This is a genomic window from Sphingobacterium sp. B29 (genome assembly GCF_001952815.1).
Taxonomy (GTDB): domain Bacteria; phylum Bacteroidota; class Bacteroidia; order Sphingobacteriales; family Sphingobacteriaceae; genus Sphingobacterium; species Sphingobacterium siyangense.
In genome coordinates, this window is the sequence record NZ_CP019158.1 from 5305774 (window position 1) to 5421116 (window position 115343).

The following is a 115343-nucleotide window of genomic DNA, read 5'->3' on the forward strand; positions in this document are numbered from 1 at the left end:
TCGGTCAATTCATTGATATCATTCGGAAATTGATCTGTATCCCATCCATTTTGATAATCACCGCGGTTAGCATCAATGGAGCCCAATTTACCTGCATCTACAGCAACCTGTAGCTCATGCTGGAACGTATGTCCGGCCAATGTCGCATGGTTTACCTCTAAATTTAATTTAAAATCTTCCAAAAGATTATACTGGCGCAGGAAGCCCAGCACGGTAGCCGCATCATAATCGTATTGATGTTTTGTAGGCTCACATGGTTTCGGCTCTATAAAGAAAGTTCCTTTAAAACCATTTTTGCGGGCATAATCCTTGGCCATGTGTAAAAACTGGGCAAGATGTTCCTGCTCACGCTTCATATTGGTATTTAAAAGACTCATATACCCCTCTCTACCACCCCAGAACACATAATTTTCACCACCAAGAGCAATCGTTGCGTCCAAGGCTGCCTTGACCTGTGCGCCACCATGTGCAAGAACATGAAAATCTGGATTAGTTGCTGCTCCATTCATGTAGCGTTTATGGCTAAAAAGATTGGCTGTTCCCCAAAGCAATTTTATACCGCTTTCCTGTTGTTTTTCCTTCGCATAATCAACGATAGTCGACAGACGTTTTTCATTTTCAACCACATTATCCGAATAATCAACTAAGTCCACATCATGGAAGCAATAGTAGGGTATATTTATTTTACTGATAAATTCGAATGCCGCATCCATTTTATCTTTTGCCCTTGTGATTACATCGTTGCTTTCATCCCATGGAAATTGATGTGTCGGTCCGCCAAATGGATCAGATCCGTTACCATTGAAAGAATGCCAGTACGAACAGGCAAATTTAAAGTACTCTTCCATGGTTTTGCCGCCAACAATTTGTTTTGGATTATAATAACGGAAAGCCAATGGATTTGTACTGTCCTTTCCTTCGAATTGAATTTGGCCAACGCCTTTAAAAAATTCTTTTTTCCCTTTGATAATATTCATCTTATTTACTATTTATTTGTTTGTTTAATAATTCCTTCCATTGCTGATAATGCTCCTCATATTGCGCTACAAATTGAGGTTCCACTGTATACACAGGTTTCAAAGACCGAAAAGCTTCTTTAAAATCTGCATAATACCCACTTCCTATACCTGCTCCAAGAGCGGCTCCAATACTGCCATCATGATTAAAGATTTCAACTGGAACGTCAGTGGCTCCCACAAATGACTCCCTGAAAACAGCGCTCAAGAATAAATTTGCATAACCTGCACGAATCATATTTGGATACAGATTGTTTTCGCGCATGATATCCAAACCATAGCGAAAAGCATATGCAATCCCTTCCTGTATAGCACGCAGTATATCGCTTGTCTCATGCCTATTCAAATCTATCGCTGAAATTGAAGCTCCAACCGTTTGATTGTTGAGCATCCGCTCGGCACCGTTGCCAAATGGGATAACCTGCAATCCTTTGCTACCGATAGGAGATGCGCCAGCCTGGGCGTTAATCTGTTCGTAAGACAAATCGCTTCCCAACAAACGTCTACCCCAGCTATTCATAATGCCTGTTCCATTGATACAGAGCAGTACACCTGTACGGATATCATTCTCCTGATAATTCACATGAGCAAATGTATTTACACGCGATTCGCGGTCGGCGATCAGCTTGTCGCTGACGCCATAGATCACCCCGGAAGTACCTGCGGTCGCAGCAACTTCACCAGGTTGAAGGACATTCAGCGAAAGTGCATTGTTAGGCTGGTCGCCGGCTTTATAATTGATGGTCACTGTACCAGAAAGCCCAAGTTCTTCAGCAACAGCGGCTTTAATTTGACCATGCGTTGAAAACACAGGTAAGATCTCAGGAATAAGATGATCATCAAAGCCATAATAATCCATAATCGTACGCGACAATACATTATCCTTGAAATCCCAGAATATCCCCTCAGATAGGGCTGAAATGGAAGTCGTCACCTGCCCCGAAAGTTTCATGGCGATGAAATCCCCCGGCAACATGATCTTATCTATTTTTTCATAAATTTCCGGCTCGTTTGCTTTTACCCAGGCCAACTTTGACGCTGTGAAATTACCCGGGGAATTCAGATGATGACTCAGATTAAAAGACCTTCCGATTTCTTCAAAAGCGATATTTCCCAATTCAACAGCCCTGCTGTCGCACCAGATAATGGCATTTCGCAGCACATGCTGATCTTTATCGACCACAACTAAGCCGTGCATCTGGTATGCAATGCCAATGGCCGAAATTGCTTTGGGGTCATACAGGCCCAGCCCGTTTGCCTTCAACAGAGCCTGTTTAAAGTAGTCCCACCAATCGAGCGGGTTCTGTTCTGCCCAATTGGGCTCCAAAGTAATTATGGGAGCTTCTACATCCGGATATTGCACCGAGCAAACCTTACGTTGTGAAGATGCCTCGACAATCGAAACTTTCACAGAAGAAGTACCTACGTCTATACCTAATAAATACATGGTAATCAATTCAAATTGGTTATAAAAAACAACATCGGCCCAATATTGCAACCGGTTGCATAAAAGTAGGGTATGTTTCTGAATTATCAAAATATTAAATAAAATTATTTACTTTGGAGCGTGAATAAAAAAACGACAATTTATGATATAGCCCGTGCGCTTGGAGTGACAGTCTCTACCGTATCGCGCGCATTGAATAATGTGCCTACGATCAGCGAGGCGACACGAAAGCTGGTGCTCGACAAAGCAAAGGAATTGAATTACAGCGTCAATAAGTTGGCCTCTTCTCTCTCCTCGGGCAAGTCCAATACCATCGGTGTCATTGTTCCTACTATGCAAATTCATTTTTTTGCAGAAGCCGTACATAGCATTGAAAAAGAGTTAAAAAAACACAACTACAGCCTATTGCTTTATCAATCGAATGAATCGTTTGAAGATGAAGTCAATGGCGTGAAGACCTTACTTGAAGCTCAGGTAGACGGCATCATTGCTTCGTTGTCGCTGGAGACGCAAGAAACCCAGCATTTTCAGGAAGTGATCAATCAGCGCAAATGCCTGGTTATTTTTGACCGTACCCATAAAGATATTCCTGCTCCTGTGGTCAAACTTGACGATTTTAGAGCCGGCTACCTTGCAACACAGCACCTGCTCGAACAGGGCTACAAAAACATTGCCTTTATCACAACGGACAAAGAAATCGCTATTTTCCAGGATCGTTTCCATGGTTTCGAAGCGGCCTTAAAAGATGCGCAGATTTCCCCACGGGAAGACTTTATCATTCGCGGCGACTTATCCATTGAAGCCGGCATCAAAGGAACTAAACAGATTCTAAAATCTGCAATCCAACCGGACGCCTTTATTGGTGGTGATGACTTTACAGCTGTCGGGATTATTCAGGCATTAAAAACTGCAAATATTGCCATTCCAGCAACAGGAGTGATCGGTTTTGCAAACCAGACCTTTTCTTCTTTTATCAGCCCTACACTGTCAAGTATTGATCAACAGGCCAACAAAATGGGGGAAGAATGTGCAAAACTCTTTCTGAAAATGGTCAAACAAAAAAATCCGTACGATGCCATCGAACAGATTGTTCTTGATCCCATATTGATAAAAAGAAAATCTACCAATAGAATAGACAAATAATCAGTACCTTTGCCTAAATTTGTTTAAATGCAAGCCCGGCAGAAATTTAGGATAATAAGCATCTGCTTATTATTCGTCATTCAGGCCCTTTTTTTAGTGGCCATCTTTGTAGAAAATACACATTCTTATATTGTATTGGCTTTTATTGGCCTATTGTCCTTACTGATCTTATACAGTTACCTTAAATCGCCCATTCATCATCACAGGCATGAATATGAATCGATTAAAATTGCTATTTGGGTACCTATAGGTGCGATTTCATCCTACTATTTCAATCAGATCTTCGGTTTGGGTCCTGTATTGGGGGCAGCGCTGACAGGTACCATAGCCTCTTTCATTCCAAATATCAACAAAAATTCGACTTATCTGCCCCACCTTCCAGCAGCAATTTATTGCGGCGCATTTGTAGGAATGTCCAATGCGCAAGTGGCTCATGGGTTCTCTTTTATTTTAGCAGCGAGTATTTTTACAGCGATCTTTCTGATTGTATCGAAAAGTTTATTAAATGGTGTCGGCGGTAAACTAGGCACATTGGCCTTTCTTGGTGTTTCACTGACTTACCTCCTTTTATATATTTTTAAGTAATATGGAAACATTCATTTTATACCTAGTTGGCATCATCGGGAGCACGGCGACATACTATGTCAACACCAAGTTTCACCAAGGGGCAGTGCGTTCATCGGCATTGCTGACCTTACTTGTTGCAGGTTTTCTACATTTCTTCCCACAAAGTGTTCCTCCTCATCTCGCACAGTACATTCCCCCTATTTTTATAGGCGCGTCATTTATAGGCATGGTCTCCAAAAACCAGTTATCAACCTATTTCGGTTTGGCTCTAGCTGGCGCTATTTTCACGACAATACTGCTCAATACCAGTAAATTTTTTACTGGTTATGGCGGAGCCCTCGGCACTTCCGCCTGCATCGCGCTGTTGGTCGTACTGAGCATTCCTTATTTTAAATCACCACGGAAAATGACCGTTGGATTTCTTCAGCTCCGCAAAACAATCTTAAAAAAACAGGGAAAAATTTCAAAAAGACGAGTAGATTTGTTTAAATAAAAAGCATAACCACATGAAACCTTTATTTCTGGTCTTTATTATCCAAACCTTCTTATTGAGCCAGCTGAGTGCTCAACAAGCAAAAATCAACATCGTAAATCAAGAACGCAACAGCAGCTACAGAGGCCTAAGTGTAGTCGATGATACAACTGTATGGGTAAGCGGAAGCAATGGTACCGTCGGGCTCAGCACCGATGCTGGAAAAAACTGGCAGTGGGTAAATCCAATTGGCTACGAAAAAACAGATTTTAGGGATATCGAAGCATTTGATGAGAACGAAGCCTTAATTATTTCGGCAGGTTCCCCGGCCATCATCTTAAGTACCCATGACGGCGGTCGAAGCTGGAAAGAAGTATTCATAGATAAGCGGCCCGAAATATTTTATGACGGTTTTGCTTTTACACCAAAAGGGATCGGTATTGCCTTTGGCGACGCCATTCAGGGGAAAATGCCACTATTAAAAAGCATCGATTTCGGAAGGTCCTGGAAAGATATATCCGCGAATATGCACTTTACAATTACCGAAGGAGAGGCCGGTTTTGCGGCCAGTGGAACCTCCATCTACTGCGATAATAAAGGGACATACTGGATTGCCACCGGTGGAACAGCAGCCAATATCTACAGCAGCAAAGATCAGGGGGACACATGGCAACGTTACAGCTGCCCCATCATTCAGGGGAAAAATAGCACCGGTCCTTTTTCCGTTGCATTTTACTCGTCGAAAACTGGTATTGTAGTCGGTGGCGATTACAAAGAGGATAAAAACAAAGACAAAAATAGCCTGTTAACCAACGATGGCGGTAAAACATGGTTTGCGCCAGAAACAGCTCCCGATGGCTTTAAGTCGGCCGTTATTTACCTTTCAAAAAAACAGCTGATCAGCACGGGAACCTCGGGTACAGACCTCTCTAATGACGGCGGAAAAAACTGGACGCCTATCGGAAAGGAAAGCTTCAATGCCGTACAAAAGGCAAAAAAAGGCCAAGCGATATTTTTAGTGGGTGATAAAGGAAAAATAGCGAATTTAGCATTATAAGCTAAATTCGCTATTTTTTGCACCTCTACACGCTATTTCTTACAACAACGGCGCACTATTTTTTGCAACACTGGAGCTAGGTTTCGCAGTGCAAAAAAACTGAGATTTACTCACTTATAAACAACTACTTGCGCGACAAACGCGATTCTTCCAAATCCAGGGAATACTCGATCTCTTTAATAACATCACTGTCAAAGGCCTTGCTTTCCTTGATCTTGTACAGGCCGTCACGACGTAGCGCCAAAAGTTCCAACATAATTTTATTATAGAGCCCCCTTACTGCAGAAAGCTGCGCACGTGTATCCTCCTCTTTCGCTCGTTCGGATGCATTTACACTCCGGATGATCTGCTCTTTAACACGGGCAATTGTCTCATGCTCCAGCATTTCCTTTGCGTAATGTTTATCCAGATACGCAATAGATTCTTTACCAAGACGTACCCGAATCTCATCGATTTGCTCCTCCATTGAAGCTTGCTCATCGACCTCTTCAATTTTTATCAATTTAATCAACAAAGGCAATGTAAGCCCCTGAAAAACAAGCGTCACTAAAATCACCACAAACGTAATGAACAAAATCAGATTTCGGTGTGGGAAGGCCGTTCCATCATATAAAGTCAATGGTATTGCCAATGCTGATGCCAAAGAAACCACTCCGCGCATACCGGCCCAACCAACGACCAGGGGTAATTTCCACCCTGGACTCTTTTCCTTGATGCGGACCCGTTTGAATAATATCCTGGGAACAAAAGCCGAAAGATAAACGGCGATTAATCGCAAAACAATAACAATTACACAAATCGCCAATGCATAATCAATAGCTTCCTCCATGGAGTATTCCCCCAAACCATTGATGATCACCGGGAGTTCAAGTCCAATGAGGATAAAGACAAATCCATTTAAGAGAAAACCCACTGTCGCCCACACTTCTTTGGTTTGGATCCGTGTATGATAGTTGAGGTAATCCCCTGCCCGGAAGGAAAGAAACAATCCGCCACTAACCACGGCCAAGACCCCCGACCACTCAAAATGCTCCGCAACAATATACATCAGGTAAGGTGCAATAAGGGTTATGGGTGTTGAAATACTCGACGACTTAGCAACATAACGTAGGAATATATAGAGGATGTGACCGATGACCAGACCAACGACAACACCCATGACCGATAACATCAGAAACTGCGTCGTCGCATTGCTCATCACAAACTGGCCAGTAAGAATCGCAATGGATGCAAATCTAAATACCGTCAATGAGGCTGCATCATTCACCAGGCTTTCCCCTTCCAATATCGCAATTCCACGTTTAGGAATACTTACTCCTTTCAGGACAGAACTAGCAGCCACGGCATCTGGAGGAGAGATAATCCCACCCAGTAAAAAGCCCAGCGCCAAGGTAAATCCCGGAATAATACTGACCGAAAAGTAGGCAATCGCCAGCGATGTGAAGAAGACCAAACCAAAGCCCATGATAAAAATAGACCGTCGCCACTTTAGAAAATTCCCCCAATTGGTATACCAGGCTGCTTCAAAAAGTAAGGGTGGCAAAAATACCATAAACACGATATCAGGATCAACACTTATGACAGGTGCCCCGGGGATCAACGAGATCACAAGTCCGCCAACAACCAACAGAATGGGGTAAGAGATCTTGAGGCGTTGACTCAGCACAAATAACATGGCCATAAAGAAAAACAGCACCATCACCAATAACAGGTTACTGTGAATTTTCTGACCTGCCTTTCCACCTACGGCCGCTTTCACATCCGCATAAGGTGCCGACATGGACATGCTGTATTGACGAAGCTTCCATTCATTGTCCTGCTTACTTAATACGCCCACGCCACGAAAGGACTTGGTATTGATCTTAAACGTTTCATCAAACCAGGCCGTCGTGCTATCGGCATTAAAGCTGATATGCCGCTTGTCATAGGTGTAAGTCCAGGCATTTTTGGGATTGAAATATTGATCGCTGAACTTCTCTGCATGGGCTTTATCCCACCTTTCATCATGATCAGTACCCAAAATAACTCCATCTGAAGCAATAACATTCAAAAATGGACCATACTTTACCTCACCCGAAGTTTTGTGCCAACGATCCAGTAGCCCATTGATTTCGTCCATAGGCTGCTGGGCACTTGTCGGAAAGACAAATAAAATTAAACTAAGAAAACAATACGTACCTAAAATGATCTTTCTAATCATACATTATAAAACTTCGTAATAGCTAAGAAAATCCTCTTCCGATGAGATCAGTCTTAAAACAAAAAGCTGCATATGCAGCTTTTGTCGTTATTTAATTATTTCTTCAATTTCGCGGATAATCTTCTGCGCGATCTGCTCAGCAGCTTCAGGCGTAGGTCCCTCCGAGTAAATCCGAATAATCGGTTCGGTATTCGATTTACGTAAATGAACCCATTCATTTTCAAAGTCTATTTTCAATCCATCGATTGTTGAATGGTCTTCATTTTTATATTTTTCCTCCATTTTGGCCAATAAGTTGTCAATGTCCAATTCCGGAGTCAGTGTAATCTTGTTTTTTGACATAAAGTACTGCGGTAAAGAGGCGCGGTATTCGGAGGCTTTTTTACCAAGTTTAGCCAGATGTGTCAAGAAGATCGCTACCCCTACCAGTGCATCACGGCCATAGTGAGATGCAGGATAGATAACACCGCCATTTCCTTCTCCGCCAATTACCGCATCCACTTCCTTCATCTTTGTAACCACGTTGACTTCACCAACAGCAGCGGCATAATATTCGCCACCATGTGCTTTAGTCACATCACGCAGTGCGCGTGTAGAAGATAAATTAGAAACTGTATTTCCTTTTTTATGCTGCAATAAATAATCTGCTACTGCCACTAAGGTATATTCTTCACCAAATAGCTCACCATCCTCCATCATAAAGACCAATCGATCTACATCTGGATCTACAGCAATCCCTAAATCAGCTTTGTTTTCAATAACCGCAGCTGATAGATCTGTCAAATTCTCTTTTAATGGTTCGGGATTATGCGGAAACTGACCATTCGGCTCACAATGGATTTTATAGATTGTCTGCACACCAAGCGCATCCAATAAGGCAGGTATAAATGTACCACCTGTACTGTTTACGGCATCCAAAGCAACTTTAAAATTAGCGGCTTTAATAGCTTCCTTATCAACATATTCCAACGCTAATACAGCGTCTACATGTTTCTGTAAATATGAATAGTCTTTATGAACCTGTCCTAATGCTTCAACTTCGGAAAAATCAAAGTCTAAGGATTCACCAAGGGCCAATACCTCTTGCCCTTCGGCATCTGAAATAAATTCGCCCTTTGCATTCAGTAACTTTAGCGCATTCCATTGACCTGGATTGTGTGAAGCAGTCAAAATAATACCACCAGCAGCTTTTTCCATAGGTACAGCGATCTCTACCGTTGGCGTTGTTGAAAGACCTAAATCAACCACATTAACACCGATGCTTTGCAAGGTACCAATCACCAAATTACTTACCATCTCACCAGAAACACGCGCATCTCTTCCAACAACAATTTTTTTGATACCACTCTGCTTAACAATTATTTTGCCATAAGCAGCTGTAAACTTAACGATATCTATTGGGGTAAGTGCCTCTCCAGCACGCCCGCCTATCGTACCTCGAATTCCTGATATTGATTTAATTAAAGTCATTTCTTTTGAATTGATTAACGTGTAAATTTAGCACAATGGCAATAAAATATCGAATTAAAATTATAATTAATGAATATTTAACGTATATTTGTTGCAACAAAGTTGTTTTTAAAAGAAACAACCGTTTGCAATGAAATTATTTTTACTTTTGAAAAGTGAGTTTTTAAAGTTTGGGAATTTCATTGTCATCAGCAACATTTATGATTCAACAATTAGTACACATCGATCAAGAGATTTTTCTGGCCATTAATCAGGGCTTGAGTAACCCCGTGTTTGATTGGTTATTGCCTATACTACGCAATCCATATACCTGGGCCCCCTTGTATTTATTTCTGATCATATTTTTCATAAAGACCTATGGAAAAACGGGAATTCTAATTGTTGCCATGACCTTGGTTACCTTCGGAATTTCCGATGGTATATCATCTCATTTGATCAAAAAGACTGTAAAAAGGATTAGACCATGTAACGACGTGGAGTTTAAAGAAAATGTCAACATCCGGGTGCGATGCGGCTCCGGGTTTAGCTTTACCTCCTCTCATGCGGCCAATCATTTTTCCCTTGCTTTTTTCTGGATTGTACTTTTCCGGAGAAGATGGAAACATGTGCTTTGGCTTTGTATTACCTGGGCAACCCTAATTTCAGTCTCTCAAATTTATGTTGGTGTCCATTACCCGTTTGATGTCCTCTGTGGTTCAGCCTTAGGTATCCTGGTTGGATTGGCAACAGGCTACTTATTCAAACGGTTTGTGCCTAGCTTTTTTAAAACTGAACACGTATAATGAATTCAATTTTATTGATTTTAATTTTATTCATACCTGCATTTGCAAGTGGAATTGCTGTATTTTTTGTACAAAAGAAAGGAACCAGTTTCCTTAAACTCATCCTTTCTTTCAGTGGAGCCTATTTATTCTCTATTACGGTACTGCACCTCATTCCGCATGTCTATCAGTCTAACAATACTTCACCTGAGGTATTGGGTATTTATGTGCTTGCTGGATTTCTTTTCCAGCTCTTTCTTGAACAGTTCTCCCAAGGGATCGAGCATGGCCATATCCATACCGACAATGATCACGACCACCACAATCATCGTTTTCCAATAGGTATTATGTTCAGTCTATGTCTTCATGCTTTCCTTGAAGGCATGCCACTCGCGGCAACACATCAGACTGAACTTGCACTAGGCATATCCATCCACCACATTCCGGCGGCATTTGCATTGGGAAGTATTCTAATAAGCACGCATTTAAAGAAAAACACCATCCTCATTACACTAGCTTTATTTGCAGCAATGACCCCTTTTGGCTTTTTGCTGAGCAAAGCCATCAGTGCAGGTGAAGTAGGCAATATCCAGCAATATTTTGATAAAATCATGGCCGTGGTTATTGGTATCTTCTTGCACATATCGACAACGATACTTTTTGAATCGGGCTCAATTGACCATCATAAATTCAATAAAAAGAAAATGATTGCTGTGATAGCCGGTGTTGCTATTGCACTCGGAAGTTTCTTATTTGTCGGAGAACATGATCATGGGCACGATCAGCATCAACAACCGCATGATCATGAACATCATGACCATGCGCATTAATTTCTTTAGCCGCGAAGTTTATCCAACAGTGCACTTAAAGTCATTGCCTCTTCTTCGCTAATTCGATCGGGTAAAAGATCCTTCATCAACATATCCTCATCTAAACTCTTAAGAATCTCGAGGCCCTTCTCAGTGATAACCAAATCCACTGCCCTTTTATCACCACCCGATTGACAACGTGAAACCAATTCTTTGGAAACCATGCGATCAATCATACGCGAAATATCTGGTGTAGTGCTCAACATTCTTGATTTAATCAGATTATTGGTTGCAGGCTTGGGATATTGGCCCCTCAATATGCGCAAGACATTAAACTGTTTCAAAGTGATTCCTTCTTTGGCAGCACGCTGTTCAAGCTCATTGTTAATCCAATTGTACGTGTAAAGAATATTTACCGTACAACGATGCCATTCATTGCTGAATTTACTTACTTTGATTTCGTCCTCAATCTTCATTCTGGTTGATAATTAATCGTTCTGAATAGTAAAGATAGCTGTTTTTTACTAAATACATAACTATGACATTAGAATCATTCTAAATGGTAGAAATTCTGTATATTTGAAGAATTCAAAAAAAACAGGCAGATGCGTAATAGAACTAGCTTAGATAAGCTAAAAAAAGGGGAAAAAGCGGTAATTATAGATTTTGATTCACACGAAATTCCAGCTAAATTTTTCGAATTGGGGTTTATACCCGGTACTGAAGTAGAGGTGAAACATATCGCACCTTTGGACGGTCCTATATGTCTAAATATTAGTGCTAATAACGCCTTAATTGCTATCCGCAAATCAGAAGCTAAAGTCATCCTTATTGATCAGAAATAATGAATAACCCGATTATTGCACTTTTGGGTAATCCAAATGTGGGTAAAACATCTCTATTTAACCGGATTACAAAATTAAATCAGAAAGTAGGAAATTATCCCGGTATTACGGTCGAAAAACGTGAGGGGCAAGTTAAAGCCAACAACAAAGTTTATCGTATTATTGACTTACCGGGCACATATACCCTGTTCCCAAGTTCATTGGACGAAGAAGTTGTTTTCAACACTTTAGTCAATAAAGAAAGCAGTTTCAGACCAAACCTCGTCGTTGTCGTCGCTGAACCTACGAACCTAAAACGGTCTATTATTCTTTATCAACAAGCCCGGGAACTCGGTCTGCCGGCCATCTTTGTCATCAATATGATCGATGAAGCCAAAGAAAAAGGAATTACAATCGATGTTCAAAAACTTGAACACCTATTAAATACTAAAGTATACGAAACCAATGCACGTACGGGGCAAGGTATCGATCAGCTGATCAAAAACTTTGATGCTGTTCCGCCCATGTATATCAGCAAATTCAGTCTACCAACGGAAGCTGATGCAGCATTAGAGGAAACTAAACGTCTTTTCCCATTAGATACGGAATACCACACCTGGCAATACCTGGCCAAAGGCGAAGTATCCTTTTTATCGAAGGAAAAAAATCAGGCTATTCAGCAAATCCGTGAAAAATATCAATTGCGGGCCGAGAAGCTGCAAAAAGACGAAGCCATATTGCGCAGTAAATCCCTAGATAGCAGCCTTGCTGAAATCTATGTAAAGGATGAATCCGCGAATAAAAACAAAACCAATACGATTGATAGCATCCTGCTTCACCCAATCTTTGGTTATGTCATCTTCTTTGGTATCCTCTTTTTAATCTTCCAGGCAATTTATACCTGGTCTGGACCAGCCATGGATTTTATCGATGGCTTATTTGGTGATCTTGCAGCCTATACGCAAACAGCACTTCCTGCAGGACCTCTGACCGATTTGCTCAGCAATGGTATTATCAAAGGTATTGGCGGGATTGTAATCTTCATTCCACAGATTGTTATTTTATACATCTTTATCTCGATCATGGAAGAAACGGGCTATATGAGCCGTGTTGTTTTCCTGATGGACCGCTGGCTGCGTCCCTTTGGTCTAAATGGAAAATCAGTGATTCCATTGATTTCCGGAGTGGCCTGTGCTGTTCCTGCGGTCATGTCTGCACGTAACATCGAAAATAGCAAAGAAAGACTGGTCACTATTCTGGTAACACCTTTTATGACCTGCTCAGCACGTCTCCCTATTTATATCGTTCTGATCGGACTGGTGATACCGGACACGAAATTAGGAGGCTTTCAAATACAAGGGATTGTATTGTTTGTGATGTACCTGCTTGGCATATTCGCCGCTTTGCTATCCGCGATTATCCTGACCAAAGTCATCAAATCAAAACACAAATCATTTCTCATCTTTGAACTCCCCACCTATAAGACTCCGGATTGGAAAAATGTAGCCTTAAATGTCTGGGAAAAAGCATCAAGCTTTGTCTTCGGCGCAGGTAAAATTATTTTAGCCATTTCTGTTATACTCTGGGCATTAGGTAGTTTTGGTCCAAACGACAAATTTAGCCAAGCAGAAGAATATGTATCAAAAAATAACCCCAACCTGTCCGAAGCAGATTTGGAGCATGAAGTTTCATCTTATCGTCTGGAACACTCCTTCCTTGGTTATCTTGGCATGGCTATTGAACCTGTTGTTGAACCATTGGGCTATGACTGGAAGATGGGCATAGGTCTCATTTCTTCCTTTGCTGCCCGAGAAGTGTTTGTGGGCACAATGGCGACAGTATATAGCCTTGGTGACGAAGTGGATATCGAAGATGAAGCATCTAAAACAACGGTATTAGGCAAAATGAAAAGCGAAATTAACCGGAATACCGGTTTACCGGCTTACAATTTAGCTTCCGGTGTATCCTTATTACTGTTCTATGCTTTTGCTATGCAATGTATGAGTACAATTGCGGCAGTAAAAAGGGAAACAGGCTCATGGAAATGGACTTTAATACAGCTTGGTTTCATGACAGGTTTGGCCTATTTCAGTGCCTTAATTGCTTATCAACTTTTAAAATAAAAAGCTATGGATAATTTAACAGTACAATATCTCATCGTAGGAATTCTCGTTTTGGCGGCTGTATGGTATGTCGTTAAAAATGTCCGAAAATCATTAAAGGGCAAGTCGAGCTGCTCGAAAGGCTGTGGATGCGACTGCAGCGTAGAAAAAACACAAAAAGCAAATTAATTTATCTTTTTGAGTAGCATTTGCAAATAAGATTTCGTTATTAGCTAGAGTGGCCAAAAATCACACTAGCTACTAATTCATAAAGCGCCGTATTTTCAAATTACGGCGCTTTCTATTTCTTAACCAAAAACATTGCTCCCCCCATAGTTTATAAAAAAACAACGAAATACATTAAAACCACAACAGAATGTGCACAAATACCTAAGTGTTTTATTAACTTTATGCGCTTAGGGCAAAAGATGCACTGGGAGCCACGTTATTCGTCGGCACATCATACAGCGGCAGCAATTTTGACCAATTCGATTCTGGTACGGAGTAAAGTCTTCACAGGTTTCCCCTGCCAAGGATCGGTCAAAACAGACTAGTAACCGTATTAACCATACACATGGAGAAACAGAACAATAAGGAAGAATTAAAAAGAGGACTTCAAAATAGACATATTCAATTAATTGCCCTGGGTGGTGCAATTGGTACGGGTTTATTTCTAGGTATCGGAAAGGCTGCCACACTAGCTGGGCCGGCAGTTATACTCGGCTATGCTTTCGCTGGAATTATTGCTTTTTTTATTATGCGCCAATTGGGCGAGATGGTCGTTGAGGAACCTGTTTCAGGAAGTTTTAGCTACTTCGCCAATAAATATTGGGGGTCTTTTGCAGGTTATGCTTCGGGCTGGAACTATTGGGTCCTGTATATCTTGGTGAGCATGGCCGAACTCACAGCGATAGGTGTTTATGTGCAGTTCTGGTGGCCAGAAATACCTCTATGGGCATCAAGTTTATTTTTCTTCTTTGCAATCAACGCCCTTAATCTTGCCTCTGTCAAAATTTATGGCGAGACTGAATTTTGGTTTTCTATCATTAAGGTTATTGCGATCATCGCAATGATAGTTTTCGGTGTATACTTACTGGTAAGCGGTACTGGAGGTGAGCAGGCAAGTCTCAGCAACCTGACTTCACATGGCGGTTTTTTCCCAAAAGGCTGGTTTAGCGAAACATCGGATGGCAATTTTGAAGGTCTCCTTTCGGCCATGGCATTGATTATGTTTTCTTTCGGTGGTCTAGAGTTGGTTGGTATTACTGCTGCAGAAGCCGAACATCCCGAAAAGAACATCCCCAAAGCGACCAACCAGGTGATCTATCGGATCTTGATCTTTTATGTAGGTGCACTCATTATTCTTTTCTCTTTGACACCGTGGACGAATATCACCGCCGATACAAGTCCTTTTGTACTGGTATTTGACAAACTTAATGGATTTGAATTTACCCTCTTTGGAAAGACTTTCTATTTCACAAAAATTATCGCAAATGCGCTAAATCTCATTGTTCTTACCGCCGCATTATCAGTATATAATAGCAGTGTGTACAGCAACAGCAGAATGCTATATGGACTGGCAGAACAGGGGAATGCCCCTCGTTTTCTTTCGAAACTCAACAAGAATCATGCGCCTATTAACGCAATTTTGGTCTCGGCACTGTTCGCTGCGATCTGTGTATTTATCAACTATATTGCGCCGAAAAATGCCTTGGAGATCTTGATGTCGCTTGTGGTATCTTCACTGATTATAAACTGGGTCATGATTTCCATTACACATTTGTATTTCAGAAAAAATAAACTCGATGCCCACTTGCGGACCAAGTTCCCATCCTTTCTATATCCCCTAAGTAACTATATCTGTCTGATCTTTTTGATCGCTGTACTTGGCATCATGTGGATCACAGGAATGAAACTTCCGGTAGAATTGATCCCCGCTTGGCTTATATTACTCTATGTGAGTTATGTTTTGATCAAAAGAAAGAAATCTTAGTTCACAGAACCTCGATCTTATCAATAAAAAAAGCCTGATTCATTGCATGAGTAAGGCTTTTTTGCTAAAATTTAAAGCGGGTATTCCTCCCCGAGAATAGCAAATTCATAATTATCGCTCCAACCATCTTTTAACGGCAAAATTTTGCGTCTGCGGGCCTCTTTGACCATGCCGACTTTCTCCATTACTTTAGCGGAAGCGATATTTTCAACCGCACAACCGCCCTCAATTCTATGAAAATTAAGTTCCTTGAAACCAAATGTCAGGATTCGGTTCAATGCCTCTGTTGCATAGCCCTTCTTCCACATTGTCGGAACAAGCTTAAACCATACTTCTGCATTTCGATAGCGTAGCTTGACAACGCTGATATTAATTAGACCAATAAACTCCTTTCCTTCTAGAGTTTCTATATAAAAGGTATAATCCTTTCGGACATCGGATTCATGGATTTGCGCTGACCAAGCTTCCACCATTTGCGCCGTATGGGCTATTCCATCCGGAAATCCACTCGGATTAAACAATGCAGATTCAGGGTACATTAATAGGGAATGGATATTTTCCAAATCTATTTTCTCTACGGATCTGAGCTTGAGCCGTTCTGTTTTAATTTCCATTTTTAAAATTACACAAATGGCTTATTTTCTGCTGCCATTTGACACTAATAACTAAAACAATCCCAGCTGTGTGCCTGCATCGGGTAAGCGAAAAAGATCCCTTCTCAAGGATGGGAGCGTCCCATTATTCATATATTTCTTGACAGAAAGCTTGAATAAATGCTGTAAACTCTCGGCCATATGACCATCCCCTTTTATCCTCCGCCCGAAATCGGTATCGTTAATTTTTCCACCATGACAGGCTTCAATCCAATGTAATACCTTCTCAGCACGGTCAGGGTAGTTCTGATAGAGCCAATCCTTAAAGATACCACCGATCTGTCCATTGAGCCGCACAATGGTATAAGAGGCTGTAATTGCTCCCGCATCTGCCCCCGAACGAATCAGATCTGAAATCTCATCACTATTGATCCCCGGAACAATGGGTGCCATCATCAGCATGACGGGTACACCAATCCCTGTCAATCCCTCGATCAGTTTCAACCGGGCCGATGCCGTTGCAGTACGGGGTTCCATTTTCTGACGTACCTCCTCGCGCAACGAATTGATGGTTACTGCAACGGAAACCAGATTGCGTGCTGCAAGCTCACGCAACAGATCAAAATCCCGCCGCATCAGTACATTTTTGCTGATGATAGAGACCGGATGCTGGTATTTGAGCATCAATTCTAAAAGCGAGCGTGTGATACCCAGCTTCCGTTCAATAGGTTGGTAACAGTCTGTATTGCCGGAAAGCATAATCAAATCGGGCTGATAGCTCGATTTTCTAAACTCCTGTTCGAGAAGCTGAGCGGCGTTATGTTTTACCAAGATCTTACGCTCAAAATCCAATCCTGCACTAAAACCCCAATACTCATGCGAATTGCGCGCATAACAGTAAATACACCCATGTTCACAGCCCTGATAGGGATTAATGGATCTTTCAAAACGGAGATCCGGACTATTTGACTTGGAAATAATGGATTTTGGATGAGTCGGAATAAATTGTGTTTTTTCGGCCCCCAAAAACTCCTCATCCAACCCTTCAACATGCTCCTGCACGTATTGGTTAGAAAAAAATTTGTTATTGGGATTGATCTGTGCCCCTCTACCCTTAAAATATTCTGACGAATTCATAAGTTAAAATTACTAAAATTATTAGCAATAACAAATTAAGATTTCTCAATCTTTATAGCGGAAAGTGAATATCTTCGAGTTTGAAGCCCAGATAAGTCGCATTTTAAACCAAATAAAAATCCCTATACTGTAAAGACAGTATAGAGATTAAAATTCTTATGCTAGATCTCAGTCCAGCTTCTTCTTATTTCATTAAGAAACCACCACCGAGTAGATCATTGCCTTCATAAAAAACGGCCGATTGTCCAGGAGCAATACCCTTCACATTGTGTACAAAATCAATGCGTACTTTATCGCCTTCTTGGGAGATGGTCGACAAAGCACCAGAATCTTTATAACGTACCTTTGAAATTGCTTCCATCGGTTGATCCAGTCCGGCATATTTCACAAAGTTCACATTGCGAACATAGGCATGTGACTTTTCAAGTTCGTGTTCTTCACCCAATACCACCGTATTACTTTCTGGAAGGATTTCGATCACAAACATCGGTTTACCTAAGGCAATACCTAAGCCTTTACGTTGACCGATGGTGAAATAAGGGTAGCCAATATGTTTACCGACGACGGTACCATCGGAAAGGATAAAATTACCTGGACCAATTTGTTGATCCAATGTTGGCACCTTATGTCTCAAAAACGCACGGTAGTCGTTGTCAGGAACGAAACAGATTTCATAACTTTCAGACTTATTGGCCAATTCTTTTTGTCCCATATCCAAAGCCATCTGACGAATTTCCTTTTTCGTGAAAGATCCTAAAGGGAACTGCGTCCGCGCAAGGTTTTCTTGAGACACACCCCATAGAACGTAAGATTGATCTTTATTTTCATCCTTACCTTTTGATATCACATAGCGACCATTGTCGTGCATACGGATATTGGCATAGTGCCCGGTAGCGATAAATTCACAGTCCAATTTGTCAGCACGTTTCATTAAAGCCTCCCATTTGATGTGGGTATTACACAATACGCATGGGTTAGGCGTGCGTCCAGCAATATATTCTTCTACAAAATTATCAATCACAAAATCTCCAAACTCATCACGTATATCTAATATATAATGAGGGAAACCATAGTTTACGGCTAATGTACGAGCGTCATTGATACTATCAAGGCTACAACATCCGGTCTCTTTCGACGAACCACCTGCGGATGCATAATCCCATGTCTTCATCGTGATACCGATAACTTCATATCCTTGTTCGTGGAGCATGACAGAAGCAACGGAGCTATCTACCCCTCCACTCATTGCAACTAAAACTCTTCCTCTTTTACTCATCTCTAATTATTGAAATGCAAAGATACAGCTTATTCCTTTTCCTATATGTTAGTTTCTTGTAATTTTATCTCGATCAAAATCAACACGTTCGAAAAAAGTATAAAAATAATCTCCATAAAAGTTTTAGAATTCAAATTATCGGACTATATTTGCATCGCAATAGGGGAACAAACCCATAGCAAAAAGCGGTGCCATAGCTCAGCTGGTAGAGCAAAGGACTGAAAATCCTTGTGTCCCTGGTTCGAACCCAGGTGGCACCACGCTTCAATCTGATGATCACAGATTTAAATAAAAGGTCAACTGGTGCCATAGCTCAGCTGGTAGAGCAAAGGACTGAAAATCCTTGTGTCCCTGGTTCGAACCCAGGTGGCACCACAAAAAAAAGCTTGTTCATTGAACAGGCTTTTTTTGTTTTAGCTAACTGCATTTCATACAACTTCCCCTTCGTCTTCGCTATGTAGAACATTCACCATACCACTACTACCCGAGTTCGATGGGAGGTGTTTTCATTGATTGAAGGGCAATATCAAAAAACGCTCATGGATTTTGGAAATGAACAAAGTTGTCTCTTTAAAAACCACACAAGTTTAATTTCCAAAATCCAATCGCTGCTCTGCTACGATTCAGCAATAATAGAGCGATCCAGATGCACATAGCCACCGTCCACATGAATCAATTGGCCAGTTGTATGACTTGACTTGTTAGACAGCAAAAAGACTGTTGTATCGGCTATTTCTTCTGCTGTCGTCATGCGATGCTCCAATGGAATGCGATCCGTAATTTTCTTCAACGTCTCCTCCGGATTCGATAAGGTTTGAATCCAGGTATCGTATTGCGGAGTGGCACATTCTGCCACGATAATGGCATTTACACGAATCGAGTAAGGTAACAATTCTACAGCCCACTCGCGTGTAAGCGCATTGCGTCCGCCATTGGATGCCGCATAAGCCGAGGTATTCCCCTGTCCTGTTTCGCCAGTTTTGGACGAAATATTCACAATACTGCCCTTAGAAGCTTTCAATGCATCCAAGGCATGATGTGCCATCAGATAGTAGTGAATTAAGTTCTTATGCAGAGAAACAACAAATTTTTCATAATTACCTGATGCTAATCCGACACCATCATTTTGCCCAGCATTATTCACCAAACCATCGATACGGCCATATACTTCCAATGTTTTTTGGACTGCTCGTTCACAATCTTCGGGTTTAGATAACTCTGCTTCAATACAGAGTGCATCCACACCAAATTGCTTGATTTCTTGCTTGACTTTTTCATTATCCGCCTGTTTACGGCCAACAATGACCGGAATAGCCTGTTCTTTAGCTAAGGCATGAACTACGGCCCGCCCGATACCTTTTGCTCCGCCGGTAACAATAACAACTTTATCTCTTAAATGAAGATCCATAATACTTTTATTGAATGGTTTGTTTCATTGATTGTGCTTAACATTCGCAACAATGAACTCGTTCTCTGGTTATTGATTAATTTTATATTGACGTTATTCAGCCCATTTATCCGGCTTCTTGGCCAATAAAAAACTTCAGCATGTTATTTTTCCCTTTCATAACATACTGAAGTTTTTCCTTTTAAAGATTATATACACGTATAGCGTTCTCTGCCCAAAATGCGTTCTTCTCTGCAGCTGTAAATTGCCCTAGTTTATCTTCAACTATGGCAATACTTTCTTCATAAGATGCCGCCAATAGACATACCGGCCAATCTGACCCATACATAATGCGCTCCTTTCCAAAACGTGCAAAGATATGCTCCAGATATTGTTTAAAATCATCAAGCTTCCATCCCTCCCAATCGGCCTCTGTGGCAAGTCCAGAAACTTTACATACAACATTCGGAAAAGCCGATAGCGCATCAATAAACGCTGCCCACTCATCAAATGCTTTCGACTTGATTGGCGGTTTGGCAATATGATCCAACACAAATTGTAGATTTGGATTTTGCTGCACACAATCTAGCGTTGCTACATAATGACGTGGACGGATGAGCAGATCATAAGTATAACCATAATCTGCCAATGCCTTCAGTCCATTTAGTACGGCAGGGCGGATAAGAAAATCAGGATCCGCTTCTCCTTCAACAATATGACGAAATCCTTTGATGACGGTATCTGATTGATAGGCATCCAACTGTTGTCGAATATCTGCTGCTTGAAGATCAATCCAGCCCACAACGCCTTTAATAAAAGGATAATCATTAGCCAGCTGAACCAAATAAGCAGTCTCTTCTTTGGATTGATCTGCCTGAACAGCAACACTCCCTCCGAATCCATTTCGTTCAAGCACAAACTGAATATCCAAAGGGCTGAAATCACGTCTTATGACCTGCATTTCTTCGGTAATCCAACGATCTCTAATTGGGTCGAATTTCCAGAAATGCTGATGGGTATCTATACGCATAATAAAATGAAAACCTGATGAGCAATTAATTTTTTGAATACGCTACAACAGTCTGACGGGACTCCCCAAGACCATCTGCTCCTAACTCGATAACATCACCGGGTTTCAAGTAAATCGGTGGATTAAATCCTAACCCAACACCTGCAGGTGTACCTGTTGAAATAACGTCGCCAGGCAACAAGGTCATAAATTTAGACACATACGATACCACATGTGCTACCGAGAAGATCAAATCCTTGGTATTGCCATCCTGATAGGTTTTTCCGTTTACCTTTAACCATAGGCGCACATTGTTGATATCTTTGATTTCCTCTTTTGTCGCCATGAAGGGTCCCATTGGCGCGAAAGTATCACATCCTTTTCCTTTATCCCAGGTACCGCCACGCTCCAACTGATACTCACGTTCGGAAACATCATTGTGCAACACATAACCAACTACATAATCTAAGGCCTCATGCTCTTCTACATAAGAGGCTTTTTTGCCGATCACGATACAGAATTCCACTTCCCAATCTGTTTTTAAAGAATCTTTAGGAATCATGACATTATCGTATGGCCCTACCAACGAAGTGGTCGATTTCATAAAGATGATCGGTTCAGCAGGAATAGGTGCGTTGGTTTCCTTTGCATGGTCTAAATAGTTCAATCCAATACAAACAATTTTGGATGGGCGGGCAAAAGGTGCTCCGATACGCTCGTCTTGAGGAACTTCAATCAACTTACCTTCATTTGCCTTCACAAATTCTTCTAAACGAGCTACACCATCCTCAGCAAAGAATTGTTCATTGTAATCACCACCAAATGCGCTTACATCGTAATTTACACCATCGATCTGAACACCGATTTTCTCTTTGCCTTGAGCTCCAAAACGTATTAATTTCATTTTTATAGTATTGAGATAATAGATATTTTATTTTTAGCTTTTTAATTGTTCAATTTAATAAAACCACCGTCAATTGGATAGTCATTCCCAGTAATAAAGCCCGCGTCGTCACTACACAGAAAAAGTGCTAATTTGGCAATTTCCTCCGGTTGTGCCATTCGGCCTATTGGCTGGCTTGCTGATAATTTTTCAAACATTTCTTCCTCTTTTCCAGGATAGTTTTTTGCGATAAATCCATCGACAAATGGCGTATGTACACGTGCAGGCGAAATGCTATTGCAACGAATACCGTATGCCATGTAATCCCTTGCAACAGACATTGACATCGCGTAAATAGCACCTTTGCTCATCGAATAAGCAAAACGATCCGTGATACCAACCCATGCAGCGATGGATGCTAGATTAAGGATTGCTCCAGAACCTTGCGCTTTCATCATCGGCACGATAGCATGCAATGCATTATAAGCGCCCTTAACATTCACATTAAAAACACGCTCAAAATCTTCTGATTGACAATTTTCCAAATTACCAACATGAGCAATACCTGCATTATTTACTAAAATATCAATTTTTCCGATATTTTGTGCTATAGCAGTAATTTCTTGCTGATCAGTTACATTACAACGATTAAACACGGCCTGACCACCCAAAGCCAAGATCTCATCAACCACCGCATTACCACCGTCTTCATTCAAATCCAGAATATGAACTTTTGCTCCTTCTGCAGCAAATTGCAGACTGATCGCACGGCCTATCCCACTACCACCACCGGTAATTACAGCTACTTTTTGTTCTAATTTTCCCATTGTTATTTAATTGTTAATGTCAATACCAAATCTGCTTCATCTGTCGATGTTGGCAAATCCACGCGTAGACTATTGTTCTTATGACTAAACTTAATCTCTTTCTTTCCGATAAATGTGCTTACTTTTTTCACTTGATAAGGCAGGTTATTGATCAACAATTCCTTTTTATCCGTTTTAAACACATGTAGATACACCTGGTTTCCTTTTTTTGTCAACGCATAATCGTCTGTTGGCGACACCGCTCCCCCCTCTGTTCCATAGATTGTTTCACCATAAAGCGATAGCCATTTTCCAAGTTCTTTCAAACGCTCCTGTTGATAGTCCTGAATCTCACCGTTCGGCATTGGACCTACATTGAGCAATAAATTGGAGCCATGACCAGCTGCCTTGACCAGGTATTTCAGCACTTCCTGAAAAGATTTTCGTGTCCGATCTTTCAGTTCAAATCCCCACGATCCAGCAATTGTTCCACATACTTCCTTCGGTAATATCCCAACATCATGTGCTTTCGTGCCGAACCCAGTGGTATTCTCCCCAGGTAAATCACGTTCGAACATCTGAAAATCTTCACCTTCAAATGGTGCCAAATGGTGATTGTTACCCACCAAACATTGTGGCTGTAACTTATGAATCAATTCATAGATTTCTTTGAAATGCCAATCTTCATTGGGCTTGTCCCAATGACCATCAAACCAAATCCCATCGATGTTGCCATAATTGCTCAACAGCTCCGTTAATTGGCTTTTCATAAACTGGACATAATGATTCCAATCCCCTTTTGTTGAATCGCGGCCCGCAATGCCGCCGCCCGTTTTACCAACGGGTAGATAATCATCCCGGTGCCAATCCAAAAGTGAATAGTAGAACATCACTTTTATCCCTTCAGCATGGCAAGCTTCCACCAACTCTTTCACAATATCGCGTTTGAAGGGCGATTTCTTCACCACGTTATAATCCGAAATCTGGCTATCCCACATCGAAAACCCATCATGATGCCTGGTAGTAAAGGTGATATACTTTGCTCCGGCCTGTTTAAATAACTTCGCCCATTCTTTCGCATTGAAGGAAATTGGATTGAAAAATTTAGGCAGCAATGCATATTCATCCAAACTGATATTTTGGTTATTCATGACCCATTCACCATCTCCCAGCACACTATATACCCCCCAATGGATAAAAACACCAAACCGAGATTGTTCAAACCATTCCCTATTTTTTAAATTTTCGGGACTCGGTTGATAATGTTGCTGGCTATAGCTCGCGGATACAGATCCCATCAGCAAGGCCAAACCACAGATTACATGTTTAAGTTTCATATGTAAATAATTAGTTGTCATGGATTTTCAATAAACTCATTATACTCAACTACAATGAAACACCTCTACGCCATGGAATGAAATCGTCTTGCCCCAACAACACCGCTTTTGGTTGCACTTCACCGGAAGCAACTTCTATCACATAATCCAAAATACGATGTGCAACTTCCTCAATAGTCTCTGTACCTTCGATAATGGTACCACAGTTCAGATCCAGGATATCGGGCATTTTCTCAAAAGTTTTGGTATTTGTTGAAAGTTTCACAACCGGTGTAATCGGGTTACCCGTGGGTGTACCTAGGCCAGTCGTAAACAAGACGATATTGGCACCTGCGGCCACCTCTGCAGTGGTACTTTCCACATCATTACCTGGAGTACATAATAAGTTTAACCCCGGACCGTTGGCCAATTCAGGATAATCAATCACTGCTGCAACAGGTGAGGTTCCTCCTTTTTTGGCTGCTCCTGCAGACTTAATCGCGTCAGTAATTAAGCCATCACGAATATTTCCCGGAGAAGGATTCATATAGAAACCCGAGCCATCAGCCTCGGCTTTTGCATTGTAAGTACGCATCAGCGACATAAAACGCTCCGCAGTTGGCTCATCGATACAACGATCACTCAACTCCTGTTCCACGCCACATAATTCAGGGAACTCCGCCAGAATCACCGATCCGCCTAAAGTCACCAAAATATCCGACACAAAACCGAGCGCAGGATTGGCAGAGATACCCGAGAATCCGTCCGAGCCACCACATTCCAGTCCAATACACAATTTGTCCAATGTGGCTGGTTTGCGCTCATTTTTATCAGCTTGCATCATCCCCGCAAAAGTTGCTTTAATAGCCTTTTGCATAAGTTCCTTTTCAGTTCCTTCTTTCTGCTGCTCGAAAATATATAGCGGGCGATCAAAACCAGGGCTTCGCTTTTCAATTTCCGCCTTCAGAATAGAAGCCTGCGCATGCTGGCATCCTAAACTCAATACGGTTGCCCCCGCAACATTCGGATGGGTAATATAGCCAGCCAAAAGACCGCATAATGCATCCGAATCCATACGCGTTCCACCGCATCCCATCTCATGATTCAAAAACTTGATTCCATCGACATTTTTGAATAGGCGTTCCTGCTCACTGGAAGTCGAATTAGCAAGCAGATCCTGACTAAGGATCGCATTTACATCAGCACCAGACTTATATAAGCCGATGAGATCTTCGACCTCGGAAACGTAATTATTTGCTTTTACTTTATAGCCCAGCTTCTCCTCAAAAGCAGCTTTCAAGGTCAATACATTTCTGTTTTCGCAAAAAACTAACGGAATAACCAACCAGTAATTGGCCGTTCCAACAGTCCCATTTGAACGGTGAAATCCATTGAACGTTTTATCTTTAAATGCAGCAACATCAGGTTTTGTCCAAGCTGTCTTACGGTTGCCCATTCTAAAATCTTCCGACGCATGGCGCAAGTTTTCGGTGGTAATAAGTTCCCCTTCAGCTAAAGGAGTATTCAATTTCCCTACCAGAACACCATACATCAATATCTCTGTATCTTGTTCCATTGGCTGGATCGTGAATTTATGTTTGGCAGCAACAGCTTGCTTTAATGTAAATTCCTTACCTTCAAAAACAATTGTTGTTCCCTCAGCCAAGTCCTGTAATGCAACAAGGACATTATCCATTGGATGGATCTGTAAATAGCGCTGTATAGCCATAATTATACTAATTCAAATATTTTTGTCATCATTACCCATTTCTCTCCTGGCTTTGCCCCCGGAATAGCCGTCTGATATTTCCACATCAGCTGTTCCCATTCCTGAACTTTTTCATTGGCAGCATCCATAGCTGATTTTTTCTCAAACGAAAAATCTTCACCCACCTCCATGTTCATAAACAATCTATTTTCAAAACGATAGATCTCCATCTGCAGAATACCTGCCTCCAGAATCGAGCGTTTTATTTCCGGCCACACTTCACGGTGGTAATCCTCATATTCCTTGATCAATTGTGGATCGTCCACAAGATCCAAGGCCATGACATATCTTTTCATTACTAACTAATTAATGTGATTTAAGATTTTCTGTTTCCGCAATACTGACATTTCTATTTTGGAAAGCAAACAATAAGACAACAATAAAACAAACCAATGGTACAAAATAGCCGTATTGGAAATGTCCCGTTTTATCGGAGATAAAACCCAATATTGGAGGCAATAAAGCACCACCTACAATAGACATGACGATCAAACTAGAAGCAGATTTGGTATCGGCACCAATACCTTGTACACCAAACGCGAATATTGTCGGAAACATAATGGACATAAAGAATGCAATGCCAATCAGCGCATAAAGGGTCTGAATACCCGATCCGAAAATGACAAATAGGGATAGAACGATCGCTATAGCGGAATAGATGATCAAGAGCTTGGATGCTGATACAAAACGCATAAAAAATGTACCGATAAACCGGCCCAACATAAAAGCCAATCCAGCGAACCCAGCATAATCGGCACCATCCTTACCCGATATTCCGGCAGCTTCTGTTGCATATAATACAAGGAAGCTTAAAATACAAACTTGCGCTCCCACATAGAAAAATTGAGCCACCACTGCCCAACGCACATTTTTATGACGCAATGCGTGGAAAAAACCGGCTCTACCTTCTTCCTCAGCATCTTTGATATCAGGTAATCTGGTAAAGAAAAACAACGCAGCAATCAATAAGATCAATATCCCCAGTACCACATAAGGCAATTTCACAGCAGCTGTTTCCGACTGAATATACGCCATCTTTGCCTGCTCAGCCATTTGCGCCAGTTCTTCCTGTGATTTGGGTTCATGGGATAAAATAAATTTTCCCCCAAAAATCGGAGCAACAAAGGCTGCTAACCCATTAAAAGACTGCGCAAAATTTAGTCTTTGCGCCGACGAAGCTGGATCTCCCAAAATCGCTACATACGGATTTGCAGCGGTTTCCAGAATGGTAAGACCACAGGCTACAACGAACAATGCCCCCAAAAAGAAAACATAACTTATCGTATTGGCCGCAGGTACAAAAAGAAAACAGCCAATGGCAAAAAAGATCAATCCGATCAGAATACCAGCTTTATAGCCGTATCTTTTCATGATAATTCCAGCAGGAATCGCCATCACAAAATAAGCGATAAATACAGCCGAATCGACTAAGGAAGCCTGAAAATGGGATAAACTAAACGAATTCCTCAAATGCGGAATTAAGATTGGATCAAGGTTATGAATAAATCCCCAAAAAAAGAACAAGGATGTCACCAAAATCAAGGCAAATGCGTAACTCTTTTTATTCGTCATATTTTTCAAATGGTTATAAGTAGTTATTTAATGTAAAATAAGCTTAAAAATGCTAGACAATATTCAAGTATATTATCAAATTATTAAGCTATATTACCATAGCTAAACTGAATTATGTAACTTTACTGCATATATTTCATAATTATGAAAGCACAGCTGCTTCATTTAAATAGCAATCTTGAGCATTCGTTCAACGCGAGAAGAGACAATACGCCCCAATACCATAATCTTTGGCATTACCATGAAGAACTGGAATTAATTTATTTTGCCAAAGGCTCAGGCACCCAATTTATTGGCGATAGTGTCCGGCGCTTTGAATCAGGCGATATTACCCTTGTTGGTTCAAACCTGCCTCACTATTGGTTATTTGACGAAATTTATCTTCAAGAGGAAGGAGCAGAAAGCGCAGATATTCGTGTAATTCATTTTAAGGAAAACTTTTGGGGAAATGATTTCATTAATTTACCTGAAAATAAATCCATCAAAGACCTTATACGCGTATCCAAAAGAGGCATTTCATTATTGGAGAGCAGCCGACTAAAAACTGTGCAATTAATTGACGCTATCTTGGCAGCAACAGGTACCACACGTATTATTCATTTATTAGAAATCTTACAATTTATTTCGGCCGAAGAACAACATGATCTGTTAACGAGCCCCACTTTTACCATCCAGCTGCAAGATCAGGACGCCAACCGAATGCAGATTGCCATGCAATATATCGGTGAAAATTATCGCGACCAGATACGGCTGCAGGAACTTGCTTCCCTAACGGGAATGACGCCCAATTCTTTCTGCCGCTATTTCAAATCACAAATCGGAAAAACACTCTTTCAGTTTCTGATCGAAATGCGTGTGAAGACAGCCTGCAATTTATTAATAGAAAACAAACAGACGGTGAAGCAGATCTGCTTTGAATCAGGTTTTCAAAACTTTTCGAGCTTCCATAAATACTTCAAAAATGTAACTGGCACTACACCGCTCAGCTTTCAGCGATCAAAAACTTAAGACAATTTTACCCAATAAGCTTGAATCTTCCATCAATCGATGGGCTTCAGCAGCCTCCGCAAAAGGAAGCACGCGGTATAAGGTAGGTTTGAAATCGCCAACGCTGAGCTTCGGCCATACTTGAGACCAGATATCATCCCGTAGCACTTGCTTAAATTCACGGTCTCTCGCCCGCAGCGTACTTCCCGTTAGAACAATCCGTTTCTGCATTAATTTGAGCAAGTTTAACTCGACTCTTGCGCTTTCCATCGCATTAATGTAAACCAATCGACCATCAGGGTTCAATAGATTGATATTTTTCTCAAAATATGATCCGCCAATACTATCTAAAATAACATCAACTCCCAAAGGCTTCAGCGCCTCCAGAAAATCCTCCGTTTTATAATTTATTGTTTTACTGGCTCCCAATGATTTACAAAAGCTAGCCTTTTCAGATGAGCTGACTGTCGTATATACTACCGCACCAAACAAGGTCGCTAACTGAATGGCCGTACTACCAATCCCTCCAGCACCACCGTGCACTAAAAAATGATCGTCGGCCTGCAACTTACCCCTTCGAAAGACATTGTCCCAGACTGTAAAAACGCTCTCGGGCAGCGAGGCTGCCTCCGCAAAACCCAAATGGTCGGGAATAGGTAAACAATGTCCCTGATAGACTTTCGCATAGGAAGCATAGCCACCACCGGCAACAAGCGCACATACACGATCACCAATAGCCCAATCGACCACATCCTTACCTTTAGCGACTACAATCCCTGCTATTTCCAATCCCGGTATTCGCCCATCTACACCGGCTGGTGCCGGATAGTTACCTTTACGCTGAAAGACATCAGGTCTATTCACTCCTGCAGCCTTTACTTCCACCAAAACTTCAAGTTCACCGATCTGCGGCATCTCCACATCACGGACTTCCAAAACTTCCGGTCCCCCCGGTTCAGTAATAATGACGGCTTTCATCATGATTTTTTCGGGTATTTCTGTAATCTTATATTGAGCGAAAGCATAAAATAACGAGCCAGGCGATTGTTCCGAACATCTAAAATATCATTTCCCACCACGGCACGTGAAATACCAGTATTCTGATTCATCAGATCGAATCCCTGAAATCTCAACATCCCCAAGTTATTCCTTCCAAAAGTATATTCCATATAGGCATTGATTATCGTCGGATTAATATTGTTCCATGAGCTCGAATAACCCGCATTAAATTTTTGAGAAAGCTCAAGTCCCATGGTAAAATGTTTCCCTAAATAAGCTTTAGATCCCAACCCAACAATCCCTGAATGTGCCGTGATATTGTCTTGTACAGGCCAGTCAAATGTCGCCCTGTTTAAAGAATAGTTTCCATTTAATTCGGCTTCAAAGATATCACTCCAGGTATAGCGGAATTGAAGAGCCTGCGTAAACAAAAAGTGTCCACCAAAGCTCTTTTTATCATTGACATAGGAAATATTGTTGTAATAATCTGCATTACCATTCAAGCTCATCTGCAAATTATCCGACAATAAAGAAGCTGTAAACAAATAATAGCTTTTAATATCATAATAACCTTCTGTATTGCGATAGGTCGTTTTCTGTATCGTTGAATTAGGTTCAATTGTCCGGTTTGCTACAATCTTGTCATTTACCAAATTAAAAGCCAGACTCGCTTCTAAATATTGCCCTCTTCGTGTAATGGACTTCCGATACTTTGAAACAATACTATGTGCAAATTCGGATTTCAAATCCTTATTTCCGATCACAATATTTTGTGTGTTGGTATTATCCACCACAGGCTGTATCTGATAGAAGCTAGGCTGGTTATTACGTCCATAATAGTCCATGGAAAGATCCTCTTCTTTGGTAAACTTCCATTTCAATCCAGCAGAAGGCACGAGGTTAACATTTGAATAGGAGGTTTTTATCAGTTTGTCCGTTGAACTTCCCGTTAATTCGGAAGGCTGAACAGCAAAACCGAAGTTCACTTTCACTTTCTCGCTTAAATCTTGCCGATAAATCATGCCGACTTTATTGCTAGCAAAGGAATAGTCGTACTTCAAACTAAGGGAGTCTACCAGTATGGGGCCGTTGTTAAAATTATTGTTATTATCAAAAGTGGAGCGGCGAGCATCAATTTTGGTATAGTCGAAATCGTAATTAATCTCCAAGGTACCACCTAAATCAACAGGCTCCACCAACGACAACCGACTTTGGATATTTTTATTTTCATTGCTGGAACGGACCATTTGATTCAGATAAGTCTCTGTTATTTTTGGCACATTCGTGCTACTGTCGATCGCTCTATTAAAATCGCGCACTTCCTCATCTTTATCCAGGGAATTAAAATCCGTATGCAATGTATAAAGTACTTTCCGCCCCGGTTTAGTAAAACTTCGCACGTAAAAAAGATCTAAAGCCGCTGCAGGACTTTCTGTACTATTGGCCGCGCCATAGTTTCCCGTACTGCTCAACCGATTATTTTGAATCCTTCTATCTTTTAACGTATTGCTGGTCGAATTGGTCCAAGATAGTTTGGGTGATATTTTAAGCTGATCTTTGGGCGACAGCTTCATATCAAAATCCCAGTCCATTTTATGTATACGATCGATTGATTTTATCTTGTAGTCTTCATAATTACTAATCAAATTATTCGCTGCTTTGCCGTATCCATATATCGATTGTAATAAGGAATTTCCCTGGATATAATTATTGCGCTGCGTAAAGGAATATTTACCGCTTGCTGTTACCGTTTTAGAAAGTGGACTAGAGAAACTCCCCCCGACAGATCCGATTTTATTGACCCCATCCGTTGGATCCGCAAAGTCGGCTAGCTCGCCCATTTCCCGTTCCCGCTCCCCTCCATTGGGAGAGCCGAAAGAAAAGAGATTGGTATTCGTATTATTCACCGATGCGATAACAGAGTACTCTTTACCGTCATTGAAACGATTCAGCCCAGCACTCCCCAAATAACGATCTACCGAACCACCGCCAAGCGTGGCTTGACCAAAAGTAATTTTCTTCTTATCATCTTTGAGCACGATATTCAGGACTTTCTCAGATTCTGCACTTTTAATTCCTTTTGCGGTCGCCTCATCACCATAAAAATCAATAACCTGTACACTTTTCACAAAATCTGCAGGAAGGTTACGTGTAGCAGTGAGCACATCGCCACCAAAGAATTTTTTTCCATCCACCTTAACAGAGGATATGGGCTTACCGAAGGCATAGACAGAACCATCACGGGAGACCTGTATATTGGGCAATGCTTTAAGAGCCTCTTCTAAGAGTGCCCGACGATCAAATTGAAAGGCATCTAGGTTAAATTGAACAGTATCCTGCTTATATACAATGGGTTTATATTTCAGTACAACAACTTCTTTTAAAAGAGATACATGGGGAAACATGGTCAATTTTCCGACATCCAATTTAGCTGTCGTGCTATTATATAACGGATAACTACGCTCCAATATACTTAAGCCCAGCTGGCTACAGCTAATACGAATATCATTACCGAGTACACGACTAAAATGAAAATAACCTGTTGCGGAAGTGGATGAGAACAAGGTATCGCGAGAACTCGTCAGATGAACACTGACGCCATTTAAGGGCCTTCCTGCAGTATCTACAACAATTCCATAAACTTCTTTTTTTGACACCTGCCCTAAAGCGCTTTTGGGTAAAAAAAACAAGTTCGTTATAGCTAAAAAAAGTACTAACCGGATAATATTCCCGCCCCTTAGTTCCATCAAATAGACTTTGCAATAATACAATTCAATATAAGAATTCTTAAGCTATTAACGTAAAAAGTTGTGATTTTGTATATAAAAAAACGAGCTGTTTTCTCAACAGCTCGTTTTTTACACTATTTTTTACAATTTATTATTCACCCGCAAAGGCAACCTTAACGAGGTGTTTGTCAATTTCCCAACGACCAGTACCGTCTTCACCAATCACATCGAACAACTCAAGGATACGTCTTGCAACAAACTCCTCTTCTACTTGCTCTTCCAAGAACCATTGTACAAAATTAAAAGTAACATAATCCTTCGCTTTAGCACATTTATCGGCGATGTTGTTGAACTGTTCAGTAACAAACATCTCTTGTTCCAATGTTTGTTCAAAAACGCCACGGAACGATTCAAAATCTTGAGGGATACCTGTAACTTCCGGAGAAATTGCACGACCACCGCGGTTGTTGATATAATTGAAAAGCTTCAACATGTGCTCACGCTCTTCGTTGGATTGCTTCGCAAAAAATTCTGAAGCATTTTCCAAACCTTGATCATCACACCATGAAGACATTGCCAAATATAAGGCTGAAGAATGAGCTTCAACTTTAATTTGTGCATTCAATATATTTTCGATCTCTTCTTTCAAAGAAGATTTTAATTTCAATAAATCTTTCATATTTACCTTAAGTTTAATTTCTAAAACATCAACAGGTGAAACACATTATCACCTGATTACATTACAAAGATACAGTAGATCTTCAAAATCTGTATCAAGAATATGCAATACAAATTCAGTCTAAATTAGACATGAAAACCGCAACTTGTTTAGAATCAATACAATTACAAATACGTAATATTGATACTTTCAATAAGCGATAAATTAAAACAATAAGTGGCTTAAAGGCCTAAAAATCATTGAATGTCAATAAAACCAGAGGACGACCTCATTGACACTTATTTAAATTAAAATTAAATAAGGTCTTTCCAAACAAAAAGCGGTGTACATCACAGACGTACACCGCTTTTTTCAGTTCTTTTATTATGTATAGCCTTATGCAAAAACTGCAAATGGCGAAACCTGCAAACAAGTTCTGACTACGCTATTCAATTCCATCATAAATTTAGCGCCATCTAACAATTCGCGCAATTGAAGGACATCCTCTACAGCTAAGATGAAACACCTTTCGGTACGGAAAGGCATAATGACTTCAAAATCCGATGAACGTGTTGTGTCGTGAAGCATGTGCTCAACATCAATCGCATCGATACGCTTCTTAAACTTCAAAAAATCCGATACCGAGAAAGAAGTTGTTTCATTATTATATTCCAACCAGAAACAATTTTTGCGGCTACATTGATAAACTGTACCTGCTGTGGTTGAAAAAACTTCCTCAACATTTGCTAACGGACAAACCAATTTTGACATTTCTATTTCTCTTATCATTTAAATCGATCAAAAATAAATATTATTTATAATCAATCCAAGTAAAACAGAAGATTATTTTGATTTAATATAAATAAGCCTTTCAGCGAGTAATGGAAATAAATACTTCATGATTTCACATGGATCAACAGCCCCGAAAATCCACGTAAGATTCTTACTGGCCAATTACGATTAGAGCGGTACAAAAAAAGAGGCCAGTTTTTATAACTGACCTCCTACATTTACATCTATATTTTAATAGTTATTAATCGTATTCTTCCTCTTCTTCTTCCTCTAGGGTAAGAACTTCATTACGTCCATTGATAACTGTATTTTTTGTCTTTGTTTTATGTTTATTAATCTGTCTACGCAAGGATTCCACAGCAATATCTGTCGCCTCCTCAAAGCTTTTCGCTTGCCCTTTCGCAAAAAGCTGGCTTCCCGGGATATTTAATTTAATTTCTGAAATTTTATTTGCCTCATCATCGACATTTTCCAATCGCAGGTAGCATTCGCCACCAATAATGGAATCCAAAAACTGCTCCAATTTTCCTGTTTTCTTTTTGATAAACTCGATTAGCTTTTGATCAGCAGTAAATCGAATGGATTGCACAGTAATGTTCATTTTTCCTCCTTTTTTTAAGCTTTTGGATGAGCTTGTTTATAAATTGACTTCAATCGTTCTGCTGAGTTATGCGTGTACACTTGTGTTGCCGCAAGCCCCGCATGCCCCAGCAGCTCTTTAATTGCATTTAAATCCGCCCCATTGTCCAACAGGGCCGTTGCGAAAGTATGTCTCAAAATATGAGGACTTCTCTTACCTTGAGTAGAAATCAGCGTCAATTGCCGATGTACAATATCATAGATCAGCTTGGCATATGCCGGCTTTCCTTCTTTCGTAACGATTAGTAAGCTGTTATTAGTATCAACAAATTGCGTCGCCTTTTGTTGCAAATAGTTTTTCAATTCTTTCAATAAAAGATTATTGATCGGAACCAAGCGTTCTTTGTTCCTTTTACCTAATATAAGAATATTTTTATTAAAAAAATCGATATCCTGCTCCTTAATTTTCAACAATTCGGCCAAACGAATCCCGGTACCGAACAACAATTCCATAACCATATAATCGCGACAGGATTCAAATCCATCCTGCTCCTGTCCCATCTGATCCAATAAACGCACCAGCTTTTCCTTTTCAACGACTACAGGTAGTTTTTTAGCAGTTTTTAACGCTTTAATGAGTGTCATGGGATTTTTCGCGATACACTCTTCTCTTTGCAAAAATTTAAAATAAGTTCGCATGGAGGACATACTCCGGTTGACCGAACTCGCATTTTTTCCGGACTCTACCATTTGCGCGAAATAATGGCGTAAATCACGGTATACGATATCCGGCACGGTCAGTCCCTCACGATCCAAAAAAGACTGAAACATCTCCAGCTCATGCTTATAGGCAATAACCGTATGTTCTGAATACCTTTTTTCAATCTGCAAAAACCGAATAAACTCCTTTTCCAACATATTTTCCCTTGCTATATAGCTTAAATTACAAACTTAAAAGCACAAAAAAAAGGGAAAAGCAATGCTTTTCCCTTTATATTTTAAAATTATCAGCGAATCAATTAGTTAGCTACATCTTGATTCAAAGATTGTTTGTAAATCGCTTTTTTCACTTGAATGCGACGAGTTACAGATCTCTTTTCGTAAGCTTGACGTGAACGCAACTCTCTTAAAACTCCAGTTTTTTCGAATTTCTTTTTGAAACGTTTCAATGCTCTATCTAAAGATTCTCCTTCTTTTACATTTACGATAATCATGCGTTATATATACCTCCTTTCGCCGCTTTTAAATTTAAAGTGGGACAAAGGTAAGCTATTTATTTTTAAAAAGGAAAACAAAATTATTTTTTATAACAATTCGAATTCTTCCAACAAAATTCTTAGCGGTTTCTCCTTCGTACACAATGCCGTATGCCAACCCAATTGCTTTGCTGTCGCCAGATGTTGAGGGCTGTCATCAATAAATAAAGTCTCCGCCGGATCCAATTGTTGCTCTTGCATAACCAATTCAAAAATCTCCGCATCCGGTTTGCGCATCCCTACTAAATGGGAGTAATAGGTCTTTTCAAAAAAACCTTCATTGTCGGCAACACCATATTTCTCATGAATATCATTCATACAATAAGCATAATGAATTGCATTGTTGTTACTTAACAAAAAGGTACGGTATCGATCTTTCAACTGGATTAAAATCTCATGATTACCCTGTGGTACACCGATCAGTAAACTGTTCCAGGCTGTATCAATCTGTGCATCCGTCAGTGCTGGGTTTTGGGTTAATTCTCTTATCCCCTCACGAAATTGCGTCGAATCAATTTTTCCTTTATCAAAATTATCAAAAAGTGCACTTTGACCATGATGTCCAAATACGGCATCAACATTTTCTATACCTAACTGAGTAAAAGCATCTTTCAATTTTACAAAGTCGATCATAAAGATCACATTCCCATAATCAAGAACAATATTTTTAATTTTTTCCATCGAATTATTTTGAAATATCGATACAAATATCGATAATTGCATCGTCAAAACGGCACAACAGCTGTTTAAATTGACAAAACAAAAGACCTGCTCCTATAGCTCAGTCGGTTAGAGTAGAAGACTCATAATCTTTTGGTCCCTGGTTCGAGCCCAGGTGGGAGCACAGAACAAAAAAGTCGCTTTTCTATATAGAAAAGCGACTTTTTTGTTTCTTAGACATCCATGTTTATTAAGGAAATTGACCTAGGGAATCCCTTCTCTTTTTTGAGCATAATGTAGCAATTAAAAAAGTAACCACACCTTATGATTGCTAAAGAAAAAAAATAGCCATCTATATGTCAACAATTTAAGAACAGTACAAAAAATCTGACGAAATAAACAGGCCAAATCATATAGCAGATGCCAATCTATTCCTTCATTTTCTAGAAATATTTATTCAAAAAAATACAAACAAAAATCTTATTTGTAATTATTCTAAATAAAAATGTAGATTTGCGCCATTCTTACCATGAAACAATATTGGACAGCTACATTAAAAGGTTCTTCTGAAGCTTTTGAATCCTTATATGACTTAGTATATCGAGAGCTTTTCGCTTATGGCGTTATGTTGGGATATTCGCGCGAGGCCGTAAAAGACGGTATACAACATCTTTTCTTAGAACTATGGGAAAAACGTGACCGTCTGCCCGATGTTGATAATATCAAGTCTTATTTAATGACATGGCTACGCCGTGTACTGAATGACCATCGCGTATTGAATGAAAAATTAAATTCAGGAAATTATCAGCCCAATGATAATACACCTTCACATGAAGCTTTACTCATACAACAGGAAACCGTAAACGAAACCACTGCGCGTCTATCAAAAGCATTGGAATCACTCACACCTAAACAAAGACAGGTGATTGACCTTAGGTTTTTTCAAAATATGTCTTATGAACAGATCGCTTCCAAAACAGGCAATAGTCAGCGTACAATCTATAACATTGTATATGAATCTGTTAAGATTTTAAAAGAAAAAAAATAAAAATAATCCGGTAAAAAAACGGAATTGCTCCCTCTACCTTCACATATACATGAAAAAAATTTATAACGACAGCGTTGATTTGCTCAGTGACGAGAGTTTTGTGTCTTATCATAATGGAACCGCAAATAAACAGGAAATTCATTTTTGGGATACATGGATCGCAGAAAATCCGGATAAATTGGATCTTGTTGCAGACGCGCGAAAGATGCTCGATACCCTAAAAATGCATATCACCGAAACGGAATATCAAGTTGAAAAAGACAAACTATTTGCGACACTCGAAAGCAAAGTGCCTACAAAAACTCGAAGACTGACAACGAGATGGCGCTGGATCGCCGCAGCATCAATCCTGCTCATAGGAACATTTACATTCCGTCAGTTTTTCTACAAAGACTCACCTCAGCGTACTTTAGCTGTAAATACAGTTTCCGCTGAACAATGGCTCAGTGTCGTCGCCCAAAATGGCAAAATGGTTAAAGTCAATCTAACTGATGGCAGCCAGATTACGTTGATGGGTGGTAGTAAACTAAAATACCCCAAACATTTCCGTAAGGATACAATGTATGTCCTGCTAGATGGCGATGCACGCTTTAACATTGCAAAAAAGCCTGATCGCACATTTGCTGTAAAAACAGGCAATACCTTGGTAACAGTATTAGGAACACAGTTTTTGGTAGAACAAGCTGACACTAAAAATACCAGAGTCAGTTTGTTTTCTGGAAAAATTAAATTGACCAACCAATTAAACAACAAACAAGCCCTACTCAGTCCAGGACAACAGGGGTATGTCACAAATCAGGAGATCCATCTCGATAAATTTACGCCAACAGAGATCAATAATTTTGCAGAAGGTATTTTGCATTTTCAAAATGCTTCTTTTGCTGAAGTCGCGCGAAAAATGGAGCAATATTATGGTATCCACATCTCTCTCAGCAAACCAAATGCACGATGGCGGTATAGCGGGCATTTTGAGAAGCTGCCTGTTGAGACCGCACTCGCCGCGATTTGTTTTTCAAAAGAATTGTCATCAAAAAAAATAGCAACAGATACCTATGTGCTTTATTAAAAAAACAGTAAGACGAACCTGTTTATTGAATACTTTTTTTCTATTATTCGCTGGCGCTGTTTCAGCTCAAAATGCTTCCAACCAAGGGAGTTTGGAAACTGCTTTTCAATTACTGACGCAGCAACATGCTGTACATTTTTCCTACGATGCATCCATCGGACTGCAGCGACGCGTTCCACTTCCGACAGCAAAAGAGAATATCGATACGTATTTGTCGAGACTTGCTTCAACGCTTCAGTTGCGCTTTCAGCGGATTAAACATTCAAATCTGATAGCCGTCAGCAAGGCGCCAAAACCCATACAATTAAGAGGTGTAGTGAAAGATGCCAAAACAGGCTTACCTATGGCCGGTGCGACTATTATGCTACGCAAAGAAAACAAAACCTATTTCACCGATAGTTTAGGGCGATATCGCATACTGACAGCAGCCGAAAATCGCGGCGAGGGAATAGGCGTACGTTACTTAGGTTATCAGAATTACGACTTCAAGGTGGATACCGCTGTACAGCAGATCAATCTGTCACCTTTAGATCAACAGCTTGAAGAAGTATTCGTCAGCAGTACTTACGAAGCGCCTAAACTGCGCGAAGAGATGATCGGAAGTGTCTATACCGTCAGCGCAAAGGATTTACAGGCCGATCGCCCTATAGAGAGTGTCGATAAGATGTTGGAAGGATTGGTACCGGGATTATATGTCGAACCCAGCACTTCCTTGGGCACATCCGTTAAGCTCCATATCCGAGGACAGGGAACATTGACAAACCTGACAAGCAATACTGGACGATCAACCTCATCGCAGCCTTTGTACGTGGTGGATGGTGTCGTTGTCCAAGAACAGGAGATTGGCGACGCCAGTTCGCTTTTTAATGGCGAAACATTGCTGAACCCAATTGCAGGAATCAATCCGTTAGATATTGAATCCATTTCGGTACTTAAGGATGCTGCCGCAACCGCAATCTATGGTGCTAATGCAGCAAACGGTGTGATTTTAATCACCACCAAGTCTGGGCGGAGCGGCAAACCGCAGTTGACAGCGTCATACAATACCGGTGTATCCACATTTATCAATCGGATGAAATTGCTCTCCGGGCCGCAATACTATGAGCTACTACGGGAGTTCCATATCAATACGGGCAAAACCGAGAGTGAAGCAACGCGTCTGGCGGGTAGCAATACCATTGATACAGATTGGTTTGGACTGACTTCACGCAATGCACGCTATGATAATGTAAATCTATCACTTTCGGGCGGAAAAGGTAACGATACGTATTACCTCTCTATGGGCTACCGCAATCAACAAAATGCCAGTCCGGGAAATGGACTGAAGCAATACACAAGCTCCATGCGTTATTACAATCAGTTTAGTGATAAACTGCAAATGACCACGACTATATCGCCGACACTGATGCAGCGTGAGGGGCTCGACCAATTTGCAAATGCTGCTTACATGCCTCCCAATATAAATCCCTACAAGGAAGACGGAACTTACAGTACCTTCTTAGGGCTCGTGAATCCTGTCGCAGCGCTGGCTGAATATACAGATAAAGCCTTGGCTTTTACAGGGACTGCACGGATTGAACTGCAATATGCACTGTTACCCTTTTTAAGCCTGCGCGGAGCTATCGGCGGGAATATGCTGCAATCCAAGCAGGAAACTTTTCTTTCAGGCATAGCCGGTGCTTCCACAGCTAAAGATGGGCGCCTCCGAATCAACGATCGCACGACGTACAGCTGGACCTCCATGTTACAGTTAACCTATAGCCCAAAATGGCAAAACGGGCATCGTTTTGTTGGTATTGCGGGGATAGAACTAAAAGATCAATACAGCAAATTATTAGTGGGCCAAGGTACCGGCTTTACTTACGATAGGGTCATCTCACTCGGCCTCGCAAGTTCGACACAGTCGTCTTCCTCTAAAATCTCGGATGCGACAGTATCCAACTATGTACAGATGAATTACGACTATGACAAGCGATTTTATGCTTCTCTGAGTGGCCGTGCAGATCAGTCGTCCATGTTTGGTGGCGACAAACAGGTCGCACTCAATGGAGCGCTTGGATTAGGCTGGAATATCAGCAACGAAAAATTCATGCAACCCGTTGCAGCAATTGATTTCTTACGTCTTCGAGCCAGCTTCGGAACCACAGGGAATTCGCGGATCGGATCATATGCTTCCAGAGGGCTTTATGATTTAAACAACGTGACCTATGGTGGGCAAATGAGTGCAACTCCCTCTTCTTCTGCTGCCGAAAATCCAGATCTAGGTTGGGAAACGAATATCAAATTCAACTTCGGTTTTGACTTGAATGCCTTCAATAGATTGCGTCTTGTATTAGACCTTTACCGGAATAATATCCGCAATCTCATTACAGACATCAGTGTGCCATTAGAAACAGGATATGGCAAAATGCCAGTCAATTCGGGCAATATGTACAATCAAGGGCTCGATTTAAGCATTGCCTATCAATGGCTTAAACAGTCTAAGATAACCTGGAACAGTACCCTTATCGGTGGTTGGAATAGAAATAAGGTGACCTCCTTTAATAATCCACTCATTGAACAATATGCAGCAAACTCCTCCGATAATGTAGGTATAGGTCAGCGTGTGGGATACAGTTCAACTTCGCTCTGGGGTATCAAATGGGGCGGTGTAGATCCAAGCACCGGAGTGGAACAATTCTATACCCCAGATGGAGAGCTGTTAAATCGGACTGAAATACGGGCAATGGGTCAAAACGCTTACCAATTACTAGGCAATTCGATGCCTGATTTTCAAGGAAGTATCATCAACAATCTGGGCTGGAAGGGTTTTCAGTTCACCTTCAATATACAGTATAACCTTGGTGGCAACAAGTTTGCATCGACAACCTACTTACGGGATGGCAATAATCTGGCAAACTCCAATATGTCGGTCAACCTACTGGATCGTTGGCAGAATGCGGGCGATATCACTGCAATCCCCAAACTTAATTCAAGCTCACCACTCAACAATTCCTCCCGCTATTTGTACAGCATGACTTATCTCAAGCTGAGCAACGTATCCTTAAGCTATCGCCTGGCAGATCGATTGACCAAGCGCATCGGCATAGGGCAGACAGCTTTGAGCTTCAATGTTACAAATGTACTTTACTGGTTCAAAGACAAAAGCCCCGCTGGCAGAAACGGTATCCGCGAGTATAGGTTTGTCTATCCCGAGACACGTAATTTTTCGATTGGCCTACGCACCACACTTTAATCCTTTAATAATTTGAGCTATGAACATAAAGACGCTAAGTATTGCTTTTCTTGTCACTTTGGGCACAACGGGCTGTTCAAAATTTTTAGATAAAGAACCGGAAAACAAAGTATCGGTCGACCTGCTTTTTTCAGATATGCAGGGTGCTAAATCGGCTTTGGCGGGAGTTTACGAAGACCTATTTCAGTCAACTTACTACAATGGCTTGCGTATGGTTTACCCAGACCTGCTTGGCGGAAACTTAACGTTTACCGTAGCGAGCAAAACGACACTTTCGGATGTTTATTCCTTTGAGACAGATGCCGAAAATGGTTCTATGAACAGTCTATACAGTTATCAGTATACGCTACTCAATGCAATCAATAATATCATAAAGCGTGTCCCAGCGATGCAGAATGTCAGTGAACTCGAACGCAATAACGTAATGGCCCAGGCCTATGGTCTGCGGGCATTGGTTCATTTCGATCTTGTGCAGTTATATGCGCAGCCTTATCGTTACACCGAAGATGCTTCACATCCGGGCATCATATTGGCCAAAACAACAATTGTACCCAATGAGGCACAGATTGCACGCTCCACAGTGGCAGATGTATATCAATTTATACAAGCTGATCTGTCCCTCGCTGATTCTTTATTTGCCAATAGCAAAGCTATATTTGAAGGCAATGCCAAAATATATATGAGCTTACAGGCAAGTAAAGCACTCCAAGCCCGATTAGCATTAAATCGCAACGACTGGGAAAAAGCTTACCAGCTAAGTGCCGAACTGCTCAAAGCGAACTATTCGCTATATACCAATGCTGAGTATATCGACAGTTGGAAACAGGCCAACACCAAAGAATCTATATTCGAATTGGCTGTGCCGAGCAATTATTCCAGTAACTCAATCGGTAGTTATTATGTCAATGATTCAGGCAACTCCTACTATCAGTTTGGACCAAGTCAGGATCTACTCCATTTGTATGGGCAAAATGATGTGCGTGCTCAGGGTGGAATATTTAAATATCCAACTATACAAACTGCAGTAACAAGCGTCAAGTTGATCCGTCTTTCCGAAATATATTTGATTCATGCCGAAGCGGCAGCTGAACTTGGCTATGCTAATGAAGCTATTTCAGACCTAAATGTCATCAGACTACGTGGGAATCCGCAGCTCGGCGCTTATCTTTTCAACACAAAAGACCTGCTGATCAAGGAGATCCTTGACGAACGTCGTCGTGAGCTCTGTCTTGAAGGCTTCTTATACCTGGATCTGATGCGTAGAGGTCAATCCGTTATGCGCAATGACTGTACTGGTGCAAACTGTAATGTCACTTATCCAAATGATCATATGGTACTGCCTATTCCACAACAGTCTGTACTCTCCAATTCACTGATGAGACAGAATCCCGGCTATTAATCACTCAATAAAACACAAATTAATAAAACAACACATGAACAGTTTAAAAGCAATCCTTAAGTTATCCAAGCTCGTCACTATTTTCAGCATCTTATTTTTTACCATGTCCTGTAGCAAGGACAGTACCGTGACTCCTGAGCCCGAGTATGTCCCTAAACCAGATAATAATGCCGTAGCTGCATTTACCAGTACAGATGCTTATTTCGAACTATATATCTATCGCTTCGATGATGTCACACAAACATGGGGCAAACGTATCCGGTCCCACTATCCAACGGTATCTTCAACAGACCCAACCTATATGGGCTTTACCAATCCTTTTGTGACAGATAGCGGGGTAAACCTTTTCCAGATGGTCACGCTTTACAGCGATAAAATCGGCTCAACAAATATCAAAACGGCTGGTATAAATGTCGATCAGGTATTGCAATTTCTACCAGATGAGAATAATAATAAAATTGGTAAAGTGACTGTAAAAGAACAACAGGTCAAAATCTATAAGAAAACCGAATCCGCAGAAGAACGGAAAGATATGGAGTTCTTTGAGGTTGGTATCAGTGGCTCGGGAACCTATGATCTAAATGAAGGTGTAATCGACTTGGAAGTGAATTTTAACGAGTCTGCGATCGGAGGAGCAAATAAGATAATCCGTAAATACAAACTGAGTACCAAAGCGTTAGAACTATAAACAACGAATGATACGAAGAGTACTTGTATTTGGTTTATTGGGAGTCGTCTTGATCTTGCTGGCTTTTGTGCAGGATCAGGATATTCCTGATATTGCGCTATGGCGCAGATTGTATGCTTCCGGCGACAGCAGGCAATGGCCGACTCCCCACCTAGATGATGATGTAAAAACAAATTTTGTGGATATCGGATCACTGCCCGATGTAGAATACCCTTTGGACAATCCCTTTTCCAAGGAAAAGTCAGCGCTGGGAAAATTATTGTTTTTCGATCCCAGACTTTCAGCGACCAAACAGCTGGCCTGCGCAAGCTGCCACGATCCGCAGCTGGGCTGGGGCGATGGCAAAAGCTTAGCAAATGGGCACAATCGACGGGTAGGAAAGCGAAATGCAATGACCTTGTATAATGTTGGATACTACCATACTTTCTTTTGGGATGGACGATCTCCCTCCTTGGAAGCCCAGGTATTATTCCCATTGACCGATAGCGTTGAGATGAACACCGCTCCCGAAGTAGCTGTACGTCATATTCAGGCAATAGCCGGTTACAGGCCTTTGTTCAAATCAGCCTTTGGAGACAGTACGATCAGTATCTCGCGCATTCAACAGGCTATTGCAACTTTTGAGCGCGGCATTCGTAGCTACAACAGCAAATTTGACCGCTTTATTAAAGGAAATAAAGATGCCATGACGGATGACGAGGTCTGGGGGCTTCATCTTTTTCGGACTAAAGCACGCTGCATCAACTGCCACAATACACCGTTATTTTCAGATAATCAGTTCCATAATGATGGTCAAACATTATATGGTACCAGGCAGCAGGACTTTGGACATTACCATATCAGTGGCAAGCAGGAAGATATAGGTGCATTTCGAACGCCCTCTTTACGGGAAATCACCCTTACAGGACCTTGGATGCACCATGGTAATTTTCCAACATTACTGGACGTCGTACAACTTTATAATCTCGGTAATCCTGAACCGATACAGCGTAGCGTTACGATAGATCCTAAAACCAAACCCATTCATTCGGCGAAGCTGAAAAAGCTGAACCTCACAAATGAAGAAATTAATGCTGTGCTTAAATTTCTAGGGGCTATCAGTAGCAGTACACAACAGCGTATAGCGATGCCAAAATTGCCCGAATAAACCAAAATAAATAAAAAGAGAAATCCAGCATTAATACGAAGATAAATAAGGTGTCAACCTAGTCTTCTTAAAATAACATGTGCTTATCGCTTTAAATGAACAGCGTAAAAAACGAAGGCAGCACAAAGCCATAAAAAAATCCCCATCGCATGATGGGGATTTTTTTACCGGGCTCTCCTTATATTTCCTTTCGATTATCGTCCGATTCAATATCGATCAGTTTATTGTAAGGATCTATACCTACCTGTTCGGGTTTTTGATCAACAATCAGCGTCATCGTATTGTTGATTCGATCGATTTTATGCTTTTTTAGATAAAGCTCCTGACGTTTATTACCGTCTTTGCTTTTCTTATCCGAGAAAACACCTACCTCGATATAGTCTGCCAATGGCAATGATTTCAGAGTCACACGATCTGATTTCTTAAAGGACAGCGGCTGCCCACCTTCGTCATTGTAACTCTTTTTCCCATTGCCATCTACGCGGTACTTGGACACTTCAAATTGGATATCAACCTGGTATTTACCATCCTTAAGTTTCTTTGAACTTACTTTTTCTATTTTATTGTTATACAGGGTGATCGTTTCAAACATATCTTTAATCAGGTAACGTAATGAGTCAGGAGTCGCCTGTCTAAAACTATCCACAAACTCTGATGAAGTTGTATATGGTGGGTTTTGAAACGCTGTACGTTGTAAATAAGATTGGGCTGTCCTGTTAAAAAGATCCTCGCCCAGATAATCGCTCAAGGCATAAAGCACCAGGGATCCCTTTTGGTAATGGATGTACATTTGATTTTCATTATACATCAACGGCTTTTCACCTAGTTTTTCGGCACTTCGTCCTTGCAAATAGCCATCGAGCGCATCTTTGAGAAACTTACGCATCTGCCCTTTACCATATCTTTTTTCCAAAACCTTGAGCGATGAATATTCAGACATACTTTCGGACATCAATGTAGCCCCTTGCACATTGGCTCCTACCACTTGATGTGCCCACCACTGATGTGCAATCTCATGGGCTGTTACCGCGTAGGGATAATCGACCGCATCTTCTTTCTTCTCATTGACATCAGCAATAAAACCGATCGCTTCAGAAAAAGGAATTGTATTTGCAAAGGACTGCGCGAAAGTTCCCGCTGTGCGCGGAAATTCAATAATACGCAATTGTCGATGCGGGTAAGCACTGTATTCTTTCGTATAGTAAGCCAAAGAAGCCTTACTGGAAGCCATCATCCGATCGAGGTTATAGGTATGCCCCTTATGGTAATAAATCTCCAAATTTACCCCGTTCCACTTATCTTTTTTGACTTCATATTCGGCCGAATTAAATGCAAAAAAGTTCAGGATTTCCGAATCCATTTTATATTGATAGTACTTACGACCATCTTTCTCCCATTGTTTTGTGAGATAGCCCGGAGCAATAGCCAACTGATTCTTGGCCGTACTTACTGTAGCTTCAAAACGGATCCAATCGGCATCGTTGGATATATAGTTATTCTGCAGGGCCCTTTTGTCAGTCTGCGGAGCCATTCTATCACGATACGGAAGTCCATATTTTTTGCGGACATCATTGTCTACCAACTCGCCACGGTCAAGATAGCCTATATTCGGGAAAAGCATATTGTTGATAAACGTACCATTGCCCTTCACAGGCGACTTTTCATTTATCCAGGTATTGGCCGGACTAACAGTACTAAATTTCAACACAATAGAATCGCCCGGAGCCATAGGCTTCTCGAGTTTATAAATATTGAAATTATATTTATCGTCGGCAGAAATCAATTTATTTGGTACACTTAAAGAAAATATATAATCGTAATTATTGTAATTGACAAAAATAGAATCAATAGGCATATTGGTCTTGTTTTTCAATACATAGTCCGCATGCGCTTTAAAACTTCGCGTATCGGGAAAAATATCCAGATTAAACTTAATATCCACGACACGGGGCTGCGGCCTGTACTGATACTTCTTATATTTCTTTTCCCATTCTACAGCTTGTTTTTCATGATCTAAACTGGTATAATATGGATTTTTAATGTGGTTTTCGTAATATATTGCAGCACCGATGCCAATAAAGCCCGCAAAGGCAAAAATGAGCAGCGCCGTTGTTACCGGTCCCAAATTCGCCTTAAAAATACCCCAACGCTCCCTAACTCCCGAAAAACCACCTCTTCGCCATAACAGCAGGGCGATGACAGCAAAAAACACCGCAAAAAGCAGCCAATAAACCCGATACGTTAAAAACGGAAGAACATAGCCGAATCCATCCATATCCGAGTAATCCAGATCTGTCCCTGATTAAACTGATAGATCTCCTGTTCTACACCGACCATGGATAAAAAGGGTAATCCAATAAAGAGGGTCAATAACACAAAAAATCCAGCCAGGTAATTTTTGAAAAGCGTATGTACAAAAAGTGAAATAAATAGCCATACCAAATTTGACAACATACCATACACCATCAGATGCATCACATATTGTCCAATTTCAAAATTATAATAGTGATGGTACACCTGAAACCCCATGCAGGTCGCAATCACAACGGCCAGCAAAGTCAATTGCATCAAAAGAATTGCGATAATCTTCGACCCCATAAAAGCCCAGTTGGGCGTCGCTGTTGTATCCAACAATCCTCCCATCCGCGTAATGCTGCCGCGGTGGACAAGAAGTCCCGTAAAAAGAAACGTCAGGATCAGCAGGAAAAACTTAAACGTAGTCCCCGGGATCATCAGCATTTTCCAGGTCACCGGATAAGTCGACGTTCCGAATATCGAGCCAATGGTGCTTGCCATCAAGATAATGAACAATACTCCTACCAAAGTCAATATTAAAAACACCGGATTTTTGACGATATAGCGATAGTCGTACCGTGCCATTGTCCATGTCGTTTTCAAATAATGAAAGGTCGAAAAATCATAGTTTACTTTAGGCAGATTGATTTTGAAGATACTATCAAAGTTATTTTTGGTTAAACGGGCTCCTTTTTTCGATGATTTAAAGGAAATCGAATGTTGTGAAAAAGAAAACAACATATAAAATCCGCCAATGAATAAGGCTGCGACAGCGAGCCATATTAACCGGTTATAAATAACAGCTCCGGTAAAGGGAAGATTATTGACATTCTTCTCATCTGGAGACCAGTATTGGGTATAGTATGAGATGGCACTATCCCCAAAAGGATCTATCAATGCCCCCACAAAACGATTGTCCATATTGTTCGCCAGATTCTGAACCAGCACCTGAAGAATAATAAGGATCAACACCGCGACAAAACCAACGTATACGTTTCGTGTCAATGTTACCAGCACAAAGATAATTGCACTAAAAATAATGAGATTTGGGATAACCTGTACAAGATAGGTCTGTAAATATGCCCAAACATGAATTGGTCCCAATAAGGATTGATTGATACCCGGCACGAATTGTGCGACGATAATACCCAAGGTTGAAGCAAATACAATAACCAATACAACAGCTACTGATCCAAAGAATTTACCGAGTAGATAGTCCGTTTTTGAGAAAGGGTAACTGAAAAGTATCGTATGCACCTGGTATTGAAAATCCCGGTAGACGCAGGCTCCAACGATGGACGGTATCAAAAAATAGATAATAGTCGACATGCCATTAACCATACCATTAATCGCCCATGGAGAGTTCATAATGGTGTTGGACGAAGTCGTTGCCGTTATACCATCAAAAATACCGAGCGAAGACAGCATAATAAACAACGAAAGCGCAAAGAAGAGTGCCATATAGATGTAGACGGCAGAACTCTTAAACCAACGCGCAAACTCAAAATGAAAGATGGCTTTAAACATGGCGTTGATCATTTTTTAGCGCTACAAAATAGACATCCTCCAATTGGCCTTGAGCGTTCACAAATGATTCATCGGGACGCACATCGCTGTACACCCGAATATTGAGTGTGTTGTCCTGATTGTAATTGGTTGAAATAACGTTATATTTTTGTGTATACTCATCCAGTTGATCCCGACTGATGATACGTACCCAGATTTTACCATCCAATTGATCGATGGATTCTTTAGGAGTGCCTCTCAAAAGAATCTTTCCCCCATTCAAAATGGCCAACTCATGACACAGTTCACGCACATCATCCACAATATGCGTAGAAAAAATGACGGTATGATCTGTACCTATTTCTCGTAGAACGTTCAAAAAGCGATGTCTTTCCGCGGGGTCAAGCCCTGCAGTCGGTTCATCTACAATGATTAACTTGGGATCATTCAGCAACAATTGCGCAATACCAAAACGTTGCTTCATCCCGCCCGAGTAACCACTTACGCTTTTATTGCGTACGTCCCAAAGATTGGTAACCTCAAGAACACGGTTGATAATGGCATCCCGATCGGCTTTCGATTTAATTCCTTTAAGCTTTGCAAAATATTGCAGCAGATCTGATGCAGAGAGATTGGGATAAACACCAAATTCCTGTGGCAAATAACCCAAAACTTTCCGCAAATCGAGCTGATTTTTGAGTACATCAATATCACCAAAAGTAATACGGCCACTGTCGGGTTTCTGAAGTGTCGCAATTGTCCGCATTAAAGAAGACTTGCCAGCACCATTTGGTCCCAGTAAACCAAACATCCCGGGCTTAATTTCTAAGTTTACGCCATCTAAAGCTTTTACTCCATTAGAATAGGTCTTACTAAGGGTCTCTATGGATAAATTCATAATTTATTTTAACTGTTAATAATATGTTAGTATACCAAAACAAGGATATGTTACATCAAGATAGTAAAAGTTAAAAACAAACGAAAATGAAAGGTTTCCAATGGACACATCTGCAGGCAAAAAAACTGTTTTTGCTTTTGGACAAATACCTTAAAAAGATGAGTCTCCAAGCGGGTCAGATAGCATTAAAAGATCTACTAAAAACTTCGCAATAATGGCTGTGTACTACATCGAAAGGATCCGCCAAAGCTACGGCTGATCCGGAAATCAATGTATTCAACATGGACACCACAAGCGGAGAGCTTATCTCCAATATAGCCAAAAACAGGATCTGTCACATAGACTGTCGGATTAATAGGCAGACCATTGGTTGCTAGCAAGCTCGCCTCCTTCAAATTGACCACAATTTTGTCCCATGTTTTCAGTTTTTGGGGTATCCCATAGGGTAATGCTTCCTCACAAACGATCATCAATCCTTCGCGGATCAGTCCTAGTGCACAGTCCAAATGAAGTATATTGGGATGAAGTTTCAACTCTTCAACCTGATAACCATAAGGCTGTAATAGTTTAGAGAGCCACTTAATCCCTAGGCTGTTCGAGGAAAGCCCAGAGTTGCCGACAAAAATATGTTTACCGTATACCAGGATGTCGCCTCCTTCTAGAAAAGGGCCATGCCATAATCCCAACTCCTCCTGCTCCGCCATGGCGGTCTTGGCGCAGCCACATAAAGGCAGTCACTTTGATAAACTTCACGTTCCAACACATCCCGGATGGGCCATATTTCATTGCGGCGCTGCATAAAACGGATTGACCCCTCAATAACGGCATTTCCGATGGTGAAAAATGGGTCTCGGACAAAGAAATTAGAATAACCGTGTTCTCCTCCGGATACTTTTTCAAGTGTTGTTAGGTTACGTGGCCGCAACACTTCAACGCCATATTTCTCCAACAGCAAAGCAAAATTATTGCGCTCTTGTTCCCATGCCTTTTGCAATTCGGGATACACTTCTCCAAAATCTTTTCCTGCATTGGCATCGTCTCCCTCCAGCGCAGTGGAAGATAAAAACCGAAGATCTTCAACCTTCATCATTTCCGGAAAGCCAAATTCAGAAACCGTAAGAATAACTTTCTTTAAAGGGGCAAACTCATTTTCTACAAAGATCATAGCACTGATTTTAAGTCCAATTTGCTTTTTTTTTATCAAAAAAAACAAATGTATAGGAAAGCGGAATCTAAATTCCTAGAACCCAGCGCACATTGAACAAATCAGTTACTTCAATAAATTTCTGCTGCAAATCAAAATCTATTCTTCTTTTTTGTTGGGATGTAAGTCTTTCAATCAATTCCCCACGTTCGGAAATATCCTGACAGGGCAAAAACACAGCGACGTAGTTTCCCACTCTCCGTCCCTCGTTGTGCACCAAATCAGAGCCGTAAATTGCGATAGGTCCGGAAATAAGAGTGGCACTCACTACAGGCATTTCAGCACAGCCCTGCAAGGGTTGGTCGAACATATCAAAATGTAACGTTCCCCCAAAACAGGTCTGATAAAACGTAAGTGCCGCTCTACAATTTCCTGAGAATGTAATGAAAATTCCGCTTTGCAAGCGTTCCATTGGCTGAACTAACATCATATCAATTGGCTATGCATCCGGTATTTCAGGCTCTACAAGTTTTCTCATTTTTTCCAACGACTCTTGCCATCCAAGGTAGCACATCTCGACAGGAATAACCTCAGGAATTCCAGTCTGTTCAATCTTAAGTTCTGTACCACACATCACTTTACGCAAGGAGACAGTGGTAGTCATTTCACCCGGTAAATTGGGATCATCAAATCGATCCACGTACTTGATAAAAGTATCTTGTTCAATCTCAAGGTACTCACCACCAAAAGAATGGCTATGACCGGTACTAAAATTAATGAAGGTCATTTTGAAACTTCCGCCTACTTTAAAATCCATTTGCTGTACGGTACAGACAAAACCATAAGGAGGCAGCCAGCTGGCATGTGCTATCGGATCTGCGAAAGCACGGAACACCTTTTCAGGACTCGCCTGAATAATTCGATGTAAAGAAACCTGATTCGTTTTCATATCTATATTGTTTATAAGTGAATAACTATTGCTTATTTTTTGTTTTACTCGCTCTCAGTACATTCTTTCAGTCCAATACAATCCGGTAAACTTGCTACACTACTGAAGTCTGATGATATACTCCTGTACCAACTGTCTCCTTGTTGCTTAAACGAGTAATCTTGGCCTGATAGAAATAAGAAACAGCAAGTATCCCCAATACTAAAATGGGCATCACCATAAATGCTGCATTTTTGTCAACACATGCGTGACTAATAAAAGCAAATATTAAATTGAATGTCAATCCAGCATAGGCCCATTCTTTTAATTTGGTCGGAACCTGCGGTACTGCAATTGCAATAACGCCCAACAGCTTACAGATAATTAAAGCATAGGCAAAATAGTCGGGATATCCCAATGGTTTTGTGCCCGCATTGATATATTGCGGCGCAAATAACAGTGTTCCAAGTGGCATCAGTCCTTCCCAGAGAACTATAAATACCGTTGCTATCCAAAAAGCAATTTTGTTCTTTTTCATTGTATAAGTCGTTTGTGTAAGTGTATAATTTCAGTGATAATCAGCCTTGAATCCTTGAATTACTAATTCGCAGATTCTACATAGTTTAAGAAGTTATTTAAAATAGCCTGCCAGCCCGATTTTTGGAATTCAGGATCATTTTCCTGTTCCGCATCAAAAACTGTTATCACACTGGTTTTCCCTTCCGCTTCGGAGAAAAGCGTATTTACAGTTCTTCCATCGGCCATGGTATATGCAATTTCCTGGTATAAATTTACCGTATGGTAGGTTCCTTCGAAGTCAAATCCGAAGCTTCCATCTTTTGCCTCCATACTATTTTTAAAAGTACCATCCACGCGAAGATCATTTTCACTGCTTGGGCAGTGCCAGCTCGGGTCTGCCGAGTTCCATTGCATAATATCCGTCGGACTGTTCCATAATTTCCATACTTTTTCTACAGGAGCGTTAATCGTTGCTTCAACTGTAATTTTTGTCTGTCTTTCCATTGTTTTCCTATTGTTTATATTGATATAACAAAGATGCAAAGGATCAAAACATTGCGGCTGTTGCAAAGACGACAACTTTAGGGGTAGATTACGACAAAAACTATTTGTACCTTTATGTCATAAACCAAAAATGATATGCAAATCTCTGTTTTTGTTCCCGAATACGGCACTATCGAAGGTATTACCCCTGCATTCAGAACCTTTCATACGGCCAATGAATTTCTAACGGCCTTTGGAAAACAGCCTATTTTTGAAGTCGAATATGTAGGTTTAACGACTTACGTTCCGGCCAATAGCGGGGAGTATACCATCAAGACAAACCGGCTATTACAGGACGTTCAGAAAACAGATCTGCTTATTATACCGCCTATTTTTGGCAACATAGAAAAAGGAATACGTGATAATGCCGAAGCGATCCCTTATTTTACAAAACTGTACCACAAAGGGGCTAGTCTTGCCAGTCTATGTGTGGGTGCTTTCCTGCTCGCTGAGACAGGTCTTTTAGATGGAAAAAAATGTTCGACACACTGGGCACATATCGAAGAGTTCAAGGAAAAATACCCTCACATTGAAATTGAGGATGGCGCTGTGATCACTGAACATGAAAATATCTACAGCAGTGGTGGCGCGAGCAGCTTATGGAATCTGATACTCTATTTAGTGGAAAAGTATTCCGACAGGGAAACAGCCGTACTCATAGCCAAATATTTTGCGCTGGATATCAGCCGGGATAATCAATCGCAATTCGCCATATTCAGAGGCCAACGTAATCATGCTGATCTGGATATCCAACAAGCTCAAGACTATATCGAGAAGAAGTACGAGGAGAAAATTACAGTCGAAGAACTGGCCAATCATGTCAATATTGGGCGGCGAACATTTGAACGGAGATTCAAAGAAGCAACCAACAACACGCCTGTCGAATACCTCCAACGCGTACGCATCGAAGCTGCAAAAAAATTCTTCGAAGCATCACGAAAAAACGTTTCCGAGGTGATGTTTGATGTAGGCTATACCGACACAAAAGCCTTTCGGGATATTTTTCGAAAATTACAGGCCTTACACCAATAGATTATCGAAACAAATTTGCCAAGGTAACTGCTGATGTCGCCATTGAGCAATAAACTGTGATAAACAATAAAGCCACTCCTCTGAGTGGCTTTATCATTGCTCGAATTCCTTATAATTATTTTAACATCATTTCCCGAATATACTTCACGGGTGAATTACCAAAACTTAGGAATTTTTCATTGAACGCCTTCAAATTAAACTGTTTCCCTTCTTTTTGTTTAACAGCTTCCCTAAGGTCATAAATTTCTTTATATCCCGTAAAGTAAGACGTCAGCTGCACACTGCTCACAGACACACGTTTCCATTTACCGGCTGCTTCGGCCTGTTGTTGAAACGCCTCATCAACCAACAAATGCATGGCGTCTTTTTCACTCATATTTTTCACATGGACGCTATAATCGAGTATAGCATTACAAACGGTACGCAGATGCCATTTGTACCACATCAACCACATTTCAGGAGCATTGTCACCGTAACCATTTTCGAGCATCATTTGTTCGGTATAGACAGCCCAGCCCTCAATCATTGCACCATTACCTAAAATACTCTTGATGAGACTCGGCGATTGGTTCGCATACACCAATTGGGTGTAATGCCCCGGAATAGCTTCGTGTATATTCAGTATCTGTAAAATGTAATGGTTATACTCCCGAAGGTAACTCTCTGTTGCCTCTTTGGTCCAGCCTGTTAGACTGCCCACATTGTAATAGGTATTCCCACCTTTATCGTATGGACCAGGTGCACTGATTGAAGCTCCCGCAACACCAGCCATATAAGCAGGCTCTTTGCGCACCACAAGCGGCTTGCTATCATCGATGTACAATAAATCCTTTTGTTTGACAAACGCAACCAGCTTCGGTATCTGTGCTTCGATAGCGGATTGAAACTCTTCTGCTTTAACATGTTTGACAGACAGGGTGTCGATCATCTTTCGAATGACAAGCAAACTATCTGACGGCAAGGATGATTTTCCAAAATATTTAGGCCACAGCTCTTTGCTGATTTTATACATCTCACCATGTAAATAGCTTTTTCTTGCTAGAGCAGCCTGATAAATCTGTTCTGCCGTTGAACCCGATTGGATATCGAAATCAAATTTCTTGTCGTAAAGTTCTTTTCCTAATCTAAAACTTCGCGGAGAAGGATTAGGTGTCACTTTTAAAAATTGAACATATCCGTTGATCGCCGCAATAGCTTGTTGCGAAGCCTTCTGGATGGCCTCCTTTTCTGAAGCCGGCAGATCGGATTTTTTCAGTGAATCCCGTAAATCGCTTTCAAAAACAGATAAACCGCCCAAATTCTGTTGAATTGCCAAATCGGTCAATACCAAGGCCGGATTTTTAAGCTGTCCTTTCGCGGCCTCATAATAGGCTGGAATCTTCGTCAAACGTTGATAAATAGCTTTAAGTCGGGTCGATAATGGTGCATAATTCTCAGCAAGCATAAAAGCGATCGTCCCCCCAACATTGTACGAAGAAGGATTCCACTCATACGCGCGCTCTTTCTCAATAGACCACACATTGGATTCAAGATAGTTTTGAATCAGATGATAATCTGTTTGCTGAGAAAGATTCAAGGTGCTCAGATCAAAACTTTTGAGACTGTCCAAATGTCGCTTTGAAAACTCCATACGTAGTTTTCGCGTATTGGCATCCGGAATTGTCAACAAGGAATCATACTGATGGAACCCAACTTGGGTAGCCCATTCCGGATTTTCTTTCCAAAGCTGCTGAATAAAGCGGTCCTCATACGATTTAAACTTTTCATTCACAGCAGTATCAGCAGCAGATTGTCTGTTATGAGTTCCCGATCCACAGGAAGCCATCAGGCCCAATCCAGCGATAGCAAGGGTATATGTTATAAGTTTCATTGGAGTAATTTGTCTAAAATTAACATTATTGTTGATGAATTTCAGCATTTTACTCCAATAATTTAAAACTATAACCAGGTATGAAATTTTTGGATAAACCAATTTTTGACCCACTGTGTAAGTAAACAATAGCAGACCAAAATGCCGATAAGCCATGGAAAATAAGTCAGAGGCAGTGCTTCCATTTTTAAGGCAGCGGCAAATGGCGTAAACGGCAAAACGACCCCAATAATCATAATTAAACTCGTCAAGGCAACAACCGGTGCAGCAGCCCAGCTTTGAATAAAGGGTATTTTCTTAGTCCTGATCATATGAATAATTAATGTTTGTGAAAGCAATCCCTCTACAAACCAACCAGTCTGAAAGAGTGTTTGATCCGATACCGTATTGGCCTTGAACACGAAAAACAATACCGCAAAAGTGGCGAAATCAAACAATGAACTTATGGGGCCAATAAATAACATAAACTTAGAGACACTACCAGCATCCCATTTCTTTGGCTCGACGATAAATTCCTCATCCATGCTGTCCCAAGGAATAGATACCTGCGATATATCGTAGAGTAGATTTTGAATAAGCAGATGCACCGGCAGCATCGGTAGAAAGGGAAGAAAAGAACTGGCCCCAAGCATACTGAACATATTGCCGAAATTGCTGCTTGCCGTCATCTTGATATATTTAATGATATTTCCAAAAGTTCGACGTCCATAAATAACCCCTTTGCGCAGCACCATAAGATCCTTTTCCAGCAGAATGATATCTGCACTTTCTTTGGTAATGTCAACAGCCGTATCCACACTGATACCCACATCAGCCTCCTTAAGTGCGGCCGCATCATTGATACCATCGCCCATAAAGCCAACCGTATGTCCTTTTTCCCGCAATGCTTTTACAACACGAACTTTTTGAAGAGGGCTCAACTTTGCAAATACTGATACCTCATCAACACATTGATTTAACTCGGTGTCCGGAATGCTATCTAATTCATTTCCATTGACAATCCGATCCACCGGAATGCCGACATCCATACAAATTTTGCGTGTGATAATCTCATTATCTCCTGTCAACACTTTGATCCCGATTCCCAATTTTTGTAAGGATTCAATGGCCGGCTGTGAAGAGGGTTTGGCCGGATCCAAAAAGCCGATAAATCCCGTCAACGTCAATTTCGCTTCATCTGCAACAGCATAGGTCAAGGGGTGAGCACCTTCAAATTCGCGGATGGCAACCAATAAAACACGTAATCCCTCCTCATTCATCTTTTTCGAGGTTTTCAATACAATTTTACGCATCGTATCGTCCATCGGTACAGTACGGTCATTTTCGACATGCAGACTACGGTCATCTCCCGGATCAAAAGCGTGTGTACAAAGCTCAAGCATTTCCTCTACAGCCCCTTTACAGATCAGTAGATGTTTGCCATTATGCTGTTTGAGGACCACAGACATCCGTCGCCGCTGAAAATCAAATGGAATCTCGTCAATTTTCAGATATTGATCCTCCACTTTCAAGTAATCGTGCAATTCGGCATGTTCCAACACAGCCTTATCCATCAAATTCTTGAGACCAGTCTGATGAAAACTATTGAGATAGGCCCATTTGAGCACCTCATCATCTTCGACCCCATACACATTAAGATGTTTTTCCATGACGATCTTGTCCAATGTCAACGTCCCTGTTTTGTCAGTGCACAGAATATCCATGGCACCTATATTCTGGATAGAATTTAACCGCTTGACAATGACTTTACGCTTGCTCATATTGACAGCACCCTTTGCTAGGTTAGCGGTGACAATCATGGGCAGCATTTCGGGAGTTAAACCTACAGCGACAGCAATGGCAAACAGTAGCGCTTCTGTCCAGTTCCCTTTCATCAACCCATTGATCAAGAAGATCAGCGGAACCATGACCAGCATAAAACGGATCAATAAGAAACTCACCTTATTTATACCCTTATCAAAACTTGTTTCGGGACGTTCGCCGGTAATCGATTTGCTGATACTCCCAAAATAGGTGTAGCTTCCTGTCGTTACAATCACGGCTATCGCCGATCCACTAACAACATTGGTCCCCATAAAACAAATATTACAAAGTTCAATAGGTGATTTTTCCGCCGCATTCCGGATAGGCAAATAATTCTTCTCTACCGGAAGCGCCTCTCCAGTCAGCATACTTTCACTCACAAAAAGATCCTTACTCTGAACAATACGGCAATCTGCAGGTATCATATCCCCAGCAGAAAGGTATACAATATCTCCCGGCACCAGTTCGACAATAGGAATCTCTCTTTTCCCTTTAAATTTCCGCAACACTGTTGCCGTAGTTTTGACCATACTTTTTAATTTTTCTGCCGCGGCATTACTTCGATACTCCTGTACAAAACGAAGCAGCGCACTGACCAAAATCATAATAGACACCACAACAACTGTTTTATAATCTCGTTCGCCAACCTCTGGAAGCCCTACATCGATGATAAAGGAAACAGTGGCAATCAATAACAGAATATATATAAAGGGGTTGGCAAAAGATTTCAATAGCTGCACGTACCACTTTGGGGCCTTTTGATGTTTCACCTCATTTAATCCAAATTTCTGTTGACGTTCCTTAGCCATTTCATCTGTAATCCCCTCTCTGCTCGTTTCTAACATCGCGCAGGTAAGTTTTTCATCCTGACTGGCCACCCCCTGCAACTTGGTCACGGTCCCCACATTCATTCCATTGGAACTGATCATATTGTGCAATGGATTCTTTGTTGTTTTATTGTTCATTTTAATCATAACCCTATAGCCCCTTTCATGTTAATTTGCGTAAATCCCGTTCTTATTATAGATCCGATTCTTATTACAGGTCCGACTCTGTACCTATAATTTCCCAGCTTATTTTTGTTACTCTTTCCTCGATGGTCAATCGACTAGCCATCCGTTCGATAAGACTATCTTGCTGACCGATGGCTCTAACGATGGCCCTAATGACAACGCCGTTTGTAGCGAGGGTATCGTCACTCGAAAGCGAAGACAACAACAGTTTTTCGTTACTGCTCAGCATCTGCATCAATAAAACACGAATATGATTTTCGATGTCTATCCCACAGCCTATGGTCAGTAGATATTCGGTTTGTGATGCTGCAGATTTATTAAAAGTCAAGAAGGTCAGTTTCTGCCCGATTGGACGAAAGATTAGGTGTGTAAAAATAATAGCCAGCGCAACGACAAATGCTTGGGCATGCAAACCTAAACCGGAGAGTGCACCTACTGCAGCCGAACACCAAATCGTCGCCGCCGTGTTTAGACCATGCACATTCAAACCGTCCTTCATAATCACACCAGCGCCAAGAAAACCAATTCCGCTGACCACATAAGAAGCAATCCGTCCGGTAGCATCACCGCCAATTTCTATGGAAAGCAGCACAAAAGCTGCTGCTCCCAACGAAACTAAGGTATTTGTCCGAAGCCCCGCATTTTTCTGGCGCCATTGGCGCTCTACTCCCACGGCAGCCCCCAAAAGCAATGCTACAAATAATCGTATGGCAAATTCAAAAACACTCATCTCTTTGTCCTCCTTTGCCTGCAAAGGTGCGCATTCCTACCTCCATGATCCGTTAGAGATCTTTTAGAAAATTATTAGAATTTTATTAGAGAAATAATCAAATTAAAAAACTGTAATACAGCTACTTATAATTTAAGTCTAAAATTTACAGATCAAGCTGTCCAATTTCTTTAACTTCAAGCATTGTTGTGGTGTAAATCAGTTACACTAAAAACAATAAAAAAATGAAACAACGCATCAATTTTTTCGCAAAAGGGCAAAACGCCATGAAATCAATGTATGGAATAGGTACATATCTGAGCAAGTGTTCGATAGAACAAGAGCTTTTGCATCTTATTTATTTCCGTGTATCACAAATCAATGGCTGTGCGTATTGTCTTGACATGCATTCAAAAGATCTACTGGCGACCGGAGATCAACCACAACGATTGTTCTTATTGGATGCCTGGCGGGAAGCACCTCTGTATAGCGAACGTGAACGTGCTGGGCTGGAATGGGCCGAAGCCGTGACGAAAATTACGCATGGTGATGTGTCGGACGAGGTTTATACGAAAGCAACTGCTGTATTTTCGGAAGAAGAACTTATCGACCTGACCTTGGCCATTACAGCGATCAATTCCTATAACAGGATCAATATTTCCTTCCGCACACAAGCAGGAAGCTACAAAGTTGGGCAGCACAAAGTGCAGCCAACCTCATAAACACAAGGTCGATATTTATACGATAGATTAAACCATAAAAATGAAAGATTTCATCTTATTATTTCGTCAGGGGGCCAATGAACCAAGTCAACTGACAGAAGAAGAAGCAAAAGCTGTAAACAAAAGATGGTACGACTGGATTAGTGACATCGATGCGCAAGGTAAACTGAAGGATCATGGCTCCCGTCTTGAGCCAGCCGGAAAGGTATTAAAGCCAGGCGGTATCGTTACGGATGGACCTTTTGTGGAGATTAGGGAAAGACTCGGCGGTTTTATTGTCGTCGCAGCAGACGATCTTGACGAAGCCACAACCTTGGCCCATGGCTGTCCTATACTCGAATTTAATGGTAGTGTAGAGATACGTGCACTGCTCAACTAATCATCATATACGGGGCAGCTGTACACGCGCACAGCCGCCCCTATTTTAGACTTATGGATCCGGATTTTCTAAAACAGCTTTTCCAGCAAGAATTTACCAAAATAGTCGCTGTCATCAGTAAAAGTTTTGGTCTTCAATACATCGAAATCGCTGAAGATATCGTCAGCGAAACTTTCTTATTGGCCACAGAATCTTGGCAGACCAAAGGCGTTCCTGCAAATCCTACGGCTTGGCTGTACACGGTTGCAAAACAAAAGACACTGGCCCAATTTCGAAGAAATAAAATATTTACAGATAAAATCATCCCTGCAGTGCGACAGAGCGAGCTGGAAGCGGAAAACTTCGACGACTTTAATTTCTCGCAGGAAAATATCAAAGACAGCCAATTAAAAATGCTGTTTGCAATCTGCACGCCAGCAATTGCCAGTGAGGCTCAAATAGGTCTTGCCCTTAGAATCCTCTGTGGTTTTGGTATAGACGAAATTGCCGAGGCATTTCTTTCCAACAAAGAAACCATCAATAAGCGCCTATTCAGAGCAAAGGAAAAACTACGTTCAGAAAAAATCAAACTTGAACTACCCTCCGAAGCAGAAATTATTAAACGCCTCGATAACGTACTCCATATTATTTACCTCTTATTTAATGAAGGGTATTATTCTAAAACCCAAAATCAGATTTTAAGAAAGGAGCTCTGTATTGAAGCTTTACGCCTTGCGCTAATGCTTTCGACTTATGAAAAAACAAATACACCTAAGACCAATGCGCTTATTGCGCTGATTTGTTTTCATTCCTCCCGTTTCGAGGCAAGGCTGACCAATAAAGGTGATTTCATTTTGTATGAGCAACAGGATGAGGAGCGCTGGAATCAAGAACTTATATATCAAGGGCTTTATTTTCTGAAAAACGCTGCATCGGGAGACGAACTCACATCCTACCATCTGGAGGCAAAGATTGCGCAATGCCATTGTATAAAGGAAGACAGTCCAGAAAAATGGGCCGAAATCCTGCAATGGTATGACCGTTTATTAGTCGTCAACTATTCACCTGCAGCTGCATTGAATAGAATATTTGCACTATATAAAGTAAAAGGCAATAGAGCTGCACTTACTGAAATAAAAATGCTGCAGCTAGAAGATAATCACTTTTATTTTGTCCTCCTTGGTGAACTCTATAAGGAACTGGACAAAAACAAAGCCATCGCAAACTTTAACAAAGCAAAAATCCTGGCTAAAACAACATTGGAAAAAGAGATCATCCAACAGAAGATTGATGCTATAAAGTCTGCAATGGCCTAATTGTTTGCTATTGATCGATTACTTTTGCTCCTTTCCAATAGGATACAAAAAGTTGGTATAGCTCCGAGGGCTCCAAATCAATAGTTGAGGACGAATACATGATACACAGTTCTTGAGTGGATTCTTGATAAGCCATTTTCCATAACAGCGACGAAAGCTGCTCTTTATATTTAGGGGGATTACCCAATGTAACAATAACCATCGTATCACCACCGACTTTTTGTAAGTCGATGCTTTTGACATCCTGCCAGTCGCCTTGGCCAAAAGCTTTCGATATTGGTGTTGTCTTTCCAAGAAAATAGCGGTCGTTCAAAACAATTTGCGCTGTTTTATCCCGAAGGCTCAGTAGGCTGGAAAACAATAAAACTAAGAGTACCAGCAATGCTCCTGCAGAGAAAACTGTCGGTTTGGCTTTAAATACACCATCAAATAAACCGATACTGTACAATAAAATGACCAGAAGCGACAAACATAGGCCTCCCGAAATTGACAATAGCTGACTTGTTTTCTTTTTATTTCTGTATAAGCTTGTTTCCTTCATCTGCTTAATTTCCCCACTTAACATTCAGGTTATGTTTTTCAGCATAAGCTTTTCCTAAAGCATATACGTTGTCAAACACCTCGTTAATGGAAGGCATATCGTTTTTTTCGATCTTTTGGAGTAATGCCTGCTTTTCTTCAGCCGAACCTTTACCATCACATAACTTTGCATAAGCGGTATATTCATTTTTATAGACAGGCAACACTTTTTCAAATAATGCAATAGACTGCTCTTTCAATGCTTTTGCATCGGCATCGGAAACATTTAATTCCTTAATATCCTTTAAGGCCTTTTCAACAACCTGAATTTTGATCCCGACAGATTTTTGAGCTTCATCGCCTACTTTCTTACTGGAGGGCATATCCGCAAATTCAACGGTCTCCTGCTCGAGCTGTTTGCCATAGCGTTCAGGGGCAAAATCTGCTACAAGATTTGTGTTTAAAACAACTTTTCCGAAAAAAGTCTCTGGACTTGGGGATTGACAAGCCGTAAAAAATAAGCTCATCGACATGAAAATAATAAATAGTAAGTGCTTCATATATAAATTCTGTTTGTGACCAAAGTAATTAATTATCATGAAATAGGCAAACATGTTGCCCCGCCCTCCTGCTCTATAAATTGTCATAAACCCTTCCTTTTAGGCGAAAAAAGCACGATATCGGAGCGATTTATATTGCACAAAATGTTAATTTTTAATATATTAGCAATTACAACATAAGAGATTAAAAACAGTCATTATGGGCTATGATATTAGTTACCACCCCATCTCAGAACAGCAGATAGAAACTTGGTATTTTGACTTGCTCAAAAATCCTGAAAAGATTGAGGAAGTTTCTGCAACTCACCAACTAGAAGACTTCTATAAAACCAAATACCAAGACACCTTAAATGCGGGCCGGGAAACCGACAAAAATGATTATTTTGACAAAACCCATGGTTTTTTCATTGCTGTTGTCCAAGGTTTTTTCGAAAAATACTTCTATGTTCGAGGTGGAGCCCTGTCCTTCTCCAAAAATGACCATTTATCCAGCTATTACAAACAGTGGGAACAATTTGTTCAACAAGAATTTCTAACCAATAATATCGAAAATAGGCTTGTAGAAAATTATTGTTCCGGTGTCTTTATCCCCGCAGAAAAAGTCGCGCAATTGTTGATAGATTACCAAAGTGACCCGACGATCAAGGATGAATTAGATACGCTATTTTCTGATAACCGTATTTCTATTTTCCTCAATGCACTGCAATATGCCAAAGATCGTAACCTTGGTCTCTTGGAAGCAACAGAAGTTGTCGAACCACAACCTTTTGATCTGAATGAATCAAAAAGTTACTCCAACCTTTTTAACTGCGACAAAGAAGGACCGCTTTTATATCAGACAACAGCATTAAAACAGATCCAGGAAATAGAACAACGCAATGGACTTCCAGAAAATGAGATTTTACCAAATGTCAAAACAGAGACAATCCATGCAGACCCAAAACATTTTGAAACCACAGACAGCTCTCAAAGCAGCAAAAAAAAGAATTTTTGGAAGAGATTATTCGGTAAAAATTAGGCGCTGGTCTCTGCTGGACATTGGCACTATAGCTACCTTTCATAGCATCTACACTGTTGAAGAAATCTTGAATTCCGACCCATTAAACACGTCAATAATATTGATTTCAATCCGTTATACGGATATATTTCAAAAACAATTGATCGCCTTGCATCTGAATTAAACAAATGATTTGACGATATTCGTCTTAGAATTATAACTGCTAACCCCATTATGATCTTCATTTTTCTCCTTATTATTCTTACGCTGTTCGGGATTGTATATCTGCTTCGTTCGGCTGTCAAAAAACAACAGCGGAAAATAACAATTGCTGAGTATGCCATTATCATCGGCTACCTGATTTCATTAATGATAAGCGGGGTAGGGCTATTATTCCACTCGAGTCAATATAATCAGGCCGTAGATCCCGTAGATGGTGATTGTTATATTCCCTTCGGCGGAAAACACCTTGTATCGCTATCATTTTATTTTATTGCATTTAATATTTCAGCAATAGCGATTTGGCTCAAGGGACGAAAAATCCCCCCTATTCCTCTTGTTCTGATGCTGATTATGTTAATGATAGGTAGTATTATCAGTCTGTTTATGCTCGTTCAGGTCAGTCACCACGATACGTCCACATTGGATATGTATGTTGGCAACGAAGGAACTTTATTCTTTATTTTCACGCCAATATGCTGCTTGATTATGGGCATTGGGCTAATCCGTAAAATCATCGTTGAAGAGCGGGGTTACGCTATGAACAGAAGCTATGCCAACAGCACGCTCAATAAAATCAATAACCTGCTTTCCTCAAAACTGAATTATCCGGCATGGGCTCTGATTTTACTTGTTCCGGTCTTTCTCCTACTAACGATCATCCTCATCCTATTGGGGCAGGATCGGGATTCAATGGTGAAAGTTTTCACAGAAACAACTACTTGGGCTTTTTCACAAAAAATGCACCCTCCTATCCTCGATCATCAGGGCCATTACCTCTGTACAGTTGCGGCAAAAGGAGATCCCGCTCTTGTTAAACCCCTACGGCTAGGCACAAGACATGGCAACACGATCATTGTCAATAGACAGCTTCAGGTGGCCAACGCATTCGAAGAAATATTAAGCGATTTATCACCAGCACTACATCGCTATGTCAGATATTGCTATGATAAATATGGTTTTAATATCTCCGTCAAAATTAATTCCAGCAGCGCATCAAATGTGACTTATATTTTGATGAAACCACTAGAATACATATTTTTATTTTTCTTATATACATTCTACGTCGAACCCGAAAAGAAAATCGCAAAACAATACAGCTAATTTTTAAAATCGTAGCCAACAATCAGTCATTACCCCAATTTTCTCCATTTCGGGAAGCATTTCATTTTAATCATTATGGATCAAACACATTATTTTATCGTTCTGACAGGAGGACCTGGAGTCGGTAAAACAACCTTATTAAATGAATTAAATAAGCAGGGATTCAGCATTGTGGAAGAGGATGCCCGGCGCATCATCCGAGAACAATTGGAAGCTGATGCCGATGGTTTGCCCTGGAAAAATAAAATTCACTATGCCAAACTAATGTTGGCTGCTTCATCAGCCAGCTATGTGATGCAGGTGAGGCAAGATCACCAAAACTACATTTTTTTTGACCGCGGAATTCCAGATGCATTGTCATATATTGCGATGGAAGGTCTTTCAATCGAAGAAGAACTGCTTCACGAAGCAAAAGGTCGACGTTATCATAAAAAAGTATTTATCTTACCACCTTGGGCAGAGATCTATGCGAATGACAACGAGCGGAAACAAACGTGGCGGGAGGCCGAAAACACTTTCAAGATAATGAAAGAGACCTATACACAACTCGGTTATGAAACCATTGAGGTTCCAAAAACAACGGTAAACGATCGCGTTCAGTTCATCCTGAAAGCCCTGGAACAGCAAAACTATTGATTCCGCATTTCTTCCTCAATACGGCGGTCAGGTATAAGCCACATAATAGCGACTGTTCCATACATGAGCAAACTGATATAGGGATTAATAAAAGACAGTCCTATCCCCAAAAAATACAGCGCTGTAGAAATATTTTCCTTAACCTTCGATTTAACCGCTTTTTTCAGTGCAGATTCTTCCCCTTCGATTTGAATCACAAAATATTCAACGATATTATATGATATGGAACACATGATCAGGACAAAGCCATAAGCGATAATAGGATCCCTTTCAAAATGTGACTCACCAATCCAATTTGTTGTAACCGGCATTAATGATAGCCAAAACAATAAATTCAAATTGCTCCAAAGAACTTTTCCATTTACTTTTCGAACAATTTGAAAGAGATGATGGTGATTATTCCAGTACAGTCCAACGTAAACAAAACTAACGATATAGGAGATAATTTTAGGATATAATGGTTTAAGGCTCGCAAAAGTAAATCCTTCAGGTACTTTTAATTCAAGTACCATAATCGTTATAATGATGGCCAAAACGCCATCACTGAATGCTTCTAACCTGCCTTTAGTCATTTTTGAAGATCGGAGTTAATAGCTGATACTGCAGGCCTAAGCGGAATACATTTAATCGTGCCACACCGGGATCAGCACCAAGCATCCCGTTGTTATAATCCTTCAATCCCCATGAATAACCGGCAAACACGGTATAACGGTCATAATTTACATTAAACTGTAAACGAGGGCGTAGATCCAAATCGATAACCTTGCCTCTATCACGATCAAAACTTGTTTTATTCCCCTGTTTATCTTCAATGCTACCATTTTCTTTGATACTCAGCGTTTTGGCAATATCCATACCCAACTGAATATCCATTGTCATCGGTTCAAAAAAGACACGATAGCCAACAAAAGGATTAAAATTGATAAATTGTTGATTTAGACGGGTCTGACCACGGCTTCCATTCATAAACTCATTGCCTTCCAAATCAATCTTTGTCTGCAATCGTTCATATGCACCCTCTAAACCTAATATTAGGTTGTTGGCAAAAACATAACGGTAGTTTAAAGCGCCTCCAATATTGATTCCATATTTTTTTCCATAAGGATTATTGGTATAATAGTCCTGTTGTGTAGATCCATTCAACGTACTCTTTGCTTCCGTTCCCGATCCCGTAAAATTGGACACACCGGAGGTGACACCCACACGTAGTTCATGAGATTGCGAGAAAGCCATAAAATGGGTTATACCAGCAAAAAGTCCGACAAGTAAAAATCTCTTCATCATAACCGAAATATTAAATTAAAATCCTTTAAAAAATTGAGCGAATTTGATTGTTAAAAGTAAGAAAATTTATGTGATTCAACTTACTCCAATCTTTATTTTTTCTGTAACGATAAGCTGTATTCATCAGCGGAAATCCATCAATCTTATCAGCCAATAAAAAAAATATCAGGAGACAATATGACTATATTTATTGAACTACATCAATGGAAATGAATCAATTCAGGCTTATTTTTGTTGTATTACAAACAAAAGAATAATCCGTATGAAATATATATTGGAAAACCCTATCCTTGGCCATATTACTGAGCAGAAATATAAGACCACAATACAATGGAGAAATGGAGAGTTTATTACGGATGAGCCTGAAAAACTTGGTGGCAAAGATCTTGGTCCTGACCCCTACACCCTTCTTATCTCATCGCTTGTATCTTGTACCTTAGCTACTTTACGCATGTACATCGATAAAAAAGGGCTTGATATTCCAGAAATTTCAGTCAGTTCAAATATGTACCTCAAAATTGAAAAAGGACAGGTGGTTACATATTTTGATCGCGAGATAGCTTTTGGACAAATCTTAGCAGAGGATACCCGAGAACGCCTGCAACAAATTGCCGAAGAATGTCCCATTTCAAAAATTTTAAAGGGCAATGCCATTGTCAATACGCTCATCAGGACAAATCCTTAAACAAGAACATCATGAAAACATTAACCTTTCTCATATTTGGTAAAAATGAAGAAATTCTCCTCACGCTCAAGAGAATCATTGAAAACACGCCCAACTGGAATGCAACGATACAATACGATTTGGATGCCTGTAAAAAACAGCTAATAGATGTCCCTGTAGATGTTTTATTATTGAGTTCGGGACTTTCTCCTCAGGAAGAGCATGAAATAACAGATCACCTTACGCGGCTCACCTATTCGATTGGTCTGATCAAACATTATGGCGGTGGAAGTGGGCTTCTAAAAAATGAAGTCTATAGTCTTTTTCCAGACTTACTCTCCGTTTAATAAAGCATAGGCCATAGCAATAGCGCCCTAGAAAAACAACCGAAAACCGTTAAAACTCTTTCTTTATTGAACTAGATCAATAGAAATCGGCGGCTAATAGGCTAATTTTGGATACTAAATAATAGAATCATGAACAGACAGAACTTTATAAAAAAGGGACTTTTGGGTTCCGGAATATTTGCATCAACAGTGTCTTCAGCTGATATCTTGAAGAATGATATTGACGAGATAGAACCACTTGAAACGCTGGATGCGGAAGCTGTAAACTATAATTCAGACAAATTGGAAAACCATAGTGTCCTCCACAAAGCGGCGACACGCGGTCATGCAAATCATGGTTGGTTAGATAGCAATCATACGTTTAGCTTCGCCAATTATCACAACCCCGAACGTATGCACTTTGGTGTGTTACGTGTACTAAATGATGATATGGTGGCTGAAGGAAGAGGTTTTGGCAAACACCCTCACGACAATATGGAAATCATCAGTATCCCTTTGGAAGGTGATTTGCAACATGAAGACAGCATGGGTAACAAAGCTATTATCCGGAAGGGAGATATTCAGGTCATGAGCGCCGGAACGGGCATCATACACAGTGAATATAATAAAAATACCGATCAGGTAGTCAAGTTTCTTCAAATTTGGGTGTACCCTAATCAACGGAATGTGAGCCCCCGATACGATCAAATTACATTGGATATAACACAAAGACAGAATAAATTCCAGCAAATTCTTTCTCCAAATCCAGAAGACGAGGGTGTATGGATCCATCAGGATGCCTGGTTTTCCATGGGGAATTTTGACAAGGATGTCCAAACAAAATACCAAATCAAAAAGGCAGGAAATGGTGTATATGTTTTTGTAATAAAAGGTAGTGTTACTGTCGAAGGACAAGAATTAGAAAGCAGAGATGGCTTTGGAATATGGGATGTAGCTGAAATTAACCTGAAAGTGACCTCAGCAGATACTGAAATCCTGCTGATGGATCTCAGTATGATATTGGACTAATTAGATGCACTATTTAGACATCAATTAACAAAAAAGGGACGTCACTAGGCTCCCTTTTTTTGTTAAGGCTATTTATATTTTAGAAAGTAACGGAATTCAGCTTTTTATCAATCAAAATACCATCTATTGCTTTCAGATTGAAGTTGACATTACGTTTTGCTTTCAATTTGATCTTAAATAAAACTTCAGAGCCATTCAAAGTCTCCTTGTTGCCTAGATTAACAAAAGTAGCATACAGAGCCTTACTTCCATTGGTGTGAAGACGATCGTTGCTATAATTGTTCATCTCTTTTAAATGTACGGACTCAATACCGACATATTCAAAATCGCCTTGATTGTAAGGAAGAGCAAAACTAAGTGCATTGACAGCTTTAAGATTCTCTCCACTAACACTGATCTCCACAATATCACCCGATTTTAAGATCGTTTTTGAAGGAATCAATTTTAATTTACCACTGACCTTTTCTTCTTTATTTGGTTTTGCACCACCTTCAATGACAACAGCAACATTGGAAATATCATAAGCGTCAATCAGATTATTTTTATTGACATCACCATTGCTGACATAACCTTCAAAATCTCCATCTCCCAGTCGCAATCCCGTGTAGTTAATATAGGAAGTCAAGTCATTATGATCGATCAATCGGTCATTATTAATATCGCCCGGTAAGTAGCTTGACGATCCCGGTACTTTAAACACATATAATTCTCTTCCTGAACCAAAACCTCCAACAGCTTCAGAAACTGAAATTTTGACAAATCGGGCCACCGGATGGGTTCCAAAATCAAAACGTTTCATTTCGCCATCACGTTTCCAATCAAAACTACCAGCTTCCGTCCAGGTGTCCTTATCGTTGCTATAGAATACTTTTCCTTTTAAAATGATGCCATTTCCGCCATCGGTTCTTGGAAGATACTCAAACTTATCCAATTGATTAACGGATTTTAGATCTAAGGTCATATCAAACGGAACCGCAGTCTGTCCCCATTTTGTATGCCACATATCCCCCTCATCATAATTGAACAATTTATTGATACCATTTCCACCTTGGTTATCCACAGAAGTCTCTGCTTTGATACCTTCAATGGCAAATTCCAACGGGTTTGCCTTTGTTCTTGCGGCAAATGTACTCCAATCTGAAACACCAGATTTATTGACAGCCCTAATTTTAAACTGGTAATCCGTTTCCGCGGCCAATCCTTCGAATAGCAATTGACTGTCTTTGATGGTCGAATAGATCAGATTATTGAATTCAATTTCATAATAATCAGCATTTGCAACCTTTTCCCAGGTTGGCGTTAAGGTATATGCTTGTGTATGTTGGTCTGTGATAACAGCTTTGGGCGAGGTCAAAGCACCAGTCTGAGCCAGATAGTTGTCAGCAGGAGCATATTCGAAACCCTCCAATTGTACTTCTATTGCGGTCGATGAGACATCCTGTTTGGCTAGTCGTACCAACAACATCGGATTTTTCACCAAAGGTATTTTTTCAAACTCCGATCCCTTGGTTGCAAACTGATTCAGGTTTGGTTGTGCGTCATAGAAATATACGTTTTCAGAAGTATTAAACGCATCTATGCTATTCACTTCTTTAAGTTTGCTATTTTTCCCATTGATCTTTACTGTCAATTTCTTCGGTGCTTTGCTAACGTTGAAACGAATTTCCGTAGACTTCATTTTCTCAAAGCCGTCAAATTCGCCTTGCGTTGGAGCAATCGCAAAAACAACTTTATTGTTGTTTAACTGTGAAGTTATGGATGTATTTGCCCCCTTACCATAACGATAAGCCTCTGTCTCTCCATCATCATCATATTCCAGGAAACTGGAGTTCCCATAAGGATATACTTCATAAATACGTTGATCTTTTTTGATTTCCAGCACATTATTATTTGGGCTGGTCACCGGAATAATGGCTCCATTTTTCACGAAAACGGGCAGCTTCCAAATAGGCACATTAAAGTTATTGATAATACGCCCTCCCTTGTATTTTTCACCCGTAAAATAATCAATCCATTCACCATCCGGCAGGTAGATACCATTGCGCATATCATTTCCCTTCTCATCCACACGTGTTTCCTGGTAAATCGGTGCTACAAGGAAATTTGGACCATAGAGGTACTGGTATTGCGTTGCTTTTCCAAGCGTATAACTATTTGCTTGCTCTAAAAACATAGCACGAATGATGGGCAGTCCATCTACTGCTTGTTTCGCAACACTATAGCTATAGGGAACCAACTGAGATTTCAATTTCAGATACAGACGATTGATAGAAGTAGCCGGCTCACCCAAAGCATGTGGGTATTTCTCGTTCGATCCCCAGCCATCCATATTGAGCTCCATTGGTGTCCAGGTCTTCCATTGAAAATCACGAATATTGACCTTAAAATTTTTACCACCAAAGATCCCGTCCATATCGGAGGTAATATTGGGCTGACCTGAAAGTCCCGAGCCAATATATGTTGGTATATGGAATCGAATATACTCCCATACGCCTCCAGTCTGGTCGCCCGACCAGATACCGGCATAGCGCTGTGTGCCTGCCCAACCATCCAATGAAATAATAAATGGACGAGCGTTGTTACCATAATAAGGCATAGTATGTCCCACATCGGCGACCCCATTGAGACCAAAGGAGTATCCTGGACCAACCCAGGCCACATCGGTTTTTAGGACTCTTACACCCGCATCCCGAACCTCTTTTACAATATCACGTTGCAGTAATGCACTTATACTATCTTTCGGATGGAGATCAGACTGTGTCCATAAACCGATTTCTACACCATTCTTACGTGCATAATCACCAAACTCTTTCAAATTTCGGATATTTCCATCTAAAGATTCCGTTTGGCCATAGCCAGCACCATAGCCATCATTTGGAAGAATCCAGCCCAAAGGCATATCATGTGCTTTATACCGATCTATTACAGCGCGGGCCGAAAATTGATAATTGTTTTTCTCACCGTTCAGCGATTCTTTGATTCCCCCATTGTCCTTTTGACTTTCTTTATAGCGTTTGCCGTCTTCAAATAGAATTCCCTTTTCATCTTCTTTCCAAAAATCGCGGTTATAGGCATTAAGATGCCCCTCATACAAACCAAATTTCGGTAGAAGAATTGGGTTGCCCGTCAATTGATAGAAATCGTTGAGCAAAGGTACTATCCCGTCATTAATCATAAAAAAGACATCTAGATAATCTGTATCATGCGCCAATTTTACTGTCCCAGGGGTTTTGGCTCCAAAGGTATAACTTCCCTTCTTAAAGGTATGCCACATAAAACCATACCCTTTGGTTGACCAGTAATAAGGGGTTGGAGAGGCAACACCACCATCGGTCCAGCTGTTCTGATTTTCGATTGCAATCACTTTTCCCTTATGTGAAAAACGCCCATTTTGAACGCCGCCACCAAAAAAGTATTCATCCGCATTTTCCTTCAATTCAACGCTTACTTGTTTCTCTTCGAAAACAATTGGTTTTAAGCTTTCAACTACAATTTTATTGCTTTTCCGATTGAGGATACTAAACTGAGAAGTCTGTTTATCCATTGAAAAAAGAATATCGTTAGTGGAGATGCTGACCTTATTACCTTCATCCTTTACCTCAAGCCCGGTGACTGATTTCCGAGGTTGCTCTACCAATATTTTTGCTTCGGGTTTTGCTTCGGGATCACGGATAATACCACCATGAACATCCTGAAACATCCTAAAAATATGATTACCGTAGAAATCTAAAGTCAGACGTTGACCATTATCGTATACAATCTCGACTGTTGTCGGATTAATTTTCTGAATCGTGATAATACGGTTGCCTTGATCGCGACCTATTGTACTATAATAATTGATCGTACTTACTTTAGCGTCAACTCGAGTGGGTTGAAAAATAAAAGGAGAAGCCAATCCCATCAGTAAACTGACTTGTGCTTTTGTGCTCCAAAAAGATATCTTCATGCGTATGATTTATAATGCATTAAATTAACTTAACAATAATACAATAGTAAATCGAAGTAAAAAAGAGATTATGGAATGCAAACGATTGTCCAATAATAATGTTGCAGGCTAGCGGCGGTTGCGGAACAGCTTCCGATGGAGCAGGCTCACCGACGGTCCTGTGCTGCGATAACCGAAAGGCGGAGGATATGCAATAGCCTGTACATGGAAATACGGAAGTACTTAAACGAAAGAAGCCCTTGACTGTTTCCAGCAAGGGCTTCCGTGTAAAAAAAGGCACCGACCTACTCTCCCACCTGTTACGGCAATACCATCGGCTCTGGCGGGCTTGACTGCTCTGTTCGGAATGGGAAGAGGTAGACACCGCCGATATAGGCACCTAAAAATCTTTATTGGATGATCTATGATATTCTTATCATGTGATTCATGCCAACTGACATAGCTATTGAAAGAGGTTCGTTTCCTGTTTGTTTCTTAAAAATTAAAGAGGAAGACAACAGTGTCTGTCTGCTTGAGAAAGCTTCGGGCTATTAGTACCACTTGGCTTTGGTCTCTCAACCTTTACACCTATGGCCTATCAACGTAGTCATCTTCTACGACCCTATAAGGAAGTCTCATCTCGTGGCTAGTTTCGCACTTAGATGCTTTCAGCGCTTATCTATTCCAGACGTAGCTACCCTGCCGTACACCTGGCGGCATAACAGGTTCACCAGAGGTCTGTCCAACCCGGTCCTCTCGTACTAAGGTCAGATCCACTCAAACTTCCAACGCCCACAACAGATAGGGACCGAACTGTCTCGCGACGTTCTGAACCCAGCTCGCGTGCCACTTTAATGGGCGAACAGCCCAACCCTTGGGACCTTCTCCAGCCCCAGGATGTGACGAGCCGACATCGAGGTGCCAAACCTCCCCGTCGATATGAGCTCTTGGGGGAGATCAGCCTGTTATCCCCAGCGTACCTTTTATCCTTTGAGCGATGGCCCTTCCATACAGAACCACCGGATCACTATGTCCGTCTTTCGACCCTGTTCGACTTGTCGGTCTCACAGTCAAGCAAGCTTATGCCATTGCACTCCACGTACGGTTACCAAGCGTACTGAGCTTACCTTTGAAAGCCTCCGTTACCTTTTTGGAGGCGACCACCCCAGTCAAACTACCCACCAAACAATGTCCTCGGCATTGCCGAGTTAGAAACCGAATACAGAAAGGGCGGTATTTCAAGGTTGATTCCATGACTCCTGGCGAAGCCACTTCAACATCTCCCGCCTATCCTACACATCCTGTACCCAATCTCAATGTTAAGCTATAGTGAAGGTGCATGGGGTCTTTCCGTCCCGTTGCGGGTAATCGGCGTCTTCACCGATACCACAATTTCACCGAGCTCATGGCTGAGACAGCGCCCAGATCGTTACACCATTCGTGCAGGTCGGAACTTACCCGACAAGGAATTTCGCTACCTTAGGACCGTTATAGTTACGGCCGCCGTTTACTGGGGCTTCGATTCAATGCTTCTCTTGCGATGACATCCCCTCTTAACCTTCCAGCACCGGGCAGGTGTCAGGCCTTATACTTCATCTTGCGATTTTGCAAAGCCATATGTTTTTGTTAAACAGTCGCCTGGGCCTTTTCACTGCGGCTGCTCTTACGAGACAGCGCCCCTTCTCCCGAAGTTACAGGGCCATTTTGCCGAGTTCCTTAGCCATGACTCACTCGAGCACCTTAGGATTCTCTCCTCGACCACCTGTGTCGGTTTGCGGTACGGGTCTTCATAACCTGAAGCTTAGCGGGTTTTCTTGGAAGTCTGTTTACCTGCTCTATCAGCGCCACCGGAGCTTTGCTGTACTATTGGGGTTCAGCAGGGTCGGCGGATTTGCCTACCGTCCCTATACCTACGCCTTTCAACGAACTATTCCGTCAGTTCGCGGCAGTGTCACTACTCCGTCACCACATCGCAGTTATGAAGAGTACTGGAATATTAACCAGTTGTCCATCGGCTTGCCCCCTTCGGGTGCGCCTTAGGTCCCGACTGACCCTGATCCGATTAACGTTGATCAGGAAACCTTGGTCTTTCGGTGGGCGGGTTTCTCACCCGCCTTATCGTTACTTATGCCTACATTTGCTTTTCCATAACCTCCACAGTTCATTGCCAAACTGCTTCCCCGGCGATGGAATGCTCCCCTACCAGATGCACATCTTTCAGTACAAATCCATAGCTTCGGTACCGTTCTTGATGCCCGTTTATTATCCACGCCCGGCCGCTCGACTAGTGAGCTGTTACGCACTCTTTAAATGAATGGCTGCTTCCAAGCCAACATCCTAGCTGTCTGGGCAACCGGACCTCGTTAGTTCAACTTAGAACGAATTTGGGGACCTTAGCTGATGGTCTGGGTTCTTTCCCTCTCGGCCTTGGACCTTAGCACCCAAAGCCTCACTGCCGGCTATATTTGATAGCATTCGGAGTTCGTCTGGATTTGGTAGGATTTGACTCCCCCGCACCCAATCGGTAGCTCTACCTCTATCAAACTCTACGCCGACGCTGTTCCTAAAAACATTTCGGGGAGTACGAGCTATTTCCCAGTTTGATTGGCCTTTCACCCCTACCCTCAGGTCATCCGGAAACTTTTCAACGTTTATCGGTTCGGTCCTCCATTACATGTTACTGCAACTTCAACCTGCCCAAGGGTAGATCACAAGGTTTCGCGTCTACCTCATCTGACTATGCGCCCTATTAAGACTCGCTTTCGCTTCGGCTGCGTCCCTGAAGGACTTAACCTTGCCAGACAAGAGTAACTCGTAGGCTCATTATGCAAAAGGCACGCTGTCACAGGACCTGCCTGCTCCAACCGCTTGTAAGCACACGGTTTCAGGTTCTTTTCACTCCCCTGTTCGGGGTTCTTTTCACCTTTCCCTCACGGTACTGGTTCACTATCGGTCTCTCAGGAGTATTTAGCCTTACCAGATGGTGCTGGTGGATTCCCACAGGATTTCTCCGGTCCCGCGGTACTCAGGATACCACTATGTCAACATTCTTTACCTGTACGGGGCTCTCACCCTTGTCGCGCAGTTTCCCACCTGCTTCCAGTTCATAGCGCTGTACAATCTCGTGGTCCTACAACCCCGACCATGCCGTAACATGATCGGTTTGGGCTCTTTCCCGTTCGCTCGCCACTACTTGGGAAATCATTGTTATTTTCTTCTCCTACGCCTACTTAGATGTTTCAGTTCAGCGCGTTCGCGTTTTATACGACTATTCTTCAAATAGTCAGGTTGCCCCATTCGGAAATCTCTGGATCAAGTCGCATTTGCCAATCCCCAAAGCTTATCGCAGCTTATCACGTCCTTCTTCGCCTCTGAGAGCCTAGGCATCCCCCGTGTGCCCTTATTTACTTTCTTCACCGGCATAGCCTTTTGCTACTATGCGGCTGCTTTTGATATATATACTCATATGCTAGGTTCGGGATCGTTCGGCATTCACCGAGGGTCTCTCCCTTACTTCAAACACATACACGTATTGTCTCTATACTGTTGTCTTCTCTTGTAATTTTTTTTCTCTTTCAATATGTCAAAGAACTCTTTTTCCGGTATCCTGAAGGATATCTTTATATACTTCACCGGAGATGTGGAGAATAACGGATTCGAACCGTTGACCCCCTGCGTGCAAGGCAGGTGCTCTAGCCAGCTGAGCTAATTCCCCATTCGTTTTCGTAGTCCCGAGCAGATTTGAACTGCTGACCCCTACATTATCAGTGTAGTGCTCTAACCAACTGAGCTACGGGACTAGCTTATCTTGTTCATCTCTTTCTCTCGGTCCTGCTCCTTTCGGGGCGGGCACTTTCTTCTGATGTTTTTTCTTCTTGCAATCATATGTAACGTGACGAGCACCGATCTTCGATACTCTAGAAAGGAGGTATTCCAGCCGCACCTTCCGGTACGGCTACCTTGTTACGACTTAGCCCCAATTATCGGTTTTACCCTAACACGCTCCTTTCGGTAACATGCTTTAGGTACCCCCAACTTTCATGGCTTGACGGGCGGTGTGTACAAGGCCCGGGAACGTATTCACCGCGTCATTGCTGATACGCGATTACTAGCGAATCCAACTTCATGGGGTCGAGTTGCAGACCCCAATCCGAACTGTGAATGGCTTTTAGAGATTAGCATCATATTGCTATGTAGCTGCCCGCTGTACCATCCATTGTAGCACGTGTGTAGCCCCGGACGTAAGGGCCATGATGACTTGACGTCGTCCCCACCTTCCTCTCTGTTTGCACAGGCAGTCTGTTTAGAGTCCCCACCATTACATGCTGGCAACTAAACATAGGGGTTGCGCTCGTTGCGGGACTTAACCCAACACCTCACGGCACGAGCTGACGACAGCCATGCAGCACCTAGTTTCGTGTCCCGAAGGACGAGTGCGTCTCTGCACTCTTCACTAACTTTCAAGCCCGGGTAAGGTTCCTCGCGTATCATCGAATTAAACCACATGCTCCTCCGCTTGTGCGGGCCCCCGTCAATTCCTTTGAGTTTCACCCTTGCGGGCGTACTCCCCAGGTGGATAACTTAACGCTTTCGCTGGGACGCTGGCTGTCTATCGCCAACATCGAGTTATCATCGTTTAGGGCGTGGACTACCAGGGTATCTAATCCTGTTCGATCCCCACGCTTTCGTGCATCAGCGTCAATACCAGCTTAGTGAGCTGCCTTCGCAATCGGAGTTCTAAGACATATCTATGCATTTCACCGCTACTTGTCTTATTCCGCCCACTTCAAATGGATTCAAGCCCATCAGTATCAAAGGCACTGCGATGGTTGAGCCACCGTATTTCACCCCTGACTTAATAGGCCGCCTACGCACCCTTTAAACCCAATAAATCCGGATAACGCTCGGATCCTCCGTATTACCGCGGCTGCTGGCACGGAGTTAGCCGATCCTTATTCTTCCAGTACATTCAGCTCTCTACTCGTAAAGAGGTTTATTCCTGGACAAAAGCAGTTTACAACCCATAGGGCAGTCTTCCTGCACGCGGCATGGCTGGTTCAGGCTTCCGCCCATTGACCAATATTCCTTACTGCTGCCTCCCGTAGGAGTCTGGTCCGTGTCTCAGTACCAGTGTGGGGGATTCTCCTCTCAGAGCCCCTAGACATCGTCGCCTTGGTAAGCCGTTACCCTACCAACTAGCTAATGTCACGCGAGCCCATCTCTATCCTATAAATATTTAATCAACCGAACATGCGAACTGTTGATGTTATGCGGTGTTAATCTCTCTTTCGAGAGGCTATCCCCCTGATAGAGGTAGGTTGCTCACGCGTTACGCACCCGTGCGCCACTCTCACCATCCTCGAGCAAGCTCTCCGATGGATCCCGTCCGACTTGCATGTATTAGGCCTGCCGCTAGCGTTCATCCTGAGCCAGGATCAAACTCTCCATTGTAAAATGAAGTTTTTGATTCCAACTATTTACATAATCAGAATTCTTTTTTTATATCTCTGATCTTGGATCGAATTGAACGAATTACTTGAATTTGTTCATGACTTTCGTTTGTCTACTCGTCACGCTTACATGATTGTGTTTTCTTAAAGAACTTTGTCGCTTCAACTTCCGTATCCGCTATATTCCGATGGCATTGCGCCGTCTTTATCTTTTTTGTTTTTCCCTTCGTTTCCGTTGGGACTGCAAAGGTAGAAATCTTTTCTGAACTTCCAAAAACTTTTTGAAGTTTTTTTTTCTTTTCTCTTTTTTTTGATTTCCGCGTTTAAAATAAACTGAGCGGGATTTTAAATCCTGTCAGACTTCTCTTAAACCCTTCTTTTTTCAGGGTTCCCTCTTTCGGGGTAACCGTCCCTCCCTTGCGGAGTGGTGCAAAGATAGGGAGTTTTCACAATCACTTCCAAGACTTTTGTTCTTATTTATTTCATTTCATCCATAACTGCCTGTAACGGTGCGAGATTATTTTTGTAAAACAGGTGATAGGAAGGCTGGGATGGCTGATCCGGCCACCAGATTTGGCCTTCGGAGAACCCCAGGTCATCGTATAGCGTATGGAGGCAGGCTTCGCAATGGATCTATTACCAATTTCGTTCAACTTTTGTTAATAATTAATAGGGGTATTACAGGGGTATAACAGGGGGTTAACAGGGGGTTAGCAGGGGTACAACCCCTATTAACCCCCTATTAAAACGGTGTTATAATGCTGTTAATTACAAATCAGTATACAATTTGAGCCTAAGCGGGGTAACAACAGACCTCCCCTTTTGTCAAAACTGCCGCTGAAACAAGCGAAAATAGCAATATGAAAAGCCAAATGGTCTTTGACAAACAATATGTAACTGAAACCGTATATTCGTAAATAGCAAATTAAAATCTTCCTTATTTTGAACGGACTTTTCAAAATTTACAAAGTTGACGCCGATGAGGCACTGCGCATACAACAATCCAAAAACGAAATACATCAACATGATTTCGAGGAATTGATTATTGGTGTGGCAGGAAAGCTCGAACATTTTATCGATTTTAAAACAAAAACCTACACCGCTCCATTTATAAGTTTTATCACTCAGGGCAAAACCCACCGCGTCAAACCTCTTCTGCATAATAATAACATTGAATTTTGGGTCATTCGATTTAAAAGTGAATTTATCCCCGAAACGACTTTCCAGCTCTACGCCCACTTTCATGAAAATGCGACATTGACCTTCGCCAGCCCCAACTGCTTCGGGAGATTGATAGTCTTGTGTGAGCTAATGCAGCAGGAATGCTTACAACATAGCGTAGACTATGCGGTTATCAAGCAGCTATTGAGCACCATCTTTACCATGATTGAATCTGAACGAAAAAGGCAATTTCCAGACAGCCAACAGCAATTGAAAAATCAGAGTACAACGTTCACAAGCTTTCTATCTATACTGGAAGAGAACTACCGCCGTCCCGAAGGCGTTAATTTTTACGCGGAGAAGCTTTTTATGTCGACACGAAACCTAAATTTAATTTGTCAGAGCATATTACAACAAAGCGTTTCTGAGATTATCGAAACACGGAAACTTATTGAAGCAAAAAACCTCTTGTTGACAACGACTAAAACGATCTCGGAAATTGGTTTTGAACTCGGTTACCAAGATAAAGCCTACTTTACCAATGTCTTCAAAAAGAAAGCAGGCATGACGCCTTCGGAATTTAGAAATGAGATCCAAAAACTTATTTCCGAATAGCGTACAACAGATTTCCGAATAGTACAACAGATTGACAGGATAATGATACCGCCTAGCCAAACCCATCCCTTACCTTTGTAATAAAAATTGACGCAGTCACATCATATCAAATGCGTAGAAAGGATTTTATTAAAATTATGGCAACATTACCATTAGCTGGAGTAGCTCATAAAGCAAACTCTTTATATAAATTTTCCGAGGAACTGGAGGCAACGGACAAATTTCCGGTCTTATTTTTAGGACATGGAAGTCCCATGAACGCCATAGAGGACAACGAATTTGTCCGGGGATTCAAAAAAATTGGCCAAACTTTCGAAAAACCGAAGGCGATTCTTGTTGTCTCGGCACACTGGGAAACACGTGGAACATTTGTCACAGCGATGGAGCATCCCGCCACCATTCATGACTTTGGCGGTTTTCCTCAGGCATTATTTGATGTCCAATACCCAGCTCCAGGCAGCCCGGCGCTCGCTTTAGAAACACAGCGTATTGTCAGCAAAACAGAGGTTCATCTCGACGACAAATGGGGGCTGGACCATGGATCATGGTCTGTAGTCAAACATCTATACCCTGATGCAGACGTTCCTATTATTCAAATGAGCATCGATTACACACAGCCTGCAGCATACCATTATGAAATTGCACAGCAATTAAACGCGCTAAGAAAAAAGGGTGTACTCATTATCGGTAGCGGCAATATGGTGCACAACTTACGGATGGTCGCCTGGGACAAACTCGATACGGCAGGCTATGCGTATGAGTGGGCTACTATAGCCAATGAAAAAATGAAGAAATTTATTCAGAATGGTAATCATCAGGCGCTCATAGATTTCAGAAAACAGGGCAAAGAGTTCGACTTGGCAATTCCAACTCCTGAACATTACCTCCCTTTAATCTATACCTTGGGTTTACAGGAGAAAAATGATGAGTTGTTTCTCTTCAACGACAATTCAGTGGCTGGATCACTGACCATGACCTCTTTGAAAATCGGTTAAGCCTCCAGCATACCTATCAGGAATATCCAACAATACCAGCCCATTCCATTAACCGAGAAAAAGGCCCATGGAATGGGCTTGTTGTATACAGTACTCCGCTGAGTTGGAAATAATCTCGAAATTTCCATGACAAAAAGTGCTTTGATTGCAGCGCTAGGATCGATAAATTTGTTTGAAACAAAACAACGTACTTGAACTTAACTCATGGCAACAAAACCTGTTATTGAAATTGAATATTGTCCAAAATGCAATTGGATGCTGCGCGCCGCCTATATGGCGCAGGAGGTACTGAGTTCGTTCACCGATGAGATCCATGGAGTGATGCTGGTCCCCAGCGAAATTGCAGGCCGTTATACAGTACGGGTAGCGGATAAGGAGATATTCGATCGAAAAAGAGCCGGTCGATTCCCCGAAATAAAAGAACTCAAACAACTGATCCGTGATCTGGTCGCACCAGATAAATCCTTAGGTCATTCGGACAAATCTCCTTCATCCAACATGTAATTTAGCATAAATCGGATTTTAAAGACTTCTTCTTATTAGCAACTTTGTATAAATTAAATGAACAATCATGACTATTCAACAAGAAGTAGATTTTCAACGTATCGCCAAGGCCATACATTTCTTACAGGAAAACTTTAAGTCTCAACCTACATTGGGTCAGATCGCTTCTCATGTTTACATGAGTGAAGCTCATTTTCAACGCATGTTTACCGCATGGGCAGGTACAAGTCCCAAGAAATTCTTACAGTACGTAAGTATAAATTATGCAAAATCATTGCTCAAGGAAAATAACATTGCTGAAACAACATTCCAGCTTGGCCTTTCCAGCAGCAGTAGACTTCATGAACTATTTATCAACATTGAGGGGATGACTCCCGCTGAATATAAAAATGAAGGCTCCAATTTATTGATTTCCTACGCGTATTATCAGAGCTTATTCGGCACAATGCTAATTGCATCCACCTCAAAAGGTATTTGTCATATTGCCTACGCGGATGATAACATAACAGCTTTTGACGCTCTTCAGCAACGATTTCCGAACGCAACATACCTACAACAGGGGAACAGCATGCATGAGAATGCACTCAGCGCATTAAATCCCCAAGATAAAGATATCCGTCAGGTAAAATTACATTTAAAAGGCACTGATTTTCAATTGAAAGTCTGGGAAGCTTTATTAAAAATCCCTATGGGTAACTTAAGCACTTACGGTGCTATCGCTTCTCAAATCGGAAACCCCAAGGCTTCCCGTGCTGTCGGCACAGCTGTTGGAAGCAATCCGATAGCTTACCTTATCCCCTGTCATCGTGTTATACAAAACAGCGGTATATTTGGTGGTTACCGATGGGATCCAATGCGGAAAACAGCGATGATCGGATGGGAGACTTTGCATACGGCTATTTAGTAAACACACACAATACGATAACATGGAACTTTTCGACAATCTCTTCGATGGCAATAGAAATCTACTCCCTTACGATGGGACTGTCAATTATTATGGTAAAATACTACCTCCACAGGAAGCAAACCACTATTTTGATAGACTCATGGACTCGATCGAATGGGTAAATGACCGTGCCATTATTTTTGGAAACGAAATCGTCACCAAACGAAAAGTGGCTTGGTATGGCGACCAGGCTTTCGAATATAGCTATTCCAACACCACTAAAAGGGCGCTTCCCTGGACAAAGGAACTTCTTGAACTGAAAAAGATTGCCGAACAACAAACACAGGAGACGTATAATTCCTGCCTGTTGAATCTTTATCACAATGGCGACGAAGGAATGGCCTGGCACAGTGACGGTGAAAAAGACCTCAAAAAAAATGGAGCAATTGCTTCTTTAAGCTTTGGTGCTGAACGAAAGTTTGCCTTTAAACATAAAACGAGCAAAGAAAAAATAGACATCATCTTGGGCCATGGAAGTTTATTGGTGATGAAAGGTCTTACACAAACGTATTGGTTGCATCGGCTTCCACCGACAAAAAAGGTGTTCAGTGCACGAATTAATCTGACATTTCGATGCATCGATCAGCTGTAATCTTACAGCCCCAGGGTAAGGCTTACAGGAATGGACACCTAGTTGTAGGCAGACTTCAACAGCATTCAGTCACCAATCGTGTCAACCTTTTCAAACATAAAGGCTGACACGATCGATCGGGTTATTTAATAACGTCCCAGCTGTTGTCCTTGGCTGTGTAATCCATAAAAATGCCACCGTCCAAGGTAATATTTTTCACCTTTTTAGTCGAAGTCCAAGTCAGGATTACCTGTTTTTCATTGTGTTGCCAAATTGACGGAGTTTGATGTTTTGTCTCCACCGATCCATCCGTATAGGTAATCAACACATCAAACGGAATTGCAAATCCCCCGATATTGGTGATCGTCAGTGTATTTTTACCAGCAAGCTGTTTAAAACCATTCACCTTAAGGTCAATGTAATTATTGGTGAAATACCAATTTTTCCAATACCAGTTTAAATTCTGCCCAGCTCCAGCATTGATGCTATAAAAGAAGTCCCAAGGCGTCGGATGTTTTCCATGCCATAGCTCCATGTAATGGTGTAGTGCTTTTTTAAACAGTTCATCACCCAGGTAATCCCGTAACGCAATATAAGACAATGCGGCCTTGATGTAGGCATTGTTGCCGTACCCTAAACCACTCAACTGAGAGGTCATGGTAATCAAGGGTTGGTCTTCTTCGGTAGAGGGGTCAAAGATATAGCGCTTTACACGGGCATCTTTGAAAAGTTCTTTATTTTTTTCGGCACCAATCTCCGCATTTCCAATCCAGAATTCCAATGCAGTAGCCCAGCCTTCATCCATATAACCGTATCGCGTCTCATTGATACCCATGTAAAAAGGGAAATAGGTATGTGCAATTTCATGGTCTGCTGTTTGCCGTGCATCCACGAGATTATCTGGGACACTCGAATCGTTAATCATCATCGGATATTCCATATCTGCAAACCCTTGAACGGCTGTCATTGTTGGGTACGGATAGGTGACACCAGGCCAATTTTTAGAAAACCAGTCAATGCAATATTGCTGCCAACCAATGTATTGTTCAAAATCTGCTGTTCCAGCGACATAGCTTGACTGCACACTCACGCGCTTACTTCCCAAATCTACACTCCCGCCATCCCAGATATAATTATCACTCACACTGAAACAAAAATCAGGCACATAGGTTGCTTTAAATTTCCACTTATTCCAGGCTTCTTGTGTTGTCACTTTCCCCGCTTTCATTTCGGCATCTGTCGCGATATGTATTGGCGTATCGCTGACTTTTGATTTTTCGAAACGGTCCAGAATAGGTTTCTGCAGTACATCAGCCGCATTTGTCAATTCACCTGTCGCCCAAACAACAAAGTTCTTCGGAACAGATATCTCAAATTGATAATCGTTGAAACCATTGTAGAATTCTTGTCGGCCATTATGTTCCAGAAGATCCCAACCATTATAATCGTCGTATACAGACACACGCGGATAAGAGTAAGCACAATAAAAGGTGGAAGCATTCAACAGCCCTTCACGGTCGCTTTCGACAGATAACGGATATTCCCAGCTAATGTCCAATGTTGCAGTCCTTCCCGGAAGGATTTTCTGCCCAAAATCACCTAACTTCACCGTTCCCCAGTCCTTGCTGTTTACGTCGTAAACTTGACCATTCAGTTTAAACGATTTAATCTTTAGGCCCGAAGTCAGGTAGTCGTCCGAAGCGTATGCAGCACGTACCGCATTAGGTTTGTGCACATTGTTCACAAATCGGATAGCCAAGCGTTTCAATGTATCGGGACTATTGTTTGTGTACAGAATAGTCTCTGTTCCACTCACCATCTTTGTAGCCGGATCCAATTGCACCCGCACATCATACTTACCAAAATTCTGCCAATAGTTTTTCCCTGGTAGACCCGTTTTGGTACGGGTTCCCTTCTCGATCGCTTGCTGAATATTTCTTGGGGTATACAGTTCTTGCGCATGAGCTACCCCTGTCAATAAAAGCAAAGTCAATCCATAATTAAATATAGTGCGTCCTATCATATCCTAGTTTAAATAATCAAACTAAGATAAATTTGCTGTGATTTGCAAGTTTAATTCTCCTGCTTCGCAAGAAAAACAAACTTCTTCAACACAATACCACATTTGCATTTGTTCAGAGATCAAAAAAAGACAGGCTCCGAGTACTTGAGAAAACATTTTATTTTTTTTGACGTTTAGTTTTAAGATAGACCCGAATGTATGCATCAACTTTTACGTTTTAACGATTTCTTCCGACATGCTTTTTTAGCAATACTTTTAATTTCAATCCCTACGCTGCTCGCTGCCCAAACCGATGCAAAAACAGACTCTCTTGCACAGTACAAACATCAGCGTGACTCGGCCTTGGCCAGTCAATACGATATATCGGATCTAATCGGAAGAATAATCCATCCCAAACGAAAAAAGGAACATGCGAGTAAACGCTCTCCCATCACCTTAATGCCCAACATTGCCTACAACCCAACCATTGGTGGTCAGATCGGAATCAAGGCTGTCGCGGGGAAAGTATTGGGTGACCCCAAAACAACGACCATGTCGATCGCAGCGACATCCGCCTCAATCACCACAAAAAACATCATGGTCTTCTATATTAGCCATAATATCTTTACCCCCAACAATAAACTAAATTTTCAGGGCGCTTTTGCACTTGTCAAAATGGTCGCTTTAGATGCGGGTTTGGGCATGACTCCCCATGGAAAATGGAACAATGCCGATGAAGAGATCCTTGCCAACCCCGACCATAAGAAATACGGAGCAAAATATAACGCGTTTACATTTAATGAAAAAGTCTATAAACGAATCGCCGACGGACTATTTGTTGGAGCCGGATTGGCGTTTGACTTACGACGAAAAATAACCAGCAGCGGCCCCAATGGCAACATTACTCCCAATACCATCTACACCGAAAAACATGGCTTCGAGCCCGACAGTTATAATTCCAATGGACTATTGCTCAATATGCAATACATGACAAGAGACAATCCCAATAGGCCTTACAAGGGTATCTATTCGGATATCGGTGTGCGATGGAACACAACGCTGTTGGGCAGTAGCAAAAGTGCTGTACAGCTTACCACCGACTTTCGAAAATACTTTAGTTTATCTCAGTCCGACCCGGCTCATGTACTTGCCTTCTGGTATTGGGGCTCCTATAAACTCGGTGGTACACTCCCCTATTTTGATCTCCCCGGAACGGGAAGAGACGTAGCCGTCAGAAGCGGCCGCGGTTACACCATTGGTTATTTCAAAGGAATTTCTTTCGGTTATGCCGAAACAGAATACCGCTTCCCAATTTTAAAGAATCGCTTTTTGAGCGGAGCTGCTTTTTTTTAACCTACAGACTGCCAGCGACGAACTGGGCACCAAACTTTTTGAAAGGTGGCAACCTGGGGGTGGTGCCGGATTACGGGTACTCTTTAACAAAGCAACACGCACAAATCTATGTCTGGACTATGCCTTTGGAAAATATGGTTCCCGTGGTTTCTTTTTGGGGCTGAATGAAGCTTTCTAATTCCAGATTGCGACAGCTTTGTTTGCCATAAAATAACTAAATTAGCCGATGTTGTTGCTCTTTCTATTCACGAAGAGTGACTGAATTGGCATTGACGATATTTCATCATGAATTTAAAAACCTTTTTTCTATACATTGTATTATTATCAGCTCTTGTTTCCTGTCATCAGACAAAGACGTCAAAAACAACGAAAAATGACGAACAAAAGAAAGAACAGGTAGTCCCTCCTGCATCACCACCACTCCCATCGGATACTTCGAGCTACGATAGCCCGCGTTTTGCAGACAGAATAAAGGAACAAGCGCAGCAGTTAATGAAAATGAACGACGCCGGCCTCTTCGATAAACTGCACCAGAAGTTAACGACAACACTAAGTGCAGACCAGAAAGATTATTTTCTTGGGCATCCTAACTTGGCTGTTTTAGCGATCGCGAAAGGGAATATCTTCGAAAATGGCCCCGGTGACCTTGGGTATACGGTATACAACAAAGGTAATCATCGCATCGAGATCACCTTATTCGATCATAAAAGCAATACATACAACACACTGTATAAAGAGTTAAAAGTTGTCAATACCCTTCAAAATTTGGATTGTTCATCCAGCTTTGGATCGCTCGATTATCTCGTTGCTTCCGAACTGATTGATCAAGAGGATTATATTCGATTAAACAATTCAAATTACCTGATTGACGACAATTCCTTTGATGTGACCGATATTTCGACGAACAAAAACTTTGATTTGCAGCAGGGATGTCTGAACAAAAAATTCTCAAAAGAAGCCATGGCCAACAGTCTTTGTGTACCGACCAGCTCCGTATATGCGAATTTTCAATACCTAAAATACAATAAGAAAAAGCAGATTTTTGAAATTTATTTCAGTCAGGAATTTGCAGACTAAGCCGACCAAACCTTAACGATGAAAAGATATTACCTACTTGCTACCCTTGGTTTATGTAGCAAATTATATGCGCAGGAAGTGGATACTACGACTAATCTGCTAGAACAAGTCGAAGTTAAAGCCTACTTCAATAAACAACCGCTATTGCGATTGACATCTTCTGCGGCTGTGTTAAGCAGCCAAATGATCCAATCCCAGCAGTCGCCCTCCTTTGTTTCAGCAATGAACAGGGTGCCGGGTTTACGCATGGAAGAACGTTCCCCTGGGAGTTACCGGCTAGCACTCCGTGGGAGTATGGTCCGTTCACCTTTTGGTGTTCGCAATGTCAAAATATATCTGGACGACTTTCCTTTTACTGACGCAGGCGGGAACACCTACATTAACTTGATAGATCCCTCCGCAATAGGGCAGATAAATGTATTGAAAGGTCCAGATGGATCGATATATGGGGCCAATTCAGGCGGTGTACTCTCCTTTTATAGTAAAGGATTCGATCGATCTGACAAACCTGAAGTCAACCTCCAATTAACGGGGGGCTCCTACGGTCTTTTCCAGGAACAGCTCAATGCAATATTACCCATCAACCAGACTCAGCAACTTGCTATCAATCAAAGTTGGACAAGAAGTGACGGTTATCGCCAGAATTCAGCCTTAAACAAAAAGAATATCCAACTCAATTACAATTGGCAATATGCAAAAACATCCGAATTAAAATTCACCGGTTTCTATTCGGATATCGGTTACCAAACTCCGGGAGGGCTCACCGCAGCACAAATGGAGAGCGACCGCAGGCAGGCTCGGCCTAAGGGCGGACCAAATCCTGGTGCTGCTGAACAAAAAGCAGCAATCTACGATAAAACATTCTTTGGTGGACTGAGCAACCAGACGCATCTCAGTTCTAAGATGACCTTATTCGCCAGTGTATTTGGCTCATCCAATCAGATCAAAAATCCCTTCATCACCAATTACGAGAAAAGAGATGAAAAGAATTTAGGAACGCGCCTGTATTTATCTTATGTGGATTTGTTGAGCCAAGATTTAAAATATGAAGTCCAACTGGGCTTGGAAGCGCAAAAGGGTTGGTATGCTATTGACAATTATGACAACGCCCAAGGTGTCGCTACCGATCCTCAGGCCAAGGACAAATTGGAAAACAGTCAGCAATCATTTTTTGCACGCACCCAACTGGAATGGCTAGAGCGTCTCCAGGTAGAGCTGTCGCTCGGATTAAATGAGAATAAAATTGGCTACCAGCAACGTTATCCTGTTGCACAAGAAAACAAAGAAAATATTGATTTCGGGAGTACATGGATGCCACGAGCAGCACTATCCTATTTGATCACACCAATGCTTGCACTTAGAGCATCGATTTCTAAAGGTTTCTCTGCACCAACTGTTGCTGAAGTCCGTTCGTCAGACAATACAATTAATACGATGCTGAAACCAGAAACAGGTACAAACCATGAATTTGGGCTTCGTTGGCATTTGTGGAATCGCCGGATTATTTTAGATGCAGCGGCCTACACTTATCAAATGAACAATGCCATCATCCGACAGGTACGGGATAATGGTGCTGAATATTTTCAAAATGCGGGTAAAATAAACCAAAAGGGATTGGAAGCATCGCTATTCATGTATTTGATCAGGCCTCAAACAACCGGTACGGTCCGTAGCCTACAGCTGACCAGTAATTTTTCCCTCAATGACTACAGTTTCAAAACCTATCAGGTAGGCGACAAAAACTATAAGAACAATAAACTTCCTGCGGTTCCTAAAACGGTATGGGTAAATTCGTTGAATATACTTTTCCCGGATGAATTCCAGTTGGATCTTCTTTCCAATTTAACAGCAGCAATACCACTGGATGACGCAAACACTGTTTATGCCAAACGGTATCATCTTTTACAAGGCAAATTATCCTGGAGCAAATCTGTCTGTTCACAGCATAAAATTAGATTTTTTGTTGGGGCCGACAATCTACTCAATGAAAAATATAGTCTTGGAAACGATATCAATGCTTTTGGAGGACGGTATTTTAATCCTGCCCCTTTACGTAATTATTATGGCGGAATGAGTTTTAATTTTTAACCAAGCATTATGGACTTCCATCAATATACATTGACCGATATCGATTTCACCAAGGTGAGCCGTTATTCTTATTTTCCTTGGATGGACCTGACATTGGCCCATTTTCAGGTCAATGCGATGGAAATGGAGGTGAATCAGGCAAATTTTCAGGTACTGGAGAATTATACCGATTTTGAAGTGATGATCCTCCATACGTTGCCCACAACAGCCGTCTTTTGCAATTGTCCACAAACAGGATTCTGCCGTCATCAAAAGGCGGCTTTAAGTAAACTATTTACACAGGAGAATTGGCTGGCATTTTTTGATCACAACCGCTATCAGCATCTCCTCAAGAAGGTTGCGGCACAATATGGACTGGAAAAGGAACCGTCTTTAGAAAACTATTTTGCTGCCCAGATCAAAGCAGGGAAGCTGGAGTTTCTGTTAAAAGACAAACAGCTGACCTCCATTGATGACTTTGATCTAGTAGAGGAATCTCTTGTCCCAAAAAAGGTCAAGACGACGGCCGAACAGCAGCATCATTTTGTGGTGTTAACGCGCAACCGGTACTACAAAAATCTACAAATACTCCTGTGTCAAGCTCCAATGACGAAATCCGGCCTACCTAAAAATCCGATTTCCGCCAGTGAGAGTCAGTCCCGTATCTGGCAAAGCAGCTCGATTGAGGAAATGCAATTTTACACCGCTGTTTACCAATTTTCTCAAGCTATGCAACAGGATATCGAAATCAGCTCCAGTCTGAAGGCGGTTGCAAAAAATCCGTTACACCTCGATTTTTATCTGCATGACTATGAGAAATCCGACAATATAACAGCCTCCACCTTATCGCCGGTTCAATTTAACCTAAACAAAGGTGAAATTAAGCTCTTCATTACAAAAAAAGGTGCGTTTTATACCATTCAAGGAGAAATTCATATTCATACGATAGCCCACAATTTACAGGATTTAGTCGTTCTTTTGGACCATTTCATTCTCATCAAAAATCAGCTTTTTCTGATTGAAAATAGGTTTCACCTCAAGTTGATCCGTTTGTTTGGCAACAAAGGTGAGCAATTGTTGATCCATCAGCGTAAGTTCGAAGAATTCAACAGGTTGTTTTTGGAACAGATAGCACATTCCGTGGAGTTAAATTTTAAAGATATTCCCAAAGCAAGCAAGCCACAGTTGAAGGAAAATCTGTATTATCAGGACATGCAGCCACTTTTGTTTCTGGAAGAATCGGAAGATTTTGTCAACCTTATTCCTGTCATGCGTTATGGTGAGGTCGAAATTCCTATTTTAAGTAAGCGGAATATATTTGGTACAGACAGCAAGGGTACACAATTTTTGGTCGATCGGAAACGTGAAGCTGAAACAAAAGTTATTTCCCTGTTACTGAAGCAGCATCCCTATTTTCAGGAGCAAATGGATGAAGGAAGCTTTCAGCATTTTTATTTGCATCGCAAATACTTTCTGGACAGTAACTGGTTTCTGGATGCTTTTGAGGAGTGGCAACATCAGGGTATACAGATCATCGGATTTAATACATTACGTGGAAATAAATTAAGCCGTTTTAAGGGAAAAATACATGTGGAGGTCCTCAGTGGACAAAATTGGTTCAACGCCAATATACAGGTCAAATTTGGCCCCAAAAGTGTCTCCCTAAAAAAACTTGAAAAGGCAGTACGGAACCGCTCGCAATTCATCACCTTGGATGACGGCACCCAGGGCATTTTACCGCAACAGTGGCTCGATAAATTTGAAGCCTATTTTAATGCAGCAGAATCGATAGCTGATGATTTCATTGAAATTCCAAAATACAAATTCAATGAAATCGATCAACTATTTGATCAGGCGGAGCTAGACCCTATCGTGTTGGCGGAGCTCAGCACGTTGAGAAAGCAGCTCGCTAATTTTTCTTCGCTATCCGAGGTCCAGATACCACCAACTTTTGTCGGAAACTTACGCCCTTATCAGCAACAAGGGCTACAATGGCTGCATTTCTTGGATGGGCTTAATTTTGGTGGCTGTCTTGCCGATGACATGGGACTTGGCAAAACGATCCAAATATTAGCCTTTCTGGCTACTCAAAAAGCAAAGGGACAATCTGCACCAACATTACTTGTACTTCCCACGACCTTAATTTTTAATTGGCGGCATGAAATCCAGCAATTCCTTCCATCTTTCCAAACGTTGGTTTTAGATGGTCCAAATAGAATAGAAAAAGGGATGCAGTTTGAACAATATGACCTTGTTTTAGTTTCTTATCACAACCTGCTGACGGATATTAATACGCTAAAAAAAAATAACCTTCAATTATGTCATATTGGACGAATCGCAGCAAATCAAAAACCCGGATTCCCAGCGATACAAAACGGTAAATTTATTAAAATCAAGAAATCGCATTATTTTAACAGGAACTCCTATCGAGAATAATACGATGGATCTTTATGCCCAGCTTTCCTTTATTGTGCCGGGTCTACTAGGAAGCAAAAAATATTTCAAAGATGTCTATACGACTCCTATTGATGCTTTCCATGACCGCAAGAGAAAAAAAAATGCTGAAAGAGAAAATAAAGCCTTTCATTCTCCGTAGAACAAAACAGGATGTATTACGTGATCTTCCTACAAAAAATGAACTGGTCCTTTACTGTGAGATGAAAACTGCCCAACGGCGAATTTATGATCTTTATGAAAAAGAGTTTCGAGATTTTATCTCTGCCAAAGATGGCGATGAAATCAAGAAAAGCCCCATGCATGTCCTAAAAGGTCTAACAAAATTGCGACAGATATGTAATTCAAGCAAACTGCTCCAAAATGAGGATCTGACTAGCGCTGCGGACTCTGCCAAAATTGAAATGCTTATCGAGCAAATTCAGCATAAAAAAGACCAGCACAAAATGATCGTGTTTTCACAGTTTGTCAGTATGCTCAATCTGATTAAAGAGGCTTTGGATAAACAGGGTATTCGCGCGTTAATGCTCACAGGCCAATCCAAAAATCGAGGTAAATTGGTTAGTGATTTTCAATCCGACAAGGATATCCCCGTTTTTCTGGTTAGTCTAAAAGCCGGTGGTACCGGACTTAATCTTACCGCGGCCGATGTCGTGTACCTGGTAGACCCCTGGTGGAATCCTGCTGTTGAACAACAGGCGATCGATAGGATCTATCGCATGGGGCAACAAAAGACGGTCACCGCAGTCCGATTAATCAGCCCTAACACGGTCGAAGATAAAATTCAGACCTTACAGCAACATAAAAAGGAGATTAGCAACAGTATTCTGGATGACGGCGGAAGTTTAGATGTCTTTTATCTCGACAAAAGCTATTTAATGAATTTGCTACGCTAAACTATTGAAATCAAAAAAGGGGACATCGATCGATGTCCCCTTTTTTGATATAATTCGTTTTCAGCTGCTCTTTACTTTTTGTCAGAAATGTACGTTTTGTTACCATTTCCGTTGATATAATATTTGCCACCTTTTGGACCGAGATAAACTGTATGTCCATTATATTTTTCACTTGTTGCTTTATCAGCTGTAGCTACGGCATCCTTTTTAACAGCAGCGGCTTGTTTTTCAGCTTTAGCACTTTCTTTTTTTACGGCTTTTTCCTTCGCTTCCATTGGTGCTGCTGGCGCTGTTTTTGTATCAGCCATCTTTTTCGTCTGCACTGACTTTTCCTTGACTGCAGCTTCCTTCTTCGCAGTAGCTTTCACCGGCGCTGCCTTCGTTTTCGTTTCGGCCTCGTTGGCTTTAGTCTTTACTTCTTTTGCTTTTTGTTCAGACTTTTTGGCTTCTTTTTCCATTTTTTTTAGGAGCCGTTTGTGCATAGGATTGTCCCAATCCCACTGCAGCGATCAAAGCTAATGCAGCTGTGATTTTTTTGAAACGATTTATTGCTCTCATAACTCAATTGTTATTTAAATAATTGTAAATAAAAGTACAATACAAATGCCGTATTTCGATTTAATTACCTGAAAAAATAATTTTAACAAATTTTTAACCTAGCCAAGGAATTATTCGACAACTTGTTTTCTAAATTTCGAATCAATTACATATTTTACCCCCTTCGCATCTATAAATACAGGCTTTCCATGGTAGTGCTCATTACTGCGTCGATCAATGGCAACACGATACCGGGTGGCGGAGCTAGTGGAGCTGTAGGTTATATTGCCAACCGATTCTCCAGGGCTCACGATTACTTCCGAACCTTCATATACGCGCTCACTCACCCTGCCGTTAAAACGCTGTTTTCCCGTTGACGTTTTTATTTTCTCCTGCTGCTCGGGCTCTTTATCGATCGGCGCAACGTCCAAGGTCATCACATCGACCTGTGGGCTTAAAGGGAAGAATGGATCTACCCACCGATATACAAAATGATAATCGGTTTCTAAGTTATTAAAAGCATGCATTTGCTGTGCCCTTACAACACTTATCCCACCTCCTAAAATCAGCAATGGCAGTAGGCAACGTCTAAAGAAGATTAATTCAACTCTTAACATATCTTTTTTTCCTTTCGTTTAAGTGCTTCCAAATAAAATGCCATCTCTCTCTAAAGCACTCATCTTTAACACATTTTTAACTAAAATAAATTAGTTTGATATTTAACTGTTTTATGTTTAACTTTGTGCTATGAAAAACGAATCCATGAATCCAGTAAAACCCTTAGTGGATAGTATCATTGCTTTGCGAACGAGCTTAAAACAATACTATATCCAGAAAATAAAGGAACAGCAATTGGATATCACCTATGAAATGTTACAAGTATTGGCAGCACTGTGGAAGAAGGAGCAAATGAATCAGCAAGATATAGCCACAGCAATACAGAAGAACAAAGCAAGTGTCACTCCGCTGATCGATAATCTTTGTAAACGGGATCTGGTTAGACGCGTAAGCGATCCCAATGACAGACGAAATAATTTAATCGAATTAACGGTAAAGGGAGACGAATATAGGACATTATTAGATCCTGTCCAGCAAGACCTCTACCGTGTGATCCTGCAGGAGATATCAGAAAAAAAAAGTATTGGAAATTACAGAAACTCTCGAAAAATTGACCGCAATTATTGATAAGCAATAGTATCGGGAGCCTTGATTTTCAGAAAAAAAGAAGATAAGTAATTGAGTCATGAGCAATTCAACATTAAGTGAGAAAGAAATAAAACGAAGGCGGAAGATATGGATCATCAACATCCTATCTGCAGTCGTCATTGTGGTTACAATTATCTGGGGTATCTTAGTCTTTTTCCACATCAACGAATCTGTTTATACAGATGATGCCCAGGTAGATGCCCATATTACCCCTATAAATTCGCGTATCAGCGGTTATATCAAAACAATTCGATTTGATGAGCATCAAAAAGTTCACAAAGGCGATACACTCGTCATTATTGATGATGCTGAGTACAGAATTTTATTACAAAATGCACAAGCCACTCTTGCCGATGCCAAAGCAAGTAAAACAATATCGCAATCTGGAATTGCCATTGCCGGCAACAGTACTGCGATAGCAAATGCCAATATCGATGAGATGAGAGCCCGGCTAGATAATATGGAATTGAATTATAGGCGTTACGAGAGTCTCGTGAAAGATGAAGCAGTAACGCAATATCAATTCGATCAGGTAAAAGCAGATTATGAGGCCATGTTAGCCAAATATAAGGCACTTTTGGCGCAAGAGCGTGTATCGAAACTTAACACACATGAGTCTGAACAGAAGCTGTCAATCAATGATGCCTCATTACTAAAGGCCGAATCTGCGATTGATCTAGCCAAGTTAAACCTTTCGTATACGGTTATCACTGCACCGTACGACGGTGTATTGGGACGGCGGACGATTGAAGAGGGTCAATTGGTGCAAAACGGTACGCCATTGGTCAATATTGTACGTGATGAGCAGAAATGGATTACCGCAAATTATACCGAAAGTCAACTAAAAAATATTGCTCTCGGGGCAAAAGTCAACATTGAAATTGATGCATTGGCCGGGAAGACATTTGAAGGTGAAGTAGCCGCCATATCCGAAGCAACAGGATCTAAGTATTCTGCTGTTCCGGTTGACAATTCTACGGGGAACTTCGTTAAGGTACAACAGCGCATTCCGGTTAGAATTAATTTTACAGCATCCAATACCCCAAAAGATCTCGCCATGCTTCGCGTAGGTATGAATGCTATCATACGTATTAAATAATCATGAAAGATCGTATATTCAGAGATTGGTTGAGTTCAGGTTGGGAATTGTTCTTTCTGTTTCTACTCAATATTTTATTTTCGTTCAATAATGGAATCCCAACTTCCATTAACACGTATGTCATGAATGGATACGCCGGTATCACCGCAGATTTGAGTATGGCTACATATTGTTATTATGCGGGAATGGTATGTGCCATACCACTGGTATTTAGGTTGTTGAAATTATTTTCCAAAAAGACGATATTAATTGTATCTATCTTCATTATCCTCGCTTCCAATGCGGTTTTGGAACATGCCAATAATGGTGTCAACATCTGTATGGCCACATTTTTTATTGGGAGTGCCAAGATTATTGTCACTATGGCTATCATTGGGGAAATGATCCCTTTTCTCATGCCACGTGGAGAACGATATCAATTATATGCAGTCTACTACCCCATGACAATGATCATTCCTGCCTTGGCAAGTTATGTATCTGTTCTATTTGCAACGCGTTTCTATTGGGAAACTGTCTTTTTATTTCAAAATATACTACTTGCAGTAGCGTTGTTAATCTGCATCATCTTTATGAAATCGTCAGATTTTAAAAAGGTACCTCTTTATCAATATGACTGGTTTGGAAGTATTTTACTTTGTATTTCATTATTGAATTTTGCCTATTTCAGCACATATGGTCTGACACAAAATTGGTTTCATTCCAGGTTTATTTTGGTCACCGGAATCGCATCGCTCTGTTTTTTTTATACTTTTTATAAATAGAAGTGTACTAATCCGAAAATCACTCTTAAATTTTGAAGCCTTTTCAACACGGATTCTGCCTATCTCCATTGGAACAATTTTTATTTTCGGCATTTTTTATAGCTCGACCTCGCTGTACTCCTCCCTTTTGGGAATTACGCTTGGTACAAACCCCTTGGAAGTCGCCGAAATAAATACCTATGTAATTCCTGGTTATATGATCGGCGCAGTAATCGCTTATATTTATTTCAAAATAACAAAAAAATGCAAGTTCATTTTGGCATTCTCAGCAGCGTGTTATGCCCTATCTTGCTTTTTCTTTGCAAGGATTATTGACCAACATACAAACTCGGCTTTGTTCTATCTCCCTTTGACATTAAGAGGAATGGGCGTGATCACTTCCTACATTGGAATAGGCGTATATATGGCCGGCAATATTCCCAGTAAATATTACCTCTCTGGCTTAGTATTTTTGATTCTTACACGTTCATTTTTGGTGCCTGTAGTCTGGTCAAACATCATTACTAATTGGTATTACCACCTACAGATCCTCAATGCCAATAATCTTGCTGGTATAATCGATCGAACAAATAGCTTGGTGCTACAAAGAGGAAATATAATGAAATCGGTCCAAGTCCAAGCCTCGCTACTATCCATACGCGACGCCTACTCCGGGCTATTTATTATCGGGGTAATCCTAACGTTATTCATCTTAATCTTCCCTTTTCATTCTTCGCCTATACGAAGAGTTTTCGACTGGAAGAGAAAAAATGCAACGAAAGAAGCTTTGCAAATTCCCATTTCTTAGTTAACTGATATAAATTTCAGTAATATACTTGAATACGATACGCTCAGCGATTGCGTACTTATCGAAAAGTGTACGGAGATCGTCATAGAGCGTTTTGTTTTCAGCCTGCTCTTTTGGAAAATAGGATGATGAACGTACTCTTCCCAAAAACGACCGAAGGTCCAATATCTGTTGATTTGGTAAGGTTACCTTGGTCATTGAACGTGATCCAAAAAATTGTTTGAGATCATCATCACTGATATTTTTGTGACTGACAGATTGATAACTTGGTATATGACTGAGCAGAAAATCTTCGTACTCCTGTTGAAAAGCATCGCCGGGATCACGCTGGTTCCAGACCAGTACAATACGTCCATTTTCTGTGAGAATGCGAGCGAACTCCCTCTTACATGCTTCCCGGTCAAACCAATGAAACGATTGCCCTGCAAAAATGAGATCTACGCATCCAGACTCAATAGATGTATCTTCGGCAGTCGCATTCAGCGCGATTAAATTCCGATAGGTTTTAAAATGATGCAGTAAAGATTCACGCATTTCCCGATTGGGTTCAACAGCAAAAACGTCATTCCCATTTTCGAGAAAAAGTTGCGTAGATAGCCCTGTACCACTACCGATATCGGCAACCAACCATTTTTTATCCAGCCCTATTTGTTCTTTAAGCACCTGAATAATCTCTTTTGGGTAACATGGTCTAAATTTCTCGTAATCGACAACCCTGTCCGTGAATCTATCAATACTGTTTTTGTTCATAATAAGAATTGCTGTAACTAGTCGATTATACCTTCATCTTTAAAACTATAATATCCGTTATCGGTAAAGATTAAATGATCGGCAACTCTAATATCCATAATTTTAGAGGCTTCAACAATTTTTTGCGTCAGAATTTTGTCAGCATTGCTTGGATACAAGGTGCCCGAGGGATGGTTATGAACTAATATAATTGCATGTGCTTTAAGGCTAAGTGCAGATCGTAATATAATCCTGACATCAACTGGCGTAAAATCATTACCGCCGCGTCCGATCAGTTGTTTGTCTAATATTTTATACCCCGTATTGAGATACAGAGTCCAAAACTCTTCATGGGGCAGATCCTGAAGTATGGGTTTCATAAAGTTGTAAACGAAGCGGCTGCTATTTACGAGCTTACGCTGTTCTACGGGCAGGTCGTTTTTCCGGCGTGCGAGCTCCAATGCGGCAAGAATAGCGATAGCTTTTGCCTCGCCTATCCCTTTATACATGCTCAGTTCTGAAACCTCCATCATCGAAAGCGTCTGCAGGTTGTTATTGACATCGGCCAATATGCGCCGGCATAATTCAACAGCACTTTCATTTTTGGAACCAGACCCGATTAAAATAGCCAGTAATTCGGCGTCGGTAAGCGCCCTACGGCCCTGGCTCAATAGTTTCTCTCTCGGACGATCGGCCTCTGCCCACTCCCGAATGACTAGTTTGTACGGATTTGACATCTACAGTTAATTATAATTGGCTAGCGTACATAAATATACAAAAATACTGTTACTTAATATCCTGAGAAATACACAATCTATCAATTAAAAAAAATTGGCAATCGGGATTTACTTCACATTTCACTCTGAAACGTTATCTTTGTATTTCATAAAAATTTTTGAATATGAGTAAAGCGATTATTAAAACAGAAAAAGGCGACATGACTGTGGAGTTCTACACAGCTGATGCTCCAAATACAGTAGCCAATTTTATCAAACTTGCTAAATCAGGATATTATGATGGATTGGCATTTCACCGTGTAATCCCTGATTTCGTTATCCAAGGTGGATGTCCAAATTCACGTGAAGGAGCTGCAGGAATCCCTGGAACGGGTGGCCCTGGTTATAAAATTGACTGTGAATTAACAGGCGAAAACCAATACCACGATAGAGGTGTATTGTCTATGGCTCATGCAGGCCGTAATACTGGTGGTTCTCAATTTTTCATCTGTCATAGCCGTAACAACACTGCTCACTTAGATCGTAACCATACTTGTTTTGGAAAAGTTATCGAGAACGTAGACATTGTTGACGATATCAGACAAGGTGACCGTATTTTATCAATTGAAGTTATCGAAGATTAATTCTTGGAGATTTAAATAGTATTAAAATGAATTTAAGAGCATTAGTATCCGTAACTGGTAAACCAGGATTGTTCAAATTGGTTGGACAAAATAAAGGTGGTTTTATTTTAGAAACCCTTGATCAGGCAAAAATTAAAACGGTAGTAAGTTTATCTTCTACAAAAATGGCGACTTTGGAAGATATCACCATCTATGGTGAAGAAGAAGAAATTCGTCTATTGAATATTTTTGAAACAATCAAAGAGAAAGGCATCGCTCTGCCAGATACAAAATCTGATGGCGCAACATTAAGAGATTTCTTCCGTGAAGTAGCTCCTGGCCATGATGAATCACGTGTTTATTCTTCGGATATTAAAAAGGTTATCACATGGTATAACATTATCAAGGAATTCCCTTTATTTGAAGAAGAAGCACCTGCTCCTTTAATGTAAACTTTTACATATATCCCAAATAAAAAAGGAGTTGATCATGTGATCAACTCCTTTTTTATGGTGTTTTCTAATGAAACACGACATCAAGTACATTTTTTTCGATGCTGTTTTGATCTTTGGCCGCGTCAAGTTTAGCATGGGCTTTTGTAACCTCAAATTCTTTGGGTTCAAATTGCTTTTCGACGACAGCTGTGGTTGTAAAGCGCAATAGGGAATTTTCATCTTCATTGAGATAGGCATCAATTTCAAGAATCCCTTCGTTTTCATCAAACACATAGGGGTGCAGCAGATTGATTCCCTTCGGGATCCGTGGGCTCTTCCAAACGACAAATTTAGGGAGCGTTTTATCCATTGCATCAATTTTATTGTAAATGGCCTGCTGACAGGTAATTCCGGCAATTACTTTTGTTTTTCCGGTCTTATCGATCATATACTCTTTGGGATTTATTCGTATCTGCACTTTCGCCAATCCATTAAGTTTCCCTTCTGGATAGTTCAGTCCTACATTGATAGTCTCGTTGCCACTATTTGCTAAAAAAGCCTCGCCTGAACCTTTGCTATAATTCACATAATTTTCCAGGCGGTACGTCAGGCCCGCAGCATCAGATTTCGCTTGTTGTTGATCAAATTTAATTTCCATCTTACGTAAAGGGGCAAGCATCAGCTCCATACGCTGCAGGGGATTTTCAATATCAAAGCTATCTTTCTTCATTTGTTCCGCCTGGGGTAGCGTGGATATTGCCTTCCACAATGCAGCAGGTGAACTATCTTTGGTCAGATTCATCAACCTGATTAGTTCAGCAAAAGGCATATTGGGAAAAGTAACTTTTTGTACGATTACCGCAGCATTGATCCGTTTAGAAGAGCGGATATCCGTTGTTGTATTTGATTCTTCATGTAGTTTAACCTCTTTGGGTGTAGAGGATTGACAATTGTGAAAAAGAAGTACTATGCCTAATAATGGGAAAATTAAGGCGTACTTTTTTAGATATTTTTTCATATCTATAGTTGTTTAAATGTAGTATAGACAAATTTACCTTATTTGATGCAGATATCACAAAAAAAGCCCCAGAATTTATATCCGGAGCTTCTTTTATCTTACGCTAGCACATAGGCTATTCGCATTAATTAATGACCTTTTGGTTCGGCATCGATACGTTTAATATCTGCTCCTAATTTACGCAAGCGTTCTTCGATATCTTGATAGCCACGTTCAATCTGTTCGATATTGTGGATCACAGATTTTCCTTTGGCAGATAGCGCTGCAATCAATAAAGACACCCCGGCACGAATATCTGGCGAAGTCATCTCAATACCTCTCAGGTGGTGTGATTTATTCAGTCCAATAACGGTTGCGCGGTGCGGATCGCACAAGATAATCTGCGCCCCCATATCGATCAATTTGTCCACGAAGAACAAACGGCTCTCGAACATTTTTTGGTGGATCAATACGTTTCCTTTTGCCTGAGTCGCCACAACAAGTACTATACTTAATAGATCGGGCGTAAAACCTGGCCAAGGTGCATCTGAAATCGTCAGGATAGATCCATCGATAAATGTATCGATTTCATACGATTCTTGCGCCGGAATAAAAATATCATCACCACGTAATTCAAACTCGATGCCTAAGCGCGAAAATACAGATGGAATAACGCCAAGTTCTTCGAAACAGACATCTTTAATGGTGATTTCTGAACCTGTCATTGCTGCAAGTCCGATGAAAGAACCTATTTCAATCATATCAGGCAACATGCGGTGTGAAGTTCCCCCCAGACGCTCTACTCCTTCGATGGTCAACAAATTAGATCCAATACCGGATATTTTAGCCCCCATGCGATTCAACATCTTACATAGTTGTTGTAAATACGGCTCACAAGCAGCGTTGTATATCGTTGTTGTCCCTTTTGCCAATACAGCAGCCATCACGATATTCGCCGTACCCGTTACAGAAGCTTCGTCCAAAAGGATATAACTTCCTTTTAACTCCGTTGCATCAACGTTAAAAAAATGGGTAGTCGCATCGTACACAAACTTAGCACCCAATTTTTCAAAACCCAAAAAGTGTGTATCTAATCGTCTACGGCCGATTTTATCACCCCCCGGTTTCGGAATAGCGGCTTTTCCGAATCGAGCCAACAAAGGACCGACAATCATGATAGAGCCACGCAATCCACCACCTTTTTCTTTAAATTCAGGTGACTGGAAATAGTCTATATTTATATCTTTAGCTTCAAAAACGTATGTGTCCTTATCTATGCGATCAATTTTAACACCTAAAGCAGCCAATAGATCGATCAACTTATTGACATCCTTAATATCTGGGATATTACTGATGGTCATAGGTTCTTCTGTCAGTAAAACTGCAGAAAGAATCTGTAAGGCCTCATTTTTTGCTCCTTGAGGAATAATCTCTCCCTTTAACGGTTTTCCACCGATTATTTCAAATGCGTTCATTTATATATAAGTGATATCTTCTTAGTATCTTATCCCGGTTCTTGTATTAGCCTTGGGATATTTAGCCTTCCGCCTAACATACCGGGATCGGAGACCAAAGAACCTTGTTTTTTTATAAAACAGCGCGATTCTTAAAAAAAGAAGGCAATTGTAAAGAAATCTGTTAATCACTTCGCAATTGCCTGCTTCTTTAAACAAAATCTTTAAGAACTAGCCTCGTTTATTATTATAATTACCCTGCGGCTTTCTGTTTCTGTTATTGTTGTTATTGTTGTCCCTACCGTAGCTGTTGTTATTATTATCCCTACTGTAGCTGTTGTTATTGCTTCCGTAGTTATTGCGCTTCGTATTATTGTTGTTGTTACTTGTCATACGAGGCTTGCCTCCACCTTTCGACTGGTGACCGGAATTATTATTATTGTTATTGTTATTATTTCCGCCTGAGTTACTGTTAGCCGGACCTTTAACGCGATTTCCCGGAGGCGGAGTTTTAAAGTCAAGTTTGGTCAATACAGTACCTTCTGGTAAGGTCAATTGATAACCTGACAACTCTTTGAGATCCTGGATGATCAACTCGTCCGAAACAGAATCCTTATTCCAGGTCAGGTAAGCCATTTTCATAAAATTGGCGATACCGATAACCATCTGCTCTCTTTTAGCCTCGTCATTAGCCAATAAAGCCTTTTCAATCATTTTCTCTACGGTAAAACCATAGTGCTTGAATCTAATGGAATGCTGCGGATAGCCCAAATGCTCAACTTCGTGTTTCACACTTTTCGCTGTAGCAATTGGATAAGGTGAGTCAATATCCAATTTAAAATCAGAGATAATCTGTAGGTGATCCCACAGTTTATGTTTAAAATCAGACACGTCTCTCAAATGTGGGTTCAATACCCCCATCATATCGATTACAATCTGCGCATGTTTATTTCTTTCTTCCTTTGTGGGTAAAGTACAGATGTAATCTACCATATTTTGCACATTGCGACCATATTCTGCAAGGATCAATTTTGGTCTAGTGCTGTTGTAGTCAAAGTTCATATAGCTAATATAAGTACCTAATTAAACGATCAAGATGCCGTTTTGGTATTTTATTATTGAATTATTCTAAGTTTTGCAAATTTAAGCAACAATTGTTTCTGTCCCAACTCTTTAAAGAAAATAGTTGCTTTTATATCTCCTTTGTTTCCTTCGAGATTAACAACTTTACCAAATCCAAAACGTTCATGTTCAACTTCCATGCCGACTTGAAGATTTGATGTATCTGAAGGAGCAAAACCCGCAGTAGGTTTGTGGGCTTTCGGTAGTATTGATGTCGTTTTAACCATCGGCTTAGGCTTAGGTTTAGAAAACGTATCATCACTATCCTTTTGTTGCCATGCAATTCGTTCGCCTTGAAAACTTCCGGCTGAGGCAGAAGTTTGTCGTGGTTTAAAATCCAATGCAAGACATGCCGGATTCAATTCATCCAAGAAGCGACTGGGTTCGCAGTTATTCAGCGTTCCCCAACGATATCGCGAAGTAGCATACGAAAGTAGTAATTTTTTTTCAGCTCTCGTAACAGCGACATAAAAAAGTCTTCGTTCCTCTTCCAATTCCGACCTGGAATTCAACGACAACTGGGAAGGAAATAGGTTTTCTTCTAAGCCTACAATGAAAACAATCGGAAATTCCAATCCTTTGGAAGAGTGGATGGTCATCAATGATACAGTATCAGCATTTGGATCTTTATCATTATCGTCGTTTGTCAACAGGGCGATATCCTGCATATAGACATCAAGTCCACGCTCTTCGATATCTTCCCGTTCCGAAAATTCCTTGATACCATTGAGGAGTTCCTGGATATTTTCGTAACGCGCCAGCCCCTCTACCGATTTGTCTTCATACAATTCTTTCAGAATACCACAGTGCTGCGCAATATGCATTGCCGTATCAAATGCGTTATTGTTTTTGGCAAGAGCCTGAAAACTCTGTATCATCTGTGCAAAACCACCGACAGAAGTTGCACTGCGTCCGTCTAGAAACTGGGCTGCATTTGCAACAACATCCCATATACGGTATTGATTCTGATCTGCAGCGATCATGATCTTCTCTATCGTCGTATCCCCTATCCCTCTACGTGGATAATTGATAACACGCTTTAGTGCTTCCTCATCATTTGGGTTGAAGGTGAGTCTGAAATACGCGATCAGATCTTTAATTTCTTTCCGTTGATAGAAAGAAGTACCACCGTATATTTTATAGGGGATATTAATTTTGCGCAAGGCCTCCTCCATTGCCCTGGATTGGGCGTTGGTACGATACAGAATAGCAAAATCTTTATAATTAAGTCCTTTTAACGATTTCTCTTCGATAATCTGGTCAGCAACGATCTTACCTTCCTCATTGTCAGAGAAAGCACGTGAAACCTTGATCTTTTCGCCCTCTTCATTATCCGAGAAAACATTTTTTTCCAATTGATTCTGATTATTCGCAATCACCGAATTGGCCGCATTTACGATCATCTTAGTCGATCGATAATTCTGCTCCAGTTTAAAGATCTTCACATCAGGATAATCCTTTTGGAAATTCAGGATATTCTGAATATTTGCACCACGAAATGCATAGATCGATTGTGCATCATCCCCAACCACGCAGATATTTTCGTTGACTGCTGCCAGGCGTTTGACAATAAGGTATTGGGAGAAGTTGGTATCCTGGTACTCATCGACCATCAGATAGCGAAATTGATGCTGATATTTATGCAATACCTCTGGATGCTTGTTTAACAAGACATTTGTTTTAAACAAGAGGTCATCAAAATCCATTGCTCCAGCACGGTAACAGCGTTGTGCATAGGTCATATAAATCTGCCCCAATTGACCACGACCATTGGAAATATCTTCGGCCAGTATGGCTTCATTCTTATTATATTCCTGCGGTGAGATCAAGTTGTTTTTTGCCTGTGAGATACGTCCATACACATGATTGACATTATACAGCTTATCATCGAGATTCATTTCCTTTAAAATGGCACGCAACAAACTTTTGGTATCGTCCGTATCGTAGATGGTAAAGTTTCTGGGATAACCGATCAATTCTGCTTCGACACGGAGTATCTTTGCGAATACCGAGTGGAATGTTCCCATCCAAATATTTTTCGCTTCGCTTCCAACAACAGAAACGATACGTGCGCGCATCTCTTTGGCAGCCTTGTTGGTAAATGTTAATACCAAGATATTGAATGGATCAACACCTTTTCGAATCAAGTGTGCTACACGATAGGTAATTACCCGTGTTTTTCCTGAACCAGCTCCTGCAACAATCATCACAGGACCTTCTGTTTGCTCTACGGCTCCTCGTTGTGAAGGGTTTAAACCCGCTAAATAATCCAAATTAACTCCTTAAATTTTAAAACCTGAGAATAGGGTATAAAAGTACAAATTTCCTATTGATCACTGGGGCTATCTTGCTAATATTTTTACACAAAAAAAACCGATAATCAAGATTATCGGTTTTTATATCATCCAAGCAACATCTAGCCTCTGCTGTTATAATTTGGTGCTTCCTTCGTAATGGAAATATTATGTGGATGGGACTCTCTCAACCCTGCTCCTGTAATGCGGACAAATTGTGCTTCCTGTAATTTTTCAATTGTTGCAGCACCACAGTATCCCATAGAAGCGCGTAATCCGCCAATATATTGATAAACGACCTCAGCTAATGTACCTTTGTAAGGAACACGCCCAACAATACCTTCAGGAACCAATTTTTTGATATCATCTTCTACGTCTTGGAAATAACGATCTTTAGATCCTTTTTCCATGGCTTCGATTGAGCCCATACCGCGGTAAGATTTAAACTTACGTCCCTCATAGATAATTGTTTCACCTGGAGCTTCTTCCACACCGGCGAATAAAGAGCCAGCCATAATTGTGCTTGCTCCGGCTGCAATTGCTTTTGCAATATCACCAGTTTGTTTGATACCACCATCTGCGATCAAAGGCACGCCAGTTCCTTTAAGTGCTTTGGCAACTTCATATACAGCATAAAGCTGAGGAACACCAACACCAGCAATAATACGGGTTGTACAAATTGAGCCCGGTCCGATACCTACTTTTACGGCATCTGCACCTGCTTCAGCCAAAGCTGTTGCTGCTGCACCGGTCGCAATATTTCCAACGATTACCTGTAGCTCAGGAAACTGCGATTTCACCAATTTCAATTTATCGATTACACCTTTAGAATGCCCGTGTGCCGTATCGATTGTAACCACATCCACACCTGCTTTCACCAAAGCCTCAACGCGATCAAGGGTATCTGGTGTAACACCTACTGCCGCACCAACCAATAAACGGCCATGGCTATCTTTGGCAGCATTGGGATAATGTTTATATTTTTGGATATCTTTAAAGGTAATCAAGCCTTTCAAAATACCTTCTTCATTAACTACAGGAAGTTTTTCGATTTTTTCGTTCTGAAGAATTTCTTCCGCTTTCACCAAATCCGTTCCTTCGGGAGCAACAACAAGATTTTCCTTGGTCATCAATTCGTTGATTGGACGGCTCATATCTTTTTGGAAACGAAGATCACGATTCGTTACAATACCAACCAATTGACCTTTTTCGTTCACAACAGGAATTCCACCGATTTTGTGCTCCTTCATAATATTGAAGGCATCACCCACAGTTGCTGTTGCCAATAACGTTACTGGATCCTGAATCATACCGCTCTCCGAACGTTTTACTTTGCGTACTTCAGCAGCTTGTTCTGCGATCGTCATGTTCTTATGCAACATACCAATACCGCCAGCTTGAGCAATCGCAATCGCCAAATCAGCACCGGTTACCGTATCCATTGCTGCAGAAACCAATGGAATATTTAATTTGATTTTTTTTGTTAGCGAAGTGCTCGTATCAACGTCACGGGGTAAAATTTCAGAATAAGCTGGAATTAATAAGACGTCGTCGTAAGTGAGACCTTCTGCTACGAATTTTTGTGGATCTAATTGCATGGCAAATATGTATTGGGTTTTCTATTTGCCAGGCAAATTTAAGAAAAATAAGCAATAATAAAAAATAAAAGATACAAATTACAATCGGAAGACAAATTAGAAACGTTATGAATTAAGCATTCATCTAGGGTACGTCCCAGCCTTTATCATTTTTTGGCAGGCTATTTGCTTTTGGTAACACGAAAAGTTATTTTAATTAATGAAAATATAAAGATAAGATAATTATGAAAAAGACATTACTCTCATTAGCTGCCGTCGCAGCATTAGCATTTGGCGCACAGGAAGCGAAAGCTCAGTCTCCATTTAGATCAGCGATAGGTGTTGTATTCGATGGTACAACAACTGACTTATGGGGTGTTCAATATAAGCAATCTTTTGGTGGTGCCAACATGGGGCAAGCACAAGTGATGTTTGATGACCATGTTGTTGCTGTTGGTGCGGATTACCAATATGCAAGACCTTTCCAAGGTGTTAATGGTTTGGGATGGTATGCAGGTGTTGGTGCACAATTGACTTTTATTGACGTAGGTGATAACATTACAAACGTTGCATTACGCCCGCAATTAGGTTTGGAATTTAAAATTCCAGTTGCTCCGATTGCATTCCACGCAGACTGGAAACCTGACTGGAGATTGAACCACAACAGTGATTTTGATGCTTCAACATTCTCGTTTGGTATCAAATACACATTGAAATAATATAAGACAACTAAACAGTATAAAAGGTCCTTCTCTATGTTGAGCAGGGCCTTTTTTTATAAATAAAATCAATAAATATTTCTTTTTTTCTTCAATTCTCCTATTTTTATGCCGTTGACCTGATTGGCGTAAATAAAACTTTTCATTCTACAAAAATTTTATACCTTTGCCATTCTTGGTAAAATGTGATTAAACGAGAACTAATTATCAATTACATAAACAGTATTTAACATTAAAATTAATACAATTATAACAGACGATGCAAGGTAAAGGGCTGATTAAACTTTTAGTGATAGTGGTGTCATTAGCGTGTCTATACTCCCTATCATTTACTTGGGTGACCCGCAATGTGGAGCGAGATGCTGAGAATTTTGCCAAAGGAGACTTGGCGAAAGAGAAAAGCTACCTCGACTCAATGGCCGGTGAAGTAGTGTACAATTTAGGTTTTGCAAAATACACCTATCGGGAAGCCAAAGCAAATGAACTCGCTTTGGGATTGGATTTGAAAGGTGGTATGAACGTGACCATGGAAATCTCATTGGACGAATTGATCCGCAATTTGGCGAACAATCCAAAAGATGAGAAATTCAACAAAGCGTTGGAGCAAGCAGTAGCAAAAAGCAAAACGAGTGCAAAAACAGTCGTTGCTTTATTTATGGAAGAGTACAAATCCATCGGTGCTACAACTCCACTTTCGACATTCTTTTCAACAAAAGATAACGCTGCTCTAATTAAACCTGGTGATTCAGACTCCAAAGTTGAATCATTCCTTCAAAAAGAAGCAGACAATGCCATCCAAAACTCATACAAAGTACTTCGTACACGTATCGATAAATTTGGCGTTGCGTCTCCAAACATTCAAATTCAACAAGGTACAAACCGTATTTTGATCGAATTACCTGGTGTGAAAGATGAAAGCCGTGTTCGTAACCTATTACAAGGTTCGGCTAAATTGGAATTCTACGAAACATATACAAACCAGGAAGTTTATCCAATACTGGAAAATATCGACAAAACTTTAGCATCAACGTTAAAAGCTGCTCCAGCTGCTACAACAAATACTGCCGCAGATACAAGCAAAAAATCAGATGATTTATTGTCTAATCTAACCGGTGGTAAAAAAGATGCTAAGAAAGACAGTGCTGCTGTAAATCTAGGTCAGAAAAATCCATTATTTGAAGTATTACGTCCAGCTGTTTACATGGGCGAAAACCAACAAATGGCACTTATGCCAGGTTCAATGGTCGGTATTGCTTCATTAAAAGATACGGCAAAAGTAAATGCTTACTTGCAACGTCCTGAGGTGAAATCAATACTTCCTGGAAACTTAAAGCTTTTATGGTCTGTTAAACCAGAGCAAAAAACACCTGAGCAACTATCATTATACGCCATTAAAGGGTCTGGACAGGACAATGGTGCTGTATTGACGGGTGATGTGATCACTGACGCAACAGCAAACTTTGATGAGAAAAATCAACCTGTGGTTGGTATGCAAATGAACAGTGAAGGTGCTCATCAATGGAAGAAAATTACAGCAAAAGCAGCTCAAAACAGAGATGCGATTGCTATCGTTCTTGATAATGTAGTTTATTCTGCTCCTTCTGTAAACGGTGAAATTCCAAATGGTAGCTCATCAATCTCTGGATCCTTTACGGTAGAAGATACCAAAGATTTGGCGAACGTATTGAAGGCAGGTCGTCTTCCTACAACGGCTAAAATCGTTGAAGAAGCTGTTGTGGGTCCTACTTTGGGTCAGGCTGCCATCGATGCCGGTGTAAATTCTGCTGTTATCGGTATTATCGTGGTAATGATCTTTATGATCGCTTACTACAATACGGCGGGTATCGTAGCAAACATCGCGGTATTGTTAAACGTATTTATCATTATGGGGGTATTGGCATCCTTAAATGCTGTACTGACCCTACCTGGTATTGCCGGTATCGTATTGACAATGGGTACTGCTGTCGATGCAAACGTTTTGATTTATGAACGTATCCGTGAAGAACTGGGCTTAGGAAAATCGATCCGTCAGGCTGTTGCCGATGGTTACAAACATGCTTTACCTTCCATCCTGGATTCGCAGATCACAACCTTCTTAATTGGTATTATCCTATTTTTATTTGGTAGTGGTCCGATCTTAGGTTTCGCAACAACGTTAATGGTGGGTATTATTACTTCATTGTTTACTGCGATCTTAGTTACACGTGTTATCTTTGAATGGATGTTAGCGAAAGATTTCAAAATCAAAGTCTCTTTCCCTTGGTCTGCAAACACTTTGCATAACGCAAACTTCAAATTCGTGCAGAAACGTAAAATCTTTTACGCGATTTCAATCGTTGCTGTGTTAATTTCTGCTGCATCAATTTTCACAAAAGGATTCAGTTTAGGCGTGGATTTCCAAGGTGGACGTACTTATACTGTTCGCTATGATAAACCTGTGGACTTAGAAGCTGTACGTACAAACTTGGACGATATCTTCAAGAAAACAACAGAGGTAAAAGTATTCGGTGCAGCCAATCAATTGCGTATTACAACAACTTACCATATTGAAGAAACTTCGGACACTGCTGATAAAGAAGTATTGGACAAATTAAACCAAGGTCTATCGAAAGTAGATGCTTCTAATAAACATGAGATTCTTTCGTCTCAAAAAGTTGGACCAAGTATCGCTACCGATATCAAATCTAGAGCAACCAGCTCAGCAATTTTCTCTATCATCATTGTTGCAGCTTACATCTTGATCCGTTTCCATAAATGGGAATATTCAGTTGGAGCAGCTATTGCAACAATTCACGATGCGATCATTTTATTGGGATTATTCTCTATCTTGGATGGTATCGTTCCATTCTCACTTGATATCGACCAACACTTTGTAGCAGCGATATTAACTGTAATTGCTTACTCGGTGAATGATACAGTGGTTGTATTTGACCGTTTACGTGAGTTCGTATCGAAACCAAATGCACATAATGAAGATCTTGGCGATGTCGTAAACCATGCGATCAACTCGACATTAAGTAGAACAATTATCACATCATTGACAATCGTGTTTGTTCTCGCTGTATTGTTTATCTTTGGTGGTGAAGTTATCCGTGGATTCTCATTCGCGATCTTAATCGGTGTTATCGTAGGTACATATTCATCTATTATCTTAGCTGCACCTTCAGTATATGACTTACGTAAAGGAAAGCATTTAGCAGAAGGTAATACTGCTAAAAAAGCTGAAGTCGTAAGACCATAATAGCTGATATTGATAAAATAAAAAAGGGCGTTCGAATGAACGCCCTTTTTTATTGCATTCAAATTACTTGTCACACTAAATATTTTAAATATATTTGTTGTACTAAATATTTGTATGCTAAACGAAAAATTTGACCGCTACTCCTTCATCTTGGACCAAACAGCCAAGAAAGTAAAACAGTTCGCCCAATCTTCTTTTGCCGAGAAAGGATTTGATATTACTGTAGACCAATGGACCGTTTTAAAGGCTTTATACGAAACAGATCAACTTTCACAAAAAGAACTGGCCAAGCGCTGCGGAAAAGACCAGCCCACACTGACACGGATCGTAGATATCCTTCTTAAAAAGAATCTGGCTGAGCGGATCACTGACGAAACAGACCGTCGGAGTCTATACCTCCATTTGACAGAAGAAGGAAAATTGAAAGTAGCATCGCTTACGCCAATTGTTACGGAGATTCGTATGAAGGCCTGGGAAAATCTAGCGGACGAAGATTTCGAAGCTTTCACAAGAATTTTGAATACAATATATAACAATTTAAATATAGAATAGCTATGATAAATACGGATATCTGTATCATCGGAGCAGGACCTGTTGGCCTATTCGCAGTTTTTGAAGCTGGGCTTTTAAAAATGCGCTGCCATTTGATTGATGTGTTACCCCAAGTGGGCGGTCAACTTTCGGAGATTTACCCCCATAAGCCTATCTACGACATTCCTGGTTATCCAAGTATCACTGCGCAGGAGTTGATCGATAAACAGCTTGAACAGATTAAACCCTTTGACCCCACATTCACCTTAGGCGAGCGTGTGGAACATATAACAAAACAGGACGACGGTTCTTTTATTGTAGAAACCAATGATCATACGATGGTTCATACACAGGTCATTGTCATCGCTGGGGGCTTAGGTTGCTTTGAACCACGCAAGCCCGAAATTCCGAATCTTCATCTCTTTGAAGGAAAAGGCGTAGATTATATGGTAAAAGACCCAGCCAAGTACCGGGATAAAAAAATCGTCATTGCCGGTGGCGGTGATTCCGCGCTCGATTGGACCTTCCATCTCGCAGATATTGCGCAACAGGTCACTTTAATCCACCGAAGTGACTCCTTCAGAGGCGCTCCGGACTCGGCTGAAAAGGTTTTCAAATTGGCCCAACAAGGTAAGATCAACTTATTATTGTCCCACAATCTGACCAATATTCATGGCAATGACTACTTATCTCATGTTGAAACAACAAATAAAGAAAAAGAAGTCACAGCAACAGATGCAGACTATTTTATTCCTTTATACGGTCTTACGCCGAAGCTTGGTCCAATCGCAGATTGGGGATTAAATATCGATAAAAATGCGATAGAGGTCAATACGCTTGATTACTCAACCAATATCGAACGGATCTATGCTATAGGAGACATCAACACCTATCCAGGCAAACTGAAACTCATTCTCTGTGGATACCATGAGGCTGCCCTGATGTGTCAAAGTGCCTTTAAATTTGTCTATCCCGATCAAAAATTGACATTCAAATACACCACTGTAAACGGTATAAATACTTTCTAGCCATGGACGATAATTTAATTCAAGTCACTGTTATTGATCGGGATGGGACCGAAAATATCCTGGAAGTTCCTACCGATATCAATCTTTCACTCATGGAGATTTTAAAGGCATCCGAATATGAAATATTGGCCACTTGTGGTGGTATGGCGCTGTGCGCTACCTGCCATGTCGAAGTTGTCGAAGGCCTGCATACACTTCCCGAAGCGAGTGATCAGGAGCTCGACATGCTGGACACACTTCCGGATGCCGATGATCAAAGTCGACTTGCCTGTCAGCTGCATTTACAGAATACCAATAACGGCATGAAAATCAAGATCAAAGGCGCGCTACAATAGTGTCATCATTGTGTATTTTATACACAATGATGACACTATACATCTTTTTTTTTTCAAAGGGTACAATGTACACTATAAAGAGCTAAAAATCAAACAACTACAAAACATATTATTGAAAGAATTAGCCTCTTTACAATAAAATTCACAACATATCAGCATAATAAATAAATATTTTTTAGCTTTTTGAGCCAAAATTTAAGATATTTGCAGCTTAATTCGATTGTACCGAATTTTTACAACAAACTATTAAAAATATGCCAAGCAATAGTTCAAATAGAAAATTCCCAAGAGTAATCATTATTGGTGCTGGATTTGGAGGAATTGAAGTTGCTAAAAAGCTTAAAAATAAGGAAGTTGAAGTTCTGTTGCTGGACAGAAATAACTTTCATACTTTTCAACCATTGATGTACCAAGTTGCCACGGGTACTCTTTCAGCGGACTCCATCTCCTTCCCTGTTCGCAAAATGTTCAAAGGCCAAGACAACTTTCATTTTAGACTTGCTGACGTAAAAAGCGTAGACAATGAGGCTAAGATTGTAAGAACAGATGTTGGTGATTTTGACTACGATTATTTAATTGTTGCGACAGGTGCTACCACGAACTTCTTCGGAAATCAGCAAATCACGAAATATGCTTTGCCGATGAAAAATATACAAGAAGCATTAAATATTCGAAGCTATGTTTTACAGAACCTCGAAGAAGCAGTACGAATAGAAAACCCTGCTGATCGTAAAGCTAATTTGAACTTTGTTATTGTTGGGGGTGGTCCAACAGGTGTAGAACTTTCGGGGGCAATCGCAGAGATCAAAAACAATGTTCTTGAGAAAGATTATCCAGAATTGAAAAAATCTGAGATGTCGGTTTACCTGGTTGAAGGACTTCCAAAAGTATTGGCCAACTTATCTGAAAAATCTTCTAAAGATTCAGAAAAGTACCTCAAAGATTTGGGTGTAGAAGTATTATTGAATGTTCAGGTAACTGGATATGATGGCAATTCAATTACTTTCGCCGATGGCAGAAGTATCGAAACAAAAACTGTTATCTGGGGAGCAGGTGTAGCTGGGCAGTATCCGAATGGTTTCAAAAAGGAGATTATCCAACGTGGTAACCGTATACAGACAGATGATCAATGTCGTGTTATCGATATGCCAGGTGTTTATGCCATTGGTGATGTTTCGGCATTTATCACAGATGACCTTCCTCGCGGCCTACCAGGTGTTGCACCGGTGGCTCAGCAACAGGGAGCTTATGTTGCCAAACACATTCTTCAAACAATGTCTAATCAACCAACTGAGAAATTCAACTATTTCGACAAAGGGTCCATGGCTACGGTAGGTCGTAATAAAGCTGTCGTTGACATGGGAAAAATCCATTTCAATGGATTCTTTGGCTGGATGACCTGGATGTTTGTCCACTTGATGTCCATCTATGGATTCAGAAATAAATTGATCACATTCGTAAACTGGTCGATCAAATTTTTCACCAAAAACAGTGGTGTGCGTTTGATCTTCCACAAGTATGATGAGCCGACTCCGGAAGAACAACAGGCTGAAACAGCCCAATAACTTTCAATTGGAGTTTAGATAAACTATTTCAATACCCCGACAGCGCCATTATCCCAAACGATAATGGCGCTGTTTTTTTTTTTACACTTATTTTACCTGTTTAATCCACTCGCTAAAAACATGTAATAACAGACTGTAGAAACACTTCGAAACAATAGCCCTCTTCAGATAGTTGTCAAAACCACCTTTTCCCGATTGGATTCTTTCTTCTCGCGGTCAATGATTTCAAAAACACCGGCTTAATTCTTTTTTAACACCGCATCCAATTAAAAATAACTTCACCTAGGACGCAAGAATTACAGATTATATTCGTTAAATTTAAAGACAGTTTTTTCCAGATAGAATTTACTTTCAGAATGTAGTTTTTTTTGATGTATAACCTCAAAAAGATTAATTTTTTTTTGTGTAGGTTTGCATATTATTTTAAAATAGCTTAAGGATTAGCAGATGGGCTTATTTAATTGGTTTACGCAAGAAGTTGCGATTGACTTGGGTACTGCAAATACCCTAATAATTCATAATGACAAAGTAGTAGTGGATGAACCTTCTATTGTTGCATTTGACCGCACCACAAACAAAGTGATCGCCATTGGTCGCCAGGCCATGCAAATGGAGGGTAAAACACACGACAATATAAAGACAGTACGTCCTTTACGTGATGGAGTAATCGCTGATTTTACGGCAGCTGAGCACCTGATCAGAGGTATGGTAAAATTGGTAAACAATG

The 115343-nt window shown here is 41.0% G+C and carries 102 protein-coding genes, 5 tRNA genes, 3 rRNA genes and 1 pseudogene (2 of these 111 only partly in view); 54 read left to right on the forward strand and 57 right to left on the reverse strand.

The window, feature by feature from the left end:
* Both xylA and BV902_RS22730 read right to left on the reverse strand, forming a co-directional pair.
* Positions 1-977 carry the 5' portion of a xylose isomerase gene (xylA, locus tag BV902_RS22725; protein ID WP_075993907.1) on the reverse strand. The gene continues 352 nt to the left of window position 1, outside the view, so the window shows 977 of its 1329 coding nt (coding positions 1-977); it begins with the start codon at positions 975-977; its stop codon lies beyond the left edge, outside the window.
* Between the two features lies 1 nt (position 978).
* Positions 979-2463, reverse strand: a complete 1485-nt coding sequence (locus BV902_RS22730) for a xylulokinase (RefSeq protein ID WP_075994940.1) — start codon at positions 2461-2463, stop codon at positions 979-981.
* A gap of 120 nt (positions 2464-2583) precedes the next feature.
* On the opposite strand from BV902_RS22730, the gene BV902_RS22735 reads away from it, so the two are divergent.
* From BV902_RS22735 to BV902_RS22750, 4 genes are all read left to right on the forward strand, one after another.
* Positions 2584-3606: a LacI family DNA-binding transcriptional regulator gene (locus BV902_RS22735; protein WP_075993908.1), complete on the forward strand. Its 1023-nt coding sequence runs from the start codon at positions 2584-2586 to the stop codon at positions 3604-3606.
* 96 nt (positions 3607-3702) lie between these two features.
* Positions 3703-4191, forward strand: a complete 489-nt coding sequence (locus tag BV902_RS22740) for a hypothetical protein (protein WP_232475594.1) — start codon at positions 3703-3705, stop codon at positions 4189-4191.
* Position 4192: 1 nt separating this feature from the next.
* The gene (locus BV902_RS22745) at positions 4193-4666 is read left to right on the forward strand and encodes a hypothetical protein (protein WP_075993910.1); all 474 of its coding nucleotides are present in this window, start codon (positions 4193-4195) and stop codon (positions 4664-4666) included.
* Between the two features lie 13 nt (positions 4667-4679).
* Positions 4680-5702 (forward strand): WD40/YVTN/BNR-like repeat-containing protein, encoded by a 1023-nt coding sequence (locus tag BV902_RS22750; protein WP_075993911.1) that lies wholly within the window; start codon positions 4680-4682, stop codon positions 5700-5702.
* A gap of 124 nt (positions 5703-5826) precedes the next feature.
* Here BV902_RS22750 and BV902_RS22755 read toward each other — a convergent pair whose 3' ends face one another.
* Together BV902_RS22755 and glmM are read right to left on the reverse strand one after the other, a co-directional pair.
* Positions 5827-7902, reverse strand: a complete 2076-nt coding sequence (locus BV902_RS22755; protein WP_145329712.1) for a Na+/H+ antiporter — start codon at positions 7900-7902, stop codon at positions 5827-5829.
* A gap of 87 nt (positions 7903-7989) precedes the next feature.
* The gene (glmM, locus tag BV902_RS22765) at positions 7990-9372 is read right to left on the reverse strand and encodes a phosphoglucosamine mutase (RefSeq protein WP_075993912.1); all 1383 of its coding nucleotides are present in this window, start codon (positions 9370-9372) and stop codon (positions 7990-7992) included.
* Positions 9373-9572: 200 nt separating this feature from the next.
* Here glmM and BV902_RS22770 point away from each other — a divergent pair, with 200 nt between their 5' ends.
* Together BV902_RS22770 and BV902_RS22775 are read left to right on the forward strand one after the other, a co-directional pair.
* Positions 9573-10154, forward strand: coding sequence for a phosphatase PAP2 family protein (locus BV902_RS22770; protein WP_075993913.1), 582 nt, complete (start codon positions 9573-9575; stop codon positions 10152-10154).
* Positions 10154-10963 (forward strand): ZIP family metal transporter, encoded by an 810-nt coding sequence (locus tag BV902_RS22775; protein ID WP_075993914.1) that lies wholly within the window; start codon positions 10154-10156, stop codon positions 10961-10963. The genes BV902_RS22770 and BV902_RS22775 overlap by 1 nt, the downstream gene beginning before the upstream one ends.
* 5 nt (positions 10964-10968) lie before the next feature.
* On the opposite strand, the gene BV902_RS22780 is transcribed toward BV902_RS22775, so the two are convergent.
* Positions 10969-11418, reverse strand: coding sequence for a MarR family winged helix-turn-helix transcriptional regulator (locus tag BV902_RS22780; RefSeq protein WP_075993915.1), 450 nt, complete (start codon positions 11416-11418; stop codon positions 10969-10971).
* Between the two features lie 129 nt (positions 11419-11547).
* Between BV902_RS22780 and BV902_RS22785 the strand changes: the two genes are divergently transcribed.
* From BV902_RS22785 to BV902_RS22800, 4 genes are all read left to right on the forward strand, one after another.
* Entirely contained in the window at positions 11548-11787 is a 240-nt protein-coding gene (locus BV902_RS22785) for a FeoA family protein (RefSeq protein ID WP_046672175.1), read from the forward strand.
* Positions 11787-13889, forward strand: a complete 2103-nt coding sequence (feoB, locus tag BV902_RS22790; protein ID WP_075993916.1) for a ferrous iron transport protein B — start codon at positions 11787-11789, stop codon at positions 13887-13889. The genes BV902_RS22785 and feoB overlap by 1 nt, the downstream gene beginning before the upstream one ends.
* Positions 13890-13895: 6 nt before the next feature.
* Entirely contained in the window at positions 13896-14057 is a 162-nt protein-coding gene (locus BV902_RS22795) for a FeoB-associated Cys-rich membrane protein (protein WP_075993917.1), read from the forward strand.
* A gap of 385 nt (positions 14058-14442) precedes the next feature.
* Positions 14443-15861 (forward strand): amino acid permease, encoded by a 1419-nt coding sequence (locus tag BV902_RS22800; RefSeq protein WP_075993918.1) that lies wholly within the window; start codon positions 14443-14445, stop codon positions 15859-15861.
* A 71-nt stretch (positions 15862-15932) separates the two neighbouring features.
* On the opposite strand, the gene BV902_RS22805 is transcribed toward BV902_RS22800, so the two are convergent.
* From BV902_RS22805 to mnmA, 3 genes are all read right to left on the reverse strand, one after another.
* The gene (locus BV902_RS22805) at positions 15933-16475 is read right to left on the reverse strand and encodes a GNAT family N-acetyltransferase (protein ID WP_075993919.1); all 543 of its coding nucleotides are present in this window, start codon (positions 16473-16475) and stop codon (positions 15933-15935) included.
* Between the two features lie 51 nt (positions 16476-16526).
* Entirely contained in the window at positions 16527-17591 is a 1065-nt protein-coding gene (locus BV902_RS22810) for a PA0069 family radical SAM protein (protein ID WP_075993920.1), read from the reverse strand.
* A 184-nt stretch (positions 17592-17775) separates the two neighbouring features.
* The gene (mnmA, locus tag BV902_RS22815) at positions 17776-18867 is read right to left on the reverse strand and encodes a tRNA 2-thiouridine(34) synthase MnmA (RefSeq protein ID WP_046672147.1); all 1092 of its coding nucleotides are present in this window, start codon (positions 18865-18867) and stop codon (positions 17776-17778) included.
* Between the two features lie 187 nt (positions 18868-19054).
* On the opposite strand from mnmA, the gene BV902_RS22820 reads away from it, so the two are divergent.
* A tRNA-Phe gene (locus tag BV902_RS22820) sits at positions 19055-19127 on the forward strand.
* Between the two features lie 42 nt (positions 19128-19169).
* A tRNA-Phe gene (locus BV902_RS22825) sits at positions 19170-19242 on the forward strand.
* Positions 19243-19483: 241 nt separating this feature from the next.
* Here the strand turns inward: BV902_RS22825 and BV902_RS22830 are convergent.
* The 8 genes from BV902_RS22830 to fucP form a co-directional block, all read right to left on the reverse strand.
* Positions 19484-20275: an SDR family oxidoreductase gene (locus BV902_RS22830; RefSeq protein ID WP_075993921.1), complete on the reverse strand. Its 792-nt coding sequence runs from the start codon at positions 20273-20275 to the stop codon at positions 19484-19486.
* 181 nt (positions 20276-20456) lie between these two features.
* Positions 20457-21284, reverse strand: a complete 828-nt coding sequence (locus BV902_RS22835) for an amidohydrolase family protein (protein ID WP_075993922.1) — start codon at positions 21282-21284, stop codon at positions 20457-20459.
* Positions 21285-21309: 25 nt separating this feature from the next.
* Positions 21310-22167 carry a fumarylacetoacetate hydrolase family protein gene (locus tag BV902_RS22840; RefSeq protein WP_075993923.1) on the reverse strand — a complete coding sequence of 286 codons (858 nt, stop codon included), beginning with the start codon at positions 22165-22167 and terminating at the stop codon, positions 21310-21312.
* Positions 22168-22208: 41 nt separating this feature from the next.
* Positions 22209-22973, reverse strand: a complete 765-nt coding sequence (locus tag BV902_RS22845) for an SDR family NAD(P)-dependent oxidoreductase (protein ID WP_075993924.1) — start codon at positions 22971-22973, stop codon at positions 22209-22211.
* 2 nt (positions 22974-22975) lie between these two features.
* Positions 22976-24289, reverse strand: a complete 1314-nt coding sequence (locus BV902_RS22850; protein ID WP_075993925.1) for an alpha-L-fucosidase — start codon at positions 24287-24289, stop codon at positions 22976-22978.
* A gap of 49 nt (positions 24290-24338) precedes the next feature.
* Positions 24339-25997, reverse strand: coding sequence for a UxaA family hydrolase (locus BV902_RS22855; protein WP_075993926.1), 1659 nt, complete (start codon positions 25995-25997; stop codon positions 24339-24341).
* 2 nt (positions 25998-25999) lie between these two features.
* Positions 26000-26332: an L-rhamnose mutarotase gene (locus BV902_RS22860; RefSeq protein WP_075993927.1), complete on the reverse strand. Its 333-nt coding sequence runs from the start codon at positions 26330-26332 to the stop codon at positions 26000-26002.
* Positions 26333-26342: 10 nt separating this feature from the next.
* Positions 26343-27608, reverse strand: coding sequence for an L-fucose:H+ symporter permease (gene fucP, locus BV902_RS22865; protein ID WP_075993928.1), 1266 nt, complete (start codon positions 27606-27608; stop codon positions 26343-26345).
* A gap of 144 nt (positions 27609-27752) precedes the next feature.
* Here fucP and BV902_RS22870 point away from each other — a divergent pair, with 144 nt between their 5' ends.
* On the forward strand, positions 27753-28616 hold the full coding sequence (locus BV902_RS22870) for an AraC family transcriptional regulator (protein WP_075993929.1): 864 nt from the start codon (positions 27753-27755) through the stop codon (positions 28614-28616).
* On the opposite strand, the gene BV902_RS22875 is transcribed toward BV902_RS22870, so the two are convergent.
* The 8 genes from BV902_RS22875 to BV902_RS22910 form a co-directional block, all read right to left on the reverse strand.
* Positions 28605-29576 (reverse strand): NAD(P)H-quinone oxidoreductase, encoded by a 972-nt coding sequence (locus BV902_RS22875; protein ID WP_312352184.1) that lies wholly within the window; start codon positions 29574-29576, stop codon positions 28605-28607. The genes BV902_RS22870 and BV902_RS22875 overlap by 12 nt on opposite strands.
* Positions 29573-32251 carry a TonB-dependent receptor gene (locus BV902_RS22880; protein ID WP_232475595.1) on the reverse strand — a complete coding sequence of 893 codons (2679 nt, stop codon included), beginning with the start codon at positions 32249-32251 and terminating at the stop codon, positions 29573-29575. The genes BV902_RS22875 and BV902_RS22880 overlap by 4 nt, the downstream gene beginning before the upstream one ends.
* Positions 32252-32474: 223 nt before the next feature.
* A complete protein-coding gene (locus BV902_RS22885) occupies positions 32475-33002 on the reverse strand; it encodes a ferritin (protein WP_075993930.1) in 528 nt (175 codons plus the stop codon).
* A gap of 375 nt (positions 33003-33377) precedes the next feature.
* On the reverse strand, positions 33378-33770 hold the full coding sequence (locus BV902_RS22890) for a DUF6686 family protein (protein ID WP_232475596.1): 393 nt from the start codon (positions 33768-33770) through the stop codon (positions 33378-33380).
* A gap of 244 nt (positions 33771-34014) precedes the next feature.
* Positions 34015-34374 (reverse strand): ribosome hibernation-promoting factor, HPF/YfiA family, encoded by a 360-nt coding sequence (gene hpf / locus BV902_RS22895; RefSeq protein ID WP_070563758.1) that lies wholly within the window; start codon positions 34372-34374, stop codon positions 34015-34017.
* A gap of 14 nt (positions 34375-34388) precedes the next feature.
* On the reverse strand, positions 34389-35270 hold the full coding sequence (locus BV902_RS22900) for a tyrosine-type recombinase/integrase (protein ID WP_075993932.1): 882 nt from the start codon (positions 35268-35270) through the stop codon (positions 34389-34391).
* A 101-nt stretch (positions 35271-35371) separates the two neighbouring features.
* Complete coding sequence (rpsU, locus tag BV902_RS22905; protein ID WP_046672133.1) at positions 35372-35566, reverse strand: 30S ribosomal protein S21; 195 nt, start codon at positions 35564-35566, stop codon at positions 35372-35374.
* Positions 35567-35656: 90 nt separating this feature from the next.
* Positions 35657-36289 (reverse strand): HAD family hydrolase, encoded by a 633-nt coding sequence (locus tag BV902_RS22910; protein WP_172840733.1) that lies wholly within the window; start codon positions 36287-36289, stop codon positions 35657-35659.
* A gap of 89 nt (positions 36290-36378) precedes the next feature.
* On the opposite strand from BV902_RS22910, the gene BV902_RS22915 reads away from it, so the two are divergent.
* The 7 genes from BV902_RS22915 (at position 36379) to BV902_RS22945 (ending at position 44851) form a co-directional block, all read left to right on the forward strand.
* A tRNA-Ile gene (locus tag BV902_RS22915) sits at positions 36379-36452 on the forward strand.
* Between the two features lie 345 nt (positions 36453-36797).
* Positions 36798-37316 (forward strand): RNA polymerase sigma factor, encoded by a 519-nt coding sequence (locus tag BV902_RS22920; protein ID WP_075993934.1) that lies wholly within the window; start codon positions 36798-36800, stop codon positions 37314-37316.
* A gap of 49 nt (positions 37317-37365) precedes the next feature.
* A complete protein-coding gene (locus BV902_RS22925; RefSeq protein ID WP_075993935.1) occupies positions 37366-38382 on the forward strand; it encodes a FecR family protein in 1017 nt (338 codons plus the stop codon).
* Between the two features lie 25 nt (positions 38383-38407).
* On the forward strand, positions 38408-41617 hold the full coding sequence (locus tag BV902_RS22930; protein ID WP_172840734.1) for a SusC/RagA family TonB-linked outer membrane protein: 3210 nt from the start codon (positions 38408-38410) through the stop codon (positions 41615-41617).
* A 19-nt stretch (positions 41618-41636) separates the two neighbouring features.
* Complete coding sequence (locus BV902_RS22935) at positions 41637-43016, forward strand: RagB/SusD family nutrient uptake outer membrane protein (protein WP_075993937.1); 1380 nt, start codon at positions 41637-41639, stop codon at positions 43014-43016.
* Between the two features lie 34 nt (positions 43017-43050).
* Complete coding sequence (locus BV902_RS22940) at positions 43051-43704, forward strand: hypothetical protein (protein ID WP_157626201.1); 654 nt, start codon at positions 43051-43053, stop codon at positions 43702-43704.
* A gap of 7 nt (positions 43705-43711) precedes the next feature.
* On the forward strand, positions 43712-44851 hold the full coding sequence (locus tag BV902_RS22945) for a cytochrome-c peroxidase (RefSeq protein ID WP_088162727.1): 1140 nt from the start codon (positions 43712-43714) through the stop codon (positions 44849-44851).
* A 178-nt stretch (positions 44852-45029) separates the two neighbouring features.
* Here the strand turns inward: BV902_RS22945 and BV902_RS27850 are convergent, their stop codons facing one another.
* From BV902_RS27850 to BV902_RS22980, 9 genes are all read right to left on the reverse strand, one after another.
* On the reverse strand, positions 45030-47126 hold the full coding sequence (locus BV902_RS27850; RefSeq protein ID WP_216640399.1) for a M1 family metallopeptidase: 2097 nt from the start codon (positions 47124-47126) through the stop codon (positions 45030-45032).
* Complete coding sequence (locus BV902_RS27855) at positions 47093-48673, reverse strand: ABC transporter permease (protein WP_216640400.1); 1581 nt, start codon at positions 48671-48673, stop codon at positions 47093-47095. The genes BV902_RS27850 and BV902_RS27855 overlap by 34 nt, the downstream gene beginning before the upstream one ends.
* A complete protein-coding gene (locus BV902_RS22955) occupies positions 48666-49550 on the reverse strand; it encodes an ABC transporter ATP-binding protein (protein WP_075993939.1) in 885 nt (294 codons plus the stop codon). Before BV902_RS22955 ends, BV902_RS27855 begins: the two co-directional genes overlap by 8 nt.
* 197 nt (positions 49551-49747) lie before the next feature.
* Positions 49748-50254 carry a dimethylarginine dimethylaminohydrolase family protein gene (locus BV902_RS27860; RefSeq protein WP_216640401.1) on the reverse strand — a complete coding sequence of 169 codons (507 nt, stop codon included), beginning with the start codon at positions 50252-50254 and terminating at the stop codon, positions 49748-49750.
* A complete protein-coding gene (locus tag BV902_RS27865; protein WP_216640402.1) occupies positions 50209-50715 on the reverse strand; it encodes a hypothetical protein in 507 nt (168 codons plus the stop codon). The genes BV902_RS27860 and BV902_RS27865 overlap by 46 nt, the downstream gene beginning before the upstream one ends.
* Before the next feature lie 67 nt (positions 50716-50782).
* Entirely contained in the window at positions 50783-51184 is a 402-nt protein-coding gene (locus BV902_RS22965; RefSeq protein WP_172840735.1) for a VOC family protein, read from the reverse strand.
* Positions 51185-51193: 9 nt separating this feature from the next.
* A complete protein-coding gene (locus BV902_RS22970) occupies positions 51194-51643 on the reverse strand; it encodes an SRPBCC family protein (RefSeq protein ID WP_075993941.1) in 450 nt (149 codons plus the stop codon).
* A gap of 94 nt (positions 51644-51737) precedes the next feature.
* A complete protein-coding gene (locus tag BV902_RS22975) occupies positions 51738-52160 on the reverse strand; it encodes a DoxX family protein (protein WP_075993942.1) in 423 nt (140 codons plus the stop codon).
* Positions 52161-52222: 62 nt separating this feature from the next.
* Complete coding sequence (locus tag BV902_RS22980) at positions 52223-52645, reverse strand: SRPBCC family protein (protein ID WP_075993943.1); 423 nt, start codon at positions 52643-52645, stop codon at positions 52223-52225.
* Between the two features lie 135 nt (positions 52646-52780).
* Between BV902_RS22980 and BV902_RS22985 the strand changes: the two are divergent.
* Positions 52781-53769, forward strand: a pseudogene (locus BV902_RS22985) (GlxA family transcriptional regulator).
* Positions 53770-53831: 62 nt separating this feature from the next.
* Here the strand turns inward: BV902_RS22985 and BV902_RS22990 are convergent.
* The 3 genes from BV902_RS22990 to BV902_RS23000 all read right to left on the reverse strand — a co-directional run bounded on the left by BV902_RS22990 (position 53832) and on the right by BV902_RS23000 (position 59132).
* A complete protein-coding gene (locus BV902_RS22990; protein ID WP_075994945.1) occupies positions 53832-55586 on the reverse strand; it encodes a DUF885 domain-containing protein in 1755 nt (584 codons plus the stop codon).
* A gap of 68 nt (positions 55587-55654) precedes the next feature.
* A complete protein-coding gene (gene mgtA / locus BV902_RS22995) occupies positions 55655-58354 on the reverse strand; it encodes a magnesium-translocating P-type ATPase (RefSeq protein ID WP_216640403.1) in 2700 nt (899 codons plus the stop codon).
* Between the two features lie 73 nt (positions 58355-58427).
* Positions 58428-59132, reverse strand: coding sequence for an MgtC/SapB family protein (locus BV902_RS23000; RefSeq protein ID WP_075993944.1), 705 nt, complete (start codon positions 59130-59132; stop codon positions 58428-58430).
* A gap of 224 nt (positions 59133-59356) precedes the next feature.
* On the opposite strand from BV902_RS23000, the gene BV902_RS23005 reads away from it, so the two are divergent.
* Genes BV902_RS23005 through BV902_RS23015 form a run of 3 tightly spaced genes read left to right on the forward strand, consistent with a single transcriptional unit; the run spans position 59357 to position 61507 of the window.
* Positions 59357-59833 carry a carboxymuconolactone decarboxylase family protein gene (locus BV902_RS23005; protein WP_075993945.1) on the forward strand — a complete coding sequence of 159 codons (477 nt, stop codon included), beginning with the start codon at positions 59357-59359 and terminating at the stop codon, positions 59831-59833.
* A 40-nt stretch (positions 59834-59873) separates the two neighbouring features.
* Positions 59874-60212 (forward strand): YciI family protein, encoded by a 339-nt coding sequence (locus tag BV902_RS23010; RefSeq protein WP_075993946.1) that lies wholly within the window; start codon positions 59874-59876, stop codon positions 60210-60212.
* Between the two features lie 53 nt (positions 60213-60265).
* Positions 60266-61507 (forward strand): RNA polymerase sigma factor, encoded by a 1242-nt coding sequence (locus BV902_RS23015; protein WP_075993947.1) that lies wholly within the window; start codon positions 60266-60268, stop codon positions 61505-61507.
* 7 nt (positions 61508-61514) lie between these two features.
* Here BV902_RS23015 and BV902_RS23020 read toward each other — a convergent pair whose 3' ends face one another.
* Positions 61515-62072 (reverse strand): hypothetical protein, encoded by a 558-nt coding sequence (locus BV902_RS23020; RefSeq protein WP_075993948.1) that lies wholly within the window; start codon positions 62070-62072, stop codon positions 61515-61517.
* On the reverse strand, positions 62053-62586 hold the full coding sequence (locus BV902_RS23025; protein ID WP_157626203.1) for a hypothetical protein: 534 nt from the start codon (positions 62584-62586) through the stop codon (positions 62053-62055). Before BV902_RS23025 ends, BV902_RS23020 begins: the two co-directional genes overlap by 20 nt.
* 199 nt (positions 62587-62785) lie before the next feature.
* On the opposite strand from BV902_RS23025, the gene BV902_RS23030 reads away from it, so the two are divergent.
* From BV902_RS23030 to BV902_RS23040, 3 genes are all read left to right on the forward strand, one after another.
* Positions 62786-63604 (forward strand): hypothetical protein, encoded by an 819-nt coding sequence (locus tag BV902_RS23030; protein WP_075993950.1) that lies wholly within the window; start codon positions 62786-62788, stop codon positions 63602-63604.
* Between the two features lie 213 nt (positions 63605-63817).
* A complete protein-coding gene (locus tag BV902_RS23035) occupies positions 63818-64906 on the forward strand; it encodes a DUF6688 domain-containing protein (RefSeq protein ID WP_083663741.1) in 1089 nt (362 codons plus the stop codon).
* Between the two features lie 75 nt (positions 64907-64981).
* Entirely contained in the window at positions 64982-65542 is a 561-nt protein-coding gene (locus BV902_RS23040; RefSeq protein WP_075993952.1) for an AAA family ATPase, read from the forward strand.
* Here BV902_RS23040 and BV902_RS23045 read toward each other — a convergent pair.
* Entirely contained in the window at positions 65536-66114 is a 579-nt protein-coding gene (locus BV902_RS23045; RefSeq protein ID WP_075993953.1) for a TMEM175 family protein, read from the reverse strand. The genes BV902_RS23040 and BV902_RS23045 overlap by 7 nt on opposite strands.
* On the reverse strand, positions 66107-66826 hold the full coding sequence (locus BV902_RS23050) for an outer membrane beta-barrel protein (RefSeq protein WP_145330102.1): 720 nt from the start codon (positions 66824-66826) through the stop codon (positions 66107-66109). Before BV902_RS23050 ends, BV902_RS23045 begins: the two co-directional genes overlap by 8 nt.
* A 262-nt stretch (positions 66827-67088) precedes the next feature.
* On the opposite strand from BV902_RS23050, the gene BV902_RS23055 reads away from it, so the two are divergent.
* From BV902_RS23055 to BV902_RS23065, 3 genes are all read left to right on the forward strand, one after another.
* Positions 67089-67511, forward strand: a complete 423-nt coding sequence (locus BV902_RS23055) for an OsmC family protein (RefSeq protein WP_075993955.1) — start codon at positions 67089-67091, stop codon at positions 67509-67511.
* An 11-nt stretch (positions 67512-67522) separates the two neighbouring features.
* The gene (locus BV902_RS23060; protein ID WP_075993956.1) at positions 67523-67837 is read left to right on the forward strand and encodes a hypothetical protein; all 315 of its coding nucleotides are present in this window, start codon (positions 67523-67525) and stop codon (positions 67835-67837) included.
* A gap of 129 nt (positions 67838-67966) precedes the next feature.
* Positions 67967-68845, forward strand: a complete 879-nt coding sequence (locus tag BV902_RS23065) for a pirin family protein (RefSeq protein WP_075993957.1) — start codon at positions 67967-67969, stop codon at positions 68843-68845.
* A gap of 79 nt (positions 68846-68924) precedes the next feature.
* Here the strand turns inward: BV902_RS23065 and BV902_RS23070 are convergent, their stop codons facing one another.
* From BV902_RS23070 to BV902_RS23095, 6 genes are all read right to left on the reverse strand, one after another.
* Complete coding sequence (locus BV902_RS23070) at positions 68925-72791, reverse strand: TIM-barrel domain-containing protein (protein WP_075993958.1); 3867 nt, start codon at positions 72789-72791, stop codon at positions 68925-68927.
* 271 nt (positions 72792-73062) lie between these two features.
* A 5S ribosomal RNA gene (gene rrf, locus BV902_RS23075) occupies positions 73063-73174 on the reverse strand.
* 128 nt (positions 73175-73302) lie between these two features.
* Positions 73303-76184, reverse strand: a 23S ribosomal RNA gene (locus BV902_RS23080).
* 227 nt (positions 76185-76411) lie between these two features.
* Positions 76412-76485 (reverse strand) — tRNA-Ala (locus BV902_RS23085).
* A gap of 11 nt (positions 76486-76496) precedes the next feature.
* A tRNA-Ile gene (locus BV902_RS23090) sits at positions 76497-76570 on the reverse strand.
* A gap of 121 nt (positions 76571-76691) precedes the next feature.
* A 16S ribosomal RNA gene (locus BV902_RS23095) occupies positions 76692-78221 on the reverse strand.
* Together the 16S, 23S and 5S rRNA genes with 2 tRNA genes alongside form the textbook arrangement of a ribosomal RNA operon.
* 941 nt (positions 78222-79162) lie before the next feature.
* On the opposite strand from BV902_RS23095, the gene BV902_RS23100 reads away from it, so the two are divergent.
* From BV902_RS23100 to BV902_RS23120, 5 genes are all read left to right on the forward strand, one after another.
* Positions 79163-79996, forward strand: a complete 834-nt coding sequence (locus BV902_RS23100; protein WP_075993959.1) for an AraC family transcriptional regulator — start codon at positions 79163-79165, stop codon at positions 79994-79996.
* A gap of 137 nt (positions 79997-80133) precedes the next feature.
* On the forward strand, positions 80134-80991 hold the full coding sequence (gene ygiD / locus BV902_RS23105) for a 4,5-DOPA dioxygenase extradiol (RefSeq protein ID WP_216640404.1): 858 nt from the start codon (positions 80134-80136) through the stop codon (positions 80989-80991).
* Between the two features lie 204 nt (positions 80992-81195).
* On the forward strand, positions 81196-81495 hold the full coding sequence (locus BV902_RS23110; protein ID WP_075993960.1) for a SelT/SelW/SelH family protein: 300 nt from the start codon (positions 81196-81198) through the stop codon (positions 81493-81495).
* A 67-nt stretch (positions 81496-81562) separates the two neighbouring features.
* The gene (locus BV902_RS23115) at positions 81563-82399 is read left to right on the forward strand and encodes a methylated-DNA--[protein]-cysteine S-methyltransferase (protein ID WP_167512264.1); all 837 of its coding nucleotides are present in this window, start codon (positions 81563-81565) and stop codon (positions 82397-82399) included.
* Positions 82400-82421: 22 nt separating this feature from the next.
* Positions 82422-83033 (forward strand): alpha-ketoglutarate-dependent dioxygenase AlkB family protein, encoded by a 612-nt coding sequence (locus BV902_RS23120; RefSeq protein WP_075993961.1) that lies wholly within the window; start codon positions 82422-82424, stop codon positions 83031-83033.
* A gap of 121 nt (positions 83034-83154) precedes the next feature.
* Here the strand turns inward: BV902_RS23120 and BV902_RS23125 are convergent, their stop codons facing one another.
* Positions 83155-85035, reverse strand: coding sequence for a M1 family metallopeptidase (locus tag BV902_RS23125; protein WP_075993962.1), 1881 nt, complete (start codon positions 85033-85035; stop codon positions 83155-83157).
* A gap of 198 nt (positions 85036-85233) precedes the next feature.
* Here BV902_RS23125 and BV902_RS23130 point away from each other — a divergent pair, with 198 nt between their 5' ends.
* From BV902_RS23130 to BV902_RS27185, 6 genes are all read left to right on the forward strand, one after another.
* The gene (locus tag BV902_RS23130) at positions 85234-86367 is read left to right on the forward strand and encodes a BamA/TamA family outer membrane protein (protein WP_237241798.1); all 1134 of its coding nucleotides are present in this window, start codon (positions 85234-85236) and stop codon (positions 86365-86367) included.
* A 285-nt stretch (positions 86368-86652) separates the two neighbouring features.
* Entirely contained in the window at positions 86653-87444 is a 792-nt protein-coding gene (locus BV902_RS23135; protein WP_075993963.1) for a hypothetical protein, read from the forward strand.
* 18 nt (positions 87445-87462) lie between these two features.
* Positions 87463-89532, forward strand: coding sequence for a TonB-dependent receptor (locus tag BV902_RS23140; RefSeq protein ID WP_075993964.1), 2070 nt, complete (start codon positions 87463-87465; stop codon positions 89530-89532).
* Positions 89533-89541: 9 nt separating this feature from the next.
* Positions 89542-91947 carry a DEAD/DEAH box helicase gene (locus tag BV902_RS23145; RefSeq protein ID WP_083663743.1) on the forward strand — a complete coding sequence of 802 codons (2406 nt, stop codon included), beginning with the start codon at positions 89542-89544 and terminating at the stop codon, positions 91945-91947.
* Positions 91838-92107: an SNF2-related protein gene (locus tag BV902_RS28795; protein WP_172840736.1), complete on the forward strand. Its 270-nt coding sequence runs from the start codon at positions 91838-91840 to the stop codon at positions 92105-92107. The genes BV902_RS23145 and BV902_RS28795 overlap by 110 nt, the downstream gene beginning before the upstream one ends.
* Positions 92019-92861, forward strand: coding sequence for a DEAD/DEAH box helicase (locus BV902_RS27185; RefSeq protein ID WP_083663745.1), 843 nt, complete (start codon positions 92019-92021; stop codon positions 92859-92861). The genes BV902_RS28795 and BV902_RS27185 overlap by 89 nt, the downstream gene beginning before the upstream one ends.
* A 71-nt stretch (positions 92862-92932) precedes the next feature.
* On the opposite strand, the gene BV902_RS23150 is transcribed toward BV902_RS27185, so the two are convergent.
* The 3 genes from BV902_RS23150 to BV902_RS23155 form a co-directional block, all read right to left on the reverse strand.
* On the reverse strand, positions 92933-93319 hold the full coding sequence (locus tag BV902_RS23150; RefSeq protein ID WP_237241801.1) for a hypothetical protein: 387 nt from the start codon (positions 93317-93319) through the stop codon (positions 92933-92935).
* Positions 93294-93419, reverse strand: coding sequence for a hypothetical protein (locus tag BV902_RS28500; protein WP_257787008.1), 126 nt, complete (start codon positions 93417-93419; stop codon positions 93294-93296). Before BV902_RS28500 ends, BV902_RS23150 begins: the two co-directional genes overlap by 26 nt.
* 110 nt (positions 93420-93529) lie before the next feature.
* Positions 93530-94015, reverse strand: coding sequence for a hypothetical protein (locus tag BV902_RS23155; RefSeq protein ID WP_145328686.1), 486 nt, complete (start codon positions 94013-94015; stop codon positions 93530-93532).
* Between the two features lie 130 nt (positions 94016-94145).
* Here BV902_RS23155 and BV902_RS23160 point away from each other — a divergent pair, with 130 nt between their 5' ends.
* From BV902_RS23160 to BV902_RS23175, 4 genes are all read left to right on the forward strand, one after another.
* Positions 94146-94583, forward strand: coding sequence for a MarR family winged helix-turn-helix transcriptional regulator (locus tag BV902_RS23160; RefSeq protein WP_075993966.1), 438 nt, complete (start codon positions 94146-94148; stop codon positions 94581-94583).
* A gap of 58 nt (positions 94584-94641) precedes the next feature.
* Positions 94642-95703, forward strand: coding sequence for an HlyD family secretion protein (locus BV902_RS23165; RefSeq protein WP_075993967.1), 1062 nt, complete (start codon positions 94642-94644; stop codon positions 95701-95703).
* A 2-nt stretch (positions 95704-95705) separates the two neighbouring features.
* Entirely contained in the window at positions 95706-96464 is a 759-nt protein-coding gene (locus tag BV902_RS23170) for a hypothetical protein (RefSeq protein ID WP_075993968.1), read from the forward strand.
* Positions 96465-96591: 127 nt separating this feature from the next.
* The gene (locus BV902_RS23175; protein WP_075993969.1) at positions 96592-97251 is read left to right on the forward strand and encodes a hypothetical protein; all 660 of its coding nucleotides are present in this window, start codon (positions 96592-96594) and stop codon (positions 97249-97251) included.
* Here the strand turns inward: BV902_RS23175 and BV902_RS23180 are convergent, their stop codons facing one another.
* Both BV902_RS23180 and radC read right to left on the reverse strand, forming a co-directional pair.
* Complete coding sequence (locus BV902_RS23180) at positions 97252-98001, reverse strand: class I SAM-dependent methyltransferase (protein ID WP_075993970.1); 750 nt, start codon at positions 97999-98001, stop codon at positions 97252-97254.
* A gap of 17 nt (positions 98002-98018) precedes the next feature.
* Positions 98019-98717, reverse strand: a complete 699-nt coding sequence (gene radC, locus BV902_RS23185; protein WP_075993971.1) for a RadC family protein — start codon at positions 98715-98717, stop codon at positions 98019-98021.
* 164 nt (positions 98718-98881) lie between these two features.
* Here radC and BV902_RS23190 point away from each other — a divergent pair, with 164 nt between their 5' ends.
* Both BV902_RS23190 and BV902_RS23195 read left to right on the forward strand, forming a co-directional pair.
* Positions 98882-99340 (forward strand): peptidylprolyl isomerase, encoded by a 459-nt coding sequence (locus tag BV902_RS23190; protein ID WP_046671802.1) that lies wholly within the window; start codon positions 98882-98884, stop codon positions 99338-99340.
* Positions 99341-99366: 26 nt separating this feature from the next.
* Positions 99367-99771 carry a DUF5606 family protein gene (locus BV902_RS23195; RefSeq protein ID WP_075993972.1) on the forward strand — a complete coding sequence of 135 codons (405 nt, stop codon included), beginning with the start codon at positions 99367-99369 and terminating at the stop codon, positions 99769-99771.
* Positions 99772-99838: 67 nt separating this feature from the next.
* Here the strand turns inward: BV902_RS23195 and BV902_RS23200 are convergent, their stop codons facing one another.
* From BV902_RS23200 to guaB, 5 genes are all read right to left on the reverse strand, one after another.
* Complete coding sequence (locus BV902_RS23200) at positions 99839-100771, reverse strand: hypothetical protein (RefSeq protein ID WP_075993973.1); 933 nt, start codon at positions 100769-100771, stop codon at positions 99839-99841.
* A 128-nt stretch (positions 100772-100899) separates the two neighbouring features.
* Complete coding sequence (murA, locus tag BV902_RS23205) at positions 100900-102225, reverse strand: UDP-N-acetylglucosamine 1-carboxyvinyltransferase (protein WP_075993974.1); 1326 nt, start codon at positions 102223-102225, stop codon at positions 100900-100902.
* Positions 102226-102435: 210 nt separating this feature from the next.
* Positions 102436-103266: a DUF4290 domain-containing protein gene (locus BV902_RS23210; protein WP_070565986.1), complete on the reverse strand. Its 831-nt coding sequence runs from the start codon at positions 103264-103266 to the stop codon at positions 102436-102438.
* Between the two features lie 53 nt (positions 103267-103319).
* Complete coding sequence (locus BV902_RS23215) at positions 103320-105599, reverse strand: ATP-dependent helicase (protein ID WP_070565989.1); 2280 nt, start codon at positions 105597-105599, stop codon at positions 103320-103322.
* A 143-nt stretch (positions 105600-105742) separates the two neighbouring features.
* Positions 105743-107218: an IMP dehydrogenase gene (gene guaB / locus BV902_RS23220; protein WP_075993975.1), complete on the reverse strand. Its 1476-nt coding sequence runs from the start codon at positions 107216-107218 to the stop codon at positions 105743-105745.
* 224 nt (positions 107219-107442) lie between these two features.
* Here guaB and BV902_RS23225 point away from each other — a divergent pair, with 224 nt between their 5' ends.
* The 7 genes from BV902_RS23225 to BV902_RS23255 form a co-directional block, all read left to right on the forward strand.
* Complete coding sequence (locus tag BV902_RS23225) at positions 107443-107916, forward strand: hypothetical protein (protein ID WP_070565992.1); 474 nt, start codon at positions 107443-107445, stop codon at positions 107914-107916.
* Positions 107917-108175: 259 nt separating this feature from the next.
* Positions 108176-111157 carry a protein translocase subunit SecDF gene (secDF, locus tag BV902_RS23230; protein WP_075993976.1) on the forward strand — a complete coding sequence of 994 codons (2982 nt, stop codon included), beginning with the start codon at positions 108176-108178 and terminating at the stop codon, positions 111155-111157.
* 114 nt (positions 111158-111271) lie between these two features.
* On the forward strand, positions 111272-111709 hold the full coding sequence (locus BV902_RS23235) for a MarR family winged helix-turn-helix transcriptional regulator (protein ID WP_075993977.1): 438 nt from the start codon (positions 111272-111274) through the stop codon (positions 111707-111709).
* A gap of 2 nt (positions 111710-111711) precedes the next feature.
* A complete protein-coding gene (locus BV902_RS23240) occupies positions 111712-112716 on the forward strand; it encodes an NAD(P)/FAD-dependent oxidoreductase (protein WP_075993978.1) in 1005 nt (334 codons plus the stop codon).
* 2 nt (positions 112717-112718) lie between these two features.
* Complete coding sequence (locus BV902_RS23245) at positions 112719-113051, forward strand: 2Fe-2S iron-sulfur cluster-binding protein (protein ID WP_075993979.1); 333 nt, start codon at positions 112719-112721, stop codon at positions 113049-113051.
* Positions 113052-113305: 254 nt separating this feature from the next.
* The gene (locus tag BV902_RS23250; protein WP_075993980.1) at positions 113306-114616 is read left to right on the forward strand and encodes an NAD(P)/FAD-dependent oxidoreductase; all 1311 of its coding nucleotides are present in this window, start codon (positions 113306-113308) and stop codon (positions 114614-114616) included.
* 447 nt (positions 114617-115063) lie between these two features.
* Positions 115064-115343: the start of a rod shape-determining protein gene (locus tag BV902_RS23255; protein ID WP_046671815.1), read on the forward strand. 746 nt of this gene lie beyond the right edge of the window; only the first 280 of its 1026 coding nucleotides appear in the window; the start codon lies at positions 115064-115066; the stop codon falls past the right edge of the window.

Bases quoted from the DNA above. Each gene is read 5' to 3' on its own strand.
- BV902_RS22730 (WP_075994940.1), bottom strand. From the start codon at position 2,463: ATGTATTTATTAGGTATAGACGTAGGTACTTCTTCTGTGAAAGTTTCG.
- BV902_RS22745 (WP_075993910.1), top strand. From the start codon at position 4,193: ATGGAAACATTCATTTTATACCTAGTTGGCATCATCGGGAGCACGGCG.
- BV902_RS22750 (WP_075993911.1), top strand. From the start codon at position 4,680: ATGAAACCTTTATTTCTGGTCTTTATTATCCAAACCTTCTTATTGAGC.
- BV902_RS22755 (WP_145329712.1), bottom strand. From the start codon at position 7,902: ATGATTAGAAAGATCATTTTAGGTACGTATTGTTTTCTTAGTTTAATT.
- glmM (WP_075993912.1), bottom strand. From the start codon at position 9,372: ATGACTTTAATTAAATCAATATCAGGAATTCGAGGTACGATAGGCGGG.
- BV902_RS22770 (WP_075993913.1), top strand. From the start codon at position 9,573: ATGATTCAACAATTAGTACACATCGATCAAGAGATTTTTCTGGCCATT.
- BV902_RS22775 (WP_075993914.1), top strand. From the start codon at position 10,154: ATGAATTCAATTTTATTGATTTTAATTTTATTCATACCTGCATTTGCA.
- BV902_RS22780 (WP_075993915.1), bottom strand. From the start codon at position 11,418: ATGAAGATTGAGGACGAAATCAAAGTAAGTAAATTCAGCAATGAATGG.
- BV902_RS22785 (WP_046672175.1), top strand. From the start codon at position 11,548: ATGCGTAATAGAACTAGCTTAGATAAGCTAAAAAAAGGGGAAAAAGCG.
- feoB (WP_075993916.1), top strand. From the start codon at position 11,787: ATGAATAACCCGATTATTGCACTTTTGGGTAATCCAAATGTGGGTAAA.
- BV902_RS22795 (WP_075993917.1), top strand. From the start codon at position 13,896: ATGGATAATTTAACAGTACAATATCTCATCGTAGGAATTCTCGTTTTG.
- BV902_RS22800 (WP_075993918.1), top strand. From the start codon at position 14,443: ATGGAGAAACAGAACAATAAGGAAGAATTAAAAAGAGGACTTCAAAAT.
- BV902_RS22805 (WP_075993919.1), bottom strand. From the start codon at position 16,475: ATGGAAATTAAAACAGAACGGCTCAAGCTCAGATCCGTAGAGAAAATA.
- BV902_RS22810 (WP_075993920.1), bottom strand. From the start codon at position 17,591: ATGAATTCGTCAGAATATTTTAAGGGTAGAGGGGCACAGATCAATCCC.
- mnmA (WP_046672147.1), bottom strand. From the start codon at position 18,867: ATGAGTAAAAGAGGAAGAGTTTTAGTTGCAATGAGTGGAGGGGTAGAT.
- BV902_RS22830 (WP_075993921.1), bottom strand. From the start codon at position 20,275: ATGGATCTTCATTTAAGAGATAAAGTTGTTATTGTTACCGGCGGAGCA.
- BV902_RS22835 (WP_075993922.1), bottom strand. From the start codon at position 21,284: ATGCGTATAGATACCCATCAGCATTTCTGGAAATTCGACCCAATTAGA.
- BV902_RS22840 (WP_075993923.1), bottom strand. From the start codon at position 22,167: ATGAAATTAATACGTTTTGGAGCTCAAGGCAAAGAGAAAATCGGTGTT.
- BV902_RS22845 (WP_075993924.1), bottom strand. From the start codon at position 22,973: ATGGGAAAATTAGAACAAAAAGTAGCTGTAATTACCGGTGGTGGTAGT.
- BV902_RS22850 (WP_075993925.1), bottom strand. From the start codon at position 24,289: ATGAAACTTAAACATGTAATCTGTGGTTTGGCCTTGCTGATGGGATCT.
- BV902_RS22855 (WP_075993926.1), bottom strand. From the start codon at position 25,997: ATGGCTATACAGCGCTATTTACAGATCCATCCAATGGATAATGTCCTT.
- BV902_RS22860 (WP_075993927.1), bottom strand. From the start codon at position 26,332: ATGAAAAGATATGTCATGGCCTTGGATCTTGTGGACGATCCACAATTG.
- fucP (WP_075993928.1), bottom strand. From the start codon at position 27,608: ATGACGAATAAAAAGAGTTACGCATTTGCCTTGATTTTGGTGACATCC.
- BV902_RS22870 (WP_075993929.1), top strand. From the start codon at position 27,753: ATGAAAGCACAGCTGCTTCATTTAAATAGCAATCTTGAGCATTCGTTC.
- BV902_RS22875 (WP_312352184.1), bottom strand. From the start codon at position 29,576: ATGATGAAAGCCGTCATTATTACTGAACCGGGGGGACCGGAAGTTTTG.
- BV902_RS22885 (WP_075993930.1), bottom strand. From the start codon at position 33,002: ATGAAAGATTTATTGAAATTAAAATCTTCTTTGAAAGAAGAGATCGAA.
- BV902_RS22890 (WP_232475596.1), bottom strand. From the start codon at position 33,770: ATGATAAGAGAAATAGAAATGTCAAAATTGGTTTGTCCGTTAGCAAAT.
- hpf (WP_070563758.1), bottom strand. From the start codon at position 34,374: ATGAACATTACTGTGCAATCCATTCGATTTACTGCTGATCAAAAGCTA.
- BV902_RS22900 (WP_075993932.1), bottom strand. From the start codon at position 35,270: ATGTTGGAAAAGGAGTTTATTCGGTTTTTGCAGATTGAAAAAAGGTAT.
- rpsU (WP_046672133.1), bottom strand. From the start codon at position 35,566: ATGATTATCGTAAATGTAAAAGAAGGAGAATCTTTAGATAGAGCATTG.
- BV902_RS22910 (WP_172840733.1), bottom strand. From the start codon at position 36,289: ATGGAAAAAATTAAAAATATTGTTCTTGATTATGGGAATGTGATCTTT.
- BV902_RS22920 (WP_075993934.1), top strand. From the start codon at position 36,798: ATGAAACAATATTGGACAGCTACATTAAAAGGTTCTTCTGAAGCTTTT.
- BV902_RS22925 (WP_075993935.1), top strand. From the start codon at position 37,366: ATGAAAAAAATTTATAACGACAGCGTTGATTTGCTCAGTGACGAGAGT.
- BV902_RS22935 (WP_075993937.1), top strand. From the start codon at position 41,637: ATGAACATAAAGACGCTAAGTATTGCTTTTCTTGTCACTTTGGGCACA.
- BV902_RS22940 (WP_157626201.1), top strand. From the start codon at position 43,051: ATGAACAGTTTAAAAGCAATCCTTAAGTTATCCAAGCTCGTCACTATT.
- BV902_RS22945 (WP_088162727.1), top strand. From the start codon at position 43,712: ATGATACGAAGAGTACTTGTATTTGGTTTATTGGGAGTCGTCTTGATC.
- BV902_RS27850 (WP_216640399.1), bottom strand. From the start codon at position 47,126: ATGGATGGATTCGGCTATGTTCTTCCGTTTTTAACGTATCGGGTTTAT.
- BV902_RS27855 (WP_216640400.1), bottom strand. From the start codon at position 48,673: ATGTTTAAAGCCATCTTTCATTTTGAGTTTGCGCGTTGGTTTAAGAGT.
- BV902_RS22955 (WP_075993939.1), bottom strand. From the start codon at position 49,550: ATGAATTTATCCATAGAGACCCTTAGTAAGACCTATTCTAATGGAGTA.
- BV902_RS27860 (WP_216640401.1), bottom strand. From the start codon at position 50,254: ATGGCGGAGCAGGAGGAGTTGGGATTATGGCATGGCCCTTTTCTAGAA.
- BV902_RS27865 (WP_216640402.1), bottom strand. From the start codon at position 50,715: ATGATCTTTGTAGAAAATGAGTTTGCCCCTTTAAAGAAAGTTATTCTT.
- BV902_RS22965 (WP_172840735.1), bottom strand. From the start codon at position 51,184: ATGATGTTAGTTCAGCCAATGGAACGCTTGCAAAGCGGAATTTTCATT.
- BV902_RS22970 (WP_075993941.1), bottom strand. From the start codon at position 51,643: ATGAAAACGAATCAGGTTTCTTTACATCGAATTATTCAGGCGAGTCCT.
- BV902_RS22975 (WP_075993942.1), bottom strand. From the start codon at position 52,160: ATGAAAAAGAACAAAATTGCTTTTTGGATAGCAACGGTATTTATAGTT.
- BV902_RS22980 (WP_075993943.1), bottom strand. From the start codon at position 52,645: ATGGAAAGACAGACAAAAATTACAGTTGAAGCAACGATTAACGCTCCT.
- BV902_RS22990 (WP_075994945.1), bottom strand. From the start codon at position 55,586: ATGAAACTTATAACATATACCCTTGCTATCGCTGGATTGGGCCTGATG.
- mgtA (WP_216640403.1), bottom strand. From the start codon at position 58,354: ATGAACAATAAAACAACAAAGAATCCATTGCACAATATGATCAGTTCC.
- BV902_RS23000 (WP_075993944.1), bottom strand. From the start codon at position 59,132: ATGAGTGTTTTTGAATTTGCCATACGATTATTTGTAGCATTGCTTTTG.
- BV902_RS23005 (WP_075993945.1), top strand. From the start codon at position 59,357: ATGAAACAACGCATCAATTTTTTCGCAAAAGGGCAAAACGCCATGAAA.
- BV902_RS23010 (WP_075993946.1), top strand. From the start codon at position 59,874: ATGAAAGATTTCATCTTATTATTTCGTCAGGGGGCCAATGAACCAAGT.
- BV902_RS23015 (WP_075993947.1), top strand. From the start codon at position 60,266: ATGGATCCGGATTTTCTAAAACAGCTTTTCCAGCAAGAATTTACCAAA.
- BV902_RS23020 (WP_075993948.1), bottom strand. From the start codon at position 62,072: ATGTTAAGTGGGGAAATTAAGCAGATGAAGGAAACAAGCTTATACAGA.
- BV902_RS23025 (WP_157626203.1), bottom strand. From the start codon at position 62,586: ATGAAGCACTTACTATTTATTATTTTCATGTCGATGAGCTTATTTTTT.
- BV902_RS23030 (WP_075993950.1), top strand. From the start codon at position 62,786: ATGGGCTATGATATTAGTTACCACCCCATCTCAGAACAGCAGATAGAA.
- BV902_RS23035 (WP_083663741.1), top strand. From the start codon at position 63,818: ATGATCTTCATTTTTCTCCTTATTATTCTTACGCTGTTCGGGATTGTA.
- BV902_RS23040 (WP_075993952.1), top strand. From the start codon at position 64,982: ATGGATCAAACACATTATTTTATCGTTCTGACAGGAGGACCTGGAGTC.
- BV902_RS23045 (WP_075993953.1), bottom strand. From the start codon at position 66,114: ATGACTAAAGGCAGGTTAGAAGCATTCAGTGATGGCGTTTTGGCCATC.
- BV902_RS23050 (WP_145330102.1), bottom strand. From the start codon at position 66,826: ATGATGAAGAGATTTTTACTTGTCGGACTTTTTGCTGGTATAACCCAT.
- BV902_RS23055 (WP_075993955.1), top strand. From the start codon at position 67,089: ATGAAATATATATTGGAAAACCCTATCCTTGGCCATATTACTGAGCAG.
- BV902_RS23060 (WP_075993956.1), top strand. From the start codon at position 67,523: ATGAAAACATTAACCTTTCTCATATTTGGTAAAAATGAAGAAATTCTC.
- BV902_RS23065 (WP_075993957.1), top strand. From the start codon at position 67,967: ATGAACAGACAGAACTTTATAAAAAAGGGACTTTTGGGTTCCGGAATA.
- BV902_RS23070 (WP_075993958.1), bottom strand. From the start codon at position 72,791: ATGAAGATATCTTTTTGGAGCACAAAAGCACAAGTCAGTTTACTGATG.
- ygiD (WP_216640404.1), top strand. From the start codon at position 80,134: ATGGCAACATTACCATTAGCTGGAGTAGCTCATAAAGCAAACTCTTTA.
- BV902_RS23110 (WP_075993960.1), top strand. From the start codon at position 81,196: ATGGCAACAAAACCTGTTATTGAAATTGAATATTGTCCAAAATGCAAT.
- BV902_RS23115 (WP_167512264.1), top strand. From the start codon at position 81,563: ATGACTATTCAACAAGAAGTAGATTTTCAACGTATCGCCAAGGCCATA.
- BV902_RS23120 (WP_075993961.1), top strand. From the start codon at position 82,422: ATGGAACTTTTCGACAATCTCTTCGATGGCAATAGAAATCTACTCCCT.
- BV902_RS23125 (WP_075993962.1), bottom strand. From the start codon at position 85,035: ATGATAGGACGCACTATATTTAATTATGGATTGACTTTGCTTTTATTG.
- BV902_RS23130 (WP_237241798.1), top strand. From the start codon at position 85,234: ATGCATCAACTTTTACGTTTTAACGATTTCTTCCGACATGCTTTTTTA.
- BV902_RS23135 (WP_075993963.1), top strand. From the start codon at position 86,653: ATGAATTTAAAAACCTTTTTTCTATACATTGTATTATTATCAGCTCTT.
- BV902_RS23140 (WP_075993964.1), top strand. From the start codon at position 87,463: ATGAAAAGATATTACCTACTTGCTACCCTTGGTTTATGTAGCAAATTA.
- BV902_RS23145 (WP_083663743.1), top strand. From the start codon at position 89,542: ATGGACTTCCATCAATATACATTGACCGATATCGATTTCACCAAGGTG.
- BV902_RS27185 (WP_083663745.1), top strand. From the start codon at position 92,019: ATGTCTATACGACTCCTATTGATGCTTTCCATGACCGCAAGAGAAAAA.
- BV902_RS23150 (WP_237241801.1), bottom strand. From the start codon at position 93,319: ATGGAAAAAGAAGCCAAAAAGTCTGAACAAAAAGCAAAAGAAGTAAAG.
- BV902_RS28500 (WP_257787008.1), bottom strand. From the start codon at position 93,419: ATGAGAGCAATAAATCGTTTCAAAAAAATCACAGCTGCATTAGCTTTG.
- BV902_RS23155 (WP_145328686.1), bottom strand. From the start codon at position 94,015: ATGTTAAGAGTTGAATTAATCTTCTTTAGACGTTGCCTACTGCCATTG.
- BV902_RS23160 (WP_075993966.1), top strand. From the start codon at position 94,146: ATGAAAAACGAATCCATGAATCCAGTAAAACCCTTAGTGGATAGTATC.
- BV902_RS23165 (WP_075993967.1), top strand. From the start codon at position 94,642: ATGAGCAATTCAACATTAAGTGAGAAAGAAATAAAACGAAGGCGGAAG.
- BV902_RS23170 (WP_075993968.1), top strand. From the start codon at position 95,706: ATGAAAGATCGTATATTCAGAGATTGGTTGAGTTCAGGTTGGGAATTG.
- BV902_RS23180 (WP_075993970.1), bottom strand. From the start codon at position 98,001: ATGAACAAAAACAGTATTGATAGATTCACGGACAGGGTTGTCGATTAC.
- radC (WP_075993971.1), bottom strand. From the start codon at position 98,717: ATGTCAAATCCGTACAAACTAGTCATTCGGGAGTGGGCAGAGGCCGAT.
- BV902_RS23190 (WP_046671802.1), top strand. From the start codon at position 98,882: ATGAGTAAAGCGATTATTAAAACAGAAAAAGGCGACATGACTGTGGAG.
- BV902_RS23195 (WP_075993972.1), top strand. From the start codon at position 99,367: ATGAATTTAAGAGCATTAGTATCCGTAACTGGTAAACCAGGATTGTTC.
- BV902_RS23200 (WP_075993973.1), bottom strand. From the start codon at position 100,771: ATGAAAAAATATCTAAAAAAGTACGCCTTAATTTTCCCATTATTAGGC.
- murA (WP_075993974.1), bottom strand. From the start codon at position 102,225: ATGAACGCATTTGAAATAATCGGTGGAAAACCGTTAAAGGGAGAGATT.
- BV902_RS23210 (WP_070565986.1), bottom strand. From the start codon at position 103,266: ATGAACTTTGACTACAACAGCACTAGACCAAAATTGATCCTTGCAGAA.
- guaB (WP_075993975.1), bottom strand. From the start codon at position 107,218: ATGCAATTAGATCCACAAAAATTCGTAGCAGAAGGTCTCACTTACGAC.
- BV902_RS23225 (WP_070565992.1), top strand. From the start codon at position 107,443: ATGAAAAAGACATTACTCTCATTAGCTGCCGTCGCAGCATTAGCATTT.
- secDF (WP_075993976.1), top strand. From the start codon at position 108,176: ATGCAAGGTAAAGGGCTGATTAAACTTTTAGTGATAGTGGTGTCATTA.
- BV902_RS23235 (WP_075993977.1), top strand. From the start codon at position 111,272: ATGCTAAACGAAAAATTTGACCGCTACTCCTTCATCTTGGACCAAACA.
- BV902_RS23240 (WP_075993978.1), top strand. From the start codon at position 111,712: ATGATAAATACGGATATCTGTATCATCGGAGCAGGACCTGTTGGCCTA.
- BV902_RS23245 (WP_075993979.1), top strand. From the start codon at position 112,719: ATGGACGATAATTTAATTCAAGTCACTGTTATTGATCGGGATGGGACC.
- BV902_RS23250 (WP_075993980.1), top strand. From the start codon at position 113,306: ATGCCAAGCAATAGTTCAAATAGAAAATTCCCAAGAGTAATCATTATT.